The organism is Pseudoalteromonas piscicida, from assembly GCF_002208135.1.
Taxonomy (GTDB): domain Bacteria; phylum Pseudomonadota; class Gammaproteobacteria; order Enterobacterales; family Alteromonadaceae; genus Pseudoalteromonas; species Pseudoalteromonas piscicida_A.
This window is the reverse complement of record NZ_CP021646.1, coordinates 3,144,768-3,260,110: the sequence shown is the minus strand read 5'-3', so window position 1 is coordinate 3,260,110 and position 115,343 is coordinate 3,144,768. Positions and strand designations below refer to the sequence as shown.

87 protein-coding genes, 1 tRNA gene and 4 pseudogenes (2 of these 92 cut by a window edge) are annotated in these 115,343 nt (G+C 43.6%); 67 read left to right on the top strand and 25 right to left on the bottom strand.

Translation table 11 applies throughout. The features are described 5' to 3' along the window. From B1L02_RS15060 to rlmB, 4 genes are all read left to right on the top strand, one after another. Window positions 1-6,909, top strand: partial view of an SdrD B-like domain-containing protein gene (locus B1L02_RS15060; protein WP_167651260.1) — the 3' portion only. It extends 4,734 nt beyond the left edge of the window; only the last 6,909 of its 11,643 coding nucleotides appear in the window; its start codon lies beyond the left edge, outside the window; it ends in the stop codon at window positions 6,907-6,909. Then, window positions 6,902-10,954 carry an OmpA family protein gene (locus B1L02_RS15055; RefSeq protein ID WP_088531687.1) on the top strand — a complete coding sequence of 1,351 codons (4,053 nt, stop codon included), beginning with the start codon at window positions 6,902-6,904 and terminating at the stop codon, window positions 10,952-10,954. Before B1L02_RS15060 ends, B1L02_RS15055 begins: the two co-directional genes overlap by 8 nt. A 140-nt stretch (window positions 10,955-11,094) precedes the next feature. After that, the gene (gene rnr, locus B1L02_RS15050) at window positions 11,095-13,581 is read left to right on the top strand and encodes a ribonuclease R (protein ID WP_088531686.1); all 2,487 of its coding nucleotides are present in this window, start codon (window positions 11,095-11,097) and stop codon (window positions 13,579-13,581) included. 22 nt (window positions 13,582-13,603) lie between these two features. After that, window positions 13,604-14,344, top strand: coding sequence for a 23S rRNA (guanosine(2251)-2'-O)-methyltransferase RlmB (gene rlmB, locus B1L02_RS15045; RefSeq protein WP_010368698.1), 741 nt, complete (start codon window positions 13,604-13,606; stop codon window positions 14,342-14,344). Window positions 14,345-15,307: 963 nt separating this feature from the next. On the opposite strand, the gene yjjG is transcribed toward rlmB, so the two are convergent. The 3 genes from yjjG to B1L02_RS15020 form a co-directional block, all read right to left on the bottom strand. Then, window positions 15,308-15,985: a pyrimidine 5'-nucleotidase gene (gene yjjG / locus B1L02_RS15030; RefSeq protein WP_088531683.1), complete on the bottom strand. Its 678-nt coding sequence runs from the start codon at window positions 15,983-15,985 to the stop codon at window positions 15,308-15,310. After that, window positions 15,985-16,518 carry an inosine/xanthosine triphosphatase gene (yjjX, locus tag B1L02_RS15025; RefSeq protein WP_088531682.1) on the bottom strand — a complete coding sequence of 178 codons (534 nt, stop codon included), beginning with the start codon at window positions 16,516-16,518 and terminating at the stop codon, window positions 15,985-15,987. Before yjjX ends, yjjG begins: the two co-directional genes overlap by 1 nt. A 97-nt stretch (window positions 16,519-16,615) precedes the next feature. Then, a complete protein-coding gene (locus tag B1L02_RS15020) occupies window positions 16,616-17,515 on the bottom strand; it encodes a phosphoribulokinase (RefSeq protein WP_088531681.1) in 900 nt (299 codons plus the stop codon). A 136-nt stretch (window positions 17,516-17,651) separates the two neighbouring features. On the opposite strand from B1L02_RS15020, the gene B1L02_RS15015 reads away from it, so the two are divergent. From B1L02_RS15015 to B1L02_RS15000, 4 genes are all read left to right on the top strand, one after another. After that, window positions 17,652-18,536, top strand: a complete 885-nt coding sequence (locus B1L02_RS15015; RefSeq protein ID WP_088531680.1) for a hypothetical protein — start codon at window positions 17,652-17,654, stop codon at window positions 18,534-18,536. A 60-nt stretch (window positions 18,537-18,596) separates the two neighbouring features. Further along, entirely contained in the window at window positions 18,597-19,610 is a 1,014-nt protein-coding gene (gene galE / locus B1L02_RS15010) for a UDP-glucose 4-epimerase GalE (RefSeq protein ID WP_088531679.1), read from the top strand. Window positions 19,611-19,789: 179 nt separating this feature from the next. After that, window positions 19,790-20,896, top strand: a complete 1,107-nt coding sequence (phnW, locus tag B1L02_RS15005) for a 2-aminoethylphosphonate--pyruvate transaminase (protein ID WP_088531678.1) — start codon at window positions 19,790-19,792, stop codon at window positions 20,894-20,896. Between the two features lie 200 nt (window positions 20,897-21,096). Next, window positions 21,097-21,780 carry a hypothetical protein gene (locus B1L02_RS15000; RefSeq protein ID WP_088531677.1) on the top strand — a complete coding sequence of 228 codons (684 nt, stop codon included), beginning with the start codon at window positions 21,097-21,099 and terminating at the stop codon, window positions 21,778-21,780. Window positions 21,781-21,807: 27 nt separating this feature from the next. On the opposite strand, the gene B1L02_RS14995 is transcribed toward B1L02_RS15000, so the two are convergent. The 18 genes and pseudogenes from B1L02_RS14995 to B1L02_RS14910 all read right to left on the bottom strand — a co-directional run bounded on the left by B1L02_RS14995 (window position 21,808) and on the right by B1L02_RS14910 (window position 41,009). Beyond that, entirely contained in the window at window positions 21,808-22,755 is a 948-nt protein-coding gene (locus B1L02_RS14995; RefSeq protein WP_088531676.1) for a helix-turn-helix domain-containing protein, read from the bottom strand. Window positions 22,756-22,782: 27 nt separating this feature from the next. Further along, window positions 22,783-23,391: a VTT domain-containing protein gene (locus B1L02_RS14990; RefSeq protein ID WP_088531675.1), complete on the bottom strand. Its 609-nt coding sequence runs from the start codon at window positions 23,389-23,391 to the stop codon at window positions 22,783-22,785. An 11-nt stretch (window positions 23,392-23,402) separates the two neighbouring features. After that, window positions 23,403-24,125: an SDR family NAD(P)-dependent oxidoreductase gene (locus B1L02_RS14985; protein WP_088531674.1), complete on the bottom strand. Its 723-nt coding sequence runs from the start codon at window positions 24,123-24,125 to the stop codon at window positions 23,403-23,405. Continuing rightward, a complete protein-coding gene (locus B1L02_RS14980) occupies window positions 24,126-24,827 on the bottom strand; it encodes a hypothetical protein (protein ID WP_088531673.1) in 702 nt (233 codons plus the stop codon). Between the two features lie 103 nt (window positions 24,828-24,930). Continuing rightward, window positions 24,931-25,113 (bottom strand): hypothetical protein, encoded by a 183-nt coding sequence (locus B1L02_RS14975; protein WP_088531672.1) that lies wholly within the window; start codon window positions 25,111-25,113, stop codon window positions 24,931-24,933. Continuing rightward, a complete protein-coding gene (locus tag B1L02_RS14970; protein WP_088531671.1) occupies window positions 25,113-26,402 on the bottom strand; it encodes a phytoene desaturase family protein in 1,290 nt (429 codons plus the stop codon). Before B1L02_RS14970 ends, B1L02_RS14975 begins: the two co-directional genes overlap by 1 nt. Before the next feature lies 1 nt (window position 26,403). Next, window positions 26,404-27,983 (bottom strand): annotated as a pseudogene (locus tag B1L02_RS14965) (GMC family oxidoreductase). Continuing rightward, a complete protein-coding gene (locus tag B1L02_RS14960; RefSeq protein WP_088531669.1) occupies window positions 27,973-28,386 on the bottom strand; it encodes a gluconate 2-dehydrogenase subunit 3 family protein in 414 nt (137 codons plus the stop codon). The pseudogene B1L02_RS14965 and the gene B1L02_RS14960 overlap by 11 nt, the downstream one beginning before the upstream one ends. Then, window positions 28,383-30,023: an AMP-binding protein gene (locus B1L02_RS14955; RefSeq protein ID WP_088531668.1), complete on the bottom strand. Its 1,641-nt coding sequence runs from the start codon at window positions 30,021-30,023 to the stop codon at window positions 28,383-28,385. The genes B1L02_RS14960 and B1L02_RS14955 overlap by 4 nt, the downstream gene beginning before the upstream one ends. Then, window positions 30,014-30,250: an acyl carrier protein gene (locus B1L02_RS14950; RefSeq protein WP_088531667.1), complete on the bottom strand. Its 237-nt coding sequence runs from the start codon at window positions 30,248-30,250 to the stop codon at window positions 30,014-30,016. The genes B1L02_RS14955 and B1L02_RS14950 overlap by 10 nt, the downstream gene beginning before the upstream one ends. A 16-nt stretch (window positions 30,251-30,266) precedes the next feature. Further along, window positions 30,267-32,369 (bottom strand): aminotransferase class I/II-fold pyridoxal phosphate-dependent enzyme, encoded by a 2,103-nt coding sequence (locus B1L02_RS14945; RefSeq protein WP_088531666.1) that lies wholly within the window; start codon window positions 32,367-32,369, stop codon window positions 30,267-30,269. Continuing rightward, complete coding sequence (locus B1L02_RS14940) at window positions 32,330-32,653, bottom strand: hypothetical protein (protein WP_088531665.1); 324 nt, start codon at window positions 32,651-32,653, stop codon at window positions 32,330-32,332. Before B1L02_RS14940 ends, B1L02_RS14945 begins: the two co-directional genes overlap by 40 nt. Window positions 32,654-33,219: 566 nt before the next feature. Further along, window positions 33,220-33,912: a UTRA domain-containing protein gene (locus tag B1L02_RS14935; RefSeq protein WP_088531664.1), complete on the bottom strand. Its 693-nt coding sequence runs from the start codon at window positions 33,910-33,912 to the stop codon at window positions 33,220-33,222. An 80-nt stretch (window positions 33,913-33,992) separates the two neighbouring features. Further along, window positions 33,993-34,541 (bottom strand): HD domain-containing protein, encoded by a 549-nt coding sequence (locus B1L02_RS14930; protein ID WP_088531663.1) that lies wholly within the window; start codon window positions 34,539-34,541, stop codon window positions 33,993-33,995. Beyond that, window positions 34,538-35,956, bottom strand: a complete 1,419-nt coding sequence (locus B1L02_RS14925; RefSeq protein WP_088531662.1) for an FAD-dependent oxidoreductase — start codon at window positions 35,954-35,956, stop codon at window positions 34,538-34,540. The genes B1L02_RS14930 and B1L02_RS14925 overlap by 4 nt, the downstream gene beginning before the upstream one ends. After that, the gene (gene phnX, locus B1L02_RS14920) at window positions 35,956-36,765 is read right to left on the bottom strand and encodes a phosphonoacetaldehyde hydrolase (RefSeq protein WP_088531661.1); all 810 of its coding nucleotides are present in this window, start codon (window positions 36,763-36,765) and stop codon (window positions 35,956-35,958) included. Before phnX ends, B1L02_RS14925 begins: the two co-directional genes overlap by 1 nt. A gap of 17 nt (window positions 36,766-36,782) precedes the next feature. Continuing rightward, window positions 36,783-38,017, bottom strand: a pseudogene (locus tag B1L02_RS14915) (DUF5690 family protein). 196 nt (window positions 38,018-38,213) lie between these two features. Continuing rightward, window positions 38,214-41,009: a TonB-dependent receptor gene (locus B1L02_RS14910; protein WP_088531660.1), complete on the bottom strand. Its 2,796-nt coding sequence runs from the start codon at window positions 41,007-41,009 to the stop codon at window positions 38,214-38,216. A gap of 210 nt (window positions 41,010-41,219) precedes the next feature. On the opposite strand from B1L02_RS14910, the gene B1L02_RS14905 reads away from it, so the two are divergent. Further along, the gene (locus tag B1L02_RS14905) at window positions 41,220-42,434 is read left to right on the top strand and encodes a cation:proton antiporter (protein ID WP_088531659.1); all 1,215 of its coding nucleotides are present in this window, start codon (window positions 41,220-41,222) and stop codon (window positions 42,432-42,434) included. Window positions 42,435-42,609: 175 nt separating this feature from the next. Further along, on the top strand, window positions 42,610-44,274 hold the full coding sequence (locus tag B1L02_RS14900; protein WP_088531658.1) for an alkaline phosphatase: 1,665 nt from the start codon (window positions 42,610-42,612) through the stop codon (window positions 44,272-44,274). 37 nt (window positions 44,275-44,311) lie between these two features. Here B1L02_RS14900 and B1L02_RS14895 read toward each other — a convergent pair whose 3' ends face one another. Continuing rightward, a complete protein-coding gene (locus B1L02_RS14895) occupies window positions 44,312-47,371 on the bottom strand; it encodes an EAL domain-containing protein (RefSeq protein ID WP_223191992.1) in 3,060 nt (1,019 codons plus the stop codon). A gap of 363 nt (window positions 47,372-47,734) precedes the next feature. On the opposite strand from B1L02_RS14895, the gene mraZ reads away from it, so the two are divergent. The 16 genes and pseudogenes from mraZ (at window position 47,735) to lpxC (ending at window position 65,399) form a co-directional block, all read left to right on the top strand. After that, window positions 47,735-48,193, top strand: a complete 459-nt coding sequence (mraZ, locus tag B1L02_RS14890; protein ID WP_088531657.1) for a division/cell wall cluster transcriptional repressor MraZ — start codon at window positions 47,735-47,737, stop codon at window positions 48,191-48,193. A 14-nt stretch (window positions 48,194-48,207) separates the two neighbouring features. Continuing rightward, window positions 48,208-49,140, top strand: a complete 933-nt coding sequence (rsmH, locus tag B1L02_RS14885) for a 16S rRNA (cytosine(1402)-N(4))-methyltransferase RsmH (RefSeq protein WP_088531656.1) — start codon at window positions 48,208-48,210, stop codon at window positions 49,138-49,140. Continuing rightward, window positions 49,141-49,464 (top strand): cell division protein FtsL, encoded by a 324-nt coding sequence (gene ftsL / locus B1L02_RS14880; RefSeq protein WP_088531655.1) that lies wholly within the window; start codon window positions 49,141-49,143, stop codon window positions 49,462-49,464. Further along, entirely contained in the window at window positions 49,461-51,275 is a 1,815-nt protein-coding gene (locus tag B1L02_RS14875; RefSeq protein ID WP_088531654.1) for a peptidoglycan D,D-transpeptidase FtsI family protein, read from the top strand. The genes ftsL and B1L02_RS14875 overlap by 4 nt, the downstream gene beginning before the upstream one ends. After that, on the top strand, window positions 51,268-52,731 hold the full coding sequence (murE, locus tag B1L02_RS14870; protein ID WP_088531653.1) for a UDP-N-acetylmuramoyl-L-alanyl-D-glutamate--2,6-diaminopimelate ligase: 1,464 nt from the start codon (window positions 51,268-51,270) through the stop codon (window positions 52,729-52,731). The genes B1L02_RS14875 and murE overlap by 8 nt, the downstream gene beginning before the upstream one ends. Further along, window positions 52,728-54,122: a UDP-N-acetylmuramoyl-tripeptide--D-alanyl-D-alanine ligase gene (locus B1L02_RS14865; RefSeq protein ID WP_088531652.1), complete on the top strand. Its 1,395-nt coding sequence runs from the start codon at window positions 52,728-52,730 to the stop codon at window positions 54,120-54,122. The genes murE and B1L02_RS14865 overlap by 4 nt, the downstream gene beginning before the upstream one ends. Further along, window positions 54,116-55,198, top strand: a complete 1,083-nt coding sequence (gene mraY / locus B1L02_RS14860) for a phospho-N-acetylmuramoyl-pentapeptide-transferase (RefSeq protein WP_088531651.1) — start codon at window positions 54,116-54,118, stop codon at window positions 55,196-55,198. The genes B1L02_RS14865 and mraY overlap by 7 nt, the downstream gene beginning before the upstream one ends. Next, window positions 55,198-56,519, top strand: a pseudogene (gene murD / locus B1L02_RS14855) (UDP-N-acetylmuramoyl-L-alanine--D-glutamate ligase). The gene mraY and the pseudogene murD overlap by 1 nt, the downstream one beginning before the upstream one ends. Then, entirely contained in the window at window positions 56,516-57,691 is a 1,176-nt protein-coding gene (gene ftsW / locus B1L02_RS14850) for a cell division protein FtsW (RefSeq protein ID WP_088531650.1), read from the top strand. The pseudogene murD and the gene ftsW overlap by 4 nt, the downstream one beginning before the upstream one ends. Continuing rightward, a complete protein-coding gene (gene murG / locus B1L02_RS14845; protein WP_088531649.1) occupies window positions 57,688-58,755 on the top strand; it encodes an undecaprenyldiphospho-muramoylpentapeptide beta-N-acetylglucosaminyltransferase in 1,068 nt (355 codons plus the stop codon). Before ftsW ends, murG begins: the two co-directional genes overlap by 4 nt. An 8-nt stretch (window positions 58,756-58,763) precedes the next feature. Then, window positions 58,764-60,197: a UDP-N-acetylmuramate--L-alanine ligase gene (gene murC / locus B1L02_RS14840; protein WP_088531648.1), complete on the top strand. Its 1,434-nt coding sequence runs from the start codon at window positions 58,764-58,766 to the stop codon at window positions 60,195-60,197. Then, entirely contained in the window at window positions 60,194-61,105 is a 912-nt protein-coding gene (locus tag B1L02_RS14835; protein WP_017217162.1) for a D-alanine--D-alanine ligase, read from the top strand. Before murC ends, B1L02_RS14835 begins: the two co-directional genes overlap by 4 nt. A 1-nt stretch (window position 61,106) precedes the next feature. Then, entirely contained in the window at window positions 61,107-61,892 is a 786-nt protein-coding gene (locus B1L02_RS14830; RefSeq protein WP_088531647.1) for a cell division protein FtsQ/DivIB, read from the top strand. Further along, entirely contained in the window at window positions 61,889-63,121 is a 1,233-nt protein-coding gene (gene ftsA, locus B1L02_RS14825) for a cell division protein FtsA (protein WP_010605798.1), read from the top strand. Before B1L02_RS14830 ends, ftsA begins: the two co-directional genes overlap by 4 nt. Before the next feature lie 21 nt (window positions 63,122-63,142). Next, window positions 63,143-64,387, top strand: coding sequence for a cell division protein FtsZ (gene ftsZ, locus B1L02_RS14820; protein ID WP_088531646.1), 1,245 nt, complete (start codon window positions 63,143-63,145; stop codon window positions 64,385-64,387). 88 nt (window positions 64,388-64,475) lie between these two features. Continuing rightward, entirely contained in the window at window positions 64,476-65,399 is a 924-nt protein-coding gene (gene lpxC, locus B1L02_RS14815; protein WP_010368639.1) for a UDP-3-O-acyl-N-acetylglucosamine deacetylase, read from the top strand. Between the two features lie 44 nt (window positions 65,400-65,443). On the opposite strand, the gene B1L02_RS14810 is transcribed toward lpxC, so the two are convergent. Further along, window positions 65,444-65,929: a DUF721 domain-containing protein gene (locus B1L02_RS14810; protein WP_174694579.1), complete on the bottom strand. Its 486-nt coding sequence runs from the start codon at window positions 65,927-65,929 to the stop codon at window positions 65,444-65,446. A 482-nt stretch (window positions 65,930-66,411) separates the two neighbouring features. Here B1L02_RS14810 and secA point away from each other — a divergent pair, with 482 nt between their 5' ends. The 5 genes from secA to nagP all read left to right on the top strand — a co-directional run bounded on the left by secA (window position 66,412) and on the right by nagP (window position 76,177). Next, window positions 66,412-69,120 carry a preprotein translocase subunit SecA gene (gene secA, locus B1L02_RS14805; protein WP_088531645.1) on the top strand — a complete coding sequence of 903 codons (2,709 nt, stop codon included), beginning with the start codon at window positions 66,412-66,414 and terminating at the stop codon, window positions 69,118-69,120. Between the two features lie 67 nt (window positions 69,121-69,187). Then, complete coding sequence (mutT, locus tag B1L02_RS14800; protein WP_088531644.1) at window positions 69,188-69,580, top strand: 8-oxo-dGTP diphosphatase MutT; 393 nt, start codon at window positions 69,188-69,190, stop codon at window positions 69,578-69,580. A gap of 116 nt (window positions 69,581-69,696) precedes the next feature. Further along, on the top strand, window positions 69,697-71,769 hold the full coding sequence (locus B1L02_RS14795; protein WP_088531643.1) for a M13 family metallopeptidase: 2,073 nt from the start codon (window positions 69,697-69,699) through the stop codon (window positions 71,767-71,769). Between the two features lie 327 nt (window positions 71,770-72,096). After that, window positions 72,097-74,688 carry a family 20 glycosylhydrolase gene (locus tag B1L02_RS14790; protein ID WP_088531642.1) on the top strand — a complete coding sequence of 864 codons (2,592 nt, stop codon included), beginning with the start codon at window positions 72,097-72,099 and terminating at the stop codon, window positions 74,686-74,688. 199 nt (window positions 74,689-74,887) lie between these two features. Then, entirely contained in the window at window positions 74,888-76,177 is a 1,290-nt protein-coding gene (nagP, locus tag B1L02_RS14780) for an N-acetylglucosamine MFS transporter NagP (RefSeq protein ID WP_410477294.1), read from the top strand. 672 nt (window positions 76,178-76,849) lie between these two features. Here nagP and B1L02_RS14775 read toward each other — a convergent pair. Next, window positions 76,850-76,925: transfer RNA gene (locus B1L02_RS14775), tRNA-His, on the bottom strand. Window positions 76,926-77,126: 201 nt separating this feature from the next. Here B1L02_RS14775 and B1L02_RS14770 point away from each other — a divergent pair. The 25 genes and pseudogenes from B1L02_RS14770 (at window position 77,127) to rfbA (ending at window position 103,072) form a co-directional block, all read left to right on the top strand. Further along, on the top strand, window positions 77,127-77,945 hold the full coding sequence (locus B1L02_RS14770) for a mechanosensitive ion channel family protein (RefSeq protein WP_088531640.1): 819 nt from the start codon (window positions 77,127-77,129) through the stop codon (window positions 77,943-77,945). Window positions 77,946-77,959: 14 nt separating this feature from the next. Next, on the top strand, window positions 77,960-78,751 hold the full coding sequence (locus tag B1L02_RS14765; RefSeq protein ID WP_088531639.1) for a DUF481 domain-containing protein: 792 nt from the start codon (window positions 77,960-77,962) through the stop codon (window positions 78,749-78,751). A gap of 100 nt (window positions 78,752-78,851) precedes the next feature. Beyond that, a pseudogene (locus B1L02_RS14760) lies at window positions 78,852-81,508 on the top strand (SLBB domain-containing protein). After that, window positions 81,508-82,452: a Wzz/FepE/Etk N-terminal domain-containing protein gene (locus B1L02_RS14755; protein ID WP_088531638.1), complete on the top strand. Its 945-nt coding sequence runs from the start codon at window positions 81,508-81,510 to the stop codon at window positions 82,450-82,452. Before B1L02_RS14760 ends, B1L02_RS14755 begins: the two are co-directional and overlap by 1 nt. 99 nt (window positions 82,453-82,551) lie before the next feature. Further along, window positions 82,552-83,625, top strand: a complete 1,074-nt coding sequence (wecA, locus tag B1L02_RS14750; protein WP_088531637.1) for a UDP-N-acetylglucosamine--undecaprenyl-phosphate N-acetylglucosaminephosphotransferase — start codon at window positions 82,552-82,554, stop codon at window positions 83,623-83,625. Between the two features lie 16 nt (window positions 83,626-83,641). After that, the gene (gspG, locus tag B1L02_RS14745; protein ID WP_232003095.1) at window positions 83,642-84,046 is read left to right on the top strand and encodes a type II secretion system major pseudopilin GspG; all 405 of its coding nucleotides are present in this window, start codon (window positions 83,642-83,644) and stop codon (window positions 84,044-84,046) included. 4 nt (window positions 84,047-84,050) lie between these two features. Continuing rightward, on the top strand, window positions 84,051-85,700 hold the full coding sequence (locus B1L02_RS14740; RefSeq protein WP_088531635.1) for a GspE/PulE family protein: 1,650 nt from the start codon (window positions 84,051-84,053) through the stop codon (window positions 85,698-85,700). Then, on the top strand, window positions 85,700-86,902 hold the full coding sequence (locus B1L02_RS14735) for a type II secretion system F family protein (RefSeq protein ID WP_088531634.1): 1,203 nt from the start codon (window positions 85,700-85,702) through the stop codon (window positions 86,900-86,902). The genes B1L02_RS14740 and B1L02_RS14735 overlap by 1 nt, the downstream gene beginning before the upstream one ends. A gap of 2 nt (window positions 86,903-86,904) precedes the next feature. Next, window positions 86,905-87,294 (top strand): type II secretion system protein, encoded by a 390-nt coding sequence (locus tag B1L02_RS14730; RefSeq protein ID WP_045987919.1) that lies wholly within the window; start codon window positions 86,905-86,907, stop codon window positions 87,292-87,294. After that, window positions 87,281-87,709 (top strand): PilW family protein, encoded by a 429-nt coding sequence (locus tag B1L02_RS14725; RefSeq protein WP_045987918.1) that lies wholly within the window; start codon window positions 87,281-87,283, stop codon window positions 87,707-87,709. Before B1L02_RS14730 ends, B1L02_RS14725 begins: the two co-directional genes overlap by 14 nt. Then, window positions 87,699-88,364, top strand: a complete 666-nt coding sequence (locus tag B1L02_RS14720) for a PulJ/GspJ family protein (RefSeq protein ID WP_088531633.1) — start codon at window positions 87,699-87,701, stop codon at window positions 88,362-88,364. Before B1L02_RS14725 ends, B1L02_RS14720 begins: the two co-directional genes overlap by 11 nt. Next, window positions 88,364-89,215, top strand: a complete 852-nt coding sequence (locus B1L02_RS14715) for a type II secretion system protein GspK (protein WP_088531632.1) — start codon at window positions 88,364-88,366, stop codon at window positions 89,213-89,215. The genes B1L02_RS14720 and B1L02_RS14715 overlap by 1 nt, the downstream gene beginning before the upstream one ends. A gap of 7 nt (window positions 89,216-89,222) precedes the next feature. Next, window positions 89,223-90,356, top strand: coding sequence for a hypothetical protein (locus tag B1L02_RS14710; protein WP_088531631.1), 1,134 nt, complete (start codon window positions 89,223-89,225; stop codon window positions 90,354-90,356). Further along, window positions 90,349-90,915 (top strand): GspMb/PilO family protein, encoded by a 567-nt coding sequence (locus B1L02_RS14705; protein WP_157757249.1) that lies wholly within the window; start codon window positions 90,349-90,351, stop codon window positions 90,913-90,915. Before B1L02_RS14710 ends, B1L02_RS14705 begins: the two co-directional genes overlap by 8 nt. Continuing rightward, on the top strand, window positions 90,908-91,417 hold the full coding sequence (locus B1L02_RS14700; protein ID WP_088531629.1) for a hypothetical protein: 510 nt from the start codon (window positions 90,908-90,910) through the stop codon (window positions 91,415-91,417). Before B1L02_RS14705 ends, B1L02_RS14700 begins: the two co-directional genes overlap by 8 nt. A gap of 13 nt (window positions 91,418-91,430) precedes the next feature. Next, entirely contained in the window at window positions 91,431-93,488 is a 2,058-nt protein-coding gene (locus B1L02_RS14695; protein WP_088531628.1) for a secretin N-terminal domain-containing protein, read from the top strand. 379 nt (window positions 93,489-93,867) lie between these two features. Then, window positions 93,868-95,160 (top strand): hypothetical protein, encoded by a 1,293-nt coding sequence (locus tag B1L02_RS14690; protein ID WP_088531627.1) that lies wholly within the window; start codon window positions 93,868-93,870, stop codon window positions 95,158-95,160. Window positions 95,161-95,319: 159 nt separating this feature from the next. After that, window positions 95,320-96,432 (top strand): DegT/DnrJ/EryC1/StrS family aminotransferase, encoded by a 1,113-nt coding sequence (locus tag B1L02_RS14685; RefSeq protein WP_088531626.1) that lies wholly within the window; start codon window positions 95,320-95,322, stop codon window positions 96,430-96,432. Then, the gene (locus B1L02_RS14680) at window positions 96,410-96,982 is read left to right on the top strand and encodes an acyltransferase (protein WP_088531625.1); all 573 of its coding nucleotides are present in this window, start codon (window positions 96,410-96,412) and stop codon (window positions 96,980-96,982) included. Before B1L02_RS14685 ends, B1L02_RS14680 begins: the two co-directional genes overlap by 23 nt. Further along, window positions 96,976-98,004, top strand: coding sequence for a TDP-N-acetylfucosamine:lipid II N-acetylfucosaminyltransferase (locus B1L02_RS14675; RefSeq protein WP_088531624.1), 1,029 nt, complete (start codon window positions 96,976-96,978; stop codon window positions 98,002-98,004). Before B1L02_RS14680 ends, B1L02_RS14675 begins: the two co-directional genes overlap by 7 nt. Then, window positions 97,997-99,421, top strand: coding sequence for an oligosaccharide flippase family protein (locus B1L02_RS14670; protein WP_088531623.1), 1,425 nt, complete (start codon window positions 97,997-97,999; stop codon window positions 99,419-99,421). Before B1L02_RS14675 ends, B1L02_RS14670 begins: the two co-directional genes overlap by 8 nt. Before the next feature lie 6 nt (window positions 99,422-99,427). Then, window positions 99,428-99,991 carry a class I SAM-dependent methyltransferase gene (locus tag B1L02_RS14665; RefSeq protein ID WP_088531622.1) on the top strand — a complete coding sequence of 188 codons (564 nt, stop codon included), beginning with the start codon at window positions 99,428-99,430 and terminating at the stop codon, window positions 99,989-99,991. A gap of 179 nt (window positions 99,992-100,170) precedes the next feature. After that, window positions 100,171-101,121 carry a glycosyltransferase family 2 protein gene (locus B1L02_RS14660; RefSeq protein WP_088531621.1) on the top strand — a complete coding sequence of 317 codons (951 nt, stop codon included), beginning with the start codon at window positions 100,171-100,173 and terminating at the stop codon, window positions 101,119-101,121. Window positions 101,122-101,123: 2 nt separating this feature from the next. Next, a complete protein-coding gene (gene rfbB / locus B1L02_RS14655; RefSeq protein WP_088531620.1) occupies window positions 101,124-102,188 on the top strand; it encodes a dTDP-glucose 4,6-dehydratase in 1,065 nt (354 codons plus the stop codon). Then, entirely contained in the window at window positions 102,185-103,072 is an 888-nt protein-coding gene (rfbA, locus tag B1L02_RS14650) for a glucose-1-phosphate thymidylyltransferase RfbA (protein WP_088531619.1), read from the top strand. The genes rfbB and rfbA overlap by 4 nt, the downstream gene beginning before the upstream one ends. A gap of 75 nt (window positions 103,073-103,147) precedes the next feature. On the opposite strand, the gene B1L02_RS14645 is transcribed toward rfbA, so the two are convergent. Then, window positions 103,148-104,719, bottom strand: a complete 1,572-nt coding sequence (locus B1L02_RS14645; protein ID WP_088531618.1) for an Ig-like domain-containing protein — start codon at window positions 104,717-104,719, stop codon at window positions 103,148-103,150. Between the two features lie 247 nt (window positions 104,720-104,966). Here B1L02_RS14645 and B1L02_RS14640 point away from each other — a divergent pair, with 247 nt between their 5' ends. The 11 genes from B1L02_RS14640 to B1L02_RS14585 form a co-directional block, all read left to right on the top strand. After that, window positions 104,967-106,034: a lipopolysaccharide biosynthesis protein gene (locus B1L02_RS14640; protein WP_088531617.1), complete on the top strand. Its 1,068-nt coding sequence runs from the start codon at window positions 104,967-104,969 to the stop codon at window positions 106,032-106,034. Further along, window positions 106,016-106,357 carry a hypothetical protein gene (locus B1L02_RS14635; RefSeq protein WP_088531616.1) on the top strand — a complete coding sequence of 114 codons (342 nt, stop codon included), beginning with the start codon at window positions 106,016-106,018 and terminating at the stop codon, window positions 106,355-106,357. The genes B1L02_RS14640 and B1L02_RS14635 overlap by 19 nt, the downstream gene beginning before the upstream one ends. Before the next feature lie 2 nt (window positions 106,358-106,359). After that, window positions 106,360-107,340 carry a glycosyltransferase gene (locus tag B1L02_RS14630; RefSeq protein WP_223192067.1) on the top strand — a complete coding sequence of 327 codons (981 nt, stop codon included), beginning with the start codon at window positions 106,360-106,362 and terminating at the stop codon, window positions 107,338-107,340. Between the two features lie 187 nt (window positions 107,341-107,527). Further along, window positions 107,528-109,102 (top strand): asparagine synthase family protein, encoded by a 1,575-nt coding sequence (locus tag B1L02_RS14620; protein WP_088531613.1) that lies wholly within the window; start codon window positions 107,528-107,530, stop codon window positions 109,100-109,102. Between the two features lie 247 nt (window positions 109,103-109,349). Continuing rightward, window positions 109,350-110,432, top strand: coding sequence for a non-hydrolyzing UDP-N-acetylglucosamine 2-epimerase (gene wecB / locus B1L02_RS14615; protein WP_088531612.1), 1,083 nt, complete (start codon window positions 109,350-109,352; stop codon window positions 110,430-110,432). Next, complete coding sequence (locus B1L02_RS14610) at window positions 110,432-111,508, top strand: glycosyltransferase (RefSeq protein ID WP_088531611.1); 1,077 nt, start codon at window positions 110,432-110,434, stop codon at window positions 111,506-111,508. Before wecB ends, B1L02_RS14610 begins: the two co-directional genes overlap by 1 nt. Before the next feature lie 34 nt (window positions 111,509-111,542). Next, the gene (locus B1L02_RS14605) at window positions 111,543-112,301 is read left to right on the top strand and encodes a WecB/TagA/CpsF family glycosyltransferase (protein ID WP_157757248.1); all 759 of its coding nucleotides are present in this window, start codon (window positions 111,543-111,545) and stop codon (window positions 112,299-112,301) included. A gap of 7 nt (window positions 112,302-112,308) precedes the next feature. Then, complete coding sequence (gene tviB / locus B1L02_RS14600; RefSeq protein WP_088531609.1) at window positions 112,309-113,589, top strand: Vi polysaccharide biosynthesis UDP-N-acetylglucosamine C-6 dehydrogenase TviB; 1,281 nt, start codon at window positions 112,309-112,311, stop codon at window positions 113,587-113,589. A gap of 16 nt (window positions 113,590-113,605) precedes the next feature. After that, window positions 113,606-114,553: a Gfo/Idh/MocA family oxidoreductase gene (locus B1L02_RS14595; RefSeq protein ID WP_088531608.1), complete on the top strand. Its 948-nt coding sequence runs from the start codon at window positions 113,606-113,608 to the stop codon at window positions 114,551-114,553. After that, window positions 114,553-115,131, top strand: a complete 579-nt coding sequence (locus B1L02_RS14590; protein WP_045962981.1) for an acyltransferase — start codon at window positions 114,553-114,555, stop codon at window positions 115,129-115,131. The genes B1L02_RS14595 and B1L02_RS14590 overlap by 1 nt, the downstream gene beginning before the upstream one ends. 12 nt (window positions 115,132-115,143) lie before the next feature. Continuing rightward, window positions 115,144-115,343, top strand: the beginning of a protein-coding gene (locus B1L02_RS14585; protein WP_088531607.1) for a DegT/DnrJ/EryC1/StrS family aminotransferase. It continues 883 nt past the right edge of the window; 200 of the gene's 1,083 nt are visible here — the first part of the coding sequence; the start codon lies at window positions 115,144-115,146; its stop codon lies off the right edge, out of view.

The window sequence follows — 115,343 nt, the reverse complement described above, 5'->3', positions numbered from 1 at the left end:
GACGGTCAATATCAAGATACCGAAAAGGCACTCAAAGACATCAAAGTGGTACTGAGTTGGCAAGCCGGTGGAACAACACAAACGCGCGAAGTGCTAACAAGTGCAAGTGGGGAGTATCGTTTTGACAATCTCCCTGAGGTGGCTGAGGGTTATACGGTGACTCAACCAGACACAATCTCAGGTTACTTAGCGGGGCGCAGCTATGTTGATAACAGCACCGAAGGGGTAGCCAAAAACAACATCACAGGGCTGACTTTTACGACAAACAGCGCCCGTGTAGTTAACTTCACCAAGCTTCAAGCAGGCTCTATCTCAGGGCGTGTGTTTGTTGATACGTTAGCCGCAAATGGAAAACCAGACGGTCAATATCAAGATACCGAAAAGGCACTCAAAGACATTAAAGTCGTACTGAGTTGGCAAGCCGGTGGAACAACACAAACGCGCGAAGTGCTAACAAGTGCAAGTGGGGAGTATCGTTTTGACAATCTCCCTGAGGTGGCTGAGGGTTATACGGTGACTCAACCAGACACAATCTCAGGTTACTTAGCGGGGCGCAGCTATGTTGATAACAGCACCGAAGGGGTAGCCAAAAACAACATCACAGGGCTGACTTTTACGACAAACAGCGCCCGTGTAGTTAACTTCACCAAGCTTCAAGCAGGCTCTATCTCAGGGCGTGTGTTTGTTGATACGTTAGCCGCAAATGGAAAACCAGACGGTCAATATCAAGATACCGAAAAGGCACTCAAAGACATTAAAGTCGTACTGAGTTGGCAAGCCGGTGGAACAACACAAACGCGCGAAGTGCTAACAAGTGCAAGTGGGGAGTATCGTTTTGACAATCTCCCTGAGGTGGCTGAGGGTTATACGGTGACTCAACCAGACACAATCTCAGGTTACTTAGCGGGGCGCAGCTATGTTGATAACAGCGCCGAAGGGGTAGCCAAAAACAACATCACAGGGCTGACTTTTACGACCAACAGCGCCCGTGTAGTGAACTTCACCAAGCTTCAAGCAGGCTCTATTTCAGGACGTGTGTTTGTCGACACGTTAGCCGCAAATGGTAAACCAGACGGTCAATATCAAGATACCGAAAAGGCACTCAAAGACATCAAAGTGGTACTGAGTTGGCAAGCCGGTGGAACAACACAAACGCGCGAAGTGCTAACAAGTGCAAGTGGGGAGTATCGTTTTGACAATCTCCCTGAGGTGGCTGAGGGTTATACGGTGACTCAACCAGACACAATCTCAGGTTACTTAGCGGGGCGCAGCTATGTTGATAACAGCACCGAAGGGGTAGCCAAAAACAACATCACAGGGCTGACTTTTACGACAAACAGCGCCCGTGTAGTTAACTTCACCAAGCTTCAAGCAGGCTCTATCTCAGGGCGTGTGTTTGTTGATACGTTAGCCGCAAATGGAAAACCAGACGGTCAATATCAAGATACCGAAAAGGCACTCAAAGACATTAAAGTCGTACTGAGTTGGCAAGCCGGTGGAACAACACAAACGCGCGAAGTGCTAACAAGTGCAAGTGGGGAGTATCGTTTTGACAATCTCCCTGAGGTTGCTGAGGGTTATACGGTGACTCAACCAGACACAATCTCAGGTTACTTAGCGGGGCGCAGCTATGTTGATAACAGCACCGAAGGGGTAGCCAAAAACAACATCACAGGGCTGACTTTTACGACAAACAGCGCCCGTGTAGTTAACTTCACCAAGCTTCAAGCAGGCTCTATTTCAGGACGTGTGTTTGTCGACACGTTAGCCGCAAATGGTAAACCAGACGGTCAATATCAAGATACCGAAATAGCGCTGTCAGGCATTGTACTTATATTGTCGGGTCAAGATGTGTTTGGTAATAGTGTTAAGGTTGAAAAGCGCACGGACAATGATGGGCTATACCAGTTTAACGATTTGCTACCAGCAGACTCAGATAGCTATACGCTGATTCAGGAATATGTGGAAGAGGATGCAGGTTACATGGATGGTTCTAACTATGTCCGTAACAATACCCCCACCATTGTTATTTCTGACGTAATCAAAGTGCCGCCGCTTACATCAGCAAATCAGTCTATCGTGGTTGATTTTACCGAATTACTACCAAGTAGAACGATTTCTGGACGGATGTTTGTCGATAGTCAAAATGCGAATGGCGACGGAGTAACGGATGGACTGTATCAAGCAGCAGAAAAGGTATTAGACTCGGTTTCTGTAACATTGAGTGCAAATACACTTGCAGGAGAAAAGAAGACCCTAACTACCACCACAGATCTTAATGGAGAGTTTAAGTTTGAGCGCTTATTCACGCCAGATAGTGCCGGTTTTACACTCACCTATCAGCACGTTAAGCCATATCGAGATGGTTTGGATTATCAGTCAGCAGTAAATTCCGAGCGTTATAGTGTTATCGCTAACTCACAACAGAGCGATGTCCAAACGGGCGCTGAGCAGATTACAGGGATCATTTTAGGAAACAAAGAAGTATTACGTTTTAATCTTACTAAACATTTACCGCCGAGCGATGCACGTATTAATGGCAAAGTTTTTGTGGACGCCAACGAAGATGGAAAGTTGCAAAAAGAAGAAGTCGTGCTTCCAGGAGTTGTAGTAACGCTTAAAGGCCGCAACATACTTGAGCAATCGCTCAGTCGTGAAGTTAAAACTAATACAAAAGGGGAGTTTGAGTTTGCAGGGTTGATGGCTTCTGATCTTACTGGTTACACGTTAAGCGCAGAGCAAAAATCTCCTTATCTAGATGGCTTTGACTATCAAGAAAAGCAAAAAGTGACAGGTAGTGACCAAAGTGACACATTTACCAAGATCATTTTAAGCGAAGGGCAGAGTGCAAACTTTACCTTTACTGAGCGTGTGCCTATTGCTGATGCTGTTATTTCTGGTCGAGTATTTGTCGATCATAACCAAAACGGCGTACTCGATGAAAATGATTACCCGCTTAGCTCAGTAGAGTTGTTGCTAACGGGCAAAGACCATGTTGGTAAAGATGTAAAACGCGTCGAGTATAGCGATGGTACAGGCTTATTCACTTTTTCTCAGTTACCTGCTGCCAACCCTCAAGGTTATCAAGTTTCTCAAAGCCAGCCAGCAGGCTACATAGATGGTCAAGATTATACGTCTGAAGGGAAGGTAGTAGGCGCTGATACTGTTGCTGACATCATGCTAAGTGCTGCGGGAGTCATTACTGATCTGCGCTTTACAGAGCAAGAAGATCGCAGTATTGAGGTTGACGCAATCGTTTTTGCTGATCTTAATCATGATGGTGTAAAGCAAGCCGACGAAAAGGGGATCGCTGGTGTTACAGTGACGCTTACGGGGCAAGACATTTATGGAAATCAGATAAATCGTGAGAGGGAGACGGGCACTTCAGGAATAGTCAGTTTTGAACGTCTGTCTCCCTCTGCACAAGGTTATACACTCTTTGAGCAGCAACCTCAGGGCTATGTTGATGGTAAAGAGTCTATTAATGGTGATGTCGTCAATACAGCAAAGAACGACACCTTTGTGGTGACTTCATCCTCGCTATTTGGTTTTGCTGAGCTTTCCGTATCGCGCTTATCTGGCAATGTATTTATTGATGAAAATCAAGATGGTACTTATCAAGATAATGAGTATGGCATAGCCAATGTCTCGTTGACTCTGAGCGGAGTTGATGTGGCGGGTCAGACGGTTGCTATTTCAACCGTGACTAACTCTCGAGGTCATTATGAATTCGTAGATATCACAGCGAGTAATGATGCTGGATACACTTTGACGCAAACACAGCCGCAAAATTATCTTGATAGTGTTGACTATCGTGCAGGAGTGAAAGTAGCAGATAGCGAGCGTACCGATAAGATCGCAACTATTAAGCTTACAGCAGGCCAGCAACAGCAAAATTATAACTTCACTGAATCATATGGTATCGCGGTTTCTGGTCGGGTATTTGTTGATACTAATGACACTGGTTTATTAGTCGAAACTCACGCACGTGAAATGATCTCTGATAGCTCAATTCGGATCCAAGGCGTTGATTATCGGGGCCGCCCCATTGAGCAGGAAACGGTGACAGACAAAAACGGTTACTACAGTTTTAATGCACTGCCGCCAAGTGACAGTAGCGGCTACCAACTTGTTCAGCTCACGCAACCTGTAAACTTTATCGATGGTTATGAATCTGCATTGGGGGCTGTGGTAGCGAACTCTAAAGGTAGAGATATTATTGATATGGCTGCGGTTTCGAAGCTCGGCGAATATCGTTATTTTGACTTTGCGGAGTTACCACGGGCTTCATTAAGTGGTTATGTATGGGTCGATAGCAATGAGAATGGTATCCGTGATAGTGCGGAAAGTATTGGTGTTGAGGGAGCGACGATTAAGCTGCACGGCACAACGACAGCCGGTGATGAAGTTAAGTTAAAAACAGCAAGTGATCGTGATGGTTTTTATCAATTTGATTATTTGCACCCAGGTACTTATCAAATTCTGCAACATCAGCCTAGTGCTTGGCTAGATGGCAAAGAGCAGTTAGGTTCTTTAGGTGGTGAGCAACTGCAAGATCGCTTTTTGAATATTCCTGTTAAGTTGGGTGAGCAAGGTGAGCAATATAATTTTGCTGAGCGTGGAAGCCATGTTTCTGGCCGAGTATATGTTGATCTCAACGACAATGGCATTAAAGAAGAAAATGAAATTGGCCTATCTGATGTTGAGCTACGCATTCAAGGTCATGATCTTGATGGTCACTTTATCTCTAGGGTAACGCAAACAGACGGTTATGGGCGATACCAGCTACGTAACTTACCGTTACCAAGTAAAGCAGGCTACACCCTATTGGAAAAGCAACCAGAAAATACTCAGGATGGCTTAGATAGCGTAGGTAGTCTGGGAGGTATTGTTGGTAATGATGAGCTAAGCGGTATTGTGTTCACCTCACATATTACGGATGCAACACAGTATGATTTTGGTGAGCAATTGCTCGACCCCGCTAGTATCAGCGGCTTAGTTTGGCTCGATAAAAATCATAACCGCCATAAGGACGATAATCACGGTCTGGATGGTTGGCAAGTCGAGCTGCTACCGGATCTGATGACTGGAGAAGCAAATTCTCTAGATGCTGAGCCAATCGCTGTTGTGCAATCTGGGGCAGATGGCAATTATATTTTTGATGGGCTGCCGATTGGTACCTATGAAGTTAGATTCCGTCACCCACAAGGTGGGATAATATACGGCACACCGATATCGGATGATCCTGAAGTTTCTACCGCTAAAGGTACGATCCTAAATTTACGCTTAAGTGCGGGAGAGCATGAGGATAATCAGTCGTTACCGGTAGATCCATCCGGTGTGGTATATGATACCAAAACGCGTCTGCCGATAGCTGACGCAGTGGTTAAGATCCATGGTCCTAAAGGCTTTAAACCAGATCTTCACCTAGTCGGTGGTAGCGGTAACGTAGAGCAATCGACAGGCGATGATGGTTTCTATCAATTTTTGCTGTTTGCAGGAGCACCACAAGGCCATTACACACTCGAAATAACTGCACCAAAAGGCTATTTCAGCGTTTCGCACAGCAGCATCGTGGCATGTGATAATACCTTAATTGTAGGTGCAAGTGATTTACCAGTAAAAGTTCATCAATCTGGTAATGTACCACCTCTAGATGCCCTGATTCATTTACCGAGTCGTTGTCCACAACACTCTAGAGAGATTGCGCAATCTAATCAGTCTACCCAATATTACTTGCGCTTTGAAATTGACCCACAGCTGCCATCGGCGAATGTGGTGAACAATCATATCCCGCTTGATCCTCTAGATAGCACTGTTATTCAAGTAGCAAAACAGGCACTAAAGCAAGATGTAGTAGTGGGGGAATTAGTGCCTTATCAGTTAAGTTTTAGCAACCGCTCGGCTATATCACTAGACGATATAGCCTTCGTTGATAGATTACCGCCGGGGCTTAAATACGTAAAAGGCAGCGCGCATATTGACGGTAGGAAAGCTGAACCTCATCAGTACGGCAGACAGCTCATTTGGTTTGCTCAGTCACTTGCCGCTGAAGAAACAAAGCGCATCGAGCTACTTGCGGTTGTTGGTGCAGGTGTTGTGGAGGCGCAGTATACCAATCAAGCTTGGGCTGAACTGGTTTATGGCGATCTGCCAGTTAATGTGCCTTCTATTCGTACCCCAAAAGACATTACGACAGCTATAACTGGTGGAGTGAATGGCCAGCTACCTTATCAGGGGCAACGTATTTCTAACATTGCTACTGCAAGTGTGCGTGTTATTCCTGATCCTGTGTTTGATTGTAGTGATATTCGTGGCCAAGTATTTAATGACTTGAACAGAAATGGCTATCAGGACGAGACAGAAAAAGGACTGGCGGGCATTAAAATTGCCACAGCTCAGGGGCTTTGGATAACTACCGATGAATTTGGCCGTTATCATTTAAGTTGTGCAGATGTGCCAAATGCCGTGCGCGGCAGTAACTTCATATTGAAGCTAGATACGCGCAGTTTGCCATCAGGTTTCCGCGTAACGAGTGAAAATCCAAGGGTTGTACGACTAACCAGAGGTAAAGCGAGTCGAGTAGACTTTGCTGCCAATATTCATCACGTTGCACGGGTGCAGTTAAATGCTAAGGCATTTAATAACAATGAATTAGCTCATCAATATCAACAACAACTCAAAGCGCTACTAACGCAAGTCGCACAACAACCAGTCATCATTCGACTGGCTTATGAAATCGAAAATTCACAAGCTCAATATCAGGCAGAAGCTGCGTTGGAGCAGGTCGCTCAGTGGTTAACACATCATGCTGATACTAGTGAGCAATCTTTAACAATAGAAATGGAAATAATACCAGCCGTGATCCCAGCGATTCAGGAAAGCTACACCGAGGTGGGCAATGACTAAGACGTTTTCTTTCCACCCCCTGATGGTAGGGATGTTACTTACTTTTCCAACAGTATCTATCGCTGGTGTGGCTAATAGCTCGGCATCACATCGTATTATTGAACCTGGAAGCAACACCGAACGTGTCCTTGTACAAAAGTATTTTGTACTGCATGCGCTTTCTAGTCCAAAACCACAAACGCACAAGCAGATGGTACTGGAACAGACTAAGCAGAGCGATGAATTTATTAAAGATTCTGCCATTCGGTTTGTATCAGGTAAGCATTATCTAACCGGGTCAACACGCGCAGAAATGGATAGAATTATCGGTTTGTTGGCGAATAAACAAGCACTAAAATTACACTTTATTGGTCATGCTGATAATCAAAGGCTGAGTGCCAACGCGAAAAAGATCTACCGCGACAACCAAGATCTCTCTGAGCATCGAGCGCAAGTTGTTGCTGACTTTTTTCAACAACAACTCGGGTTAGACCCAAGTGCTATCACAACGGAGGGACGATCAAGTAACGATCCGGTTGCAAGTAATGCAACTCTTGAGGGGATGGCACGAAATCGTCGTGTTGAAGTGATTGCTGTATATATGGAGGAGCGACAAGTCCAGCAAGCCACGCATCTACCGGTTCCTATGAGAGAAAATCTCTGTGGACAGTCTAGTACTTTGTCACAAGGTATGAGTATTACCCTTGATGGAAACCCCTTTACGACTGAGAATATGACTTCCAATGCTGATGTACAGCGATGCGCAGACATCGCACTTGACCAGATGGAGTTGCAACTCAAGTATGATCCATTAAATGTATTGCCGCAGTTAAATGTACAACATGCCTTGACGCAATTAGATGATAACTTAATCCTTCATTTGAAGGCGTTTAGTAATTACCAAACCTTTATTGACTATGCGGAAGTGCACATTCTCGCACCGGATGGTCAAAAGATACTAGAAAAAGTACCGTTAAACAAAGGGTTGACTGGTCAGTGGCAATTACCCGCAAACATGTTGGGAATGAGCCTGCGATACAAACTTAGAGTGTATGACAATCACGGTCACTTTGATGAAACGGCATTGAAGTATATTGATTTTCGACCACAATATGCTGTTGAGCAAAGTAAAGTTGATGCGTATTTGATGACGGGATTTGCCCGCTCTACACTTAAAACGCAAAATATCAAACTAGCTGGTGGTACGCTTACGCTGTATGGTGAAAAGGTACCTCTAGACCACCACGTTTACTTTTTAGGTCGGCCCATTAGTCTTACCCGAGAACGAAAGTTTGTTCATCAGCAAATCGTGCATACCGGCTTTCATCGTGCTGAAGTTGCAGTATTAGATAATGAAGGCAATGGCCAGTTGATCCATCGCGATCTTGAGATCCAAGAAACGGATTGGTTTTATGTTGCAATGGCCGATCTCACGGTAGGGCAAAATAAACATAACGGCTCACTAGATTTAGTTGGTGATACTCATAACCAAGATGGCAACCTCTTTTCAGAAGCGAGGTTAGCGGCTTACGTTACTGGTAAGTGGCGAGATGAGTACAAGGTAACGGCAAAAATTGATACCCAAGAGCAGCCTCTTAACCGATTACTCTCTGGCTTACACGAAAAAGATCCCCGTAGCCTATTTAGACGCTTAGAAGAAAGCCAGCACCCTGCCGAATATGGTGATGATAGCCAAGTTGTCGATGATGCGCCAAGTAATGGCAAAGTCTATTTAAAAGTGGCGAAAGATAAGTCTCACATAATGTGGGGTAACTTCCACACTCAGATTAATAATACCGATTTAGCGCGTGTTGAGCGTGGCTTATATGGTTTATCTGGTCAATTCAATAGCCAAGCCAGCACTGATTTTGGAGCGCAACAGAGTGTCGCTTCTGTTTTTGTGGCACAAGCTGAGACTCTTCCTGCTTATGAGTCTCATCGTGCGACGGGAGGCTCGCTTTATTACTTAGAGCATCAAGATATTGTTCAAGGTTCAGAGCAACTCTCAATAGAAATTAGAGACAAGATAACGGGCCTTGTATTGGTTAGACGTACGCTTTCTCCGGGGCAAGACTATGATATTGATGCCTTGCAAGGACGGGTGCTGTTGTCTCGACCGGTGTCTTCATTTGAGCAAGATGACCTATTGATACGCACAGCAACGATGGATGCTAATCCGGTATTTATCGTGGCCCAATATGAATATACACCTGGTTTTGAAGAGCTGGATAACCTCACTTATGGTGGACGTTTTAGTCGTTGGTTTAACGATCAAATACGCTTAGGCACAACTTATAGTAAGCAGCAATTAGATAGCCACGATGATACCTTGGTTGGCATTGATGCAACGTACAGATTTAGTGAAAGTGCGTATATCACAACCGAAATCGTACAAACAGAAGGATTGGCGGAATTAAGTAACAGTTTTACCGGTGGTTTAGACTTCTCGACCACAGCAAGTTCAAAACAAGTGACAACGGCAAAGGCTAAGCGAGTTGAAGCGGTATTTGCACTAAGAGATATAGGGCTTGAACAAGAAGGAAATGTTGAAACTTACTGGCAGCATAACGATGCTGGCTTTGCTGCAACGGGCCAAGTTACGCAGAATGAAATACGCACATCAGGTGTGAAGCTAGCTTGGCAACTTGATGAAAGTGCAGTTTTAACGCTAAAAGCAGATGAAAAAGAAGCAAAGGGCCAAGTTAAAGAAGTGGCAGCAGAAGTTAATGCCAGCTATCAATATTCAGATTCATGGCTGGTAGAAACGGGGCTAAGGATAAACGATAAGGAGCAATCTATAGAGTTATCTGAGCACAATCTAGATGATGGAGTTCGAGCTGACGTTGCGATACAGCTAAGCTACCAAACTACCCCAGACTGGAAGTTGTATGGATTCGTGCAGGGGACGCTTGAGTCGGATCCGCAGCGTCGCAGCAATAATAGGGTAGGGGTCGGTGGTGACTTGGCGGTAACAGAAAATATTTCTCTGTCTGGAGAAATCTCTGAGGGTAATTTGGGTGAAGCTGGTAAATTTGGGATCAGCTACGACTACCAAGAAAATAGCCAATTGTATATGAGTTACCGTAGCGATCCCGACGGCCAAGATCTGTTGTCATCTGGTGAGCAGCAAAACTGGATTACAGGTGCAAAGCATCGTTTTAATGACAGTACCAGTGTTTATGCGGAGCAAGTGTGGCAACAACAGCGAGATCAAACTGGGTTGACCCATGCTTATGGGATCGATCATCAACTATCCGAGCGTTGGCAAACTGGTTTGAGTTTTGAAACTGGGCGACTTGAAAGTCCTGACGATACTATTGAACGAGACGTTACCGGTATTTCTTTGGCTTATCACGGCCATGTTATACGTTGGACAGGGTCATTGGAATATCGTCAAGATGATGCCAGCAATAGTGATACGTCAGCTTGGCTGACACGTCAAAATATCACTGCCAAATTTAGCCAAGATTGGCGTTCACAACTGCGCCTAGACTGGGCAAAAAGTGATGGTAGCAAAGAGGCTGAGGAAGGTGCACTTGATAGCCAATTTACTGAAGCACAGTTTGGTATTGCTTATCGCCCCGTTGAGCATAGCCCTTGGTCTGGCCTTGCAAGTTTTACCTTTTTGGAAGATCTCGCCCCCGCTGCACAACTGAGTCGAACAGGCAGTGCCGATACTCCGCAGCAACGCAGTCGAGTATGGGCTTTGGATGTAGATTACCGAGTAAACCATCAATGGACCGTTGGAACCAAGCTTGCCCAGCGTAATGGGGCGTTAAGACTGCGCAGTGAGGGTAGCACATGGTTTAACTCTACTGCGAGCTTGCAAGTACTTCGCGCTGACTATCATTTACCTCATCAGTGGGATGTAACTGCACAGTGGCGTAGATTAAGTGTTGATACCGCGCAGGACGAGCGTCAAGGGGCTTTATTTGCGGTTCACAAACATGTTGGGGAGCATATGAAAGTTGGTGTGGGTTATAACTTCACTCACTTCTCTGATGACTTAACTGATCTAAGCTACGATTCCAAAGGCTGGTTTTTAAATATTGTTGGTAAGTTTTAATCAAAAGGCTTAAATCGATAATTATTATCAAGCTGATATATGAACTTATTTTGAATTCGCCTGTGGTGTTCACTGATAATTAATGCGAGTGCTGTTATTTTGGGTTAAAATAACAGCATAGCTTATTTAACAAGACAGTAATGCCAAAACAGGATCCCTATCTCGATAGAGAACAGCAAAAATACGACAATCCAGTACCTAGTCGCGAATTTATCTTAGAACACATTAAAAGCGCGGCCAAACCACCTTCTTTCTCTCAATTGTGTAACGATTTAAAAGTGCAAGACGAAGAACGTCAAATTGCGCTTAAACGTCGCTTGCGTGCAATGGAGCGAGATGGTCAGCTGCACTTCAATAAATTTAAGTGTTACACCATTCCAAGTGATGATGGTCTAGTCAAAGGCCGCGTTGTTGGGCATCGTGACGGCTTTGGCTTTTTAGAAGTGGAAGGCGAACCCAAAGATTGGTTTATCACTAAGTATCAAATGGAGCGCGTGCTGCATGGCGATTGGGTGTTAGCGAAGGCTGGCAGTCGAGGCTCAGGTGGTAAGGTGGAAGCGCGCATTGTGCGGGTACTTGAAAAAGAGCGTGCGCCAGTCGTCGGTCGTTATTTTGTTGAGTTTGGCATGGCAGTCGTGGTGCCAGAAGACCCTCGCATTACTCAGGATATCATCATCGTACCTGGCCAAGAAAATGGCGCTCGCCATAATCAAATGGTGCAGGTAGAGATCACTCAAAGCCCAAGCAAGCAAATGAATGCAATGGGTAAAGTACTTGAAGTGCTGGGCGATCATATGGCGCCGGGTATGGAAATTGAGGTGGCACTTCGCAATCATGATATCCCTCATGAGTGGCCGAGTGAAGTAGAAGCACAAGTGGCAAACCTTGGTGAGTTTGTTGAAGAGTCTGCCAAGCAAGGCCGTGTTGACCTGCGCGATTTACCGTTAGTGACCATTGACGGTGAAGACGCCCGTGACTTTGATGACGCCGTATATTGTGAGCGTAAAAAGTCAGGTGGTTGGCGTTTATGGGTTGCTATTGCGGATGTGTCTCATTATGTCGGCAAAGGCACAGCGCTTGACAAAGAAGCGATTGAGCGTGGTAACTCAGTGTATTTTCCTGAGCAAGTTGTGCCAATGCTACCTAAGGTGCTATCGAACGGTTTATGTTCATTGAATCCAAAAGTAGATCGCTTGTGTATGGTCGCGGAAATGACCGTGTCTGAAGCGGGTCGTTTGTCTGGCTACCGTTTTTACGAAGCTGTGATGAACTCTCACGCTCGCCTTACTTACACCAAAGTCCATGCGATTTTACAAGGTGACGAAAAGCTCAGAGCGGATTATCAGCCAGTTGTGCCTCATCTAACTGAGCTCCATAACATGTATATGGCGCTGAAGGCTGCAAGGCAGGAGCGTGGTGCAATTGAGTTTGAAACCCTAGAAACGCGCTTTGTATTTAATGCTCATCGAAAAATTGATTCTATCGTGCCTGTGGTTCGCAATGATGCTCACAAGCTAATTGAAGAATGTATGATCTTGGCGAACGTGTCAGCAGCAAAGCTGTTGGAAAAACACGAAGCCCATAGCTTGTACCGTGTTCATGATGAGCCAGATCCTGAAAGATTGAGCCAATTTAGACAATTCTTGCAAGACTTGGGTATCGAAAGCCAATTACCTAACGATCCGTCGCCAGAGGAATTGACCCAAGCGCTTGAGTCATTGGGTGATCGCCCTGAAAAAGAATTGATCCAGACCATGTTACTGCGCTCAATGAAGCAAGCGGTATATCAGCCAGAAAATATTGGCCACTTTGGTTTGGCATTAAAAGCCTATGCACACTTTACCTCACCTATTCGCCGTTATCCGGATCTGGTGGTGCACCGCGCAATCAAAGGCATTTTACAGCAGCAACAACAGCCTGTGAGTGGCGCTTATATCTATAACGAAGATGAAGTGAAACAACTGGGCGAGCAGTGCTCGATGACAGAGCGCCGCGCTGATGACGCCACTCGTGAAGTCGCGGATTGGCTTAAATGTGAATTTATGCAAGACCATGTCGGCGATGAATTTACAGGTGTGATCTCCTCTGTCACCAACTTTGGATTATTTGTGAGACTAGACGACTTACAGATTGACGGAATGATCCATGTGAGCAATTTAGGGCATGAGTACTTCCACTTTGATGGTGCAAAGCAATGTCTGATTGGCGAGCATAGTCGCACGGTGTTTAGACTCGGCGATAAACTTACTGTTGTGGTTGCTTCAGTCAGCTTGGACGATCGTCGCATCAATTTAGCCTTAGCTGAAGAAGGTCAGCAAGACAGGTATGCAAGGCGTCGAAGATCTCCAAAAAGTACAGCAAGTAGTGTTCGTGAGCAGCTAAAAACGGGTAAAATCCCGGGAGCTAAGCGCCGTGACGGTGAAACGTCTGGTCGCGACAAAGATAAAGGCGATGACAAAGCTAAAAAGCGCAAAAGAACGACCCCTAAGGGTGAGCTCAAACAGGCGAAAAAGGCAGGCACGCTGAAGTCGAAGAAGAAATCGACGAGTAAAAAAGCCAAAGCGGCAAAGGGCAAAGCAAAACGCCCAGGTAAAAACGAAAGAAGTCGTAGTAAAAAAGCGCAATAGATTATAAAGCGGGAGCTTTAACGTGAGTAACGAATTAATTTTTGGCTTTCATTCAATCGAAGCCATTTTGAATAACGCGCCGGAGCGCTTTTTAGAAATTTATGCACTAAAGGGACGTGAAGATCAGCGTTTAAATCAAGTCGTAAACGATGCCCGTAAGTTTGGTATTTCAGTGCAGTTTATGCAGCGTAAAGCGCTTGATAATAAAGCGAATGGTGAGCAACATCAGGGCATTATTGCCAATGTTAAAGCGGCGCGCGCATACAATGAAAAAGATCTTGATGAGATCATTCAAAGAGAAACTACACCATTTTTCTTGGTACTTGATGGGGTAACGGATCCTCATAACTTAGGTGCATGTCTGCGTAGTGCGGATGCAGCAGGTGTACATGGTGTGATCGTACCAAAGGATAAGTCTGCAAAGCTAAACGGCACTGCAAGAAAAGTAGCGTGTGGCGCTGCAGAAACAGTTCCGCTTATCCAAGTAACCAATCTTGCTCGTACATTGCGTGATATTAAAGAAGCCGGTGTGTGGGTTGTGGGTACGGCAGGTGAAACCGATACAGCAGTTTTTGATGCAAACCTGACTGGGCCTATGGCCATTGTAATGGGCGCCGAAGGCGATGGCATGCGCCGTTTAACTCGAGAGCATTGCGATGAGCTGGTTAAGATCCCGATGGTAGGTAGCGTGTCTAGCTTAAATGTATCGGTTGCGACCGGTGTTTGTCTATTTGAAGTGTTAAGGCAGCGCTCAGCACTTTAATCACTTAATAAGCGCTGGCTTTTGCGGCACATCTTCAACGGCTTAAAGAGCTTTAAGAGCTTAAAGAGCTCGCAAGGTAAACTTGCTCCTACACAGCGCTATCTTTGGTGGGAGCCGATTTATTCGGCGAGCTTTTAAAACCTGCAAAGTCAGCATGCCCCACACAGCGCTACCTTTGGTAGGAGCCGATTTATTCGGCGAGCTTTTAAAACCTGCAAAGTCAGCATGCCCCACACAGCGCTATCTTTGGTAGGAGCCGATTTATTCGGCGAGCTTTTAAAGCCTGCAATGTCAGCATGCCCCACACAGCGCTATCTTTGGTAGGAGCCGATTTATTCGGCGAGCTTTTAAAGCCCGCAAGATGAACGTGCGCCCACACAGGTTTATCTTTGGTAGGAGCCGATTTATTCGGCGAGCTTTTAAAGCCTGCAAAGTCAGCATGCCCACACAGCGCTATCTTTGGTAGGAGCCGATTTATTCGGCGAGCTTTTAAAACCTGCAAAGTCAGCATGCCCCACACAGCGCTACCTTTGGTAGGAGCCGATTTACTCGGCGAGCTTTTAAAACCTGCAAAGTCAGCATGCCCCACACAGCGCTATCTTTGGTAGGAGCCGATTTATTCGGCGAGCTTTTAAAACCTGCAAAGTCAGCATGCCCCACACAGCGCTACCTTTGGTAGGAGCCGATTTATTCGGCGAGCTTTTAAAACCTGCAAAGTCAGCATGCCCCACACAGAGCTATCTTTGGTAGGAGCCGATTTATTCGGCGAGCTTTTAAAGCCCGCAAGATGAACGTGCGCCCACACAGGTTTATCTTTGGTAGGAGCCGATTTATTCGGCGAGCTTTTAAAGCCCGCAAGATGAACGTGCGCCCACACAGGTTTATCTTTGGTAGGAGCCGATTTACTCGGCGAGCTTTTAAAAACCGCAAGGTCAGCTTATTCCCCCACAATTGCACTGGATATTACCCCATTAAAATCGCTTGCAACTCTCTCAGAGACTCTACGGTATAGGTTGGCTTGATATGGTCAGGGCAGACTTTGCCATCATGCTTTAACCAACAGCTATCAATCCCAAAGCGGTTTGCGCCTAGAATGTCACTTGCTGGTGTGTCGCCAACCATTAATACTTTGGATTTGTCGGGGTTTCCCAACAGCGCTAACGTATGCGCAAAAATACTCGGATCTGGTTTGGCTTTACCCACCAACTCAGAGATCACCACCTCAGAAAAACGATCCACAAGGCCTGTGTGCTCTAAGCGTTTTTGCTGAAGCGCGGCAAATCCGTTGGTAATAATAGCCAAAGTACATTGGCCTTTCAGGCTGTCGAGCAAGGCTTTAGCCCCTGGTAACGGTTGGCAAATTTCTGCCATCGCTGCCAAGAATCCCGCATTGAGTGTTTCAGGTGCGATATCGAGTTTTTCAGCCCAGCGACTAAAGCGCGTTACCTGAAGTGTTTTTGCGTCAATCTCACCATTTTGATACTGCACCCAAAGTGGCGCATTTAAGCTGTTATATTCTTCGTAGTCCTCGTCAGTGAACACAACGTCATATTGAGTAAACAGCGTTTGTAATCCAAGTTTGGCATTAAAGCTAAATAAGGTTTCGTCAGCATCAAATAAAATATGTGTGTAGTTCGACATTATAAATACATCTCTGGGTGATTAAAGGGCGCCATCGCGAGCAATAAGGCTTGCGTGTAACTACTTTCTCTGGTGGCAAGATGGTTGGTTAGTAAACCGATAGCACCGCCTTGTTGCTTGATATTAGTGGTGTTGAACAGGTCATCCATTACATGCCCTAGCTCTTCACCTTGTTCAAGGCGTGTGTAGACCGATGCTGGTAGAGGCAAGTTACAACTACGACCGACACTCGTACGACGGTTATCTGCAATGACGACATAAGCGAAAGTAGCTGCACCGTATTCAAATTTGGCAGCGCCTCCTTCCATGGCACAATAAAAATCGGCTTGATGATGTTGCTGTAGGTAAGTAACACGGTTCTCTGCGCCTTCGCGGGTGGCATGTTCACCTAAAGGCTGATCCGCAACGAGACTCGGCGCTGAGATACCCTGACAGTCAATTTTTACATTGGGAAAGTACTGCGCAAAGATGGTTTTTGCAGCATTGATTTTTACTGGGTTTTTAGACCCCACTAAAATGGTAAGCACGTCCATATAACAACTACTCGTGATGCCCTAAAAGGCGTCAGTGTAAAGTGTGATATGGAGCGATGCAAGGAAGCGCTTATTCCTTATCAAAACATGAAGTGGGTTAAATCGGTAAATCGACTGGCGCCATATTCTCAAGGGCGCGTTTCTTTACTAATAATTCTTTGATAAGGGGAGTCAGTACCAACTCCATCGCCAATCCCATTTTTCCACCCGGCACAACTAAGGTGTTTACACGAGACATAAAGCTGCCTTCGATCATTTGTAAGTAGTAAGGGAAGTTAACATCTTCGATGCCACGAAAGCGAATAACCACAAAGCTTTCGTCTAATGATGGTATGTCTTTAGCACTGAATGGGTTAGATGTATCCACGGTGGGCACACGTTGAAAGTTAATATGCGTGCGAGAAAACTGGGGAGTAATGTGATTAATATAGTCATCCATTGAGCGCACAATGGACGTCATTACCGCTTCTTTGGAGTGGCCGCGTTCATTGGTATCGCGAATGAGCTTTTGGATCCACTCAAGGTTGATGATAGGCACCATGCCAATCAATAAATCAACGTTGCTGGCAACATCATATTCCTGTGTAACAACGCCACCGTGCAGCCCCTCATAAAACAGCATATCGGTGTTTTGTTCTAGTTCTTGATAAGGGGTAAAAGTGCCCGGTAGCTGATTAAATGGCACGGCATCGTCAAACGTATGAAGGTAGCGACGGACTTTGCCATTGCCGGTTTCGCCATAGCTTTTGAACAGACTTTCTAATGCGCCGAAGTCATTGGCTTCTTCACCAAAGTAGCTAATGTGCCTACCTTCTTGCAGCGCTTCGCGACGCAATTTATCCATTTCAGGGCGAGTGTAGCGATGAAAGCTATCGCCTTCGACATAGGCGGCTTTGGTATTAAGACTGCGGAATATGTGTTTTATCGCGCTTGTCGTTGTTGTAGTGCCTGCGCCTGAACTACCAGTAATCGCGATAATAGGGTGTTTGTCTGACATAAATCTGCCTTAGCTTTCATCATCCGTTAATTCGATGTTACGCGAAGCAAAGTTTTTGGCAAGCTTTGCTTGAGGGCGAGTGTTGGGTATCATAGTGGAGTGATATAACTACAATGAAAAAATCAAAGGAACGTCCATGCCCATTTCAATGCGTGTGAAGCTCGCAGTTTGTCTATTCGCTTTCGCGTCCTGTTTACCTGCGTATTCAGCCATGCCCAAAAGCCAAATTTGGCTAGCTGAATTAGGTGAACATTTCAGTGCTAAACCAATTACCGAAAACACCGCGTATTTTAATCAGCCGCTAGTGACTGATTCTGGGGTTTACTATACCGCGGAAGTAAGCGCTGATGGCAATAGCCAAACGGACCTGTTTTTTTACGACTTGCAAAGCCAAAACACAACCAACCTCACGCAATCTCCTGTCTCCGAATATTCACCCACACTGCATCCTAATGGGGAAGGGTTAACGACGATTGTGGTTGAGGGATCCGGTAAGCAAAAACTGTGGTTTTATCCGTTTGATCAAGCAACAAAACCAAGTCGTGTTTTTGAGCATATTGAACCCGTTGGATATCATGCTTGGGGGAGCAACCAAGATCTGATTATGTTTATTTTAGGTGCGACTGAAAGTGCTCCGCATACCTTACAATACACAGATATTAACGGTCATTTACCACAAATTCTTGCCGAAGATATTGGTCGAACTTTGTCTTACAACCGTGCGCGTGACGTATTTGCTTTTACTTATCAAGTTAATGGTTTGATGTGGTTCGCAACCTACCATAGAGAGAGCGATCATATTCAGCGATTTTTTGCTCTTCCCAGTCAAGTGCAAGATTATACTTGGTTGGATGATAACAAAGTGGCGTACTCATTGGATAACAAGATTTATTACCGAGATTTAAACGCGCCTAAAAAAGTCCACTTATTGAGAAACTTAAGAAGTTACTGTCAGACTTCAATTTCTCGCTTGAGCTTTTTTGATAACAAGCTGGCATTTGTATGCCACAGCGAAGACTGATAGCGATACATTAAATTGCATGTTAAACGCAATACATAGACAACAACCATAGGAATAGATATGACGATTCTCGTAACAGGTGGCGCAGGCTATATTGGCTCTCACACTGTATTAGAGCTGCTACAGCAAGGCAAAAAGGTAGTGGTCGTAGATAATCTAAGCAATTCTCAGCAGACTTCATTACATAGAGTCGCTGAGATCGTAGGAAAGGAAGCTGTATTCCATCAAGGTGATATTCTTGATAAGGCATTTCTTGATAGTGTATTTGCACAATATGATATTGATGAAGTGATCCACTTTGCAGGCTTAAAAGCCGTAGGAGAGTCGGTTCAAAAGCCAATCGAGTATTATCAAAACAACGTCCAAGGTACGTTGACGCTGCTTGATGCGATGCGTGACGCCAATGTATTTAAGCTAGTTTTTAGCTCGTCAGCGACGGTATATGGAGATCCTGCCAGCCTTCCTATTCGTGAAGATTTCCCAGTTGGTGGCACAACCAACCCTTATGGTACGTCAAAGCTGATGGTTGAAATGGTACTACAGGATGTCGCTAAATCAGACCCGCGTTGGGCCTTTGCTATTTTGCGTTACTTTAACCCGGTTGGCGCACACGAGTCGGGGTTAATTGGTGAAGATCCAAATGGTATTCCCAATAACTTACTGCCCTACATCTCACAGGTTGCTGTTGGTAAACTGGCGAGTTTAGGCGTCTTTGGTAACGACTATGACACCAAAGACGGCACGGGCGTGAGAGATTACATTCATGTGGTTGACCTTGCTATTGGCCATTTAAAAGCACTTGAGAAAATCGCAGTAGCAGCAGGCACGCATATCTATAACTTAGGTACCGGCAATGGCTACTCGGTACTAGAGATGGTTACCGCGTTTGAAAAGGCAGCGGGCAAAGCTATACCCTATGACATTAAACCGCGTCGCGATGGCGACATTGCCGCCTGTTATGCTGCGCCTGAAAAAGCCAAATCTGAATTAGGCTGGCATGCAGAGCGTGGATTGGATGCCATGATGCAAGATACATGGCGCTGGCAAAGCAATAATCCAAATGGGTATAAATAACCTAAACTCGGGAGAACAACCAGAGCCTCTGTTGGCTCTCTTCGCCTTTGTCATTTAAGGTAAAGGCGAGGTTTCATTGAGCATCATTACTACATCAATCTTAGTTTCATAAAACTGTCATGCCGTTGTCACCTAAACTCGGTTAAATAATCTGGTATAGACCAGTTTAGAGGCAAGTTATGAACAACGATTATTTACTCCTGACGCCAGGCCCACTCAGTACCTCCCACACCGTGAAAGAAGCCATGTTGAAAGACTGGTGCACTTGGGATGATGAATATAACCAAGGCGTGGTGCAAGTTATTCGCAAGCAGCTTTGTGAAATTGCGGTTGCAGATCCACAGTATCGCAGCGACTACAGTGCAACTTTAATGCAAGGCAGTGGTACAGCAAGTGTAGAGGCGGCTATTGGAACTTTTATTCCTAAGTCTGGCACTTTGCTGGTTATAAACAATGGTGCCTATGGTGCGCGTATTATTGAGATAGCCAATTATCTAAATATTAATGTGATTGCGCTAAATCTTGTTGAAACCGAATTGCCGCAACTTGAGCAGATCTCACAAGCGCTTGAGCAACACCCTGAGATCACCCACGTAGCAATGGTACACTGCGAAACCACAACGGGGATGCTGAACCCGGCTAAGCGCGTAGCGGAGCTTGCGAAACATCACAACAAAGTAATGATCCTGGATGCCATGAGCAGTTTTGGTGGTATTGAGATGGATATGCATGAGTGGCAAATTGATATTCTCATTAGCTCAGCGAATAAGTGTATTCAAGGTGTCCCAGGTTTTGGTTTTGTGATCGCAAAAACGGCGCTGCTGGTTGCCTCTGAAGGACAAGCACGTTCACTCTCGCTGGATCTTCACGCCCAGTGGAAAACCATGGAAAACCATCACGGTAAATGGCGTTTTACCTCGCCAACGCATGTTGTCAGAGCTTTTGCCAAAGCACTGGAAGAATTGGCGCAAGAGGGAGGCGCTTCTGCGCGATTTAAGCGTTACAGTGAAAATCAAAAACAGCTCGTTAGCGGCATGAAAGCCCTAGGTTTTGAAGCCTTGTTACCAGAAGTCATGCACTCACCTATTATCACTTCTTTTTATTCACCAATTGACGAAAGCTATGAGTTTAAGCGCTTTTATGAAGCATTAAAGCAAAAAGGATATGTGATTTACCCCGGTAAAGTATCAAACGCAGATTGCTTTAGGATCGGTAATATTGGCGAAGTATATGCCGCAGATATTAGCGGACTACTTGAAGCTATCGCGGAAGTAAAATACTGGTAAACCGTTAGGGTAGGAGGCGCTTTACGCGGCGATTGCTATTGCTGAAGCTAAGTGCTGGTTCGCCGCCAGCATACGGCGTAGGAGGTGGACTGCGGTTGGCTTTTTTCATTTGTGTTGACACTAACGTGTAAATGGCGGATTTATTCAATAATTTTAATGGCCGTGCCCTTACATTGATAATAATTAAAAGGAGCGAAACCATGAGTAGAATAAGTCTTTATTTGAAAAACAAAATGATAGTGCCAGTTGCGTGGTTAGCGATTGCTAGCCCAATAGTCCATGCTGAGCTTTTACTAGGTGCAACATTTGGTGAAAATAGTAAAACCTACTACGTTAAACAGCAAGATTCCTTCTTATATAAAGCCAAAGCGACATGGCAAGCGGAGCGCTTTGAACTCGATATAGCGAAGGGGCATCCATCGCAGTTAGGTAAACTATTGATTGTCGATGATACCGTCACAGCTTTTGACCAATCTGGTGAGCTGATCTGGCAGGATAACAAGAAAGATACTGACAAGTTATGCCTGCCAGAACTGTTTGGTGAATTTATCAAAGCGCACGTTGAGCAACTACTTAACGGGGAAAAGCTAAAATGTTTAGGACCGGTTTTAAAGGCTAAAAAGCTGGCACCTTTTACGGTGTCATATAAAGGTGAAAAGGCAGGAAAGCATCGCTTTCAAGTAGGGCCTGGCTCACTCGGAATGTGGCTTTTTATGGACAGCGTTGATATTTACTTTAACGAAAATCTAAACCGCATAGTGTCTTACGCAGGCGTCACTCCGGCACCAGTAAATAAACACAAAAAAATGGCGTATTTGGAGTTTCAAGGGGCGCTATATACAGATAACCAAGTGGCGCTCATCCGTAACTCCCCGTTATGGTAATACAAAGGTTATGCGTAGCGCAGTTAATCAGTCTATGTTGATGTGGGTATATTGCTTCGGTGACATACCCGTCCACTTTTTAAAAATGCGGCTAAAGTGAGCTTGATCTGAAAACCCGCATACAAACCCTACCTCTGCAAAACTAGTGTTATTTGACAATAGCATTTGGCTTGCCTTTTGGACTCTGACTTGTTGTAGCAGCACCGCGAAATTGGTATTTTTCTCTTTTAATCGTCGCTGTAGGCTACGTGTCGAAAGCGCCAACCACTTAGCTACTTTTATGATGTTGATGTCTAAAAGGCCTAACTTAACTATGGCCGCTTTGGTTTGCTCCTTTATACAGCCACCCGTTGGCATAAGTGTGTGGTCACTTTTTATCTTTTGAGCTTTATCAGGACAAGACCAATGGATAAACCAGTATTGTCCTTGGCAAGGCGTCAATGGGGTTGGTACCTTGAGGCTTGGATAGCTAAAAATAGCCGTTTGCGTATGAGGTGTTGGGCTTAGTGTGACAGGTTTACCTGTAACTTGATGAAGTAAAGCACAAAGCACACCCAAAATCGCTAAGTCCTCAGCACATGAAGGCTGAATGCTGGTTCTTGAACGATGGCGGATCTTTACGTAAGTGTCGGTAAAGTCGCAGTCAATAAAATGATTACTATGTATATACTTTTCCAGCCGTTGCCATTTATGGATAAGAGATGTTGGTGAGCTTTGATATAACAATGCGTTGCCAGTGGGTGTATCGAGGAGTGTTTCAACACCAATGGCAATTTTTAGCAATGTTTCTAGGCCATATTGTGAGGCAACGTAGGACACAAACTCTTTTTTCGTTTCAAGCGGGACAAGCGCATGATTAAAGCCGTTATTATTTGAACAGCACCCAGCTGTAAGCCGCTCTAACCCTGTTTGTAGCAAGTTTAACATGGTGCTGCTGGCAAAAGCGGCACTGCGGGGCACTATATGATTATTCATATTTTGTCTTTTTGTCCAAAGCTTTGGCTATTTATTTGATATAGGTTGCGTGACGTTTTGTTTTAACTGCTGTTGTTGGAAAGTAATTGTTTTGGCTATCTTCTTTCCTATCCAAGGTATTTTGGGTAACCAGTTTGGTGCACGTGAGACAATAAGAACTACGGCTGTGAACCACAGTAACTTGCCAAAAAACACTGTTGCTACAATCAAATACCCAGATATTCCAGCCAGTAAACTCAATACAACCATGGTTCTTGGTGGCGTCGGAAGTAGCGACATCAAGGCTAACGCGTATAGTCCATATTCATTAATGTAGTGCTTAAATGTTTGCCATTTTTCAAAGTTAGCGGAATCCTGAGAAGGGATAGCACTTTGTAAAAAGCTTTCTAATATTGTGGCGAGGAGAATGAGGATACTTGACCCGACTGCCGCCGCAATTGCAAACATCAGTGCGATGGTCAGTATTTTTTTTGGTTGTAGCCAAGCCAGTAGCATGACTGATGTTTGAGTTGGCAATGCCGGAACAAAGAAATCACCAACCGATAATCCGGAAAGCACCGCGATTGCTTTAGGTTTTTTGCCATTTTCTGAAATCCAATTTAGCACCCTTCGTGCTAATGTCACTTTAGTCGTCATGGTTTCTATCCTTATGCTTTTAACATGATATTTTCGATGAGATTGGGAAATAACTTTCTCAGTAACATCACAGCGCGCATTTTTCCTACTTTGATTTCTGCTTGACCTTTCAAAGCGCCAGCAACGATTTCTTGTGCTGCTTGTTCTGGCGTGATTTTTCCTGTGCCCCGACCTCTGGTCATATCGGTATCCACTAACGGGAGAATGGCCTCACAGACCTTGATTTGACTCTGATGTAATTTGATTTGCCCACTAAAAGACTTACAAAAAGCTCGTAGTCCAGCTTTATTTGCACAGTATATTGGTGAGCTTTGCTTTGGCGCGATTGCCAACCCTGAAGTAACGAATACCCAAGTGCCGTTGCTACGACGGATATTATCGAACAATAATCGGGTGAGCATGATGGGGGCGGTAAAATTAATCTGGGTTTCTTGCTCAACTGAAATGACTTCATTATTTGTTACAAATAAATCCCTAGGCTGCTGCACGCCTGCGTTATGAAACACGATATCCAGAGTTTTTCCCTCTAACTCGTTAGCTAAGGAGGTGAGCTGTGCTTGCTCGGATAAGTCGCATACATACCAGCTTACGTTTGGTTGCTTTGTTTTTGCGTTGGCAACTGAAGCGGTGCTGCTTCCAGTTGCGATAACCTGATAGCCTTTTGACAAGCATAGTGTCACTAATGCCTCTCCAACGCCACGCGTGCCGCCAGTTATTAATACCGTTTTTGTCATTTATAATCCCCTAAAAAAGCCAAAGTCGATTGCCTTATCAAATCTCGCCAGTCCGAGATACTCAACGTACTTACCCTTTATATTTCGGTCTCTCGGTTCTAACAGACCGTCAATTTTAATCAGTCGCTGAGAACCTTTTTCATAATGAAAGTCAGTTGAACCAAATAGCAGGCGCCAAAACCACTTTTTTGGTGTGACACTGATAACCGTGCTGGAGTCTGTTTCTTTTTTATGAAGTGTTATCCCTGTATGTGCTTGTACTTTGAGTACGGTGTAATCTAAGTGAATACGCTTGCCTTGCATTAAATCCTGCCAATGCTTTGCAATTTCGAATGGCACGCTCAGCAATGTGCAAGGTAAATTTGCAAATATGAGCGGTTTCTTTTTTTCGCTATGCTTAGTCCGATAGCTACTCAATACGCTAATGCCTTTAAATTGGTTGACTTCTAAGCAGCCTTTTTCTTGTAAATGGGGTTGGGACATTTGCGCGCTAACCAGCCCGTGTTGTTGACACCACACAACCTCCTCAACGGCTATTTCTTCATCACTTGCACTTTTCCAGCTACGACGAGCCTTGAAATGGCCGCCCGTTAGCGCATCAATTTGTAAGCTGTATGCAAACATGGCGCGTGAATTGAGATGTTTTTTATTACTCACCTGCGCTGTAGTGAGCCAAGTTTGTAGGGAGTTCATTTCTGTCATGTCTTTTCCTTTTCCAGTGCTATTTACGTAATGTAATTAAAGGAAGAGAGAACTTATTGAATATTCGCGCCAGAAATAAAAGGAGGGGAAAACCCTCCTGTTATCAAGTTTTGTTATCGTTTAAATAGTATTTACTCAGATCGACACCACACATACCTCCTCCAACTTGCGGTGGTAATTTTACTTTTTTCTCAAGTAACTGATTGGCATGTAGGCTTGGGCTTAAAGTGACCATTGCGCTACCCGTAGCCATCAGTTTGATAATTTTTCGTCTTTGTTGATCCATTAGGGGGTCTCCTTCATCACTAAGTTGCTGACAATTTCGGCGGATAAAACAGCTGCACCAGCATGATCGCCCGGTGGGTAGGCTGTATGCCCACCACGAAATATATGTTGACTGCCGGTTTGGTTAGATGGTTTGTTGCCATGCCAGATAAATGGCATGACCTGCGGCCATTGATGAAATTCATCAAAAAAGGATTGTGCATCGAAAAAGTGATGTTCAACTATGCTATCAGAAAGTTTGGGTAGCATTTTGTCTATACACGTAAGTATATAGTCGAGTAGTTGTTGCTGTTTTGCTTCCTCGAGATGTGTAATGCCTCTTGGTTGATAAAAAAATACATTTATCGCTGTATATTCGTTATCTGATGTTGGGTTTGGGAAAAAGTGAAAAGGAAACTGAGTGCACCATTGCCCTTTATCTAGCCTGTCCATCGCGTTGCCACCATCCTTTGGATAGTGCAGGTAGGTATGATAACGGCTGTCAAAAGTATGGTTTTTTGTTAATAGGCGTAGCTGGCATAGCATCATTCCCTGTTTTGTATCGGGCGGATAATCCTTGGTATGAGGGCGCGTATCAATGATCTTAGCGGCTGAGATGGTACTAACCTTCTGTGCAGCACTCATTGTCACTTCAATATGGGTGCCTTTTTCATTGACCTCAGTCACCGTAGTATTTTTGAGCAAAGTTACGCCATGATCCCAACATGCTGCTACGAGATCACTAACTAATTGATTAGGTCCACCAACTGGCACTCCTGGGTTGTTATAGCCATATTTGTATTCAGTTTCATAGGCCAAGTATTTCAAATTAAAGTCAGCAGGGGAGGTACCCATTAGGTAAGCTGGGATCTCAACAATGTCTTTTATACGGCCAGGCTTTAAATAGGCGTTAGTAAAATCTGAAATAGTGACCAGCGGCGGTGAAGTGCGGCGGTATTGCCGTATTCCTTTAAGTAAGGCTGCAAACTGCTGTGGCGATTTCATCAGTTTGAGAAGAAACATAAAGTCAATTGGGGTGTCTATCGTCTCACCTTCATAAAAGACTCGGCTTTTTTTCTTTTCAAATTGTGTTTTCACGCCTAAGCGTTTTAGGCTATTTATCATGCCATTACCAAAATCGTTGCATGCTATGGTGTAACTATGGCCATTCACATCATGCTGACCACATAATCCCCCAAACCTGTCTAACTGCTCAATGAGGAAAACGTGTTTATTTTGCTGTGCGAGTGTGAGTGCAGTGCAAAGACCAGAAAGTCCTGCGCCTATCACGATGATATCTGGATTACTCATATTAATTATTTCGCTCCTGCCATTGCTCTACTATCTTTTCACAGCTTCTAAGTGCGAGTGCATGAATAGTGAGAGTAGGGTTAACGGAACTACCGGTGACAAATAACGAGGCACCTCCAATATATAAGTTATTGACACCATGCACTTTGCCAAAGGAATTAGTGACTGAAGTATGGGGTTATTCCCCATTCTCATGGTGCCCATTGGGTGCGCTTCAAACTCAGGGGAAATATGTACATTTGACGCATCTGCGGCATAAAGCACATCACGAATACGGTGTTGTGCTGCTTGAAGTGCCATTAAATCGTTGGGAAGGTAGTTGTAGGTCACTTTAGCTAGTGGCATGCCATACTGATCATACTCTCCCTCTACAAGCGTTATTCGATTATCTGGTGAGGGTAGCCCTTCAATGAAAGAAAGTAGCATTAAGCTGTTATTGTATTCTTTCATTATTGCCTTGAGCTCATGGCCATTCACTTGTACTAAAGGGTCAAGTGCAGCGACACCAGCACCTGAGCCATTAAGGCTCAGTAATGTATACCCTCCTGAATAGCCATTGTTAGTTCTATCTTCACAGAAATCTAAAGACATAATGTTTCCCATATTATGTCCAACAGACATCCTTAAATCTTGACCGGTTGTTCCCAGTCCAATAGTGCCGAGGTGGCAGAAAAAGTGGCGACCCACTTGATCGTATTGATTTCCAATACCAAAGGGATGTGCATCATTTGTAGATGAAAGCAGTAACCTTGGTGTCTCAATGGGGTTATTGCAAACAATAACAAACCGTGCACTGGCTTGATGACGTTCTCCTGTTGCTAAGTCCAAGTAGTTGACCGCTGAAATACGTTTACCATTTTGAGTAGTTTCTAATCGTGTCACCAAGGATTCGGTTTTTAGGGTTACTAGCCCTGTGCGCAAGGCCGGTTCAATCAGCACTTTATCCGCTTGGTATTTAGCATCTACACGGCATCCTGCTCGGCAGTGTCCACAATGCAAGCAAGAGGAACGGTTTTGATAGCTGACTGAATTGGTTGCAATACGCCCTGGCGCCCAGTTCATACCCAAGCGCTCAAATGCCTGCTTAAATAGTGCTGAACTTCTATAAAGATCAATCGGAGGGTTGGGTGGGGGTGGTGCTTTGGGTAAGTCCCACGCTGTGGTGCTCCCTGATACCCCCATTACACGCTCCGCTTCGTCATAATGTCTGGCGAGTGTTTTGTATTCAATTGGCCAATCTGCTACAGACGAAGACTGCGGAATTCCCCAGTTTGAGGCAAACTTAAAGTCATGTTCAAAAAAACGCAGTGCAACCGCTGTCCAAGCTAATGTACCACCGCCAACGGCTTGACCTAGATTAGGCGTTGCTCTAAATGCTTTACCCTCAACTTTGTATTGGTTGTTGTCCCAAAGTAGCTTAAATATCGCCAATTCACTCTCAAAAAAATCTTGTTTGTGATTGCGATAATGCGGACCTTTTTCAATCGCTAAAATGCGCAGACCTGCTGCGGCAAGTTTGGAAATGTAAACTGCACCAGCAGCCCCTGCGCCAATGACAATCGCATCATAATCAAATTCCATTTCGCTCTCCTTGTGACGTATATCCACCGGTATCAATCGAAGGGCCAGGCATGTTTATTGAAGCAGCCCCCTCGGGATGGCCATAATAATTAAGTACACACATCACGCGAAACGGCACCCAAAAGCTGGAAAATTCTTCTTTCCAGCTGATCTCATTCACCAACATCAATGCTTGTGCTTGAGAGACGCTAGCGCAATGAATATTGAATAGTTGAAAACAAAATTGGTCTACGGCATCAAGTGATTCTCTAAAGCTTGATTTTTTAAACTCTGGCCAATATTCGTAAACTAAGGCTATCATCTCAGCGACTGGTAACTCTTTCGCCCCAACAGTATCGGATGTAGGGATCACACCGACACAAAGTGCCTCAATGACTGAAATATGTTTTTGAGTCAGGTTCATGCGCTTGCCCTCGTTGTTCTTAACACTGCAATATCTTTATATCCGGTTTGAATATACTGATTTCTGGCTTTCGTTCTTTGAATTTTGCCAGAAGTTGTAACAGGAACCGCTTTGGTCGGAACCGCTATCATTTCATCTACTTTTAATGTGCTATGTGCAGCGATATGGGCAAATATTTGTTGATGAAGTTGCTCATGTAGGTGGACATGCTTTTCTTTTGACTCATACATCAAGACCGTTTTTACGTTGTTGTTCGTCGGTACAAAAAAGCATGCTACACGGCGAATTGGAAGTTCAGTAAGTTGTCGTACAAGCGCTTCGATGTCATAGGGAAATATATTTTCTCCGCGTAGGCATATCATTTCATCTTGACGGCCTGAGATGACTACCTGATTTGAAATAATAGCGGCAATATCTTTTGTAAACACATAACCTTTGGGATCGGTGATTGAGAGTTTCTTTCCATCAACATAGGCATGTTTTGCTATGCTATCTCCACGTAGCCACAGCTCCCCAAAACCCTGCTTATCTTTATTTCTGATTTCTATTTCTAGGCCATTAATAGGTTGTCCGTTGAGTATGACTTTTCTTTGATTAAGCAATGCGGTTTCATATGGTGTATTGGGACGCGAGACACTCACGCCTACCGTTGCTTCAGCAAGTCCATAAGATGGCGATAGTGCCGTAGCGGCTAAGCCGTAAGGAGATAACACTTCGTACAAGTTTTCCATTGCTTGCACAGAAATGGGCTCGGCACCAATTGACCACCATTGCACTGAACAAAGATCTAAATCCAGCGCTGCTTGTTTTTGCACTACCGCTTTATGTATATGTTCTAAGGCAAAGTTCGGCATACACATCGACGTTGCTTGGTGTTCACCTACCAGCTGTAAAAACTTAATTGGACGCTTTATAAAAGCCATGGGCAAGGTAATGATAAGATCATAACCTTGTAATAAACACAGCATGAAATTACAAATTAACCCGTAGTCATGGTACAGCGGCAGCCAAGTTAGAAAGGTTGGCTGCTTGTCAGTCTGAGTCGCACTGGCTAATGCTGCTGTATTTTCGACAATATTTCGATAGTTGATCACTATGCCTTTTGGCGCCGATGTGGAGCCAGAAGTGTATTGTATAAATGCTTCATCACTGTCAGCAAAAGAAGGTAATGTAATCGGTGAACTATCGCTCTCTAGACAGTTTGAAAATCCAGCAATATTAATAAATGTGATGTTTGCTGTTGCTAATTTATCAACGTCTCCTTGGCGACAAATAAAGTGCTCATGATGAGCCAGCATAGGCTCTACCCGAGCTGCAAACTGATTATCACCTGCGAGAGTTGCTGACGGTGGCATTGGCACCGGTACCGCGCCTATTTGTAATAGCGCAAACCAAGCAATAACAAACTCTTTGGTATTTTCCGCACAGAGTAACACCCGCGTTTTTTGTTTTATGCCTAATGCGCTTAACATCGGAATGAATGTTCTAGCTTGTTGCGCAATTTCAAAGTAAGTCAAAAATTCTTTGGTTTTTAAGTCACTTTGATAAAAATAGATCCCAGCTTGTTTTTCATTTAGGGCTGCAAGGAAAACGTCACGTGTTGGGGTCGAACTTGCGAGCTGATAACTTAAGCGCATACGGATGACTCCCTCTCAATAAATAAAGACAACTTCTCGACAGTGTTAATAGACTGAAAGTCGACATCAGGAAGTGACAGGTCAAATGAATCTTCAAGGTCGGAAAGTAGCTGCATTATCTTCAATGAATCCAGCCCCAAATCCTCAACTAATCTGCTTTGTGTGTGTACTTTGTTTTTTGTATATTTTTGTTCAAGAACAGTTAAAACTAATGTCTGTATCATCATGATTATTCCTTTGAAGTTATTGGTTTATTTCTTGATATAAGCGAGTAAATTCGACGATGGCTTTGTCAATATCAGCGGCTTTGTGGTTGGCCATCAGGCTAATACGAAATCCAGCTTCTTCTGGTGGAACTGCTGGTGGCATAATAGGATTGACGTATACCCCGCGTTTTAACAGGATGTTATAGGCGGCAAATGCCAAGGTTCCATGCCCAAGGATCAGGTGAATAATGGGGACGTTTTCACTGCCTTGTACATTGAAACCAATGTGTTTTAGTTTTTGAGACAGGTATTGTGTTAACTCTTTTAATTTTTCTCTTCGGTGTGGCTCTTCTTTAAATATGTTAATGCTCGCTAATACCGTTGCGCAGATACTGGCGGGTAAGCTTGCAGAGAAAATATGGCCGCTTCCGTGGTGCTTGATGTAGTCAATTACTTTTTTATCCCCAGAGACAAAGCCTCCAAGCGCCCCAAACGACTTAGAAAATGTCCCCATTATTAAATCGACGTCATTATCCAGCCCTGAGGCAACCGCCAACCCTTCGCCATAAACGCCGACAACGCCCATCGCATGAGATTCGTCCAGAAAAAGACGGCTATTAAAGGTTTTTTTAATTGTCACCAGTGCGTTAAGGTCGGCTGTGGTGCCTTCCATACTGAATACGGTATCGCTAACGATAAGCGATGGCCTATTTTGATTTCTTTGTAAAATTCGAGTGAGCTGCTGGTAGTCCTTGTGTGCATATACCTTGATTTGCGCCCCCGAAAGTTTAACTGCATCATATAAACTGCGATGATTTCTCTCATCCATCAACACCAAAGTATCTTTGTCTGCTATTGCAGAGAGTGCACTTAGGTTAGTTTGGTAGCCAGTACTACAAAGCAAGGCGGCTTGTTTATTGGTCAGGTTTGCTAAGGACTTTTCTAGTTTTGTGTGTAAATCAAGCGTGCCATTGAGTAAGGGGGAGCCAGAACAACCTGTTCCATAGTGCTGGGTCGCAGTGGTTGCAGCTTCAATTAAGCGAGGATCAGTATTAAGACCTAAATATGAATTAGTGCCAAGTAATATAATGTCTTCATTTTTTTCATTCTTTATAGTGGAATATTGTCCACTATAAAACTCAGGGTAAAAGCCATAAAGACCGGCAAGCTTGAGTTGTAGATTGTCGCTGTATTGCTTAGCCTTATAAAGTACATCGGTATGTGTAACACCATTAAGAAGTTGATGAATATAATCACGCCAGTATTGCTCATCTACTTCACTCACGTTGCCCGCTTTATCTGTAAAGCTTAACTTCTCAGCGTGGTGAATATTATCCGTGAGGGTTCTTGCAAGTGCTTCAGATAACTCTGGGTCATTTTTGTGTTTAACAAAAAATGCTTTTGGCTCGAGTGTCGCGCCTAGAAATAACTTAGGCGTATAATTTGTTATACCAAGTTCCAGACGTGCTTTTTTCAGCTCGATCATGCGCTTTATGCTCAGTAGTGACGCTGCCCGGTATAAATTAGCCGCTTTATAATGTTCGAAGTTATAATCAACGCCCCAATCAAGCATGATATAGTCATCATCGCCAATTAAGTTATACATAAAGGCGATTAATTCACCTTGATAGGTCAAGGTGATCACTTCACTGTTTTCTGGGCAGTTTAGCTGGGTCTGTAGAAAAAAATCAGCGGTTAGCTGTTCTCTACTATAGTCTTTCGAGTTTTTATTTACGTTTTGCCACAGCCGCTCCATTTCCTTGCTTAGATGCTTGAAATCTTTGGTTACCTCAACTTTGATGCCAAACTTCTCTTCTAGCTTTAAAGCCGATCTCATTTTGTTTCTTGTTTTACTGTTTTGAAAATCAAGGTACGCATCAAAAGTTGACCATTGATTATAAAGTACGGCATTTGTAAAACCTGAGCAGGGCAAGTAGCCGTATGGTTTGAGTAATGTGGCGAGGTATTCTATTTGTGAGGTGGGAATATCTCTAATTAAAAAGAAGTCGTTATGACATTCTCCTCCGAGCACTTCCATGGTTTCTATGGTTTTGATAAGAAACGCCTCAGCATTTGAGGTGGACTCAAATCCATCGCCTATCATAGTAAATAAACCAAGCTCAAATACTTTGAAGTCCATAAACTTGGGGAACCAAGCTTTGATAGGGGGATTATCTCGCTAAGACTTTGATCCGTGGTTGCAAAGTCAAAATCAACGACATAGCAATTAGCTCTAGCTGAGGCATCATGACTTTGATGATGGATATAAAAGTGAGCAAGGTTATTGAGTTTAGACTCTTCGACAATGTTTAAAAACTTGTGATCTAACCCTGTAGACTCTCCTGCTGAGTCCCACTTTTGTTCCTCTATTTCCGATAAGGATCGGTACACTGTTGTGGCTATTTCTTGTTGTTTATTTTCCATTGTTGTTCCTTGGAGTTGCGGTCAATTAAGGAACAACTTTGTACGTATTCTATTTTGTTTTTGGGTTTGTTTTTTTAATTGAATTAATTTTGATGATTTTGTGTTTATAAAGTGTTTTATTTTTGTTTTTCAATTGTTTCCTTTTTTTGCAGGTGTCGCTCGAATTTTACTCCTATTTTTTATTAGATTTGGCTTGTGTGGTTACAAATATTATATAAAAAAGATAATAAGCCTTTACTTAGAACTTTTACTCTAGATGCAGCCTTGTTGCTAACAGATAATTAGGAAGATTAAAAAGTCTGATTGAAATAATTTAAAACTAAAAATTAACAATGGTAATTTTTAGTTTTTTCTGATATTGATTTTTGGGGGACAAAAAAGCCTTGTTGTTTGGCGCTAATTCGAAGGGAAGAATATATCTATGTTCTGACTTTTTGAAAGTTCCCTCCTCAAAGATCATTCATTTCGATGGCGTCGTGATGTCGATGTTGATGTCGATATTCAATGTAATGATAGTGTCTACCGTGTGATTAATGTGCAAAGGCTGCTAAAGCTGAGCTATGGGGTTACACGCCTTCAACAATCATCTCTATGGCGTCATGGAGCCAATATTCAATATTGTAATCCACCAATGCTTGTTCGGCGTCATAGCGGGCGCGCAGTACTTTTAAGCAAGGTGCGCCGCTGTTCTTTTCTAATTTGTCGGCAACGTCATCGGGTAATACGGTGACGCTTATTACGCACTGTTCAAAGCTGACGTCAACTTGGTAGTGAGTCGACATTACTTCTGTGATTGAGCCATCCAGCGGTTGGTTGTGTAAGTCGGCAAAACGTTCGGCCGCACAATAAATCTGTTCCATCATTATTGCGCGACCATCTAACGCGCGTACTCGAGTTAATTCATACACAGGCTGGCCGTTAAAATGAGAGTGGCTAAACTCAGGCTCTGTGGACGGGGCATTAATTGCCACTACTTGAGTTGTTGGTGTAAAGCCTTGTTCAATGGCAAGGTGGTTAAAGTTCACTTTTTTAGCTGGATGCCATTTGAGTTTTTCTGGCGTGACAAACCAGCCGCGACGCTTTTGGCTAAAGATAAGTCCTTCGGCTTCTAGTCGTGCTAGGGCTTCACGGACGGTGATCCGTGTTGAGCTAAATGTTTCTTGCAGCGCACGCTCTGAAGGCAACTTGGCACCGGGCGTCATGCTGCCAGCGGCTAGCAGCGCTTGGATATGGTTTCGAATACGTTGATAAAGCAGCATAATTGAGTCGATAAAACCTTTTGTGACAAGCTTACTATCGTTTTATGACAGGATAAATAGACTTGTAAACTCAGATTGGCCTAACTCGCCAAATAGGCTTCTATCTGGCTAAACCAATAGCTACTAGGCAAAACGGCTAAATTTGGATCTTTCCCTAAATCATCAAAACGACGCAGCGCGATAATGGCGTCCAATTCTGGCAGCTTGGAGAATGCCGCAAGTTCTTCGCAGCTCATCTTTCCGCCTTGTCTTGCTAGAGTCAGTTGGCTGGCAGAAGAGAGGGTTTGGTAATACTCCTCATCAATACTGACGAGATAGCGTTTCGCATCTACGTGTTTGCGCACCAATATTGTCACCGAGGGGTCAAAACCAAGTTGAGTTAAGTGATCTGCTCCTAAATCGCCATGATTGCTATACCCTTGTGGGGTAAAATCTGGGTTATTCTGAGATTGAGCAACAAAATGGCCAATATCATGTAAAAATGCAGCGATTTGAGTCGCTTGCTCATAACCATTTTCTTTCGCTAGGGTGGCGCATTGCTCGGCATGGCAAATTTGGCTACATGCCTCGTCATAGGTGGCATGACCATATTGCTCGAATAGCTGTTTTATTTGTGCAATGGCATTCACTTTATATATTCCTGCTTTACGTTCGAGTCTAATTTTGCTGCGCTGCCACTAAGCTTGCTTAGCCAAACATCGAGTTTATGCGGTGGCGTGTTGTTATCCTCAGCGCTTTCTTTACGGCGAATGGCATTTCTCATCATTAAGGCCCCCACGGTGCGAAATGGCTCGACGGGAAACTGTTTAAGCGTTTGGTTGACCAAGGCGCAGTGACGCCAGTTGTTATGTTGACTAAGCAGTAGACTCGCTAAGATTTGTCCACCTAAATAGGATTGCACCACGCCGTTGCCCGAGTAACCACTGCCATAAAACACATTAGCTTGACCATTTAAATGACCAAAGAAAGGCATGCCAGAGACACTTCGGTCTGAAGGTCCGGTCCAGGTTCTTTCTATCTCAAGCTGATGATGTGCAAAGAAATGGCTAAATGAGCGTTCAAGAATGGCTTGATAACGGCTAGCACGGTGAAAGGTCTCTCTCACTTGGTTATTGAAACTAAAATAATTTCCGCCTTTGCCAAGCATTAATCGACCGCTTGAGGTGGTGCGGTAGTAATTCACAAAAATGCGTGCATCAATCACCGGAGCGCCGTGGTTCAACCCCATTGCTGCAAGCTTTTCAGACGCAGGGGTGGTGATCGCCATATCGCTCGAAACCAACACTACGCTGCGAGAAAACTGCGGCAATAAGCTTGGCAGCCAAGCGTTAACGGCAAATACCAGCTGATTGGCTCTGATCTCGCCTTTGTCTGTGGTAATGGTTAGCGTGTCTTGGCCTTGGTGCTTTAGGTAGCGGGTGTGTTCAAATACCTTGACCCCAAGGGTTTTTGCCACTTTCATCAGTCCACGCACAAGCTTGGCGGGTTGAACACTACCCCCGTGGGGGGAGTAAATTCCAGCAAGGTTAGCATTAGAACCGGTTGCTTGTAACTGCGCTTTATCCAGTGTTTGCCACGCATTAAGCTGGTGTTGCTCGAGTAGGGTGGTAATGGGGCCAAAGGCATTACGCTGGCTGTGATTAGAAGCCGTATAGTAAGTGCCATCGACGCGGCAATCACATTCAATCCCGTGTTTACTGGTAAAGGCTTTAATGTCATGAACGGCCTGTTCAGACTGGCGCACTAAAAAGCAGGCTTGTTCTAAGCCAAACGCTTTAATTAAGCTGGCAAATTTAGTCGACCATGTCAGCATAGCTCCGCCATTACGACCCGAAGCGCCTTGTCCACAGAGGTCTTTTTCAATAATGGCGATATTCAGCTCAGGTTTTTGCTTTTTCAGCGTTATGGCTGTCCAAAGGCCAGTAAAGCCGCCACCTATGATACAAACTTGGGTATCCAACGCGCCATGAGGCGGCGCGCTTACTGCGGCTTCAATATCGGCTTGAGTGATTGCTTCATCAAACCAAAAAGGCTGAAAACGCATTACGGGCGCTCTCCACGAGCGATACGAGCAGAAATATCCACCAAGACCATTTCGATGTCGGCTAGTGAATCAATCACATAATGCGCACCGGCTTCGCCAAGTTGCTGATAAGCGCTTAGTGAGCGTGCACTTTGTTCTTCGTGACCGAGCGCCGTCCATTCTTCTTCGCTAAGCCCCACCGCATTACCTGTTAAAGCAAGTCCAACTGTCCACATGCCGGCATTTAATCCCTCGCTTATTCCCGGCGCAGAGTCATCGACTTTTACGCATCCTGATACGCGATTAATTCCAAGTCGTTGTACGTTTTCTAATGCCATCCAAGGGCCTGGGCGAGAGCCAGCCGCACATTCATCACTGGCAACCACACAATCTGGCTGATAACCATAATCGGCAGCGGCAGGCACTAGTACATCCATCACAGGCTTGGGATACCCAGAACAACTACCAATCTTAACGCCTTGTTGTTGTAATCGTTTGATCACCGCAAGCACGCCCGGAATGGGGGCAGCTCGGTCGGCGACTTTTGCCTGTTGAAGCGGCATAAAGGTTTGATAAATATGATCAACATCTGCTGTACTCGGTGCCTGACCAAATTGCGTTATCCAGCGGGTGCGGACGCTGTTCATTTGTAGCAAGGTATTAATGTGATCCCATTTGCCCATTCCCATAGGACCGCGCGCTTCAGCTAAGGAAATATCAAATTGATACGCTTGCTTAAATGCTTCAACAAATATGCTGGTAGGGGCAATCGAACCATAGTCGACCACAGTACCTGCCCAATCCAAAATTAACGCTTCAATGTGTTTCATGTTGCTAAGACTCCTAGCTAGGAAATATGTGATGAAAGTGCCGTGGCGCGTAGTTGCGTTGACGCCTTACGTGGTCGCTTTAATTTCACGGCAAAATAAATAATTGAACTCACTACGAGGGCGCTTGCGATAAACGCCACCCAGTAGCAAGCCATGGTAAAAAAGTGCAGCCAACTGAGCTCAGGTGTGGCAAAAGTTTTATAGAGCAAAATGCCCACTGAGCCGATGTAGCCCGCCGAATCCGCCAGATAAATTAAAAAACCTGCGTTCGCAGTCGAGCCAACCGCTGAGATCATGCGGTCAAACAAAAAGCAGTTATAGGGGATATAACTGATATAAAGACCAGCCCCAGCAGTACCATCCAAGTTTTAGGATCTAGGCTTTGGGTTTGGTATAAATACGTACTGCCAGCCAGCAGTAAAGCCCCGAGTAAGACAAAGCCATGATTGGCAAAAAATGCGATGCGGTTATTTTTAATTAACACCAAAGCGGCAAGCGCAATGAGCACGATAAAGGCGATGCGGATCCCGGCATAAGCAAAAATCGCGGGTTCTTGCCCATAACCTAAGGCCTGCCAGATCTCGGCTGAGAAGTTATCTCTAAAGTCACGAAAGCCAGTAAAGAGTAAAAAGCTAAGCACCAGTACAGTTATTCCAAACCAATACTGTTTAAAAAACGCCAGCCGGGCTTTGCCATCCATTGGCGCGCGCTTTTGTCGTAATTGTTCATCTTCTTGTGTCGGCTCTGGGATGCTATTTAGACAAGCAACGCTAAGTACAAGCAGCGGCAGAAAAATCGCTCCGGTTGCTGCTGGCATCCACAGTTCAGGCACATTGAGTTCACTCACCAGCCATTTGCCTACGGTTCTGACCAATCCAGAGGCAAGAATAAAAGTCACGCTGAGTACCGCACCTAAGATTTCGGTGGTTTTACGACCTTCTAAAAAGCTAAAAACCAAACCCCAGATCATGCCAAGGGAGAGGCCATTGGCAAACAGCCAAACCAGATTCCAGCCCGTAGGAGTGATGGCAAATAGCACCAGAGCGAGCTCGGCGGCTAAAATCATACCCAAAATCGCACGGCCGCGATAATGATGCCGCATTTCAGCAATCACTTTAACGCCGATAAATTTCGCGCATAGGTAGCCAAACACTTGCGATAAAATCAGGGCAATTTTAAAGCTGACAACCCAGCTCGGGTCATCAAAGGCTTCATAGGTATTGACCGAAAATGGCTTACGAAAGGCGTACATACAAAAGTAAGTCATAAACGCACTGGTCGCGGCAAATAGCACAAAGCCGATACCTTGAGCGTCTTTTAGCCAGCGCGGGCGGGCGTTAAATAGGGTGATCTGCAACATCATAGGATCCTCGGTAATTCGAGGGCAATCCTTTGTGGATTGCCCGTCAACCGGTGTATACCAATCGGCTTAATCAAGTGAATTGGTATTAAAATTGGTAGTTAATGCCGACCATGCCGCGGATACCATAGTATTCCACCTGTAATGGACGACCTTGCTCACCTTGGTAGTACTGCAATGCTTCATTGGTGAGGTTACTCAGCTCTAGGTAAACTAACGTTTGTTCGTTAAGTTGGTATGACGTCGTAAAGTCGACGCTGGTATTGGCGCCATAGTAGCTATCCGACTGGCTATCACCGCCGTGCTCTTCGATATAAGCACCTTTATGATTAAGCGCTATTCGAGCTGCAAAACGGGTGTCGTCGTAATACAGCGTAAAGTTATAAAGCTCATTAGCTTGACGTGGAATAGCCACTTTTTCTGTGCGCTCTGGGATCTGCATTTCAGAATCCATAAAGGTCGCATTGGTCATTACTCCAAAGTTGCTCAAACTGTCAGAAATAAAACCAAGGTCGCGATTAAACGCCAGCTCAATGCCCGCAAGCCAAGCGCTATCGCCGTTTTCAGGACGGATAATGGTCACGCCTTGCTTGTTGTTGTAATTGCCAACGCTGGTGGCTTGGAAGATTGGGTCTTGGATATCTTTGTAGAATACCCCCGCAGAGACCAAACCAACGCGGTCAAAATAATGTTCCACCATCAAGTCGAGATTATTTGAGTAGGTAGGGTCGAGCGCTGGATTTCCTGAGTTAAGCTGGTTGTCTTGCTCAAGGTAAGTTGCGCCTGGTGTTAACGAACCAAAATCAGGACGGGCAAAGGTGCGAGTTAGTGCGAGGCGATAATTGGTATCGTCATTGGCACGATAGGTAACATGTAGTGCAGGTAAAATTGACCAATAATCATTGCTGTTGGTGGTATCAACAACTTTGTCTTCGTCGGCTAAATAAGTGTAACCAGACACTACTGTATCGGTGCGGGTAACGCGTAAGCCGCCTAATACTTCCCAGTTGTCGCTGGCTTGGTAAGTTGCCATACCGTAGAGCGAGGCGTGGGTTTCTTCAACATCAAAGTTTCTGCCCAGTGCTCCACCGTTGCTGATGAGTGCTGATTCACCCGCATCTAGCTTGAACTTATTGCGATTTTGCGTCCAAAACTGAGCAAGAGCATCGGTGGAAGCCACCTGCGACAACTGCGTGCGATAATCAAACTTGGCTTCGCTTAAGTAATCGCTGCGACCGGGTTGATCGCTTAAGGCAAAGTCTGCAAGCGTTGGCGCTGCGCCATATTGTTCGCTGTCCCACGCGTAAAATTCATCGGCAAAGTCAGCTTTGCGGACTTTGTCACGGTATTTCGCCCCAAATTTAACGGCTAGCTGGTTATTGTATTGCCAGTCAAAGTCGGCATTGGCCACCAGTCTGTCTTTTTCGTTGACGTAGACCTTGTATAGCTCAACCCAAGACAAGCCCATTTTGCTTGGATCGAGTGTAAAGCCCGAGGGGAAGTGATTACTGATGGCGTTCCAAGGGTCACTGCCGCCGTCTACTTGGTTGTAGGCATAATTTTTACCGGTATCGCGGTCTTCAAGTCCAACATATCCCACATTTTTTTGATCAAAACGGGCGACAAAATAGCTATTGTCTTCACTGTTGGGTTTGTCGCCATAGCGAAACTCATTTTCGTACGTGGCTAGTTGCCAAGAGAGCGTTTTATCAAAGCCAAAGTCATGTTCACCTGCAATTTCAAAGCCTTGCATTTCGGTGATGAGTTCGTTGCGAATATGCTGCAGCTCAGCACGGTCTTTATCAAAACGCAGCCTGTGCTTATAGTGGGTTTCATCATCAATCAGTGTGCCATATAGCGCGCTGGCGCTGAGCGTGCCGCTTTCAAGTTGATATTCCAGCGAGCCATTTAAGCCGTAAGTTTCACGGGTTCCGGTATAATCACGCAGCTCTAAACGGTAAATGCCTAAGCCATCGTTACCCCGGCGCGGCTCATAGTTATCGGTTGCCCAATCACGCTGCCACGCAGTGGCGTTAATGATAAAACCTAGCTTGTCGTCGAGTAGACGGTCGCCATACACCACATTGGCAGAATAATTTGTGCCATCGGCCAGTTCGTTTTGACCCACAGCAAAGTTGGTTTTGAGGATAAAGTCATCAGCGCCTTTTTTGGTCACGAAATTAACATTACCGCCAATCGCATCGCCTTCCATGTCAGGGGTGATAGCTTTAGACACTTCCACAAACTCAATCAATTCGCTTGGAAAAAAGTCGAACGCAGTGGCGCGGCTGGTGGTTTCTTCTTCTGCGGTTGGAAGGCGGTTACCGTTGATACTGGCCGAGCTCCACTGTGATGGTAAACCACGCACTGCAACAAAACGGCCTTCACCTTGGTCACGTTCTATCGACACACCTGGAATACGTTGCACGGCTTCAGCGGCATTTCTATCTGGTAATTTACCAATCCCATCGGCAGAAATGATACTTTTGATATTACTGGCATTTTTTTGGTTATTTGCAGCGGCCATTTCGCCACGGAAGATTTGCCCAACCGTGACCACTTCTTCCATCGCTTGTTGTTGGTTTAATAAGATTGGAGACAAGGTAGTGACTTTGCCATCAATCACCTCAACCTGAAGTTCAGTTTCCTGATAACCCATATATTTCACGACTAAGGTGTAGCGACCAGCATCCAGTTTTGGCAGTTCAAAGCGACCACGATAATCAGATACCGTGGATACATCTTGGCCTTTTACCGAGATAACTGCGCCAGACAGATTACTTTGTGGGTCTTTTACAACACCAATGAGTTTACCTGTCGCAGCATATAAGCTGGGACTGGTGGCGAGTAACACGGCAGCAGCGATTTGGGTTAGTTTTTTCATTGCTCTTTTCTCAAAAGTTTGGGTTAAGTTTTTTGGTCTAGTCCAGTTTGTTGCGGATAGAGTAATGACGGTTTTTTACAGTCCGATGACACAAAGGTGAAAAATTAACTTACTAACAGGAGGTGTTTTTGCAAACTCGGCTTACCTAGACTCGTAAGATTTGTCATACTCGTTTTATCAGCAGCAGGTTTTCAGTAAAGGAATGGCAACGTGATTTATGCTTTGATTGCGGCGATTGGACTTTCTCTTTTTATTTATAGCATCACAGCTCGACAACTAGATAGGGCGGAGCTCACTGCACCTATGTGGTTTGTGCTAACGGGTGGGGCGATAGGCTTTGTGCTTGGCAATATTGAGGGAGGGCAACAAGCTTTAGCGGTAGACATTAATGGCCTACAAACTTGGTTGCCGATTATTGAGCTGACGCTTGCGATTTATTTATTTTCCGATGCTGCAAAAACGCGATTACGGGTGTTATCTCACAGCTTCCAGTTACCGGTTAAGTTGTTACTCGGGCTGCCATTAACCATGGTATTTGGCGCTTGGGTGGCCCATGAGCTGTTTCAATTATCTTGGTTGGCTTGTTTTTTAATTGCAGTGATCATTACCCCAACTGATGCCACGTTATGCAAAACCTTCATTCAGGATAAGTCTGTGCCCACCAGATTACGCGAGGCAATCAATGTGGAAAGTGGCTTGAATGACGGCCTGTGTATTCCGGTATTTCTGTTTTTACTGGGTGTATTAGCAGAACGAATGCAAGCGACCACTGAGTCATTTGCTTGGATTTTTATTCGAGAAGTAGGGATAGCACTCGTTGTCGCGGGGTTACTGACCGGGGTAATCATTTGGTTACTTAAACGTGCCTATCAACATCATTATTTTGCCTCTAAAACCAGTCCTTTCCTCTTTGTTGGCATCGCATTTTTGGTTTTCTCCGCTACCCAAGCACTGCACGGCAGTGGTTTTATCGCCGCTTTTGTCAGTGGTTTGTTATTTGATAAATATTATCGTGATGAATTTAAAGATCAGCTTATCGAAGAAGGGGAGCACCTCGCCGAGTTTGCGGCTTTTATGATTTGGATTGTGTTTGGTCTGTCGGCCAGTGTGGTGCTATTGGCGGTAATCGAGTGGCAGGTTTGGGTGTACGCGGTGTTGGCAACCGCCTTGTTTAGATTGATCCCTGTGTTCCTCTGTTTATTAGGTGGCGACCTGACAACCAAAGAGCGCTTTACTTTAGCTTGGTTTGGTCCCAAGGGATTGGCTTCAGTGGTACTAACCTTAATGCTACTCAGCGAAGAGTTGCCAAATGGTTTGCAAATTACTCAAGTGGCAATGGCAACGGTGTTGTTGAGTATCTTTCTATTTGGACTATCCAGTCGACCCATTTCTAAATTATTTACCAGTACTTCTGGTCGAGAGTAATTACTCTAAAGCGCAACTGTTGTACCATGCAGTTGCGCATCTTAATTGTATTGTTATATTGTAACTCATTGTGAAATAAAATATTTTTTGTCACTTTGCTGAAATAAAAAAGTCATGCAACGCGCCTAGACTGTGCCCGCCTTACAGACAAATATTACGTTTCAGGAACAGTACAATGAATAAAAAGTTACTTACAGTTGCTATCTCTGCAATTCTACTTACCGCATGTGATGACGATACAAAAACCGTTGAGGTGATCAAAGAAGTTGAAGTCATCAAAGAAGTACCAGTGCAAGAAGTGACTCAAGTAAAGAATGTGATCCTTATGATCGGTGACGGTATGGGGCCACAGCAAGTTGGCTTACTTGAAGAGTATGCTCAGCGTGCGCCAAATTCAACTTATAACAACAAAGGCAATCAAACAGCGCTTTCTAAACTTGCTGCGGGTGGTCATTTAGGCCTTTCAATGAATGCACCGCATGGCGCCACTGGTAGTCTAGTGACTGACTCTGCCTGTTCGGCGACACAATTAGCTACTGGCCTTGCCGCAGGCTCAGAAATGATAGGTCTTGATGCCGATGGCAATAAAGTAGCGACTATCTTAGAGAAAGCCAAAGCTGCAGGCAAAGCGACGGGTCTTGTCTCTGATACGCGTATTACTCACGCCACACCAGCGGCATTTGCTGCACATATGCCGCACCGTTCATACGAAGCTGAAATCGCTGAGCAATTGGTTCGCTCTGGCAGCGTTGATGTGATGTTATCTGGTGGCGCACGGGTATTCGTACCAAAGAGCACGCCTGACAACGCTGAAGTAAAAGCACAGCTTGACGCGCTTGGTATGCCTAGCAGCGTATACAAAAAATCAAAGCGTGGAGATGAAACTAACCTAGTTGTTGAAGCAAAAGAGCAACATGGTTATGGCCTTGCATTTGATAAAGCACAATTAAGCAGCTTTGAAGGCGAAAAAGTATTAGGTCTATTCGCAAACTCTGGTATGAGCGACGCAATTGCTTACAAAGCATGTCAACAAAGCAACAGTTGTACTCAGCCTTCATTAAAAGAAATGACGGTGAAAGCGCTTGATATTTTGTCTAAAGATGAAGATGGCTTTTTCTTAATGATTGAAGGTGGTCAAATTGACTGGGCAGGCCACGCAAACGATGCGGGCTGGATGTTAAACGAGTTGCTTAAATTTGATGAAGCTGTTGAAGCTGTTCATGAGTGGGTAAAAGACCGTAACGACACCCTAGTTGTTGTGACTGCGGATCACGAAACGGGTAGTTTTGGCTTTAGTTATTCAAAACATGAGCGTCCAGAAGCACAGACGCTGTCTGGCGATGGCATGTATGTAAATGGTGTTGCTAAAGAATATCATCCCAAATTTAACTTTGGCCCGCTTGCGCAACTAGACAAGCTTTACGCGCAAACAGGCACTTTCTTCGATATCCTTGCAGAAGCTGCGCCTGATGAAGCCTATGAGAATGTATCGGGCCCAACTTGGAAAGCGACCATTGAAGATATGACGGCTTACACGGTGACGCTAGATAATGCTACAAAAGTCGGTCAGAGTGTATACGATGAAAATAGCGCTGATATGATCCCAGCGTTTGAAGACTTTAGTGATTTCTACGTATACGCCAAAGAAGACTACACTGGAAAAATCGCTCGCGCGATTGCTTCAGAGCAAAGCGTAGTGTGGGGTACCGGCACGCATACGGCTGCACCAGTACCAGTTTATACGTTCGGCCCTGCTGGCGTCACTAAGCAGTTCTCAACCATGCAGCACCATGTGGACGTTGCAAACAAAATGATGACTGCGCTAGGTTTAACTGAATAAACCAAGTACCTAGATTTAAGTAACTTCAGATTAAGTACTAAGCCACAGTAATGTGGCTTTTTTCTGTCATTAAGGTCAGAAACTCACGCTGTGGTAGCGGTTTCGAATAGTAATAACCTTGGCCGAAATCACATCCAGCTTGTTTTAATAGCTGATGCTGAGTCGCGGTTTCAACGCCTTCTGCAATGACTTTTAAGCCCAGTCGGTGGGCCATCAAAATAATGGTTTCACACAGGGTTAAATCATCTGCATTGGTTGCAATGCCATCGACGAAGCGTTTATCAATTTTCACAAAGTGACAATCTAATTGTTTTAGATACGCAAGTGACGAGTAACCCGTACCAAAGTCATCTAACGCAAATTGAAAACCTTGCTGCTTTAAGCGTTCAACCCGCTGCTTAGTACGGCTATCATTGTGCATCATCATGCCTTCCGTGACTTCTAACACTACGTGCTCAGCGGGGATCGCAAGCGTCGTGAGTTTGTCACTCCAACTTGCTAAGGTGCAATTTTTAGCGGCAAATTGGACTGGTGACACATTGATGCTAATTTGTGTCGTATGACCTAAGTGCTGCAGTTGCGTCAGCGTATCAACGGACTGCGCAAATGCTAAATCACCAATATGATGAATGAGCTGGGTTTCTTCGGCTAATGGAATAAACTCAGCCGGACTAACCATACCTTGCTCTGGGTGTCGCCAGCGGATCAAAGCCTCGGCTTTGGCGACGCGATTATCGTCAAGTGATACGATTGGCTGGTAGTGCATTTCAAATTGATTTTTGTGTAGCGCAGCACGAATACCTTTGAGCATTTGCATTCTAGATTCCGCGACTTTACGTAAGGTATCGTCAAAAATCACGTAGCCATTACGACCTTGCTGCTTTGCTCGATACATTGCTTGGTCTGCAGCCTTTAATAGGGCTTCTGCACCATTACCATCTGTTGGTGCGGTGGCAATTCCTATACTTGCGGTGATATGACACTGCTCATCTTTGATCTCAAACGGCTGTTTGAATGCGGACTGGATCTGAGCTGCTAGTGCTTTGCACTTTGCTTTATGTTCGTCATCCTCCAACACAAAGACAAACTCATCACCTCCAATGCGGGATAAAAACGCATGCGGAGCTATACTCTTTAAACGTTGTGCGACTAACTTTAATAGTAAGTCGCCGTAATAATGGCCTAAAGTGTCGTTAATATCCTTGAAGTTGTCGAGATCGAGTAACAGCACGGCGGTTTGTTGTTGTCCGCTGGCAACCTGCTTTTTTAAGTGCTTTTTAAGTCCTACACGGTTGTGAAGATCGGTTAATTCGTCAAAATGTGCTTGTTTCCAGATCAGCGCATCTTTACGCTTAACTTCGGTAATATCGGTGAAGATCGCGACGCGGCGATAGATCTCACGGTTGCTATCATAAACGCTATCAATAGTTAGCCATTCGGTGTAGAGCTCGCCATTTTTCTTACGGTTGACAATCTCACCTTGCCAACGGCCATGTTCGTTAAGCTGCTGCCACATTAACTCGTAAAAGCTACGGTCGTGTTGACCCGACCCCAACATGGCAGTGGACTTACCTAGCACCTCTGAGCGTGAGTAACCAGTTACACGCGTAAAGGCGAGGTTGACGTCTAAGATAAAGCCATTGGCATCCGTGATGATCATGCACTCACTACTATTGTTGTACACCAATGCTGCAAGGTTTAATGCCTCTTCTTGATGCTTACGTTGGCTAATATCGCGGAAAATCAACAACGCCTGAGGGTGTGATTCAATGGCGCACAGGCGACATTCAACCACTTGATTGCTGGTTGGAGAAAACTCAAGTTGCACATAGGTTTTATCGTTTAGCAGAGCAAGTTCTGCTCGGATCCGCTTATAGATATGTTCTGGGAGTAACTCTCTAAGCGTTTGTGCCTTATCGGTATAATCACCATAGCGAGATAAGATCTGAGCCTGCTGATCTAAGCGCACATAGCTATCGGGGAGTGCATTAATCAAGGCTTTTACAACGGCAAGTCTATGATTTGCATTGTCTTCAGCGGCTAGGCGTGTTTGCGCCATATGAGCAAAGCGTTCGGCGATATGCTCAAACTCGCTGGGTACTTTGGTAGCGTCAAAACGGGAGTCTTGCTTGCCCGATTCAAGCTTTGCAATAGCATGTTTGAGTGCACCAAGCGGTTTTAAAAGTTGTTGTTTTAATTGCCAGTGAGTTTGCCAAAACAAAATACACACAAGCGCAAAGAAGACACCTAAAAAAAGCGCAAAACGCTTGTCGATACTGCTCAATTGGGACTCAAAATCGAAACTAAAATAGATTTGTAAAGCTCGGTTGCTGTTATTGAGTGATTGCTTTACATACACCAAGCGGTTGCCTTCAGGGGTCTTTAGTAGTGTTGCGTGTGTGCTTAAATTGCTGGGCCAAGAACTGCTAACAGCACGGCCAAGTTCAGCATTTGCAGCTGGATATTGCGCAATGATTTGCGCTTTAGCATCGGCAATCATCACCCGAGTACCAACAGGAAGAGGCAGTTTTGCGAGAGTCTGGCTCCAATGCGTTAGGCCTTTCACCGCAACAAGCATAAACAAAAATTGTTGTTGATCATCGTATATCGGTAGCGCAAAGTTGACCGTTGCACGCTGCATGCTGCGGTCAATTTGATATTCACCAATACTAAATTGCGCAGTACGCATTGCAACTTTAAAGTAACTACGATCGGCGATATTGATCTCACGTTGATCTGCTTGATGCGTAGTACAAAGTACGTTCCCTTGCGCGTCAACAATACCAAGGTTAGCTAGGTTGGGGCTGAGCAGCATCGCATGATAAAGCAGCGGCGGGCACTTGCCGTGCTCTACAGTAAGATGGTCAATACGGGTCGATAGTTGCTGTAATACTTGTTCTGTATCTGCGAGTTCTACCTGTTGGATCGCCGCAACTTGTTTGGCGTAATACAGCGCCTGTTGTGACTGTTGTGTTAATGCCTGCTGACGTTGCTCACATAATAGAAATAAAATAATGATCAGACATGGCAGGCAAAGTAGAACTAGTAAGCGATAAAATCGAAACTGTATTGAAGATTTCAGAATAATCCCACCCATGGAGCTGATCAGAGAGCGCGAATGATACCGAATCAAGTAGGGACAACCAAGTAAATTTGCATAAATAATTCAGTTGCAAAAGCATCCTTAAGCAAGGATTAACAAATGGAATTTTTAATTTCTAATTTGAAAGTATGACGTGATTATCCGGTCAAAAAAAATAGCATTTTTTCATCTCTCCACTTTTTTCCACCAAATTCATGATCTTCCACAAATCCCGCGATTTTTCTGGCTTTCAAAGGCGTTAAAGGCACCGACTGAGCTTGACAAAAGTGCTTGTCAAGCCCTAGACTGTTCTTCTGTGGTAAAAAGTGGGTTTTAGTGGATCAAACTGGATCAACCAACTTAGAAATAGGATCACGCATGTTTCGAGGTGCAAGTTCGCTAGCTTTGGATGACAAAGGGCGTTTTGCGGTACCAACTAAGTACCGTCAACCGCTGCTGTCCGAAGATCAGGGAACCGTTATTTGTACTATTGCGATCAACGAACTGTGCTTGTGGCTCTACCCACTTTCCGAATGGCTAGAAATTGAGACCAAACTAAGTCGCATCTCTAACACCAACCCCAGAGTGAGACGCTGGCAGCGGATGTTGCTAGGTCATGCTACGGAATACCAGCTAGACAAGAATGGCCGGATTTTACTGGCGCCTTCATTGCGGTCCCATGCGCAATTAGGCAAAAAGATCATGCTAGTTGGGCTACTTAATAAATTTGAAATTTGGGACGAAGAACGCTGGTATCAGCAAATGCAGGCGGATACCGAAATTGAACACTCAGGAAACTTTGAGGAAAGCCCTGAACTGGAAAACTTTTCCTTGTAGGGGTAAACAAATTAATGAGCGAAGAGTTTAAGCATATTTCGGTACTAATGACCGAAACCCTAGATGCCTTAGCAATTAACCCTGAAGGTACATATATCGACGGGACCTTTGGTCGTGGTGGGCACTCGGGTGAAATCCTCAAAAGATTGTCGACTGGGCGTTTACAAGCGATAGATCAAGATCCGCAAGCGATTAAGGCAGCTGAAAAGTTTGCCGATGATGCACGTTTTTCGATTGCGCGCAGTCGTTTCTCGCAAATTAAATCCGTCGCGGAACAAGCCGGTATTTTAGGTCAGGTTGATGGTATCTTATTGGACATCGGTGTGTCTTCACCTCAGCTTGATGATGCAGACCGTGGCTTTAGTTTTATGAAAGACGGCCCACTGGATATGCGTATGGATCCAGATTCAGGCCGCAGCGCTGCGCAGTGGTTAGCTGAAGCTGAACTCGAAGAAATGGTGTTTGTGATCAAAAAGTATGGCGAAGAAAAATTTGCCACCCGTATTGCTCGTAAAATCATTGAAGTGCGTGAGCACACCGCGATTACAACTACAGCGCAATTAGCGCAATTGATTGATGAAGCTGTGCCTGTCAAAGACAAACACAAGCATCCTGCGACTCGCACTTTCCAAGCTATCCGTATTTATATTAACAGCGAGTTAGAAGAAATTCAGACTGCATTGCAAGCGTCACTCGAGGTGTTAAAGCCTGGTGGCCGTTTAGTGGTGATCTCGTTCCACTCTTTAGAAGATCGCATTGTAAAGCAGTTTATCAAGAAGCAGAGTAAGGGAGAGGCGATACCCAGAGGTCTGCCTTTAACGGATGAACAACTTAAACAAAATCTCACCTTAAAGGCAGTGGGTAAAGCCATTAAGCCTAGCGATGCGGAGATTGCACAAAACCCACGCTCGCGAAGCTCAGTATTAAGAGTGGCGGAGAAGCTTTAAATGAATGCAGGTAAGCAACGTCAACCGAATCTATTTGCAGAAATTGGCTATTACATCATTGCTAATAAGTTGACGGCATTCTTGCTACTTACAATTTTGATTTCTGCACTCGCCGTAGTGCAAATTACCCATTTAACTCGCCAACAGTTGATACAGCAGGATGAGTTATTACAACAGCGCGATGAGTTAGACCTACAATGGCGTTACCTCGTTGTGGAAGAAGAGTTTTACTCGCAGCACGCAAGGATAGAAGAGATAGCGAAGATGCAGCTAGAGATGAAACGCCCAACTAGTAAAGATGAACAGGTGATTGTGCTGCCATGAATAAACCGAAGCAAAAAACTCAATCTATTATCACCTGGCGCTTTGCTTTAGTTTGCGGTGTGATGCTAACCGTATTTATGACCCTTGTGGCACGCGCTGCATTTTTGCAAGTAATTGAGCCTGACAAGGCAATTGAAGAAAATGAAAAGCGCACCGTGCGGGTAGAGAAACTCAATGTACAACGAGGCATGATCTTCGACCGCAATGGCAAAGAGCTGGCGGTGAGTGTGCCAGTAGTGAGTGTCTATGCTGATCCCCTAGCTATTGATAAGGCGCTTGCCAAAAAAGTGCTGCGTAAAGCCCGTAAAGAAGGTGAAGATTATAAAGCACTGGAGCAAAACGACGCTGAGCTGAAAATACGAAAACAAGCTTGGTATGATGATGAGCTCAGGTGGAAAGAGCTTGCAGATGTGCTCAGACTCAAACCAGAAAATGTCGATGAACGGCTTCGGGGAGACCCAAGCCGTCGTTTTGTCTATTTGAAGCGTCAAGTGACGGCGGTTGTCGCCAACTATATTCGTCAAATGCGTCTGCCGGGCGTGCACTTGCTTGACGAGTCCAAACGCTTCTATCCAAGTGGTGAAGTAACGGCGCACATGATTGGTGTAACGGATATCGATGGTAAAGGTATCGAAGGTGTCGAGCGCATGTTTGACTCTGCATTAACCGGAACGGCTGGTAAACGCACCATTCGTAAAGATGCGCAAGGTCGTGAAGTGCAAGTGCTCTCAGAAGAGCAGCGTGTTGAGCCTGAAGATGTTTACTTGAGTATCGACTTACGGATCCAAGCCATTGCCTATCGAGCATTGAAATCAGCAGTACTGAGCTACAAAGCAACGTCAGGATCGGCGATGGTTGTTGATGTTCACACTGGCGAGATTCTAGCCTTAGTGAATAGCCCAAGCTTTAATCCTAATGACCTAAGTACTGCAGCACCTTATAAACGTCGTAATCGCGCCATGACTGACTTATTTGAGCCCGGTTCAACATTAAAGCCTTTAGCGGTATTAGCGGGTTTAAATTATGGTGCGGTTAAGGCAACAGACACGATAGATACTTATCCTGGTTGGATGAACTTAAGCGGTGGCTTAGTGAAAGACACACGCAATAATGGTGAGCTGAGCTTAAGAGAAATCCTTAAAATTTCCAGTAACATGGGTGTTGCGAAGATCTCGCAAATGCTACCAAAAGAATATTTTATCAATTTATACCAAGAAGTGGGCTTTGGTGAGCCAACCGGCTCAAATATGATTGGTGAAAGCGCTGGTCTATTTTATCCAAACCGCCGTTGGTCTAACTTTGAAATAGCAACACTATCCTATGGTTATGCGGTATCAGTAAGCACAGCACAGATGGCAAGACTTTACGCTATGTTTGGAGCGGGAGGCATCTTGCGACCACTCACCATTGTGAAGCAGGATGAAATCCCTGAAGGTAAGCGCATTTTTAGCGAACAAGATACGTACGCAGTGGTAGAAATGATGGAATCAGTATTTGAACGTGGTGGGACAGCTCACAACGTAAAGGTTGATGGATACCGTGCCGCTGGTAAAACAGGGACTTCAGAAAAAGCGGTCGCGGGTGGCTATGGTGATGAGTATGTTGGTTATTTCGCAGGTGTTGCACCGGTAAGCGACCCTAGGCTTGCCGTTGTGGTGATGGTGAATGAACCTGCGGGAGACGTTTACTATGGAGGTCAAACCGCAGGACCTGCTTTTGCTGAAATTATGTCTAATGCACTGAGGATTTTAAACGTAGCACCTGATAAAGAGCGTGTGGCTTATATTTCTGGAGCAGATAACGATGCGTGATTTGGCTCAGGTACTCAGTGATTATGGTGTCAACATTGCCTCTATTGAGGTTGAGCATCTACGTATAGACAGCCGAGCGATTGAGCCGGGTGATTGTTTTGTCGCACTGCAAGGTCATGCCCAAGACGGTGCTAAATATGCCGCCAGTGCCGTAGCACAAGGTGCTAAATGTGTGCTTGCTGAAACGGGAAGTGAGCTTAATATCGCACCAGAGCAAGCGATTTTTATCGATAATCTTGCCAATAAATTGGCTGCAATTGCAGCGCAGTTTTATGCTTACCCGAGTAAAAAGCTCAAACTCACAGGTGTTACTGGCACCAATGGTAAATCTACCACGACAGCGATGATCGCTAATTTAGCAAGCCTAACTGGTGGCACCGGTGCGGTGATAGGTACGCTTGGTTATGGTCAACCTGATGATCTTATTCCGCTGGCAAACACCACACCGTCAAACGTGGATTTACAACGTATTTTGGCGTTTTTACAGCAACAATATGATCAAGTCGCGATGGAAGTATCTTCCCATGGTTTGGTGCAAGGTCGAGTTGATGAATGCGACTTTGATGTGGCTGTTTTCACCAATTTGACGCGCGATCACTTAGATTATCACGGCGATATGCAAAGCTACGCAGAAGCCAAAAAGCTGCTATTCACTCGCTATGCGCCAAATCACAAAGTCATTAACATTGACGACGAAGTTGGCGCAAGCTGGGTCGATGAGTTCAGCGACGACACCATGGTTGTTTACGGTCGCTGGAGTGAAGCGCATAGCTACCAACAATACGTATTCTTTGATGCCGTGTCGGCACACCCAAACGGCTTATCGGCGACGTTAAAAACCAGCTGGGGTGAATGTGAAGTCTGTGTGCCACTGTATGGTGAGTTTAATCTTTATAATTTAGCTGCTGCGATTGCGACTTTACTATTGCAAGGTGCAAGTCTTGAAGCATTAAGCGAAGCATGCAGCCAACTCGCGCCGGTTGCAGGACGCATGCAGCCATTTAGTGCCCCTGAAAAGCCTACCTGTATTGTCGATTATGCCCATACACCAGACGCTTTGGCACTTGCACTACAAGCCTTGCGAGCACATGTACCGGGCGAACTTATCTGTGTGTTTGGTTGCGGTGGTGACAGAGATAAAGGTAAACGTCCCGAAATGGCGCGAGCTGCTGAGAAATATGCAGATAAATTAGTGATCACCAGCGATAATCCACGAAGTGAAGATCCCAATTTAATCATTGATGACGTTAAGGCAGGACTCATCCACCCTGAGTATGCTGTCTGCCAGCCTGATAGAGGGCTAGCCATTCAACACGCGATAGACCTAGCTGATGAAAACAGCGTGGTGCTAATAGCGGGGAAAGGGCACGAGGATTATCAAATTATAGGTACTGAGCGCATTGATTTTTGTGATAGACAATGCGTTGCAGCGATTTTACGAGGGGAAAAGGCATGATCAAGATGGATTTTTCTTGGCTTGCAGCAGTCTTAAAAACCCCTTACGACGGGGAGAATTTGGCAGTCGCCAATATTAATACTGATACCAGAACAATACAGTCTGGTGAGGTGTTCTTAGCACTTAAAGGGCCTAACTTTGACGGCCACCGCTTTTTGGCTGTGGCCAAAGCGCAAGGTGCTATTGCAGCTATTGTTTCTGAGCACGATGAAGAGATCGATTTACCACAGTTTGTTGTTGCAGATACGCGCATTGCTTTAGGCCAAATTGGTCGAGCAGTAATTGAAACCGTTGCCCCTAAAACCATTGCTATTACCGGCAGTGTCGGTAAAACCACAGTGAAAGAAATGTGTGCGGCGATTTTGGCGCAAAAAGGCAAAGTCCTTGCGACGAAAGGTAATTTTAATAACGACATCGGGGTACCGTTGACGCTATTGCGCTTAAGTGAGGATGACGAATACGCGGTGATAGAACTTGGCGCTAACCACTTGGGTGAGATTGCTTATACCACAGCATTAGTGAGCCCAGACGTGGCGACAGTGTGTAATGTCGCACCAGCCCACATCGAAGGGTTTGGTTCAATTGATGGCGTAGGAAAAGCGAAAGGTGAGATTTTCTCAGGCCTAAAAGCTGACGGTGTTGCAGTCATCAATGCGGATAGTGATTATGCTCAGATGTGGCAGGAAAGCTTAACTGTTTCTAAAGTGAAACGTTATAGCTTAAATGCTCAGCTTGATATTTGGGTGGAAGCAATCGAGTTGGATGAGCTAGCTCGCCCTACCTTTACGCTATGCCAGGGTGAAGAGCGTACCACCATTAGTTTACCGCTTAGTGGCCAGCACAATGTTGGCAATGCGCTGATTGCGGCCGCATTGACAACCGAACTTGGCGCAAGCTTAAGTGAGGTGGCAACGGGTCTTGGACAAATGGCTGAAGTAAAGGGCCGCGTCAACATGATCCAAGTCTCGGACACGCTGCGTGTCGTCGATGACACCTACAATGCGAATGTGAAATCTGTCAACGCGGCGATTGATTTACTGGCGTCTATGTCTGGCTATAAAGTATTGGCGTTGGGTGATATGGCAGAACTAGGTGAAGATGCCCGCGAATATCACCGTGAAGTCGGCGAGTATGCTAAGCAGCAAGGCATTGATGAATTGTTTTCATTGGGGGTGCTGAGTAGTAGCGCAAGCAATGTATTCGAAAAGCCAAATCGTCATTTCTCGACTCGCGAGAATTTAATGAAGGCGTTACGGCTTGTATTGGCCGAACAATCAGGACAATGTACCGTTATCGTTAAAGGATCACGTAGTGCGCGGATGGAACTGCTCGTTGAAGAATTAGTAAACGCTGGCCAGTCGGATAGCGAGACAGGAGAAGTATCATGTTAGTTTGGCTAGCCGAGTATCTTACCCAATATTATTCTGGGTTTAACGTATTTTCTTACCTTACTTTGAGGGCGATTTTAGGCATTTTAACGGCCTTACTGATTTCGTTGTATTTTGGCCCTAAACTCATCGCTGCATTGCAGCGTATGCAGATTGGTCAGACCGTACGTGATGATGGCCCGGAGTCGCATTTATCCAAGTCGGGTACCCCAACCATGGGTGGACTCTTGATTCTGGCTGCGATCTTTACCAGTACGCTACTGTGGGGCGACCTTAGCAACAAATATGTATGGGTGACGTTATTTGTTATTGGCAGCTTAGGTATTGTTGGGTTCGTGGATGATTACCGCAAGGTGATCAGAAAAGACAGTAAAGGCCTAATTGCACGTTGGAAATACTTTTGGCAGTCGGTTATTGCGATCTCTACGGCGGCATTTTTGTACTTTACGTCCACCAGCGCTGCAGAAACCACGTTAGTTGTACCATTTTTGAAAGATGTATTACCACAACTTGGTTTGTTCTATTTAGTCATGAGCTACTTTGTGATTGTGGGTACGTCAAACGCAGTTAATTTAACAGATGGTTTGGATGGACTCGCCATTGTTCCGACCATTTTGGTTGCTTCTGCACTTGCCATCATTGCTTACGTGACTGGTAACGCGAATTTCTCAAGCTACCTTCATATTCCTCATTTACCACTCACAAGTGAATTGGTTGTGGTATGTACGGCGATTGTTGGCGCAGGTCTTGGTTTCTTATGGTTTAACACCTATCCGGCACAAGTTTTTATGGGCGATGTAGGTTCATTGGCGTTGGGTGGTGCACTCGGGATCATCGCTATTTTAGTACGCCAAGAGTTAGTGCTGATTATTATGGGTGGTGTATTTGTGATGGAGGCATTATCCGTCATTTTACAGGTAGGGTCTTACAAACTCAGAGGTCAGCGGATCTTTAGAATGGCCCCTATTCACCATCATTACGAATTAAAAGGATGGCCTGAGCCGCGCGTGATAGTCCGTTTTTGGATCATCTCGATTATCTTGGTTTTGGCCGGTCTTGCGACGTTGAAGATTAGATAATGACGTATATTGAGCAATTACAGAAAAAGCATGTCACGGTACTGGGACTTGGAGTCACAGGACAGGGGATTGTGCGTTTTTTGCTGTCGCACGGTATTAATCCAAAAATGGTTGATAGTCGTCCTGTGCCTCCGGGCTCGGATTGGCTAAGTCACAACGCACCTGAATGTGAAGCGGTATTTGGCAATCTTGCTGATGCCGCTTTGGCGCAAACAGATCTGATTATTATCAGTCCAGGGGTCCCGCTTTTTGAACAGAGCGTTGCCGCGGCCATTGCCGAAGGCGTCGAGGTCATTGGCGATATTGAGCTATTTGCTCGCCTTAATACTCGTCCAGTGATTGCCGTTACGGGCTCTAATGGTAAGTCCACCGTTGTTACGCTGGCGACAGAAGTATTGAAAGCCGCAGGGCTGAAAGTGGGGCTTGGCGGCAACATTGGCACGTCGGTGCTGTCATTGTTAGAGCAGCCGCATGACGTTTATGTGCTAGAGCTGTCTAGTTTTCAGCTTGAAACCACACATAGTCTCGCTTGTCTGTCGGCAATGATCCTCAATATTACTGAAGATCACATGGATCGTTATCCTGATTTTCAAGCTTATATTGGCGCGAAGCAGCGTATTTATCAGCATGTCGAACATACTGTTTTTAACGCTGAAGATCATTATACCTTTGCGCAGCATGGGCAAGGCAGCAGTGTATCCCTCACTGAGGGGGATTACCATTTAATGACCTTTGATGGTGAGCCGCATTTCGCACACAAACAAACACCACTATTACCAGTAAAAACGTTGGCGATGGTAGGGCGACATAACCAATTTAATGCTCTGGCAGTATTGGCGTTATTAGCGCCGATGCAATTGCCTATGCAGGCATTTGCTACCGCGTTTGCAAGTTTCACGGGTTTACCTCATCGTTGTCAGTTGGTTGCCGATGTTGCAGGGGTTCGTTACTTCAACGATTCAAAAGCAACCAATGTTGGCTCGACGGTCGCCGCTATTGATTCTTTGGCGACAGGCCGCAAGAATATTATTTTGATCGTGGGGGGGACGCCAAAGGTGCAGATCTTTCGCCACTCAAGACGCCACTAAACGCGCATTGCAAAGCGCTATTTTGTTTCGGACAAGACGGCGCACAGTTTATGCCATTACTGCGCAATAGCCATCAAGTTAACAATCTCGAAGAAGCAGTATTAGCCGCAAAAACAATAGCGACCAATGGTGATATTGTGCTACTAGCACCAGCCTGTGCCAGCATAGACATGTATCCAAACTATATGGCGCGTGGAGATGAGTTCGTCCGTTTAGTGGAGGAACATGCTTGATTAACGTCGCTGATATCAAAGAGGCGCTAACGCCTCGCCAGTCCGAGAGCTTATTTGACGTACCTTTGATGTACTGCATGCTCATGCTTATTGGAGTGGGATTTGTGATGGTGACAAGTGCTTCTATGCCGGTTGCTGAGCGACTATTTGATAATCCTTTTCACTTTACTATTCGTCACGTTATCTTTTTAGTGGGCTCGTTTATTCTCTTTTGGTTTGCGACGAGTGTGCCAATGACGTGGTGGAAACGCAGTAATCCATATTTGCTGCTTTTTGGTTTGGTACTGTTAGTGGCGGTACTCATTATTGGTCGCGAAGTAAATGGTGCAAGACGCTGGATCCCGCTTGGTCCTTTTGGTTTGCAAGTTGCGGAGGCATCTAAGTTATTTTTCTTCAGCTATATTGCCGGCTACTTAGTACGTAAACGCGATGAAGTACAAGAAAACATTAAAGGCTTCGCTAAGCCAATGATTGTGTTTGCGGCATATGCGTTCTTAATTTTGATGCAGCCGGATTTAGGCACTGTGGTTGTGATGTTTGTGACGACCGTTGGCCTTTTGTTTTTAGCCGGTGCAAGACTTTGGCAGTTTTTTACATTAATGCTTACCGGCGTATCTTTAGTTGTGCTGCTTATCATCATTGAGCCATATCGTATGAAGCGTGTCGTGGGCTTTTTAAATCCTTGGGAAGATCCATTCGGTGCCGGTTATCAATTGGTACAATCGCTAATGGCATATGGCCAAGGCGGTTGGTTTGGTCAAGGTCTAGGCAACAGCATTCAAAAACTACAGTATTTACCGGAAGCACATAACGACTTTATTTTTGCTGTAATAGCCGAAGAGCTCGGCTTTATTGGTGTATTCAGCATCATTATTTTACTCGGTGTCTTGGTTACGCGAGCGCTCTTTATCGGGCAAAAGGCCCTTAAAGCAGGCAAAGAATACGAAGGGTATTTTGCTTTGGGTATTGGTATTTGGTTTGCCTTTCAGGCGGTCGTTAATATTGGTGCGAGCGCTGGCATTTTACCCACTAAAGGCTTAACGCTGCCGTTTGTTTCTTATGGTGGCTCTAGCCTTTGGGTGATGACAATCGCGGCAGGCATTTTACAGCGCATAGACTTTGAGACAAAAATGTCGACAAGGCAGGCAACATCCCGTGGAGGTAGACGATGACAAAACGTCTTCTAGTGGTCGCGGGCGGTACAGGTGGACATATTTTTCCAGGTATTGCAGTGGCACAATTTTTACAGACGCAGGCTTGGCAAGTCAGCTGGGTTGGCACTGCTGACAGAATGGAGGCTGATGTCGTGCCGCGTTACGGTTTTGAAATTGATTTCATTGCCATGAAAGGCGTCCGTGGTAACGGAGTCAAACGATTGCTGAGCGCCCCATTTATGGTGTTAAAAGCGGTACTCGCAGCAAAGCGTATTTTACAACAGCGTAAACCTGATGTGGTATTAGCTATGGGAGGATATGTAACAGGCCCTGTAGGTGTCGCCGCGAAACTGCTTGGGATCCCTTTGGTGATCCATGAGCAAAACGCGGTTGCGGGTATGAGCAACAAGTTGTTGGCGAAAATTGCAAGTCGCGTATTGGCTGGTTTTCCAGGCGCATTCAGTGAAAAGCTCGCTCAGGTTGTGGGGAATCCAGTGCGTGCAAGTGTTGCTGACATTAGCGATAAACCCATTTCGGTGCCGTTAAACCTATTAATTGTTGGTGGCTCACTAGGTGCAAAAGCACTGAATGAAACAGTGCCAGAAGGGCTTAAGTTACTTCAGCAACAGGTGGCTAGTATCGCATTAACTATTCGCCATCAAAGCGGTAAACATAACCAAGACGATACACAACAACGATATGAAAGTGCAGGCATTAATGCTGAGGTCAGCGAGTTCATTCATGATATGGATGCCGCATACGCTTGGGCTGATCTGGTTATTTGCCGTGCAGGCGCTTTAACTGTGAGTGAAATAGCCGCTGCTGGGAAAGCTGCGGTTTTTGTGCCTTTCCCACATGCCGTTGACGATCATCAAACGGCTAATGCGCAATTTTTAGTGTCGGCCGGGGCTGCGTATATATTGCAGCAATCTGCACTTACGGCAGAAACGTTGGCAGCTACACTAAAACCACTTGTTATTGAGCCGCAAAAGATTGCGACGATGGCTGCAAAAGCGAGACAATGCGGTAAGTCGGAGGCAACGTCGAAAGTTGCCCAAATTTGTACAGAATTATCGAACTAGGATATTAAATGGAAGCTTCAAGCAGAAGAGCAATGCGACGTATCAACACCATCCACTTTATCGGAATTGGTGGTGCTGGTATGGGTGGGATTGCAGAAGTGCTGGCCTTTGAAGGTTACCGAATTACAGGCTCAGATATCGCCAAAAGTACGATGACAGAGCGATTAGCAAATATGGGGGCCGAGATCTTTATCGGCCACCAAGCTGACAATGTAAAAACGGCCGATGTGGTTGTGGTATCGAGTGCAATCAACGACCAAAACCCAGAGATCCAAGCGGCGAAGGCAAATCGTACGCCCATCGTTCGTCGCGCAGAAATGCTCGCTGAGTTGATGCGTTTTCGTCACGGGATTGCGGTGGCAGGAACACATGGTAAGACCACAACAACGAGCCTGATTGCAAGTATTTTTGCGCGGGCTGAGCTGGATCCAACCTTTATTATTGGTGGCTTGCTCAACAGTGCTGGCAGTAATGCCAAGGTGGGTAGCAGTGAATACCTTATCGCGGAAGCGGATGAGAGTGACGCATCATTTTTGCATTTGCAGCCGATGGTGTCGGTAGTAACAAATATCGAAGAAGACCATATGGATACTTACGATGGTGACTTTGAAAAAATGAAAGACACCTACATCGAATTTATCCATAACTTACCATTTTATGGTTTGGCGGTGGTGTGTATCGATTCGCCAGTCGTGAGAGAATTATTGCCACGCTTCGCAAGGCCGACAATCACGTATGGTGAGGCTAACGATGCGGATTATCAGTTACTGGACTTCAAGCAAACACAAAGCGAATCACACTTTAAAGTCAGAACCAAAGACGGTGAGTTACTTGAAGTGACGCTAAATATGCCAGGTAAGCACAATGCATTGAACGCGCTGGCATCTATTGCGGTTGCAAAAGATCACAATATTGAAAACGAAGCGATTTATCAGGCATTAGCCAATTTCGAAGGGATAGGGCGTCGTTTTCAGCATTACGGCTCATTCAATAATGAAGTGGGTGAGGTGATGTTGGTTGATGATTATGGCCACCACCCGTCTGAGGTTGCGATGACGATAAAAGCGGCGAAGTCTGGTTGGCCTGATAAGCGTTTGGTGATGATTTATCAGCCACATCGCTACAGTCGAACACGTGATTTATATGAAGATTTCGTAAAAGTGCTTTGCGATGTTGATAAACTGCTGCTGTTAGATGTATATAGTGCCGGTGAAGCGCCGATAGTCGGTGCGGATAGTAAAAGTTTGTGTCGTAGCCTCCGTCAACGTGGCGTTGAACCTATTCATATCAGCGACCATAGTGAATTGGCGCAAGTGTTGGCAAACACCATGGAAGATGGTGATTTAGTGTTGACGCAAGGGGCTGGCAATATTGGTCAAATCGTGAAGCAGTTAGCCGCAACTGGGCTATCGATAGCGCAGCTAAAACAGAGTGAATTATGAGTAGTCAGTTTGGAAAAGTAGCCGTATTACTTGGCGGTAGTTCAGCAGAGCGAGAGGTGTCGCTAAAGTCTGGTAATGCAGTGTTAAATGCCTTCGTTAATCAAGGCGTTGATGCAATCGCTTTTGATCCTGCAGAACGTAATTTATGGCAACTTAAAGACCTAGGTGTGGATCGCGTATTCATTGCACTGCATGGCCGTGGCGGTGAAGATGGTACTATTCAAGGTGCGCTTGAGTTTATGGGAATACCATATACAGGAAGTGGTGTACTTGGTAGTGCGCTTGCAATGGATAAAGTCCGCTGTAAGCATCTATTTCAGTCTGCCAAGTTAAGTACGGCACCTTATGCTGTCGTAAGTAAAGAGACGGGGTTTGATGCTAAGGCGCTGATAGCAGAGTTTGGTAAAGTCATGGTAAAGCCAAGCCACGAGGGCTCAAGCATAGGTATGGCTCAGGCTGACAGCGAAGAAACCTTGACTGCGGCACTCAATAATGCTTTTAAGTTTGACGACCAAGTCCTCGTTGAACAATGGATCACTGGACGTGAGTTTACCGTGTCTATGCTCGGTAAAGAGGCATTGCCTGTTATTGAAATGCGTACGCCTCGTGGTTTTTACGATTATGAAGCGAAGTACCAAGTTAACAGTACAGAGTATTATTGTCCGGCGGATATTAGCGCTGCACACACTGAGCAATTACAAGTGATGGCAAAGCACGCTTTTGAATTGGTTGGTGCCACTGGTTGGGGACGTGTTGACGCCATGCAAGATGAGCAAGGTCATTTCTATCTACTCGAGGTAAATACCGTACCTGGTATGACCGAAAAGTCGTTGGTGCCGATGGCAGCAAAAGCAACGGGTGTAAGTTTTGAACAATTAGTTGTTCGCATTTTGGAGCAAACGCTTTAATATGCGAGCATTTTTGGCAGGGTTGAAGCTGATCAGTTCTAGAGTGAACTGGCCCCTTTTTTGGGGACTTAGCTTCTTCTTTGTGGTGATTTTTACATTGATAAGAGGAACATACTGGGTAAGTGATTGGTTAGTTGCACATCATGATGCGCAGCTAAAAACACTCAAAGTACTCGGTAAGCCGCATTACACCAATGAAAATGACATTGTAGCGGCAATTAAAACCGCAGATTTAAATAGTTTTTTTGAGCTTGATGTAAAAGCAGTCCACAAAGCGGTAAAGTCTTTACCTTGGATTGCCACAGTATCAGTCAGAAAACAATGGCCGGATACGTTGCAGGTATATGTCGTGGAACATAAGCCGGTTGCGCATTGGAATAGCGATTCGTTACTCACTGATGATGGCGAAGTGTTCCAAGCAAGTAGTAACAAATTGCCGCAAGGGTTGCCTGAATTATACGGCCCTGAAGGGAGTGCTGAAGAAGCATGGCAAACATTTAAACAATTTAAAGCCTTGCTGGCAGTAAATCAGTTTACTTTGGAAAGTTTGGCGCTTTCAGAGCGATTTGCTTGGCAGCTATGGTTGGACAATGGGATCCGCTTAAATTTAGGGCGTGAAGATAAAGCCAAACGAGTACAACGTTTTATTGACGTGTATCCACGTATGGAACGCCCCGAAGGTAAAGTAATAGATGTCATTGATTTACGCTACGACACGGGACTGGCAGTGAGTTGGAAAGAACCTACTGAGCAGCAAGAACAACAAAATAACAAGAGTGAAGCATGACAAAGTCGGCAGAAAGAAACTTAGTGATTGGATTAGATGTTGGCACATCAAAGGTCGTCGCCACAGTTGGGGAGATCACTGTGGACAATCAACTTAGTATTGTCGGTGTTGGACGCCAAGAGTCTCACGGCATGGATAAGGGCGGGGTAAATGATTTAGACCTTGTTTCTGAGTCTATTAAACGCGCCGTAGATGAAGCAGAACTAATGGCTGATTGTAGAATAAGCTCGGTTTATTTGGGGATCTCAGGCAAACATATTCAGTGTCAAAACGAAAGTGGCGTGGTGGCAATAAACAACGCTGAAGTCACAGACGATGATATAGCCAATGTTATTCACATTGCGCGCTCTGTACCTATGTCTGCTGAACGCAAAATGCTGCATTCATTGCCGCAAGAATATAGCATCGACATGCAAGAGGGGATCAAAAACCCTCTGGGTATGAGTGGTGTTAGGATGGAAGCGAAAGCACATATCATCACGTGCTCGAATGATATGGCGAAAAATATTGAAAAATGTGTTGAACGTTGTGGTTTGCAGGTAGACCAATTAACGTTTAACGCCTTGGCATCATGTTATTCGGTGTTAACTGAAGATGAAAAAGAGCTTGGTGTTGCAGTATTAGATATTGGTGGTGGCACCATGGATATTGCGATTTATGTTAATGGTGCACTGCGCCATACTGCCGTGATCCCGGTTGCGGGTAATCAGGTAACTGGTGATATAGCAAAAATATTTAGAACACCTATTTCGCATGCCGAGTCTCTAAAAGTACAATATGCCTTCGCGTCGAGCCAAATGGCGTCAAGTGAAGAAACCATCGAAGTACCAAGTGTTGGTGGACGTCCTGCTCGGGTCATGTCTCGCCATACTTTGTCTGAAGTGGTAGAGCCAAGATTTAGAGAACTGTTTGAGCTTGCACAAGAAGAATTACGTCGCTCAGGTTTTGAAGATCAAATAGCGGCAGGTCTTGTTATCACTGGCGGTAGTGCCAAGATGCAAGGTGCACAAGAAGTTGCAGAAGATATATTCCAAATGCCGGTAAGAATAGGGAAACCAATTGGCATAAAGGGATTAACAGATTATGTGGATGACCCTGCATATGCAACGGCGGTAGGTTTGTTACAATACGGCCGATCACTACAATCGATGAATGCACAGAAGTCGAAGGTAGATGCAGAGGGGAGTTGGTGGAACCGTGTTACAAAATGGTTCCAAGGCGAGTTTTAATACTCAAGTCGGAGAGTGAAGATGTTTGATATTATGGAACAGCACAGCGAAGAAGCTGTCATTAAAGTCATCGGTGTCGGTGGCGGCGGCGGTAACGCCGTAGAACACATGGTAAACCAAGAAATTGAAGGTGTACGTTTTATCGTAGCGAATACTGACGCACAAGCGTTACGTCGTTCTTCAGCGGATATTACTGTACAGCTGGGTACTCAAATTACCTCAGGTCTAGGAGCCGGCGCGAACCCAGAAGTGGGCCGCAGCGCAGCAGAAGAAGATCTAGAAACCATCAAGAGCAGCCTTGAAGGTGCAGACATGGTATTTATCGCAGCCGGTATGGGCGGCGGTACAGGTACCGGTGCCGCACCTGTTGTTGCACGCGCAGCAAAAGAACTTGGTATTCTGACTGTGGCTGTAGTAACGCGTCCTTTCGATCTTGAAGGTAAAAAGCGTATGGCTGCGGCTGAGCAAGGTATTGCTGAGTTGTCAGAAATTGTAGACTCACTTATTACAATTCCAAACAACAAATTGCTTAAAGTTCTTGGTAAAGGGACTACACTGCTAGATGCCTTCGCTAAGGCAAATGACGTGCTTTATGGTGCGGTACAAGGCATTGCAGAGCTGATCACACGTTCAGGTCTAATCAACGTTGACTTTGCGGATGTTAGAACCGTAATGTCAGCAATGGGTACTGCAATGATGGGAACGGCTTCGGCAACAGGTCCTGATCGTGCACAAGAAGCAGCGGAAGCGGCGATTTCTAGCCCGCTTTTAGAAGATGTTGACCTAACTGGCGCGAAAGGTATTTTGGTAAACATCACGGCTGGCATGGACATTACTATCGAAGAGTTTGAGGTCGTTGGTAACCATGTTAAAGCGTTGGCGTCTGAGAACGCGACTGTGGTAGTGGGTGCTGTTATTGACCCTGAAATGAGCGAAGAGCTAAGAGTAACCGTAGTTGCTACAGGCCTAGGCGGTGACCGTCGTCCGCAGTTTGGTATTGTAGACAATGGCTTTAGGCAAGCTTCTGGCTCGGACGCGGTAGGTGGTTCACAAACTAGCTCACAAACAAGCATGTATGTGCCAAGCTTTACGCAACCACAAACGTCGGCGGCAGAACCTGAGCAGCCAGCTGAAGCGCCAGCACCACAAGTGCAAGAGCAGAAATCGCAACAGCCTTCTAGTTCAACAAGCGCGAAAGGCAAAGACAGTAAAGAAAAAGGTGACTACTTCGATATTCCGGCTTTTTTACGTAAACAGTCAGACTAAAGTTGGTATAAAAAACAAACAGAGATTGGCAGTTTGGTGGAACTATGTTATACTCCGCCGCCTATCTAGAATTTAAGTGGGCGAATATATGATTAAACAACGTACGATTGCACAAGTCGTTAAAGCCACAGGTGTAGGTTTACACAAAGGTGAAAAGGTCACGATCACTCTCCGACCAGCTGGTGTGAATACAGGTGTTGTATTTCGCCGCGTTGATCTAGACCCAGTTGTTGATTTTGAAACAACACCGGAAGCTGTGGGCGACACGCAACTGTGTACGTGTTTAACAAATAAAGACGGCGTTCGCTTGTCTACTACCGAGCATTTGATTGCCGCGGTAGCTGCGCTTGGGATTGATAATCTTATCGTAGAGCTAGACAGCGCCGAAGTGCCTATTATGGATGGCAGTGCATTGCCATTCATCTACTTAATTCAAAAAGGCGGTATTGAAGAGCAAAACGCTGCCAAGCGCTTTATTCGCATCAAAGAAAAAGTGCGTGTTGAAGATGGTGACAAGTGGGCTGAAATTGAACCTTACGATGGTTTCCACATCGACTTTGAAATCGACTTCAATCACCCTGCGATCAATGCTAGCCGCCAACGTATTGGATTAGACATTACCGCTCAAAGCTTTACTGAAGAAATCAGTCGTGCGCGTACTTTTGGTTTTATGCGTGATATCGAATACATGCATGCAAACAATCTAGCCTTAGGTGGCAGTATGGACAATGCAGTTGTTTTAGACCAGTTTAAAGTATTAAACCCAGATGGTCTGCGCTATGCGGATGAGTTTGTTAAACACAAAATCTTAGACTGTGTTGGTGATATGTTTATGGCAGGTCACAACATCTTAGGTAAGATTTCATGCTATAAGTCGGGCCACGGCCTAAACAATATGTTGCTTCGTGAAATCATGGCAACTGAGTCAGCATGGGAATGGGCAACATTCGAAGAGCCAGTCAGTATGCCAGCACCAGGAATGGAAGCGGGTATCAATACCGCAACGGCATAACTCCTTCAGGCTAATACAATTTGATAAAAAATGACGCTACGGCGTCATTTTTTTTGCGCGGTGTTTGCGTGTTTAGCGAGTTTTTCTAGTTTTGCCTTGAGCGACGGTGGCGCGGATTGCGCCAGCGCAAGCAAATGCTCGCCAGTGGCTTGGCTCATACTTCTATTCGCTTGATAGGTCGATGATTGGGATTCTACCTTGTTGGTGAGGCGCTGCTGAGCTTCTGGGTTGGTGGTGATTTTCACTAGTGCACAATCGTGCAACCCAACTTTTCTAAATGCACTGAGAATATCCATTTTCATAAAGTTTAACCGAGTAGCAAGCGTAGCGGAGGCTGCTTCTATCGTCAGTGTGCCATCTCGATAGTGGGCTACGCGGCACTTTTTACTCAAAATTGCCCCGAGTGTCTCTTCCAGACAGCTCTGTAATTGTGCCGCTTGAGCACTTTTTTGGCCATACTGATTGAGTTTATCTGACCATCCACCCATCACTTCATCAAGTGGTTTTGGATTGTAGCGATTTTTAGTCAATGACTTACTTCCCAAGGTTGAAAAATAAAAAATAACCGCCATATCGGGATAATACGGAGTCAAGTTACTCCGTACTGGTGGTTTCTCAGTCTACTAAGTATATCAGAGACAAATTTTTGAGAAATCCAAAAGTACCAACATTTGTTGTCGAAAGCGCTTAGCTCTATGCTCGAATAGATGAGCCGAGCTAGGTGTCAACTAAACTTTATCACTTGCAACGGTACGCTTACGCCTAACAGTAAAGGTTTCTTGCAATTGAACTAGGTATTATTTACCCAATAAGGTTTGCAGAAACAAAGAGTCTGGTATGATAGGGCATAATTTTAACTCGGCAAGATACAAAATGCTCACTCCTAAATTGGCAAAATGAAAACCGTAATTTAGGAACGCTTTTGTCGCCAACAGGACAAGCGCGACCCAGTCTTAATAACTTTAGTTTAGAGGTGTGGGTCAGCCAATACACAGAGTGAAACGGTTTAAACATGTTAGCTAATATTTTTACCAAAATTTTTGGTAGTCGTAATGATCGCACCATCAAAAACCTAAGAAAAACAGTCGCTTTAATCAATGCGTTAGAAGAACAATACGGCAAATTAAGCGATGAGGAACTAAAAGCAAAAACGGCTGAATTTAAACAGCGTATTGAGCAAGGTTCAACGCTAGATGATTTATTACCAGAGGCGTTCGCTACGGTGCGTGAAGCATCTAAGCGCGTATTTGGAATGCGTCATTTCGATGTACAAATGATTGGTGGTATGGTGCTGCACCAAGGCCGTATTTCAGAAATGAGAACGGGTGAAGGTAAAACACTAACAGCAACATTACCTGCGTATTTAAATGCGGTTTCAGGTAAAGGTGTGCACGTTATTACCGTCAACGACTACTTAGCTAAACGTGATGCTGAGACAAACCGTCCACTCTTTGAATTTCTAGGTCTTACTGTTGGTTGTAACGTGCCAGGCATGATGCCACAGCAGAAAAAGCAAGCGTATGCCGCCGATATCACTTACGGCACCAATAACGAATTCGGCTTTGACTACCTACGCGATAATATGGCGTTTAGTGTTGAAGAACGTGTGCAACGTCCACTTAACTATGCTGTTGTGGATGAGGTGGATTCGATCCTAATTGATGAAGCGCGTACACCACTTATTATTTCTGGTCCTGCTGAAGATAGCTCTGAGCTTTATGCCGAAATCAATAAAATTGTGCCTGATCTTGTGCAACAAGAAAAAGAGGACGAAGAAGGCGTTGAAGGCGATGGTGACTTCACGATTGATGAAAAAGGTAAACAAGTTCACCTTACCGAACGTGGTCAAATCAAAGTTGAAGAATTACTGACCGAACGTGGTCTGATTGAAGAGGGGGATTCTCTTTACTCGGCAGGTAATATTTCACTACTTAGCCATGTTTACGCAGCACTTCGTGCTCACAAGCTATATCAAAAAGACGTTGATTACGTTGTAAAAGATAACGAAGTTATCATCGTTGACGAGCACACTGGCCGTACGATGGAAGGACGTCGTTGGTCTGAGGGTCTTCACCAAGCCGTTGAGGCGAAGGAAGGGGTTCGTATTCAGAACGAAAACCAAACCTTGGCTTCAATCACGTTCCAGAATTATTTCCGCTTGTACAACAAGCTTGCAGGTATGACAGGTACAGCAGACACTGAAGCGTTCGAGTTCCAGTCAATCTATGGCCTAGATACCGTAGTTATCCCAACCAATAAACCTATGGTTCGCGATGACCGTGCAGATCTTGTATATTTGACGCAAGAAGAGAAGTTTGAAGCCATTCTTGAAGACATTCGCTCTTGCCAAGAACGTGGTCAGCCTGTATTGGTGGGTACGGTATCTATCGAAAGTTCTGAGTATCTTTCTCACTTCCTTCGCAAAGAAAAAATTGAGCATAACGTACTGAATGCTAAATTCCACGCGCAAGAAGCAGATATTATCGCGGATGCGGGTCTACCGGGAAAAGTGACGATTGCGACGAATATGGCTGGTCGTGGTACGGATATCGTACTGGGTGGCAGCTGGCAGTCGGATGTTGAAAAATTAGAAAACCCATCAGAAGAGCAAGTAGCAGAAATTAAAGCCGCTTGGAAAGAGCGTCATGATGCAGTACTGGCTTCTGGTGGTTTACATATTATTGGAACTGAGCGTCACGAATCTCGCCGTATCGACAACCAGTTGCGTGGTCGTGCAGGTCGTCAAGGTGATGCCGGTTCAAGCCGTTTCTACCTATCGATGGATGACGCATTGATGCGTATCTTCGCAGGTGAGCGTATGACTAACATGATGCGCAAACTAGGTATGCAACGTGGTGAAGCCATTGAACACCCATGGGTTAACCGTGCCATTGAAAACGCACAGCGTAAAGTGGAAGCGCGTAACTTTGATATTCGTAAACAATTACTTGAATACGATGATGTTGCTAACGATCAACGTAAAGTGGTTTACGAACAACGTAACGAACTACTTGAAGAAGGTGATATCTCAGAGACGATCACGGCTATTCGTGAAGACGTACTGAATGCGACCATCGATCAGTATATTCCACCACAGAGCCTAGCGGAAATGTGGGATATTCCAGCACTTGAAGAGCGCTTGAAAAATGATTTCCATGTTGAGCTTCCGATTGCAAAATGGCTTGAAGAAGACAGCAAGTTGTATGAAGAAATGCTACGCGATCGTATCGTAGAAGACGTAGACAAGGCGTACAAGCAAAAAGAAGAGATGGTAGGCCCAGATGTGCTACGTCACTTCGAAAAGGCAGTTATGCTACAAAGCCTAGATCAGCATTGGAAAGATCACTTAGCAGCAATGGATCATCTTCGCCAAGGTATTCATCTACGTGGCTATGCGCAGAAGAATCCGAAGCAAGAATATAAGCGTGAGTCGTTTGAGTTATTCTCACAAATGCTTGAAAACTTGAAGATTGACGTTGTTGGCGTACTAAGTAAAGTTCAGGTTCGTGCTGAGGAAGATGTTGAGAAGGTTGAAGAACAACATCGAAAGAGTGAGCAAGCACCGCGTGAATATCAACACGAAGAAGTTGAGCGCGTGGGCGGTGAAACGCCTGAGGGGGCGGTTGTTGCTGAGCGCACAGAGCCAAAAGTTGGTCGCAATGAGCCATGTCCTTGCCAATCAGGTAAGAAGTTTAAGCAGTGTTGCGGCAAACTAAAATAATTGTCTAAATCTAAATCTAAATTTGTATAAAAAGCGACGCTAAGTCGCTTTTTTTATGGAGAAAATGATGCAAAAAAAACGTGTTGAAGTCGCTGTTGGTGTGATTGAAAAAAATCAGCAAATCTTTGTCTGCTTAAGAGGTGAAGAGCAACATCAAGGTGGACTTTGGGAATTCCCTGGCGGGAAAATGGAAGCGGGTGAAGATGTCTTTTCGGCATTGAAGCGTGAGTTACAAGAAGAGGTTGGCATTGAGATCTATCGTTCATCTGAGCTAATGCGCATTGAGCATGATTATGCTGATAAAGCCGTATGCTTATACATTCATCATGTTGAGGACTTTTCCGGTGAAGCTCATGGCGCAGAAGGACAGCCTTCTAAATGGGTTGCAGTTGAGCAGTTGCACGAGCTCGCGTTTCCTGAAGCCAACAAGGCAATCGTGGAACTATTGCAAACTCGCTAATATCAGTGACAAACTTTGTTACTAAATTCAGCACTCAGAGTCATAGTCATTCACTATGTGCATCGGTAGACTAGTGAATGATCGCTTACATGCGAAATTCTATCAGGGGAACAAAAATGAAGAAACTATCACTGACTGCTGCGAGCGTTGCACTCGCATTGGGATTGATTGGTTGTAGTGAACAACCGCAAACACAACAACAAAAACCAGCGGAACAAGCCGAAGCACAAAAGGCGGCTTTGAATTCTGGTATCGAATTGGAAAATATTGATAAATCAGTGCGCCCACAAGATGACTTCTATTATCATGTGAATGGTCACTGGTTAGAAAAAACCAAAATCCCTGCTGATAAGTCAAATTATGGTTCTTTCTCACAGCTTTATGATGAGTCGCAAAAAGCACTACGTAAAGTACTTGAAGATGCTGCAAACAACACATCAGCTAAAGCGGGTAGCGATGAACAGAAGCTGGGTGCGTTTTATCAAAGCTATATGGATGAAGGTGCTAGGAACGAGCTGGGCTTAAACCCGGTTAAGCCTTATCTGAAAGAAATTCAAGACCTGAAGAATAAGTCAGAGCTACCAACTATCTTTGCTAAAATGCGTTTAACGGGTGCAAGTACACCGTTTGGTTGGTACGTTAATAATGATGCTAAGAATTCAAGCGAAAATGCACTTTACATGTTCCAGTCAGGGCTTGGCTTACCTGACCGTGATTACTACCTGAAAGATGAAGAAAAATTCAGTAAAATTCGTGAACAGTACCAGCTTTACATCGAACAGTTGTTAGCAAAGGCTGGTCATAAAAATCCAGGTCAAGCTGCACTGAATATTGTTGCATTAGAGAGGCAAATTGCCGAAGCGCAATGGACACGCGTTGAAAGCCGCGATGCGACTAAAACCTATAACAAGCTAAGCAATGATGCATTTAATCAATTAATGCCAGACTTTGATACATCAGCGTTTTTAAGCGCACTTGGTATTAAAACGGATTCACTTATCGTAAGCCAGCCAAGTTTCTTTGAGGCGCTGTCAAAAATCATTGCAGATTCAAAGCTAGAGACATGGCAAGACTACTTAACATTCCACTTTACCAATGACTACGCAGAGCTACTAAGTAAAGATGTAGTTGACCTTAAATTTGGGTTCTTTGGTAAAACATTGACGGGTGTAGAGGAACAAGCGCCAACGTGGAAAAAAGCAGTAGATGCAAGTAATTCGGTACTTGGTGAAATGCTAGGCAAGATATACGTTAAGTCGTATTTCCCACCAGAAGCTAAGGCAAGAATGGAAGAGTTGGTTGCCAATCTTATTAAAGGATTTGATCAAGCGATTGATGGTCTTGAGTGGATGAGTGCTGAAACTAAAGTAGCGGCAAAAGATAAGCTCAATAAGTTTACGCCTAAGATTGGTTACCCTGACAAATGGAAAGACTATTCAGCGCTTGAGATCAATCCTGATGATCTAGTTGGTAACTATGTACGCTATAGCCAATTTGCTAATCAGGAAATGATCGACAAGCTGGGTAAACCAGTCGACCGTGGCGAGTGGTTTATGACACCGCAAACGGTGAATGCATATTACAATCCAGTGAATAACGAGATTGTATTCCCAGCTGCGATTTTACAACCACCATTTTTTAACCTCGAAGCGGATGATGCTGTCAACTACGGTGCAATCGGTGCGGTTATCGGTCACGAGTTAGGCCACGGCTTTGACGACCAAGGTGCGAAGTATGACGGTGATGGTAACCTACGTAATTGGTGGAGTGAGTCTGACCTTGCACAATTCGAAGCGCGTAGCCAAAAACTGGTTGAGCAATTTAATGGCTTCAAACCATTTGAAGATGCCGGCGTAAACGGTCAACTTACACTAGGTGAAAACATTGGTGATTTAGGCGGTCTAACTGTCGCTTATAAAGCGTACCAAATTTCACTAGGTGATAAGAAGGCGCCAGTTATTGACGGTTATACTGGGGAGCAGCGCTTCTTTATGGGCTGGTCACAAATTTGGCGTCGTAAATACCGCGATGAAGAGCTGCGTAATCGTCTGATGACAGATCCGCATTCACCAAGTCATTATCGAGTGATTGGTGTGCTGCCAAATATGCCTGAGTTCTACAAGGCATTTGATGTGAAAGAAGGCGATAAAATGTATCTTAAGCCAGAAGATAGAGTGAAAATCTGGTAATTTCACATTTTGAATTCGTGGCGGTTTTATTGTGCTCTTTCAGTAAATCCGCCGCTTTTTACGACACCCAATTACAACTTATTGAACTCCTAGCAAGATATCACATCTACTTCAGCACTTACCGCACACACTAGCCATTTCCAAAGTCAAGTTCATCGCTATTTGATGGTATTTACAGCCGAATCAGAGTAGCTTCATTTTGCCTAACACAAGGATATGAAAAAATAATGATAGCGCTGTCATTTTAACTTTTATATGATGTTTAGGAATAATAAGTGATTAAATGATGTTCATTTCTAAATTGAACATGAAGACTGGGAGCAAAAGATGAGAATAAAAACGACTTTGCTTGGGGCGATAATTGCTGGATGCTCATTCTATACACAAGCATCATTCACGCAGCAGCAATTGACGCAATTTGCAAGTGACACGCATTTTGAATTTGCGGTAGAAAATAACTTCAGCAATGGTGCCGGAGGCTTTAGCGGCTCCATTACACTGACTAACAATTCAAAAGTTGATCTACCAAAAGGACAAAGTGATTGGCAAATCTATTTGCACTCAGTTCGTCACATCTCAACCGAAACTGCTGAAGGTCTGCGCTTTGAGCATATTAATGGCGACCTTCATCGTATAACCCCTACCGATTCGTTTGCCGGCTTAAAAGCGGGTGAAAAGCTCAAGTTGGCTTTTGATGGTTCGGCTTGGGTTGCTGCATACAGCGATTTTATGCCGCGTGCCTTTATTGTGTCTGGTAAAAATAAGCCAGTCATTTTTGCAAATACTGATACAGAAGACATGACGCAGTTCGTTGCACCATTCGAGCGTGAGAACCAACTGAAAAGATACAATACACCCACCGATTACACGCAGATAGCGAACGCAGCGCTGCGTTTCGAACGTAATCAAAGCAATGTTTCTGTCTCAAAAGAAGATGCGCTAAGACGTATCATTCCAAAGCCTGAGTATATCGACTTTAATCGTGGCGAAATTACACTAAACAAAAACTGGCAGATCCGCTTTGCAGGACGTTTGAAGTCAGAAGTCGCCGTGTTTCAAGAAGACTTATCAGAATATGGATTGGATTTAAAAGCTGAAGCTAATCATGTGCCTGAAGGGAATATCCCGACGATCCGCCTCAAGGTTGCGAAAAGTCTAGGGCGAGATTATGACTATAGTCAACCTGGGTCATACACGTTAGATATTGATGATGATGTGATTGAAATCACCGGTATTGATAACGCGGGTGTGTTTTACGGTATTCAAAGCTTGCTTGCACTATTTCCTGCCGATAGCAAAAATGAAATTACCTTGTCTCACTTAGAAATTAAAGACTCGCCGCGCTTTAGTTGGCGTGGCATGCATTACGACAATGCTCGTAACTATCATGGTAAAGATGCGCTATTTAAATTAATTGAACAGATGGCGCGTTATAAGTTAAATAAGTTCCATTGGCACTTTTCAGATGATGAAGGTTGGCGCTTGGAGATCCCTGGGCTTCCTGAACTAACGGAAGTCGGCGCATTCCGTTGTTTTGATTTAGAAGAACGTGAGTGCTTACTGACTCAGCTGGGCACAGGTCCTTTCAAAACAGGAAGTGGGAATGGTTACCTTTCTCGAGAGGACTTTGTCGAGTTACTTAAATTTGCCACCGCACGTCATATCGAGATCATTCCAGAAATTGAAAGCCCTGGGCATGCTCGTGCTGCTATTAAGTCCATGGAAGCGCGTTATCACAAATTGATGGAAGCAGGTAGAGAGCAAGAGGCCAAAGCTTATCTTCTGAACGATATTGATGACACTTCAAAGTATCTAACCGTGCAACTCTATACTGATAACTCTATTAATGTTTGCTTGGACTCAAGCTATGCCTTTATGGAGAAGGTGGTATATGAGCTGCAGGAAATGTATCGTGACGCTGGTACTATGCTAACGACAGTCCATTTTGGTGGAGATGAAGTTGGAAAGGGCTCGTGGACTGAATCACCGGCATGTAATGATTTATTTGCGGTAGCCGACAACGGAGTGGCTGGACCCAATGATTTAAAACCATACTTTACTCAAAAAGTTGCAAAGCTGCTTGCTAAGCGTGGGATCACCCCAGCCGCTTGGGAAGATGGTTTAATGTACAACACTACGACGACCTTTAAACGTGATGAGTTTCCAAACCCACAGTTCTTAGTGAATACATGGGATAACATTTGGGAATGGGGAGTAGCAGACAGAGCCCATCGTTTTGCAAACAACAATTACCAAGTTATTTTGTCTCACGGTACACATTTGTACTTTGATCACCCTTACGAAGCCCACCCTGAAGAGCGCGGCTATTATTGGGCAACTCGTTACACAGATACGAAAAAAGCATTTTCGTATATGCCAGATAATATTTATGCAAATGCGGACTTCACGCGAAACCGTGAGCCTATCGTGAATCTAGAAGCCTTAGTTGGTCGAGAGTTACCTGCGCTTAAAAGACCGCAAAATATCCTTGGTATGCAAGGGCAAATATGGAGTGAGACCATTCGCTCGGAAGACCAAGTATTACGCCTAATTTTCCCTCGTTTGCTTTCGCTTGCGGAGCGCGCTTGGCATAAAGCGGATTGGGAGGGACGCCGTATTAACCAAAAAGAGCTAAACAAGGACTTCTCAACCTTCGCAGCAGCCCTGTCTTTAAAAGAGATTGCAAAGTTGCAAAACGATGGCATTAAGCCAAACCTTCCGGTTCCTGGTGCCAAAGTGGTGCTGGGTAAACTTGAAGCGAATAGTGCTTTCCCTTATCTTGCAATTGAAGTGAGCTTAGACAATGGTGAATCTTGGCAGCCTTATACTGATCAGATGAGTATCTCAGATGAAAGTAAGGTATTGTTGAGAACGAGAGCCGGAGATAAAAATACGAGCCGTGTCACAGGGTTGAAATAAACCCCCGTATTCAGTTTATCGCAAAAAAGGGCAATGGCCCTTTTTTGGTGATAATTTTGCTCAAATTCTAACTGGTAATGAAATAGATTTTAACGTAAAGTTAAATGTCAGCGCTGTCATTTTTGTAAAGAAAGCAGTGAGCAAAGCAAAAAATAACAAGGCAAAAAGCCATACAAACAATAAACGATGAGTAATGTTTATGGAAGCTACCGTGTCGAATACAACAAAACGAAGTAACGCGATCCCAATGGCAATTGTCGCCGCCATGTTTTTTATTCTTGGCTTTGTGACTTGGCTGAATGGGTCGCTAATGCCATATTTGGAGCAAGTCTTAAAACTAACTCCACTCCAATCTTCTTTTATCCTTTTCTCTTTTTATATTGCGGTGACATTTACCGCTGTTCCTTCTGCCTTAGTCATCCGTAAGGTAGGTTATAAGAATGGCATGGCCATCGCGATTGCGATGATGATGTGTGCAGCATTGTTATATATCCCTGCTGCGAAAACACAAATGTTTGCGCTGTTTTTGTTTGCCCAATTTACCATGGGTATTGGTCAAACATTGTTACAAACGGCAGTAAATCCTTATGTAGTCCGCATTGGCCCTGAAGAGTCTGCAGCTGTACGCGTAAGTATTATGGGTATCTTGAATAAAGGCGCTGGTATTGTTGCACCGCTGGTATTTACCGCATTGGTACTAAGTAACTTTACAGATATGGCTGGTAAAGAGCTGACTCAAGCTGATATTGATGCAATGGCAAACGGTCTTATCGGCCCATATTTAGGTTTGGCTGCATTTATCGGTATTTTTGCCCTAGGTATTAAGTTTGCACCACTACCTGAAATAGAAAAAGATGACGAAGAAGAGCATGGTTCAGTGAGAGAAGCGCTATCTCATCCGAATTTAAAGCTTGGTGTGATCGCGTTGTTTTTGTACGTTGCGGTTGAAGTGATCGCTGGTGATACGATTGGCTCATTTGCATTAGCACTTGGTGTTGAAAAATATAGTGTGATGACGTCTTATACCATGGCGTGTATGGTTACGGGTTATATCTTGGGTATTATATTGATCCCAAGAGTAATATCGCAGGAGAGGGCATTAACGGCATCTGCTGTGCTTGGTGTGCTGCTCACGCTCGCAATTTCATTTGGTAGCCCAGACTCGTTTATCATTTCAAACCTATTTGGATTATCAGCGTTGCCTGATATTCTATTGATGGTCGCTATTTTAGGTCTAGCCAATGCAATCATGTGGCCAGCTATTTGGCCGCTCGCATTATCTGGACTTGGCAAGTTAACCAGTGTAGGCTCTGGCTTATTAGTTATGGGTATTGCTGGTGGTGCATTCGGTCCTGTGTTCTTAGGCTTGGCTAAAGGAACTTCTGGAACCGTAGAGTCACAACAAATAGCACATTTGGTCATGTTGCCTTGCTATCTATTTATTATCTTCTACGCTGTGAAGGGTCATAAGATCAAAAAGAAAGCGTAAAGATAAATGTAAAGAATTTCTATGTATGTAGAAATAATCCCGTGTGTGATGCCACCTGAATAAGGTGGCATTTTTTATGCCCAAATGACTCCCTTACCTGCAAAACCGGCTTAATGCTGAGATCTTCTTCGCGATATAAAATCGCTGCTACGCAGATGTTTGGTGCTTGGTGTTTGTCGTGAAGGAGCTACTTTATGTAGCGATGTTTTCATTCTTAAGTCGCGATGTAAAATCACTGCTACGCAGATATCTGGTGCTTGTTATTTGGTGTTTGTCGTGTAGGAGCTACTTTATGTAGCGAGGTTTTCATTCTTAAGTCGCGATGTAAAATCGCTGCTACTCTGATATCTGGTGTTTGTCGTGTAGGAGCTACTTTATGTAGCGATGTTTTCATTCTTAGTCGCGATATAAAATCGCTGCTACTCTGATATCTGGTGTTTGTCGTGTAGGAGCTACTTTAGGTAGCGAGGGTTTCATTCTTAAGTCGCGATATAAAATCCCTGCTACGCCGATGTCTGGTGCTTGTTGTTTGGTGTTGGTCGTGTCGGAGCTACTTTATGTAGCGAGGGTTTTATTCTTAGTCGCGATATAAAATCGCTGCTACTTGGTGTTTATTATGTAGGAGTGCTATGTGCGTAAAAATATAAAATGGGAATGAATTTATAGAAAGAGTGGGGCGACTGATGGGACTTGAACCCACGACAACCGGAATCACAATCCAGGGCTCTACCAACTGAGCTACAGCCGCCATAAAAGACTTGAACACCTTGTCTGGTGTGGCGCGCATAATACATAAGTTTTTTGCAAATGCAAAGGGAAATATCGAAAAAACTTAATAAAAGTTTTTTTTTGGAGATTATTTCCGCATACAGCAAATATTCATATATCCTATGTATGATTCAGCCGATCTAATGATAAATAACTGCTTAATATAAAAAGGGGGATGAGTATGGAAGCTGTTTGGAAATGGGTTAATGAGAACTCAGATTTAATCTTACACTATGTGCTTCAAGGCGTTATAGCACTAATAATTTTCTTCGTTGGCTTAAAGCTAGCTAAGCTCAGTGCTGATCTCACTGAAAAAGCATTTGGTAAACGCAAAGTAGATAAAGCGGTAGGCTCATTTGTTGCCAATATTGCTTATGCGATTGTGTTTGCTGCGACATTACTAATGGCATTATCTCAGGTAGGTATCGAAACCACCTCATTTATTGCGATTTTAGGTGCTGCTGGTTTAGCTGTTGGTCTTGCGCTGCAAGGTTCACTTTCTAATTTTGCCTCTGGCGTACTTATTATTATGCTACGTCCGTTCAAGTCAGGTGACTATATTGAAGCGGGCGGTAGGGCTGGTAGCGTACAAAAGATAGAAATCTTCTCTACTGAGCTTCGTACACCTGATAACAAAGTAATTGTGATGCCTAACTCTTCAATTATGTCAGGTGCGATTGTCAACTACTCCCGTGAAAAAACACGTCGTATCGACCTTGTTATTGGTGTTGGCTATGATGCTGACCTAAGAGAAGCAAAGGCAGTATTGAAGTCGGTATTAGATAACGAGTCACGTATTTTGAAAGAGCCTGCTTATACCGTTGCGGTACTAGAGCTTGCAGACTCAAGTGTTAACTTTGTTGTTCGCCCTTGGGTTAAAACAGAAGAGTACTGGCCAACGTATTTCACACTTGTGGAAAATATTAAAATTGCGCTAGACGAAGCGAATATCACCATTCCATTCCCGCAAATGGATGTTCACCTACATAAAGATCAGTAAAAGGTTAGTTAGAAATGAAATTAAAGGTTTTAACCTGTTGTATTCTTGTTGCTGCGAGCGCTAATGCAGCGGCAGAAGGCAAAGCTAAGAAGCCACAGAAAGTTTGGGATGTGACCAGTGAAGTAGGTGCGATTATCACCAGTGGTAATACTGAAACTACGACGCTTAAAGGCGGGATCAAAGCTAAGCACAACCTAACTAACTGGAACAATGAGTACAAGTTAGATGGCTTCTACAAAGAAGACACTCGTGAAAACGATGCTGGCGTAGATGTTACGTCTCGTACTAACGAAAAATACTCTGCTTCAGTTCAAGGCAACTACAAGTTAAATGAAGATAATAGCCATTTATTCGTATTTGGCTCTTATGTATCGGATTACTTTGGTGCCTACCGCAGTGAAGCGGTTATCTCTGTGGGTTATGGTCAACGTTTATTCGAAAACGACGACATGTATCTTAATGCAGAAATTGGTCCCGGTGTGAAACGATTTGAGCACCAAGACGATAGCACTGAACTTGACGATGATGGCGAACTACTTGCTGGTACTTCTGAAAGTGAGTTCATTGGTGTTGGTAAACTAGATTATCAATGGCAGATCTCAGAAAACGCACGCTTTACACAGCTAGTCGCGATTGAATACGGTGACACAAACACCAAAACAACCTCTGAAACGGCGCTATTAACCAAAATCAATGGTTCGCTTCAAATGAAAGTGGCATATAACATCATCCACAACTCAGACGTAGCAGACGATAAAGAAAATACTGACACAGAAACTTCACTTACTTTGGTTTACAGTTTCTAACAAGTATCTTGTCAAAGGGCACCTCAGTGCCCTTTTAATTCTTCCAAACTTCGGTAGAATGCCTGAAGTTTAACAAAAATCCACAATGGAAGAGATTTACGTGAAGTTCCTCAGACTATTACTCCTCTCAATGCTCATATTGACGTCACATCAATCACTGGCAATCACTCCAAGTAAACAGCAAATAGAGCAGTTCAAAAAGCTCCCCAAAGCACAACAAGAAGCCTTAGCAAAACGTTACGGTTTCGATGTAAGTGCGTTAGATAGTAACAACAAAGGTGATAAAAAGAACGAAGAGAAGGAATCTTCGATTTTACCTCGTGACAAAAAAGGGTTGCTGGAAGAGGAAGAAGAGGAGGATAAGTTCAAACCAAAGTTAGAAGAACTTAAACCTTTTGGTTATGAGCTATTCGCAGGAGAACCGACAACTTTTATGCCTTCAGAGTTGGCTGCAATCCCTGATACCTATTTGCTTGGGATTGGAGATACGGTAAAAATCAACCTGTATGGTAAAACCAATGAAGAGCATGAAGTACAAATCGATCGTGAAGGACGTCTCGCCATTCCTAACCTAAGTCCAATTCACGTAATTGGTTTATCGTTCAAGGAATTAAAAGCACTGATCTCGAAAAAAATCTCTGAGGAAATGATCGGTGTTCAAGCTTTCGTCTCGATGGGTGAACTGAACCCGATGCGTATTATGGTGGTGGGTGAAGCTTATAGACCGGGTAGTTATACAGTGTCTCCTCTTGCCACCGTCACACATGCTCTGTTTGTTTCTGGCGGCGTTAGTGATAATGGTTCACTTAGAAAAATCCAAGTCAAAAGAGCAGGTAAGCTAGTTACTACTTTCGATCTCTATGACTTATTGCTATTTGGTGATAGCTCTGATGATGTAGTGTTAAAGCCAGGCGATGTTGTATTTATTCCGCCAGCAGCCAAGAAAATAAAAGTAAAAGGTGAAGTTAACCGTCAAGCAATCTTTGAGCTTAAAGAGTCGGACTCGCTTGATAGTGTGATGGCTATGTCCGGAGGCTTCAAAGCAAATGCAAACAAATCGAAAGTGGTTGTCTCACGCTACAACGGTGATGGAAGGCGTATTACCCTAAACTACAACTTTACTGAAAACACTAGCTACAAACCCCAAAACGGTGATGAGATTTCGGTCAATGCTGCTTCAACTCGTTTCCAAAATACGGTAACTGTAGTTGGTGCGGTAACCAGTCCTGGTCATTATGAATGGCATCAGGGCAAGACACTCAAAGATATCTTTAGTGCACCACGCGAAGATTTGCTATCCATTGCAGATTTTGGCTACTCATTGATTATTCGTGAAGTGAATTTTGAAGGTGACATAGAGATCCACCAGTTTTCTTTACAAGATATTTTTAACGGTAAAGCGGGGATATAGAGCTCGCATCTAACGATACAATCGTTGTATTTAGCCGCTACCAGCTTAAAGAAGAAGAAGAACAGTTATTAGAAGATCTAGCGTATAACAAAGAGCAACTAAAACTACGTGAAAACGTGAAGCTATGGGAGCAATTTGAGCGTGATGAGTTCTTAAAATATATTGGCTTGAAAGAAGATGAACTATTTGAGCTTGAGGAAGAAGTTAAATTAATCACAAGTATTGATGCACTTTTTCAAGAGCCTGAAGACGTAGAAGAAGAAGACTATGCGGTATTTAGTCGTCAAAAGCTACTTGCGCCAATTGTCGCTAAGCTACAGAGGCAGGCTACACCTAGCGAACCTGCAAAGTTATTTGCAGTAAACGGTCAAGTTAAGTTTCCTGGTGTTTATCCATTATCTGAAAATGCAGATTTCCAAAAAGCGGTGCAAGCTGGCGGTGGCTTTCTTGAAGCTGCGTATCTGGAACAGGTTGAGTTAACTCGTGTTGTTTATAATGGTGGTAAACAGGTTGAACATATCCAGTTTAATGGTTTGAACGAGTTGACAAATCCAACTCAAATACTGACAAGCAAAGATACTGTTAACATTTTCCCAAGACCTAATTGGCAAGAAAGACTGCAAGTTAAGGTTGTTGGTGAGGTTAAATTTCCAGGGACGTACACTATTAAGCGTGGTGAGACACTTGATAGCCTGCTTGAAAGAGTTGGCGGTTTTAATCAATTTGCACATAAAGAAGCAGCAATTTTTACGCGTGAATCTATCAAGCGTAAAGAAACTTCGCAAATTCAACGCCTAACACAAGAGCTAAGACGCGATATCATTACTAATACTTTCCAAAAAAGTGCGACTGCTAATACTTCAATGCCATACGAAGATATGGATCAAATATTAAAGGATTTATCGAAGGTTGAGGCCTTGGGACGTCTGGTTATTGATCTCGATAAACGTTCAACTCAATCTTTGCAGTTAGAAGATGGCGATGCGTTATATATCCCAGCGATACAAGACTCGGTTAGTGTCATTGGTGAGGTTAATCTGGCTGCAACGCACTTATTCGATTCATCCAAGTCTGTTGATGACTACATTAAAGCTAGCGGTGGATTAAAGCAAAAAGCGGATGACGAGCGTATTTACATCATAAAAGCCAATGGTTCTGTTGAATTACCAAGTTCAGGATCATGGTTTGCTGTCAGCAGCCATGGCGGCCAACTAGCGCCGGGCGACACGATCGTTGTACCTCTAGACGCTCAACATATTGATAGCTTGACACTGTGGAGTACAGCGACACAGATTATTTATCAGCTTGGCTTAGCTGCGGCTTCAATTGCAACGCTTAACAACTAATGGATAACAATAAACAGATGACTGAAGCTGATATTATTAAAAAAAATGAAGTTGATTTGACTGAAATTTTGTCAGTGCTTTGGAGGGGAAAGTGGCTAATTATATTAATCACTGCTGTATTTGCTGTATCCAGTGTGTTTTTTGCACTTTCTCTACCGAATACTTATAAAGCGACAGTATTACTTTCACCTGTTGAAGATACTCAAGGCGGCATGCTATCAAATTTGAAATCGGAGTTTGGCGGCTTAGCTGCAATGGCAGGGGTGAACTTAGGTGGAGGAAAGGGCGATAAATCAGCTCTTGCGCTTCAAGTAATGCAAAGTCGCTCATTTTTAAATAACTTCGTTGAGAAATATGAGCTAAAGCCAAAACTTATGGCCACCAAGGGATGGGATCTGGGCAGTAATCAGCTAGTATATAACGCTGAGGTTTATGATAAGGAGACTGGTATTTGGCTCAGAGATGTTGCTGCACCTTTTAAGCCAGAGCCAGGGATCCAAGAAGTATATGAACATATCAGAGCACAAAATTTAGCTGTGATAGAAGAAAAAGAAAAGGGACTAATTACTATTGCAATGACTCATTATTCCCCTTACTTAGCTAAGGAAATGGTGGAAAACATCGTTGTTGAAATCAACGATTACATGAAAGCTGAAGCAGTTGCAGAGTCCAATGTAAAGATTGAGTATTTGAAAAAAGCGTTAGCTGAAACATCGGTTGCGGATATGCAAAAGATATTTTACCAGCTGATAGAGCAACAAGAGCAGACAAAGATGTTAGCGCAAACACAGTCACAATATGTGTTTAAGACAATTGACCCTGCCATTCTGCCGATCCAAAAAGCTGGACCAAAGCGTGCATTGATTTGCCTTGGTATTACATTCCTAGGCAGTGTACTTGCGTTTGTTCTGTTATTATTTAGACATTTTGTGCTCAGAAAGTAGTTGTGGGTAAGGTAGAGAGTTGTTATTTAGTGTTATTGGCAATTTAGTTTAAATTTAATTTCTATTACAATGGCGCGTTAATTATATAATGATGGAAGCATGTGGATCTTTATGGTCATTTTTTTTGCATTTTTAGCATCGTACTGTTCAATTTTTATGATTAAGCCAGTCGCTGAGCGTTTTGGCTTAGTTGACGTACCCTGTAGCCGAAAAAAGCATGTAGGTGCTATTCCGCTGATTGGTGGCGTATCAATTTTTGTAGCAGTGTTGGCTTCAATCATTGTATTTTTGCCACTTGAGAAAAAGCTGATAGTTTACTTAATTTGCGCTGCTGCTATCGTCCTTCTTGGGGTTATTGACGATTATCGCCAGTTGGGAGTCAAGATCCGTTTAGGTGTTCAGGCTCTAGTTGCACTTATTATGATGTGGGGCTCCGACGCTTATATTCATAATTTGGGTAACTTGTTTGGATTTGGGTCTATCGACTTAGGGTTGTTTGGCATTCCTTTTACAGTCATTGCTGTTATCGCTGCGATAAATGCCTTTAACATGATTGATGGTATAGACGGCCTAGCTGGTGCCATGAGTATTACAACGTTTGCAGCCATTTTAATATTAATGGGGGTTAATGGTGGGCAGTTGTCAGTTTTACCCTTAATCATTATTGCAACCATAGTTCCTTACCTTGCTTTCAACTTAGGCGTCCTAGGCCACCGCAATAAGAAAATATTTATGGGTGATGCGGGCTCTATGTTCATTGGGCTGAGCGTCATTTGGTTATTAATGATAGCTACACAATCAGAAGTAGATAACGCTTTCAGCCCTGTTACTGCGCTTTGGATAATTGCTATTCCACTGATGGATATGATGGCAATTATCATTAGGCGTGTTAAAAAAGGCCATTCTCCATTCAAAGCAGACAGAGATCATTTACATCATGTCTTTATGCGTATAGGTTTTAGCTCCAGAAAGGCCTTAATTACGATATCAATGTTGGCTGTATTTCTTGCGTCGATAGGGATTGTTGGAGAGTTGATAGGTATTCCCCATTGGTTTATGTTAGTCTTATTTATCGGTATTTTTGTTGCTTATTCTGCTTGTATTCAACATGCATGGAAGGTAGCACGGTTTTTAAGAAAGCACGTCTTTATCAAAAACAGAATTAAAGAGTAGTTCAATGACAAACAATATGAAGACAAAGAATAAACATAACGGCTTCACCATGATGGAGTTGTTAATTGTGATCGTAATTTTAGGCCTGTTAATGTCTTTAGTCGCTCCTGACTTTTTCAAAAGGCTGAGTTCATCAGAGCGTAAAATAGCAGCTGCTCAAATGTCATCATTTGAAACTGCAATTGATACTTATCGACTAGATGTTGGTAGCTATCCAAAATCATTGCAGGAATTGAGAAGCAGTGATGTGGCAAGGTGGGATGGACCATATCTACCAAAAGATGTCCCTATGGACCCTTGGGGCAACGCATATGTTTATAAAGTTCCTGGAGATAATGGCGCGCCTTACTTATTGAAGTCACTGGGTGCTGATGGCCAAGAAGGTGGTGAAGAAACTAACGCAGATATCGTTCATCAGTAACTTTATGGAACTTAATCAACTACTAACTGAACGCTTTGAAGTCAATTCTAGTGATATTGAAAAAGCGTTAAACTACCAACAAAAATATGGCGGTAGGCTTGAACAAATATTGGTAAATATGGGTAGTTTACCAGAAGACCAATTGCTCGATCTTTATGCGCTGTATCTAAACCTTCCAATGATTACTTCGGAGCAGCTTAGTGATTTCGATAGTGAAGAAATAAAAATTTCTTCAGATGTAGAGGTTTGTCTCGAGCATAATTGGGTACCGCTAAGCACTGATGAAAGCAATTGGAGTTTTGCGGTACTAGAGCCTTTAGATCCTTTCATGAACCAATGGCTATTCAAGCATAAGATTAACCCTAATATCATCTTAGCTTCTGCATCAGATATTAACTTACTTAAATCAAAACTTGATACATCCGAAGAAGTTGAATCAGATATCTTCAGCGCAGAAGAAGAAAAGCTCAAAGAGTTGGCAACGGAAGCGCCGACAGTTAACTTACTAAACTCGTTAATAAGTCGAGCGCTTCGACAAGGAGCTTCTGATATGCACCTTGAACCATATGAGGGGCGCTATCGAGCAAGGTTTCGTGTTGATGGGGTATTACACGAAGCAGAGGTTATTCCCGCTAGCAAACAGTTACCCATCGTTACGAGACTGAAAATTTTATCAGGTATGGATATCGCTGAGCGTCGGCGTCCGCAAGATGGCAAGATTGAAATGAAGATTGCTAATCAAGACATCGATATTCGGGTTTCGGCTTTACCACTTAATGATGGTGAGTCCATCGTAATGCGTTTTCTTAGGAAAGAAAGTGTCAGATATGAAATGTCTGTATTAGGGTTATCTCAAGATATAGAACAAAGTATCCGAGAAGATATAAAGAAGACCGCGGGGGTTGTTTTGTTAACAGGACCAACAGGGTCGGGTAAAACAACAACACTTTATACTTTCCTGAACGCACTAAATAATGATGACGTTAAGATTATAACACTCGAAGATCCTGTTGAATATCAGCTTGAAGGTATCAATCAGGTTCAGGTAAATAGTGAAATAGGTTTTGATTTTGCCGCTGGCCTTCGCTCAATTGTTCGTCAAGATCCTGATGTTATTATGCTTGGTGAGATCCGAGATAAAGAGACCGCACAAATTGCATTACAGTCCGCATTGACTGGACACTTGGTGTTCTCAACGGTACACACGAATGATGCGGCGAGCGCATATACTCGTCTTCTAGACTTAGGGGTTGAAGAGTTTTTGCTAAATGCGGCATTAATCTCTGTGGTTGCCCAACGTTTGGCACGCAAGGTTTGTGAACACTGCGCGACAAGTGATCCGGACAGTATTGAGTTAATCAAACAATATGATCTAGACAATATTGCTGCCAAATTTTCCTTAGATAAAATTAATCTACAGCGTGGTAGTGGTTGTGAGAAATGTGCACATACAGGCTACAAAGGGCGCTTGGCTATTACTGAGTACTTAGCATGTGACGATACTATCAAGAGTACTCCAAAAGATGCTGATTTTATTCAAAAAGCAAAAGTGCATAACGCGAGCAGAAATCGACGCACTTTACTAGAGGATGGTCTTTATAAAGCGATCTTAGGTCAAACTACCATTGATGAAGTGGTGAGGGTTGCTGGCTAATGGCTTCGTTTAGCTACAAGGCTTTCGACTCTATGGGAGGAAAGTGTGATGGTCTCATTGAAGCGGATAGCCTCTCCTCAGCGCAGTTAAAGCTAGAAAAAGAAGGTTTGCTCCCTTATGAGTTGAAAGAGCAGCAATCATCTCGTCAGGGAAACCGCTTTTTTGAAGAACGCGTCAGTTTAGCCGATTTAGAGTTTGTCACGTCTGAGCTGAGCTTACTACTGGCAACGGGCATCAGGATCGACCGAGGCCTAGATATTATCCGAAAAACGAAAGCTAAACCTGTATTGGCTAAGTTGTTGTCTGATCTTAGCCAAAGCCTCAAAAAAGGCAGTAGTCTCTCCCAAGCCTGCAGAGCACATCCTAAAGTTTTCGATAGTCTATATTGCAATTTGATTGAGCTCGGCGAAGCATCTGGTGATCTTGCTGGCACTTTCGCAGGGCTATCGCAGGATTTAAAATTTAAGCGTGACCTTAGAAAAAAAATTGTTAGCGCTATTACTTATCCTGTTGTCATCTTTTTTGTCTGTGTACTGAGTATTTTGTTTATCTTTAATGTGATCATTCCCAAGATGGCAGATATGTTTGCGAATATTGAGCAATTACCTTGGTACACACAAGCAATGCTCGGGACTAGTGCATGGTTTAACCAAAATCAGTCATTACTATTACTAGGACTCGTTACTGCTTTTGCGGGAGTTTATTTTACCAGTAAGAACGAACGTATAATTGCTTGGTGGCATCGAATTGTATTACAACTTCCCATTTGTGGTACTGCGGTTAAAACGGTTGAAAGGATCCGCTTTAATACCGGTTTAAGCTTAATGCTAAAGGCTGGGGTACCAATAGATAAAGCGTTAGCGCTCGCAACTGGCAATATCCGGAATCAGCAGCTTTACGCTGAATTGGAAGTCGCTCGAAAAAAGGTCAAACGCGGAGATCAATTAACGCCTTCATTGCAGCAGTCTTCTCTCTATCCGTCTTTTTATATTTCCCTACTAGAAGTTGGTGAGGAATCTGGAAAGTTAGAAACTGTATTTGATGAAATTGCGAGTCGCTCAAGGCAAGATTTTGAAACTTGGACCGATAGAATCACTTCACTTCTAGAGCCTTTGATGATCCTTTTTATGGGGGTTTTTGTTGGTGGTGTCGTGGTTGTGATGATGCTTAGTATGATCTCACTCAATGATGTTGGCTTTTAAGCATGAATACTATGCGCGGCTTCACAATGATTGAGTTGTTAATTGTGCTTACCATTATGGGCTTGATCATGTCTTTGGTAGCGCCTTTATCTCTAAAAGCAATTAACCGCTCAGATGCAAAGATGGAGTTAGTTGAGGTAAAAAACTGGTTGCGAAATAGAGCCAATAAAGCATTTCTAGAGCAAAGAGATTATTTGGTGGTACTGGAAAAGGATAACGGTATTGTTTTTCAAGGCGAAACAGCAGTCGAAAGCAAGCAACTAAAGTACATACAGTTCCCTAAGCAAGAAATTACGCTTAATCGCTTCGGTATGATCTCAACCGACAGCATTACTACTCATTACCTTGGACAGCCTTTTCAAATTGAGTTGCAGGGTAATGATGCACCATAAAAAAGGCTTTACGCTTGTTGAGCTTCTCGTTTCAGTTGTTATTTTATTGGCGGTGATCACTACAGTCTCCATGCTTTACCGAGGTGCATTTATTAGTTCAGAGAAAGCATCAAAGTATGTTCAATTTTCAACTGCAATTACGGGAGTATTGGACACTGTACGATTTGACATAAGGCATGCTCCTTTTAATCAAACTAGATTGGAAGGTACAGGCACTAATGGAGGGGTATCATTCCGCTGGGATGCCTCAGCAATTAAGGAAAAAGGTGACTCGATTTCAGGTACCTCAGATATTGCGATCCAACTACAAACAACGAGCAATCAATATAAGTTATGGCAAGTCTCGCTTGAGGTTGAAGCTCAAGGCATAGTCCGTCAATACCAATTTAAAGAGGTGAGTTGGCGTGGCCGTTAAGCAAAAAGGGTTCACATTAGTTGAGCTGCTGATATCAATTACTTTATTAAGTTTAGTAATGGCGACAGGTACCTTTGCGTATTTCCAGTTTGCAAGTCGATGGGATAAAGAGCTTGGTGATTTTCAGCAGCAAGCCCGAACAGCGAAAGTAGTAGCACAGCTTGAGCAGGTACTTAAAGGGGTCATTCCCTATGTTGTTAGAGATAAAACGGGGGAGCCCACCTTCTTTTTTGTAGGTTCTGAATCAAGGTTATTGGCGGTGACGAGTAATGGCCTGATTAATGGTGGACCTGAAATATTTCGCTTGGTGATCCAACAGAACAAAAATGATTTTCAGTTGGTGTATCAGGCCATTGCCTTGGAACAAACGATACTAACGTCTACAGAGCAATCGCTGGACTTCAGTAATAGTAAAGTGTTGCTTAGCAACCTTCAGCGAGCTGATCTAAGTTATTTTGGATGGCGGGATTTGACGCTCAAGTCAAGTAGAACGCCAGGAACAGCACCAAACTGGTTTGAAAACTATCACTCGCAAGAGCGAGGATTGACGCCTGAGTATATTAAATTGAATATTGATGACTTTACGCTTTTTTCCCAGTTAGATAGGGATCCCAGTCGTTGGAAAGGCCACTTTATTGAAAGCGGGATGTTTTAATGCAACAAGGAATAGCTTTACTGCAAGTTTTACTTATCACCGCTGTGCTTAGTTTACTTGGCTTGTTCATGACTAAAACAGCACGGCAGCAAGTTGAAATAGCAGCTGCATTCGACAACAGAGCACAAGCTCTGGTTGATAATTATGATGCTGAAGCAACGGTTCTTTTTGCGTTATTAACAGAGTCAAAGTCACCAACTTCGCCTTTTTCAAATGATCTGCCAGCACTAACTGGCGTCTGGAATTTTTATGGTGAAGATTTTCGTTATGGAGACCACGCGAGCATCCGCCTTCAAGATTTAAGGGGGCTGCTTAATCTTAGTTATCCATCGGAACAAAGGTGGTTGCGAGTATTGACGCACAAGGGACTAAGCGACTATGATGCTCGGCTACTATTGAGCCAAATACAAGATTGGCAAGATGTCGATAAGTTATCTAAGCACTCTTTACCAGAATCAGATTATAAAAACGGTATCATTCAAACGTGGTCTGAGCTATCACATTTGAATATCTCAAGTTCTTTGCGTAAGTACTTGGAGCAAAATGCCACAATGTATAAGAAAAGTGTGTTTAATCCGATGACAGCTCCTGATAGTTTGTTACATAGTTTGTATGACGTACCAGTAGTAGAACAAATTATAAAGATGCGTAATGAGAAAACGTTAACCCCAGCATTATTTTCAGCGTATACAGGGGTTGAGGAAAGCCGAAACATCACTTTGTTTCCGTCCAGTAATTATAAGATAAAAATCGAGACTCAGCTGGGCGATGCACGCGTAAGTCGTACGCTTTATTACCTATTAGATCCAAACAAGTCAAAGCCAGTAAATTTAGTGGCTTCGGAAGGTTAATAACACAATGAGTGAACATGCATTGCTAGGTTGGCAAAAAAGGCTGATTTGTAATCTGGTTAGTTACTACAAAGATAGTCAGCACTTTCATCTTAACTATGATAAGGGTGGGTGGCATTTAATCAAGTCGTCATCACCAAAGCTTATCCAAATCGTTGCTAGAAACCATTATATTGAGCAAGTCGACAAACTACCTGTTACTGATCGTAAAGCATTAAATAGCTTGTTGAAACTGCGTAAGCAGAAGCACAATGTTGAATGTTATTCCACGCAGATCCGCGCTCAAGATGAAAGTACGTCAATTTTAAACAGTTGGTTATTCGATATAAAAGCTGAAGGCTCATTAGTTGTGATACCTGAATCGGTGTTAATTGCCATCGGTGAATCTAATTCGAGCATCACCTTGGTTAATAACGAGTATTACCTTGCACAAAGAAATCAGGTGATATATTCCGTTGCTCGCTTTGGGTTAGTGAATTCCCCTGAGCGTTTTGCAAACACGGTTGGCATAAGCTTTGATACCGTTTCTGAAATAGATTCAGAGAGAAGTCTAGTAAAGCGCATGGTCGAGTCTATCTTTCCTTTTCTTAAGCGCTTTGTATCTAGCTTTATCCAGCCACAAGGTTTATTGGCTTATCAAGCTTATTTCAAAAAATCTGCAGTGTTAAGCGCCATTGCATGCGTATCATACTTAGCGCTAAGTAGTGCTTACTTGGTGGCCAAAAAAGAATATCTCCAAGCTGAGCTCAGTGGAAATCAAAGTAATATTAATCAAGCATTATCTACATTTTCAGAGTATGAAAAGAATCAGGGTAGAGTCGAAAATTGGCAAGCAGTAATGCAGGATGTACCTAAGGTTTCACCAAACTTGCTTTTATTGGATAGCGTTCGGGATAAAGCAAGGATCGAAAGCTTACAATACAAAGGCGACCGATTTGTAATTCGAGGAGAAAGCTCTAATGCTATTGCCGTCCTCGAGTCAGTCAGTGAGTTTGACTGGGTTCTAGATCCTAAATTTGACTTCCCCGTCAGAAGCTATCAAGGAAAAGAAGAGTTTGTAATTAGCTATACAATTCCGGCAAGTACCTATAAAGCTGAATATCAGCCAATAAATGAACGTACGGGTGGCGACCATGGTTGAGCAACTAAAACAATATAAAATGCTCCTAGCATTGGTAATTCTGTTAGCCACAATAAAATTTGCATTAGTTCCGCTTTTCACATGGCAGGAGGAACAAGTTGAGAATATCGCTCAAATTGAGAAGCGCCTATTTAAAGCGGAACAGGTCATGACACAGCTTCAACAAATCGAGCTCGCAAAAGAGCAGGTTGCTGATGTAGCACGTGTTTTCACTGCAATGTTATTTGATTGGCAAGAACCCTCGAAGTTTAGAATTGATACACAAAAGCAAGTCAATCAATGGCTCACAGAGCATAACTTGTCGACCATTAATATAGGTTGGCAGCCAGCACTAAAATATCAATCAGCGGCTCTGCACAAGGAGCAAATTAGACTAAATATTTCGGGAAAGTTGACCGATCTCGCTGCCTTTTTGGTTATGCTCGAATCTCAATCACCAGTCGTAGTTGTTGAATATTTTGATTTAAATATACAAGGGCTGAGCGCTGAAGAAACAGGGAGTGGAGAAGTTAGCTTGTTGCTCTCCTTTTACTTACAAGAAGGGGCTAAGGGTGAATAAACTATACATTTATATCAGTATTTTTATGCTTACACTCTTTGCTATTGACGCCGTCACTCGCTTACAAACAGAAGTTAATGCTGACAGTAAGCCGTTTAGGCTGAATAACGCTGAACAAACGTTTTTACCTAAGCTATCAGAACAAAGTAAGCATGATATTGAGCGTACGCTTGACACATGGGTTGTTAAAAAAGTAGAACGGCCAGAGTCGCAAGATAATGGCATGAGTCCAGATGAGCAGGCAAAACAAACAGGGGAGCTGACTTCTGTTTTTGCTCGCGATAAAGAGTTGAGATTGAAGGCGGTGGTACACTCACCTGAATCTACATACGCCCTGATAGATATTACGTCAGTCAAAAATGGTGCCAATGAACTAAAAAGGTTTAATCAGGGCGAAGTGATAGAAGATTTTATTTTGACTATTAACTCTAATGTAAAAGTAGAACTCAACAAGGGTGACCAGCATATCACGCTTATTATGTACCAAAGTACGAAGCAATAACGACGGAAGCACTATGAAACAAGCACAGAAAATCTTACTCGGTTTTATTGTCACAGCGGGACTGTCGGCATGTAGTTCAGTACCTAACTCAGTTGCAGTCAATGGCTCGTACTTAGAAAAAGAGAGTAAAGGCAAAACAGTCAATAACGACTTGTCGTCACACGACGAAAAAGCGCGTCCGCAGACGCAATCGAGCGGCTTGGTATATTTACCTGCATTACCTGATGGTAAAGTAACACAAACCAGCCAACCAAACTTAGCGCAACAGTTTAGTGATAACGAGCAAGTAAAGTTGACCGCGGACAGCCTCAAAGTTAAGGACTATTTGCATTATGTATTTGGCGATTTACTTGGCGTTAATTACATCATTGGAGATGCAATCACCAACAGTGACGACGCAATAACAATTAATCTTAAAGAGCAGCTAAGCAAGCGCCGTTTATTTTCTATCAGCCAAGACTTGTTAACTGAACGCGGTATTATTATTCGCGAGCAGGATGATATTTTTTATATCCACCCCTCTGAGAATGCCTCTGGTGGTAATGTGGTGTATGGCTATGGTAATAAAGTAGAAGATGTACCTAACACCGCCAGTAGCATTATACAGATTGCGCCATTTACCAGTGGTATGCAAACGCCACTTGCGAACACTATTAGGCAGATGACAAACGTAGATGCGCAACCGCTATTTGACCAGCATGCGATAATGTTCAAAGGTAAGCGTGCCGAGGTGATCAGAGCCCTTGAATTTATGCAAATGATGGATAAGCCTGCATTCAGAGACCGTCATATTGGTATGTATAAATCGGTGTTTATGCCTGCAAAAGAGTTGAGTAAAAAACTTGGCGAGCTGTTAAAGCAAGAAGGCATAAGCAGTAATAGTTCAGGTTCTACAGAGCAAGCGGTTAGCATGGTCGCTATTGAGCGTACTAATAGTTTGGTCTTCTTCACCAATAATGAGGCTTTTTTACAGCGCGTTGAGTTTTGGTCGCAGCAACTCGATCAGCCAGCAGATGGCAACGAGAAGCAATACTTTATTTTTGAGCCCGAGTTTGCACGAGCCGTCGATTTAGGCCAAAGTTTGCAAAACTTGCTGGGTGGTGGAAATAGTTCTGCTGTCAGCCGCTCAACTTCGGCAACGTCAGAGGCAAAAGAGCAGCGCGAATCAAGTCCGCGAAATACAAGCGTAAGTGTCAATAATGAAGACCTGCGTATGGTAGTGGATGAGCGCTCCAATGCCATTATTTTTCACACGTCTGGTTCGGAATATCGCAGCTTACTTCCCTTAGTGAAGCGTTTGGACGTGATGCCAAAGCAAGTTGTGCTTGAAGTACTTATCGCCGAAGTCACACTGACGGACGAGTTTAGTCAAGGGGTTAAATTTGCACTGGCTAATAATCGCGCTGCGAGAACGGGTTACTACAATTTTACTGGAAGTACAGAAACCGGACTTAACTACGTATTAGAAGGATTAACGGGTAAGCTAGATATTCAACTATTTGAGAAAAATCAAAACGTTAATGTACTCTCGAGACCAACTATTGCTGTTCGTGATGGGGTTGAGGCGAATATTGCTGTAGGAGATGAAATCCCAACTGCGGGTGATATTATAACCGATCCAGTAAATGGATCTCGCGCTTCTGTGGTGTATCGTAAAACGGGTATTGATCTAAATGTAACTCCAACCGTCAATGCGCAAGGTGTTATTTTGATGGAAATTGAGCAAGAGATCAGTAATCAAGCATCAGGTGATAAGGCCGCGGATAATCAACCGACAATTTTTACCCGCAATATTAAAACTGAGGTGATAGCAGCTGATGGACAAACTATTATGCTGGGTGGCTTGATCAGTCAAAACAATAGTCTAACGAATACTGGCGTGCCTTTCTTCTCGGATCTTCCGGTGCTTGGTAGGCTGTTTGACGGTAAAAAAGACACCAATACCAAAACCGAACTTGTTGTCATGGTGACACCAAGAGTAGTTGAGGCATCTGAGCAGTGGCAAGGCGTGATGGATGCATTTAAGAAGAATCTAAGCAGTTTAGATTTTAGTAATAATAAATCTAACTAGATGAAGTAGATTGCGCTAATATAGTCATAAAACTGACAAAAAAGTTGCTTATCTTATTCAATAGCATACAGTAAATCTGGGTTTTATACTTTTTTTTACAATTGAAAACGCCTAAAAAAACAACAGTTTATTTGGTTTTATAATCTTATCCTTTTGATTTTTAGGTGTTTTTTTTGTGGTCTTTTGGGCTGTGCTATGTTATTTGTATTAACGCTTAGTATTTGCAAAGTTAACTGCTTGACAATGCAGAGACAATGGTTAGACTAAGCATGGATTTGATCGGATGTCACTTGGGTGACGGCCTAATTGAATGATCAAATATAAGAAAAATGGGAACACGCATTGTTCTTGTTTCATGAAACTTTGGAGAATGGAAAACATGTTCAAAAAATCTCTACTAGCGCTAGCTTTGGCTGGTGTTGCAACTTCTGCTTCTGCTGTTCAAACTACAGTTACTGAAAAAACTATTGGTGTTGAAGGTGTAGCTGCAGCTGCAAAAGGTCTAACTTTAGACGCAAAAAACGACATCAAACTAACTCTAGGTGCAGAGTACACAGCTGGTGACATCATCAAAATCACTGCTGCTGGCGGTACTTTCGCGGATACTGAAGAGTACACTCTAGTTGCTGACGAAACTGCTGGTGCGCAAGACGACGTAACATTTGGTCTTCTTAACTCAACAGATTCAGTACTAACATTCCGTGTTACTAACGTAGAAGACAACGGTGCAGGTACTGCTGGTACTAAAGGCGGCGTTTATAGCCTAACAGCTGGTGCTGGTGCTGATGCTGCTGTTGCATTCAAAGTAACTTCTATTGCTAACGAAGGTAAAGTAACACTTACTTCTAAAGCTGAAACTGCACAAGGTATCTCAATCGATACAACTAAGAATGACACAGACACAGTATTCCTAGGTGCAAACCAGTTCAAGCTAGAGATCACTGAAGGTAAAGGTACTATTGACGTAGCTGAAATGCGTAAGAAGTTCGCTGACGGCACATACTCAGACGCTTCTCTTGCTTTCACTGTAACTGCTGTTGAGGCTGGTGCAGTAACTAACGATGGCTATGAAGTAGTAATTACTGGTGACTTCGCTGGTGTTGACAAAGTAACTGTTGGTGCTAAAGAAGCGACAATCGCTACTGATAAGAGCAGCGCTAAAGCTGTTGTAGATGGTGCTGCACTAGCTACAGGTAACGTAGCAGTAGCATTCACTCTACCTGCTGACGATGCTAAAAAATCAGCTCTAACAGCTCAAACTTTCACTGCTGACGTAAACCTAATTGATGCAGACGACAAAGCTGTTCTTGCTCTAGCTAACGATTCAGCTGTTGCTACATGGAAACTAAACGGTGACACTGAGTTTGTTGAAATCATGCCTTTCACTGATGCTTACTCACGTTACATTACTGTAACTAATAACGGTACAGTTGAAGGTGATATCTCTGTTGAACTTTACTTCAACGGCAAAATGGTTGCTGCTAAGAAAGTTGGCACAGCTGGTAAGCACGCAGTAAACAACATCACTGCTGCTGTTGACGCACTTGCTAAAGAAAATGAAGTAACAGGTGTTGCTGGTATCCGCGTTACTACTAACGCTCCAGAAGCTAACATCGAAGTAAGCGCGCTTTACTACAACAAAGAAGTACAAGACCACGTTAAAGTTAACTAATTTAACTTTTAGCTAGTCTAAAAAGCGAGCCTCGGCTCGCTTTTTACTTTTATGCGTTTTATCGTTATACAAAATAAAAAGTATAAAAACTTTGTACTTTCTATCTATTAAGCCATTCGGTAAACTGCTTGGCAGTATCGCAAACATGTAGAGTGCCGAGTGAAATACCCCATAGTACAGCCCTTCCTACCTGAATTAGATTTATACCAAAAACAAATCACAGAGATCTTTGCAAGAAATAGGCTTACGAACAAAGGCCCATGTGAAGCTGAGTTAGTCGAAAAGTTAAAAGCGTATTTAGGGGTTGAGCATATCCTGCTTGTGGCGAATGGCACGATGGCACTGCACATTGCTTATCAAGTCATGGGTATCACTAAAGCCATTACAACACCGTTCACGTTTGCCGCCACCCTGGGCTCGCTACGTATGCAAAATATTGCAACCCGCTTCAGTGATATTTGCCCCAATACATTTAATTTAGACCCAAGTAAATTAGATAGCGCGGATCTAGAGTGGGCCGATGCTTTAGTGCCCGTGCATGTATTTGCTAATCCCTGTGATGTAGAAGCAATAAACAGGATCGCCGAGCAATACCAACTAAAAGTCATTTACGATGCTGCGCACTGCTTTGCGAGTAAATACAAAGGTGAGTCTTTGTTAAAGTACGGTGACTGTGCAACCCTTAGCCTCCATGCGACAAAGCTGTTCCATACCGTAGAAGGGGGAGCGGTTATCTTTAAACATCGTAGCGATCTAGAAAAAGCACAGAAAATAATAAACTTTGGTCAAAATGAGCAGCAAATTCCCGTGCTCATCGGTACGAATGCAAAAATGAGCGAAATGCACGCTGCAATGGGCTTGTGTGTGTTTAATCATATTGACGATATTCTCGCGCATCGAGTCGAGCTATTTAATCGTTATAAATATCGCCTCAAAGGTTTGCTCAATTTCCAGCATTGGAAATCTAATACGAGTACGAATGGCTCCTATCTTTCCGTATTATTTAATAGCGAACACGAGTTGTTGTATGTGCGTGAACACCTAGAAAGTATTGGCATTCAAACACGTCGGTATTTCTTCCCTGATCTCAATGAACTTAAGCTTTACACGGAATATAGAGACTTGCCTTGTTCAAAATCGATTTCACGAACGATCTTATGTTTGCCTATGTATTATGAGCTCCGGTTAAAAGACATAGATTATATTTGTGATAACATTATTGTTTTACTAAATAAGTTTCGAGAAGTAGATGGCGCACAAACAACACTATAGCAAAGCTGAGTTGATAGAATTAGGGATTAAAGCCGTCGGCGATAATTGTTTGGTATCTAGAAAGGCTTCTTTATTTGGCATTGAGAGGATATCGCTCGGTGATAATGTACGCATAGACGATTTTTGTATTCTATCGGCAGGCTCTGAAGGGATCACGTTAGGCAACTATATACACATAGGCGCATACTCATCACTCATAGGTGACTCAGCTATCATCTTAGAGGACTATGCGGGACTGTCTGCGAGAGTAACGATTTATTCAAGTAGTGATGACTACAGTGGCGAGTGGATGACAAATCCTACGGTAGATGAGGCTTTCACCAATGTGACTAGTAAGCCGGTTTATCTTGGCAAACATTGCATTATTGGTGCCGGTGCCATTGTGTTACCAGGCGTTACGCTCAAAGAAGGTGTGGCGGTTGGTGCACAAAGCTTAGTGACTCGCTCTGTGGACGAATTTAAAATAGTGGCAGGTTCTCCTGCTCGTTTTGTCAAAAGTCGCAGTAGAGCACTTCTTGAAAAAGAAAAAGCGTTCAAAGGTCAATGTTAATACATATCTTTTCAGATACGCCTCATCACTATAAACCGATGGTTGAGTTTTATTTACGCTACATTGAGAGTGAACAATGTTTTTGGGTGTTGGGGAGCGATACGAATAAAGATAAAGACATTTTATTTTTTTCGTGTGAAAAGGAACTGTATCAAGCGCTAGATGCGCAACCTAGTGAAACTAGATTAGTATTTCATGGTCTATTTTCTCCTGTGCTAATTCGTAACCTAGCGTTAAGCCATATGCTAAGCCGAGCTACCTGTGTATTGTGGGGAGCGGAAATTTATCGTAATAAAAATGTGCAGGGCTTAAAAGGCTATCTTAACTGGTTTGCTCATCGACTACTATTAAGTAGGGCTCAATGCGTTATCACGCTTAACTCTGGTGATGCGGAACTTGTTAAAAATTATATGAAGCTAAAACGAAAAGTCGATATTTTACCTTACCCCCTAATTGACTTCGGTTTAACTTTAGCGAATGGGCAGAACGAGAAATTAAAGATCTTACTTGGTAATTCTGCCGATCCTGCAAATAACCACAAGCAATTGATTGACCATGTTGCAAATGCTGATTTACCCGAATTTGAAGTTTATATGCCACTCAACTATGCGGGAACAAAAGAGTATATCCAAGAAATCATTACCTATGCTCAGAAAAGGTTAGGGCAATGTTTCATACCTATTACTGCTATCATGTCAAAGCCAGAATATGACCGTTTACTTTGTAAAGTAGATTTGAGCTTGTTTGCCCATCAACGTCAACAAGGGCTATATGTTGTTTACGCAATGCTCTTGCAAGGGAAGCCTATATTTTTAGATACGTGTACGAGTAGTTATAGCGACTTAACTAAACAGGGGTTTTCGCTGGGTGATATAAATAAATTCTCAAAGCTAACTAATGCAGAGTTGACTCAACTAATTATGCAGCCGATGGAGATAAATCAGCAATTAATGGTAAGCACTTTTACCGAGGCAGCGCTTGGCCCTAAATGGGCTGCTATGTTGGTCGATTCTAATGACTAACCTTAAGCGTTTTGCTCAAGGTGTATCATGGTCGGCTGTTGCGACGCTAGCAAAGGCTGGCGTACAGTTTGTTATATTTATTTTATTAGCGAGATACTTGTCCTTAGGTGAACTCGGTCTAGTCGCTTTTGTTACATTACTGGTCAGTATTTCTCAGCTACTGAGTGATGCCGGGATTTCTAACGCATTGATTTATTTTGACAAGCTAGACAAACAAGTTAAATGCCAGCTATATGTGCTGGGCTTGCTTTTAGTTGCTGTTATGGCTGCATTAATCCTATTTTTGCTGCCTGTTATTGAGGCATTCTTTAATATTTCGAACCTTGCTGATTATCACCTTTGGATTGGCTCACTATTGCTTTTAAGAGGTGCTGCAGCGCAGCCAACGGCAATATTACAAAAGCGACTCGCGTTTAAACAGCTAGCCACAATTGAAGTGTTTGCCTCGGTAGCTTCTTTATTGACCCTAGTATATCTGCTTCAACAAGGTGCAACCATTGAGGCAGCGCTATCAGCGCAGCTAACAAACGCGATGTTTATCGCCTTATGTACCAGCTGGTACGGTAAAGATGAGTTAGGATTTGCTTTACCTCGAGTAAAAAAACTCAGAGGACCGTTACGTTATGGTATCTATCAAAGTGCTGAAGGTGTGGTGAGTTTTTTAAGCCGACAGTTTGATCAGCTTGTAGTCGCCAAAGTTATGGGGGCTGAGGTGTTAGGCGTTTACTCCTATATTAAGGAACTTGTTGCCAAACCGGCGCTGCAGTTCATTAATCCGATCGTTAATCGAGTGACGTTTCCATCATTGGTGAAGCTCAATGTGCAACAAAAGGGAAACTTATATATTAAGTTAATGATGGCGCTTGGTTGTATTAACATACCTCTGTACATAGGCATCGCTTGCTTTGCAGAGCCGACACTTGTACTGGCTTTTGGTAAAAGTTGGCTGGAGCATAATCAGCTAGTGTCCGTTATGGCAATTGCGATGCTTTCGACGGCACTTATCAACCCATGTGGTCCACTTTTACAAGCATCGGGTGCTGTTCGGCGCTCATTTGTTTGGAACTTAGCGCTCTCTTTGCTCAGAGCTGTCATCATACTTGCTATGGTATCTCGTGGCTTATATGAACTAGCTTTGGCATTAGCCATATTACAGGGCGCTGTATTGGCAGTGCATTGGTTTATTCTGGTTACCCCTTTCACAAATAAAGGTATCTTTGAGTTTATTAAATCTTTACTACCAGGACTGATGATCACAACTTTCGCTTTGCTTATTAGTTTATTAATTCAGCATTACTTCTTCGTATCAGATTTCTTTGCTTTAGTCATTTATGCTTTGGCTACGTCAGCTGGCTTGGTTTTACTTATAACTTTGCTAAAATCCAAATCCACCACTTCATTGACAAGACAACAGTAAATCAACATGAGAAACAGTGAATCCTGGACACCAAGTAAGTTTGTTTACAAAAATGGTGAGCTAAGAGCAAATAAAGACCTGCAACAAATTAGCTTGTCATCTAGGTTAGCTGTTGAGCTGGTTGCTATGCAATATAACCGCTATCTAGGTGATTTTGCTACTGGCTCTTTACTTGATCTAGGATGCGGAAAAGTGCCTTTTTACCAAGCTTATTCAAGTAACGTTAGTCAAACGACTTGTGTGGATTGGGGAGAATCACTGCATCAAAGCTCCTATGTGGATGAACTTTGTGATTTAAATCAACCGCTGCCTTTTGCAACTGAAACATTTGATACTGTTTTAAGTTCTGATGTACTTGAGCACCTACTAGAACCTCAAATGACAATACGAGAAGTAGCTCGTGTGCTCACACCAAATGGTACATTTATATTCAATACCCCTTTTATGTACTGGCTTCATGAGCAGCCTCATGATTACTATCGTTATACGCGCTTTGCTATAGAGAGGATGGCGAGTGAGGCTGGCCTAGAAGTGGTGGTACTCAATGAGGTGGGGGGGCACTCGAGGTAGCTGCTGATGTCTTAAGTAAGTTTTTTATTAAACTTCCCGTCTTAGGAAAGCCGGTATGTTGGCTAATTCAAAGTGCTGCTATCGCGCTAGCTCGAACTCGTTTGGGTAAAAAAATTATGCAAAGAACCCAGTCTGTTATGCCTATGGGGTATTTTACTGTGTTAAGGAAGAAGTAAGGCATGAGTTTAAACAGTGGAGAAAGTCCTCGGTCAAAAGTTATTATTGGTATTCCTACCTATAAACGCCCACAAGGGCTAACTAAGCTTCTGGAATCCATTACCAAGCTTGAGCGCTCGAATATCGAACTATCAGTCGTGGTTGCTGAAAACGATCAACAACATAGGGCAGGTGCTAAGCTGGTTGACAAAGTATCTGACAATTATCCATTGCCTTTGGCATCAATTGATGTATCACAACGTGGTATTTCTTTTGTTAGAAATGCCTTACTCGACGTTGCCTTTTTAGACTATGAAGCTGACTTTCTAGTTATGGTTGATGATGATGAGTGGGTTGAGCCCAAGTGGCTGAATGCTTTGCTCGAGACACATTTCAAAACAGGTTGTGAGGTCGTAGGTGGCAACACGCTTGCTGAATTTGAAGGCGAACCACCGAGCTGGACAAAAGCATTGGCTATCTACTTTCCAGAGCAGGCAAGCCTTTCCCAAGAGATACCTCTGTTAGAAAGCTCTGCCAGCGTCCTGTTGCATAAGAGTGTGTATTTTGGTTTTGCTCAGCAACGCTTTGATCCCTTTTATTCTGTATACGGTGGTGGTGACAAGGAGTACTTTACTCGTCTGAAAGCACAAGGCATAAAGTTTGCCAGTGCACACACTGCCGTTTCACACGAACTATTTGATGGCGCTAGAGTAACCAAGCGTTGGGCGCAGGAACGTGCATTTCGTATTGGAGCTGCGGATATGCGAATAATCTTATTGCATCATCGCTCTAGTTTATTGAGTGAGATTATAAAAATACTTCTCGCAACTTTAGTTGGTGCTTCTGGTAGTGTACTCTCCCTAAACTCTAGAAGTAGAATGAAGTATTGGTTGCTATTACAACGTCAGCTGGGCAAGTTAAGTGGCTTGCTGAACAAACAAAAGCCAGTCTATGAAAAGGTGCATGGGAAGTAACAATGGCAAGTAAATATAATAAACTGGATCAAGCCAAAGTTATGGTAACTGGAGGTGCTGGTTTTATTGGTAGTGCCGTGATCAGGCATTTACTAGCTAATACTAATGCTCAGATACTCAATATTGATAAGCTTACATATGCATCCAACAAAGCAGCACTAGATACATTCTCTGAAGAGCCAAACTATCAATTTATTCAATTGGATATATGTGAGCGTGAAGCCTTGGCACAAGCGGTGTCATCTTTTGAGCCGTCATATATTCTTCATTTAGCCGCAGAAAGTCACGTAGACCGCTCTATTAGCGGGCCTGCTGAGTTTATTGAGACTAACATTGTTGGTACTTATCAGTTGTTAGAGGTGTCTCGTCTATACTACGCTTCTTTGACAAAAGAAGCGCAAAGCCATTTTAGGTTTCACCATATTTCAACGGACGAAGTATATGGTGATTTAGATGAGAATGCAGCGCCATTTGCGGAAGACCACAAATACCAACCAAGCTCCCCCTATGCCGCTTCTAAAGCCAGTAGCGATCACTTAGTTAGGGCGTGGGGAAGAACTTATGGACTCCCTTATATCATCACTAATTGCTCTAATAATTACGGACCTTACCAGCACCCGGAAAAGCTCATTCCGCTAATGATACGCAACGCGTTACAGGGAAAAGAACTACCAGTGTATGGTGATGGCACACAAATACGGGATTGGCTATATGTAGACGATCATGCCAGTGCACTTTGTACCGTGCTAGAACGTGCAGCTCCGAGAACGACTTTTAATATTGGTGGTAAGAATGAAATAAGAAATATTGAGCTGGTATCGATGATATGTCACCACCTAGAGTTACTAGTGCCAAATCACCCAATCGCAATAGCCGCTGGCGGAGATGGCTTTGCTAAGTTAATTCGTTTCGTGGATGATCGAGCAGGGCATGACACTCGCTACGCTATTGATAATACAAAAATTCAACAAGAACTTGGTTGGTATCCAGAATATCAATTTGAACAAGGGTTGTTGCAAACCGTTCAATGGTATCTTAAAGACTTTGAGGCAGGAGAGAAGTTGTGAAAGGAATTATTCTAGCTGGAGGGAGTGGTACCCGTTTATATCCAGTAACCCAAGGGGTCTCAAAGCAATTGTTGCCAATATACAATAAACCAATGATTTACTATCCATTATCAGTGTTGATGTTGGCTGGTATTAGGGATATTTTGGTGATCACAACGGCACAAGAACAGCAGTTATTTAAAAATTTATTAGGCGATGGAACGCAATTTGGTGTCAAATTAGAGTATGCGGTTCAAGAAAAACCAGAGGGGCTTGCTCAGGCTTTTGTGATTGCAGAGACATTTATTGGGAATGAGTCTGTTTGCTTGGTATTAGGAGATAATATTTTTTACGGTCAGGCGTTTTCTCCATACCTGAATAATGCAGCTCAATTGACTCACGGAGCAATGGTATTTGGTTATCCAGTGGCTGATCCTGAGCGTTTTGGTGTTGTCGAATTTAACGAAGCGGGTAAAGTAACATCAATAGAAGAAAAGCCCAGCCAGCCAAAGTCAAATTTTGCTGTGACAGGACTGTATTTTTATGACAATCAAGTTGTAGATATCGCTAAAACAGTAAAACCATCATCACGTGGGGAACTAGAGATTACTTGTATCAACCGAGCATACTTAGAGCGTGGTCAATTACAAGTCAGTGTTCTCGGACGTGGTTTTGCTTGGCTAGACACTGGTACACACGACAGTATGTTAGAAGCGAGTCACTTTGTGCAGACCATTGAACGTCGGCAAGGGCTAATGGTCGCATGTTTAGAAGAAATAGCTTGGAACAAAGGTTGGTTAACTCTTGAGAGCCTTGAAAAACAATCAAACCTATTAGCAAAAACAACATACGGTGATTATTTAAAGGCACTTGTTACGAAAGAGAAAAGAGTGAGAGCTCAGTAGCTCTCACACCCGTATTGCTTGCTGGTGATACTTGCGAAATAAACTTGAACTGCAAGTTTCCCCTTCGTCAAATAGCTATTCTTCCAGTGCAGTATCAAAAATAAATATTCGACTTGTCATTTGGGTCGTAAACGCACCTCCAATTTGGTACTGCTTCTGATCAACTGACTCCATTTTAAAGTCACGCAAGTAGTAAGTTTCAGAGCCTTGTTGCTCCATAGCACTTGGATTGTTTGATAGGTTACTCCACTGCATGGTTTGAGTATCGTAATTCAAAACGTGTGCTGCGCTATGAAGCTGAATGTTTTGCTGATTATGCGTCAGCGTATAGTAGCTCCCGAAGAGCTCAGCCGGTACCTGCTCATTTAAAAGTATCTGAGCGCTTGAGAGTTGATACTGAATTAAGTGAGCTTGTTGCTCTTGAGTATTGTTAGCCGTTATAAATAATTCGTTTCCGATAAACTGGCAGTCAGTAATCGATAGATTTGGTAGTGATGCCGGTTTGTGAGACCAAGTTGTAGCAGCGGTGGCCAGCTGGTAAGCAGACGTGGTGTTACCTTGTTGGGTGAACGCAACAATCGTGTCATTGTTTGCACAACTCGCTAGAACATTATTTTCAAAAGGGGCAAATTTGGGCGCTGCAATTGATGTCCATTGTTGTGTACTAAAATCAAAGATCTCCATTGTTTCCTTGGGGGAGGAGGTGCTTGGGCAGGCCTCTGTTCCACCGAAGAGGAACAACTTATTGTTTGATATTTGAGCTTGATAGTAATAGCGAGACTCGTTTGCAGAAGGTAATGCTTGCCAATCCGTGTTTGTAGTTGCAAGCGAGTGGATCTCAGGTGCGCTTAAAGGCGCATTTGCGCAGCTCATTGAGGAAGAGAGCGATGCTGCATGACTTGCAATGATGATTTCCTTTCCAAGTGTCGCAGACTGCAAGTGACTACCTAGATCGTTTGGGATCTCTGAAAAAGCTTGCCATGGTTGAGATACAACCTCTATGTCGAAAGGGGGCAGCGATACGCTATGTTCGCCATCCAGTACGGATATAATAATTTGCCGATAGTTACCAAGCTGTTCGATATTAGCAGGCTTTCCACTTAGCTTACCGGTTGTTGTATCAAATTCTGCCCAGCTAGGTTTGTTGGTAATTTCGAATTGATGTGTGCTAGTTTCACCGTCAACGTCTTCAACAGTTGGCGTGAAATAATAGCTGTCGTTAAGTTTGATAGCTTCGGGCGAGGGGGTTCCTGAAATAGTAGGAGCGTCGTTAATCGCTTCGACTGTGATATCGACGGTCACTTCATTACTTAATACCCCACCTTTTTTAAATTTGTAAGAGAAGCTGTCAGTGCCATTTTTGTTTGGTGCTGGTTGATAACTTAGGCTCAAGCCACTGCTGGTGAGCGTGCCAAGAGTGGGGAACTTTATAACTTCAACCGTTAATGTGTCGTTTCCACTTGGTGCGGACTTTGGGCTAACCGCAAGCGTGTAGGTTGTATCTTCTTGGGTGGTAAATGCTGTTGATGTTTCTACAGTAAAGTCTCCTTGGCCGCCGATTACATCATTGTCATTGTTATCTGAACTCCCTCCACAGGCGCTTAACAAAGCACTAGCAATGATAGTAGAGATTATTGACCTTTTCATAAATACCTTCTCCTTGAATGTTGTGCTCATCTCTAGTGTGAGTATCTGTTGGGCGAAATTTAAGCAATATCTTTTCAATACCTTGAACGCTAATATTATGGCTTACGATAAGGTATTTTGTGGCGTAGATGAGTTGCATAGCTCGTGTTAGAATGGAAGTTTGATGATGAAGTCAAGGTTAATACTTTTCGCGTAGTGACTGGTTTGACTGTTGATGTGTTAATATTGCAAATTAAAAGATACGCGCTTGGCCACAAATAACTTTTTAAAAAATATCCTAACTCTTGTTTCGGGCACTGCTTCGGCGCAACTCATTTTGTTACTGATCTCGCCTGTTTTGACACGACTCTATAGTGCGCAGCAGTTTGGTAACTTCGGAGTGTTCGTCAGTATTATCACTATACTTTTAGTACTCGTCAGCTTGAAGTATGAACTCGCGCTTCCCCTTGTAAAACAACATTCGATTGCTAAGGTGCTACTACACCTCTGCTTTATCTTGATAGTATTGAGCTGCACAGTGGTTGCAGTTGTTGTCTATGCATTTGATTCATGGTTGATAGCGCATCTCAATCTATCGCTAGATAAAAGTGAGCTTTATCTTATCCCAGTTGCGCTATTTGCTTGTGGCTGTTATCAACTTTTGCATTTTTACGCGATTAAAACAGAATCTTTTCGGGTGTTAAGTGTGTCAAAAGTGACGCAATCTGTGATTATAGCAATAGCGCAAGTTGGACTTTCGTTGTGGACGGTTTTTGGTTTAGTGCTTGGGCATACTTTCGGATTTATTGCATCGACTTTGATGTTTTTATTACAAAAGCGAGATACGTTACACTTTAACGGCTACAACCCAAAACGGTTGCTAGCGGTTGCTAAACGCTTTAAAAACTTTCCTAAGTATACACTTTGGGCTTCATTGGCTAACACCTCAAGTACGATGTTGCCTGTCGTACTGTTCTCCGGCTACTACTCTGCGGCACTTGTTGGGCTCTACATTTTGGCACATAGAATGTTATTTGCACCTGTAACGCTCATCGGAAATGCGGTTGGAAATGTCTTTATGTCAAACGCCAAACATTATTTAGTTGCTGGAACGTTGGCAAAAAATACCCTGGATATTCATAATCGACTGATACTGATTGCTATGCCTATCATGGCCTTAACTTTGCCTTTTTTACCTGAGATATTTGCAGTGGTTTTCGGGGAAAAGTGGACTGAAGCGGGGAGATTGCTCAGTTTATTGCTATATGGATTTACTTTGTATTTACTGCGTCTCCAATTAGTACCGTTTTGGTTGCAATGGAAAAGCAAAAGCTAGCGGCTTATTTCGATTTTGGTTCTTGTATCGTTCGTCTGGGCAGCGTAGTGCTGTTATCTTCCATGGCTTTTAAAGATGCAATAATGTACTTTTCAATTATCAATGCACTTGTAGTAAGTGCCTTCATCTTATTGGTTTTTTCTCAGCTCAATATTTCGATAGTAGACTTGATTATGCCGCATTTAAAAGCATTTGCTGTTTTATGTTTGCCAAGTTTTGTGATTATTCGTTTACTTGCCGAGCAAAGTGATTTCATTGGTTTTCTCAGTGCAATGTTTGTCGTGTTGCCATTAACATTACTGATGATAAGGAAAAAGATTTGAAAGTGCTCGTTTTACCTTCTTGGTATCCACCGTACAAAGGGGAGTTTATTCAGCAACAGGCGGAAGCGCTGGCTGAACAGGGACATGATGTTATAGTGCAAAGCGTAGAGCGTATTTCACCAAGAGAGCTGCTGCGATGGTTGAGTGCTTGGTGTTGGTTGTTTTCCGGTCGTTACACGTTATCGCAAGAAGGTCCGTTGACTGTCGCACGGGCGCCATTACCCGGTATTCCAAAGTTTTATGCATTATATGCTGAGCTGTTTGCATTTAAGTCTAAGCAAGTATTTAAACGTTACAAAAAGGCGATGCAGTACCAGCCAGATGTGATCCACGCACATAGTTTAATATGGGCCGGATATGCCGCGAGCAAAATCGCAAAAATGTTTGCGGTTAACTATGTGGTCACCGAGCATCGAGGACGATTTATTAATAATCAGTACGTAAATGAGAGTGAAAAAAAGGAAATGTCACTGGTGCAGGTTAAAAAAGCGCTGCAAGGGGCAAGCAAAGTCCTATGCGTCTCATCTAAGCTTATTCCTTACCTACAGAAAGTGTGTCCTGAGGCTCAGCTTGAAGTACTTGCCAATATGGTAGATGTGGATCGTTTTACAATGAAACGCTCAACAGTACACCAAGCTTGTCAGTTTATCTGTGTTGCGCACGTTACGCCTCTAAAAGGTCATGAAACTTTGCTTCAAGCCTTCGCGAACTTAGCATCTAAAGATAAAGATGTCTCATTAACGATAGTCGGTGATGGTTGGTATTTAAACCGAGTCAAAGAGTTAGCTGTAGAGTTGAAACTAGAGAACCGAGTCAACTTTACGGGTAACTTGACGGCGAGTGAGGTCGTGAGTGCGCTTCAGCAGGCAGATGTTTTTGTTCTTCCAAGTCAATACGAGGCCTTTGGGGTAGTATATATCGAAGCAATGAGTGCAGGCTTACCGGTTATCGCCACGAATACTGGGGGGCTGTGGACTTTGTAAATAAAGAAAATGGCGTTTTGGTTGAACCGAATAATATCGAGTTACTTACAAATACGATGCAATATATGAGGGATAACAGATCACAATACTGTAACCAAACGATTGCAAAGCAAGCTAAGCAGCGTTTCTCTACTTTTCACATTGCCAGTCAACTTAGTGAGCACTTACAGAGTGTTTCGGAAGTCAAATGATGTATAGCGTAATAACAAACCATGTAAAAGCGTTCGAAGTACTCGGAAATCCCTACCTAGAGCAAAAAGGGCTCGATGGTAGTGAGTTTGGTCGTGGGCTTTTCGAACGACACTCCCTCTCTTCATTATCTGGCTTTTTTGCATTGCTCAGCCATGAAGATGAGTTTGTGAGGCTTGTAGTTGATAGAGTCCGCTCGACTCCATTATTTTATACAGTAATGAATGACAAAATATTGTTCTCCTCTGATTATGCTTGGCTGCATTCGGAATTACAGCAAAATGAAGAGTGTGAGCAGGGGAAGGCTGAGTTCGCATTAACTGGCTATGTGTGTGCAGATAGAACGCTGTCTAAGCAAATAAAGCAAGTTGAGGCGGGGCAAGAAGTCATCATTTGCAAGCGCACGGGGAAAGTTAGCAAATCAAACTATTTCCTATTCCAACATCATGAGCCTGAGGTTCAGGCTGAGTCTCTATATGTTGAACAGTTAGACATTGCTGTGAGAGCAGTATTCAAACGGCTTATAGAATTTGCCGCTGGACGCCAAATTGTGCTGCCGCTTTCTGGTGGGTTTGACTCTCGACTTATTGCTTCAACGATAAAACAGCTTGGCTATCAAAATGTCGTCTGTTTTTCCTATGGCTTAACAGGAAATAAAGAAGCAGCGCTGAGCAAGCAAATTGCTACGGGGCTGGGCTTTCAATGGTACTTTGTTGAGTATAACGAAGATAAATGGCGCAGTGCTTGGTTTAGTGACGAAGCCGATGAGTTTCGAGAGATGGCCTCTAATGGTGTGTCTTTACCACATATACAGGATTGGTTGGCAGTCAGAGAATTAAAAGACAAACAGTTAATTTCAAGCGATGCTGTTTTTGTGCCCGGCCACAGTGGCGATTTTGTGGCAGGCTCTCATATCCCAGACATTGTTTTTGAACAACAGCAGTTCTCAAAATCTGATCTGACTTCAAAGTTGCTCACGGATCACTATAAAAATGTGCCAAGGCAACTAATTGAAACGCAGACATTCAACCAGATAAGAGCAAGCTTGCAGGAGCAATTATCGGGCGGCGATGCACTTAATGCTGAAGCGTTTGCTAATCAATATGAACTTTGGGATTGGCGAGAAAGACAGGCAAAATACATTATCAATTCAGTTCGTGTGTACGAGTTTTTTGGCATGCAGTGGTGGTTGCCCTTATGGGATAAGGAATTTGTTGAGTTTTGGTGTGAAATGCCACTGCAATATAGAAAAAAACGCCTTTGGTATAATGCCTATGTTGCTGACAGATTCAAATCCATAGTAGGTGCCCAAAGTGAAATTGCGGATAAAAATGCAGCGGATTTCAGCTTCACTCGTCAGTTAGCGCACGGACTTTATCAAGTCATGCCTACACAGCTCAAACAGTTTGTCTATGGTAAAAAACTCAGAAACGACTTTGATAATCACTTTTTGGCATTTGGAGCGTTACTTTCCGACGAGCAAAAAGATGAATATGCTAAGTTTGGTTACACCATGATTGGGGTCTACTCCTTACTTTTCTTGCAATCTCGCTGGGGAAATAAAGAGAGTTAGCAGAAAGTATTATTGATTGCATTCTTTAACAGTTTTATTTCTGATACATGCTATATTCGCTCAACTTCATAAGCAGATTGTGACTTTTATAGGCAATTAACAGCCTATCGGTTGTATCACTGCTTGGTAATAAGGTAAAATCCGTCGGTTCACGGGCTGTGTAAAACGCGGTTTTGTAGGAAAGTAGGGAGCTGTAAGCAATTGGTCTCCTACGAGGAATATTCTCAACTAATTTGGCTACATATTTATGAAAGTTGTAACAGTAATTGGGGCAAGGCCGCAATTTGTCAAAGCCGCTACATTTAGTCGCGCAGTCAGAGAGCACAATCAAACCAGCCAAAAAGCAGTGCAAGAAGTGATAGTTCATACGGGGCAACATTACGACGCCAATATGAGCGATATCTTTTTTGAAGAGATGCAAATTCCCAAGCCAGATTACAGTCTCGGAATTGGTGGTGGCACCCATGGACAAATGACCGGCCGTCAGTTGGAAGAGATTGAGAAGGTACTATTAGAAGAAAAGCCAGACTGGGTTTTGGTTTATGGTGATACCAATTCGACACTGGCTGGTGCATTAGCTGCAGCAAAGCTTCATATTCCGGTTGCTCACGTTGAAGCTGGGCTACGTAGTTTTAATATGAGGATGCCTGAAGAGATTAATCGTATCCTAACCGACCAAATCAGCAAAATTCTATTCTGTCCTACAGATACCGCTGTGCAAAACTTAGTACGAGAAGGCTTTAAAGACAAAAGCTGTCAGGTACGCAATGTCGGTGATGTGATGCTTGATGCTGCTAGTTTCTATACACAAAGTGCAAAGCGACCAGCTATCCCAGAATATGACAGTTTCTATCTGTGTACAATCCACCGAGCAGAAAACACCGACGATGAAAATCGTCTAAAAAGCATCATTACAGCACTAAATGAGTTATCGGAAACTCAACCTGTTATTTGCCCCATTCACCCTAGAACACAAAAATTAGCTGAATGCTTGGGTCTTGAGATTAAGTTCGATGTAATACCGCCGGTGAGTTATTTCGAAATGGTATGGCTATTAGAGCATTGCGAGATAGTACTAACGGATAGTGGTGGCCTGCAAAAAGAAGCGTATTTTTTCTCAAAGCCATGTATTACAATGCGAGATCAAACTGAGTGGGTTGAACTTGTCAATGCAGGTGTGAATCAACTAGTTGGCGCTGATAAACAGGCAATTTTAAATGCGGTTGACGCTGCAAAGGCAACGAACTTCGCTCAAGCTGAGAGCTTATATGGTAACGGTGAAGCCGCGAAGGCGATATTGGCAGCTCTTCTGGAGTTTGAAAGCGCCTAATGAAACATCAGTTTGAATATATCGCTTTTGTAGATGCCGAGAAGACGCCCGGTGTCGCGAAGAAAATAGACAGTACAGTTGCTTCTGCGCAAAAGTTAGGCTTGAACGCTAAGTCTACTTTGCTTGCGCCAACGATGTCGGGAGCGTGGGGGTTTATCAAAGCCCTGTTAAGTACAAATACAGAAGTATTGTTTGTTCGCTTTTCTAGTTTATTGTTTCCATTTTTGTTTTTTCCTTTTTTGCTCGCGCGACTAAGAGGAACAAAAATAGTAGTGGATGTGCCAACGCCACGAAAGTCCGTGCTGGTAGAGCTTAAAACATCAGAGCCAAGAACGCTTGTAAGAATGTTTAAACAGAGTATCTCATTACTTTCTGGCAGTTGGGTGTTAATGCCTGCAAATCTAATAGTGCAATATGCGCAAGAATCTGCATGGTATTTATTCGGCGTTAAGCATAAAACACTTAAAATTGGTAACGGTATTAATATACCTGAAGATTTGCCTGTGGCGCTGTCATCTTGGCAAGCCGATGATACCTTGAATTTAATTGCGGTAGCGCAACTCGCAGATTGGCATGGATATGATAGGTTGTTGAAAGCAATCGCAGAATTAGTAAATAAACCTGATGCGCCGAAAGTCAGTTTGACTATTGTAGGCGAAGGGGAAGCGTTTGAACCTTTGAAGAAGCTGGCAAAATCATTAAAAATTGATTCACAAGTTGAGTTTACGGGGTTTTTATCTGGCGCTAGGTTAGATGCACAATTTAACAATGCGCACATAGGCATTGCGAGTCTAGGTTTGTACCGCATAGGACTTGATGAAGCATCGGTGTTGAAAGCCAGAGAGTATGTAGCAAGAGGATTAAGTGTCATTGGGGCTGCCAATGATCCGGATTTTCCAGCGGATTCTAATATTCGTTTGATGGTGAGTAATAGTGATAGCACGAATGATATCACGTCTTTGATTTGTGAGTTACCCACTAAGACACTAATGTCACCAAGTGAGTTAAGAAAGTATGCGGAAGAAAACCTGAGCATGGAGAGTAAGCTCAAGCGTATTTTAGATAAGTTAAATTAACAGATAGTGTAGGCGTAATTTGATCCATTCAAAAGTGTTAGATAACAAACTGTCCTCCAAAACAGTATTTGATAAATTACTAGTAGAGAGTACAAAAGGGCTGCCGCGTAGCATCGCTGTGACTTTTGTAAATCCATTTTCATACTCACTATTGAGTAAGAATGCTCGTCTATTATCGGGACTGGACATTATTTTTTCTGATGGGTCGTTGCATACAAAATTACATAACACTTTTAACCAAAATAAAATTCAGCGATTAAGCTTCGACTTTTCTTCGATAGCAGTCGATGTTTTACGCTTTGCCAATCAAACAGGAAAACGCATCGCCTTTATTGGCGCAAAACCGGGATTAGTTGATGTCGCTGTCAAAAATTACGATAGCATGTTTCCGGACCTCAATGTCGTTTTTAAGCATCATGGTTATGTAAATGATGCGGCACTTAAGTCACAAGTCATCGCTGATCTTAATCAGCAGCAGCCAGAAATTATTGTTTGTGGTATGGGGACTCCAAAGCAAGATGAATTTATTGTTGAATTAAAAAATGCTTTAGATGCTCCTGCCTTACTGTTCACTTGTGGCGGATTTATTGAGCAGTCAGCAATTAAAGCTGACTATTATCACCCTTTAGTAAAAAAACTTGGATTACGTTGGTTGCAAAGAGCGGTATTGCATAAGCATGTTCGTCAAAGACTTGTAAGAGAATACCCTAAGTTTGTTGTAAGCTATTTGCGCGCACAAATGAAAAATAAACGCACTCAGTCAATCGAAGAAGCCAACCCTCGCGAGAAATAGGAAAAGTATGTTTTCTCCTTCACCAACAAAAAAAATAGGCATTATTGGCCTTGGTTATGTAGGTCTGCCATTAGCAGCTGAATTTGGTAAATATTTTGACGTTGTTGGGTTTGACATCAATAAACGTCGAATTGAGCAATTACGTGACGGGTTTGATGCCACGTTAGAGGTGAATAAGACACAGCTAACTGAAGCGGCTAAGCTTTCTTACTCCTGTGACGAAAATGACTTAACCTCATGTAACATTTTTATCGTTACGGTTCCTACGCCGATTGACGATACACATGCGCCGGATCTTAATCCACTTCGTAAAGCGTCGGAATTGGTGGCTCGTCATATCAGCTGTAACGACATCGTCATTTTTGAAAGCACAGTATATCCGGGCGCGACAGAAGAAGTCTGTATTCCTATCATTGAGAAGATCTCAGGCCTTAAGTTTAATCAAGACTTCTTTGCTGGATATTCACCAGAGCGGATCAATCCAGGTGACAAAGTTAATACGTTAACAAAGATTACTAAGATCACTTCAGGTTCGACTCCTGAGGTTGCCGACTTTATCGACGAGATGTACCGCTCAATTATCACCGTTGGTACGCATAAAGCATCTTCAATTAAAGTTGCTGAAGCTGCAAAAGTGATAGAGAACACCCAGCGTGACTTAAACATTGCTGTGATTAACGAGTTTGCAAAAATATTCAATCGCTTGAATATTGATACGGAAGAAGTACTAAATGCTGCAGGAACAAAATGGAACTTTTTGAAATTTAAGCCTGGACTGGTCGGCGGTCACTGTATCAGTGTTGACCCTTATTATCTGACTTTTAAAGCAGAAGAGGTTGGTTATCGTCCTGAGGTCATACTTGCCGGACGTCGCATCAATGATGGTATGGGCGAATACGTCGCGACACAGCTAGTTAAGAAGCTTTCAAGCCGTAAAATTCATATAGATGAAGCTAAAGTACTCGTACTTGGGTTTACCTTTAAGGGCGACTGTCCTGACGTGAGAAACACTAAAATTATTGACGTAGTGCGCGAACTTCAAGATTTCAATATGTCAGTTGATGTCTACGATGGCTGGGCGAGTGCAGAAGAAGTAGAAAAAGAGTACGGTATACAGCTTGTCAATCAGATACAGCACGGTCAATACGATGGTATTATCCTCGCGGTCGATCACTCTGAGTTTAAAGAGTGGGGGGTGGAAAAGATCAGAGCATTCGGTAAAGAAGATCATGTTTTATACGATGTTAAACATGTATTAAACCCACAAGATGCAGATATAAGGCTATAACAGAGCAATGGAAAAGATGAAGAATTTCGCATTAATTGGTGCGGCGGGTTATATCGCACCTCGTCATATGAAAGCCATTAAAGAAACTGGTAATCTGCTGTCAGTTGCCTATGACATCAATGATTCTGTGGGTATCATCGATAGTATTTCACCGCAAAGTGAGTTTTTCACAGAGTTTGAGTGCTTCTATGACCATGCGCATCAATTGAAGCGCAATGAAGCGACTAAGCTTGACTATGTTTCTGTTTGCTCACCTAACTATCTACACCACTCGCACATTACCGCTGGTCTGCGTTTGGGCTGTGATGTGATATGCGAAAAGCCTTTAGTACCGACGCTCGCTGAACTTGATGACCTAATTCAGGTTGAGCAAGAAACCGGCAAGAGAGTATTCAACATATTACAGCTAAGACATCACCAAGCTATCTTAGATCTGAAAGATAAGGTCGCAAGTTCGTCAAATACCGACAAGCATGAAGTGGAGTTAACATACATTACTTCTCGTGGTAAGTGGTACATGCAAAGCTGGAAAGGCGATCCTAGAAAATCTTTTGGCGTCGCGACGAATATCGGTGTTCACTTTTTTGACATGCTGCACTTTATTTTTGGTGATTTACAGCGCAACGAATTGCATTTCATGAACAATGACAAAGCGGCTGGTTATTTAGAGTATGAAAATGCCAGAGTAAAATGGTTTTTGTCTATTGATGCTGAAGATTTACCAGAAGTCGTTAAAGGTAAGCAACCGACTTATCGCTCAATCACTTGTGATGGCGAAGAGTTAGAGTTTTCGGGCGGCTTTACCGATCTTCATACTGTTTCTTATCAAGAAATTTTAGCTGGCAGAGGCTATGGCTTAGAAGACGCACGTCACTGTATCGAAACCGTAAATGCAATCCGTCAAGGTAAAGTACATATTGAATCACAAGCGGATGTTCATCCGTTTTTACAAGGTAAGCTCTAATGGCCTACCAAAAGCATGAAAGCGCGATTGTGGATGACGGCGCTCAGATAGGTGAAGGCTCTCGAGTTTGGCATTTTGCACATGTTTGTGGCGGAGCCAAAATTGGTGCCGGCTGTTCGCTCGGGCAAAATGTTTTTGTCGGTAATAAAGTAGAGATTGGTAATAACGTTAAAATCCAGAACAATGTGTCAGTGTATGACAACGTTTATCTAGAAGACGATGTATTTTGTGGTCCGAGCATGGTATTCACTAACGTCTATAATCCGAGGTCGTTTATAGAGCGCAAAACTGAATACCGAGATACTCGAGTCCAGCAAGGCGCAACGCTTGGTGCAAATTGCACAATCGTGTGTGGCGTTACAATCGGCTCGTATGCGTTGATTGGTGCCGGCGCTGTGGTTAATAAAGACGTTCCTCCTTTTGCGCTTATGGTCGGAGTACCAGCGAAACAAATCGGTTGGATCAGTAAATATGGCGAGCAATTAGACTTGCCCCTTGAAGGTGAAGGTCGTTGTGTTTGTCCGCATACTGGCGAGCAGTATGTACTAAACGGAAACCAACTTAGTCATCAATTTTAATGGAATGATGTAATGCAATTTATCGACTTAGCTGCACAGTATCAGCATTTAAAAACAAAAATAGATACACGGATCGCAGCGGTATTAGAACATGGTCAGTACATTATGGGGCCAGAAGTACAAGAGCTTGAAGCTGCATTGTCTGATTATGTAGGTGTAAAGCATACTATCACTTGTGCTAACGGTACTGACGCGCTGTCTTTAGCTCTGAT

Excerpts from the sequence above, each read along its gene's own strand:
- B1L02_RS14945 (WP_088531666.1), bottom strand. The coding sequence starts at position 32,369 with ATGGACTTCAAAGTATTTGAGCTTGGTTTATTTACTATGATAGGCGAT.
- B1L02_RS15015 (WP_088531680.1), top strand. The coding sequence starts at position 17,652 with ATGCCCATTTCAATGCGTGTGAAGCTCGCAGTTTGTCTATTCGCTTTC.
- B1L02_RS14725 (WP_045987918.1), top strand. The coding sequence starts at position 87,281 with ATGATGCACCATAAAAAAGGCTTTACGCTTGTTGAGCTTCTCGTTTCA.
- B1L02_RS14995 (WP_088531676.1), bottom strand. The coding sequence starts at position 22,755 with ATGAATAATCATATAGTGCCCCGCAGTGCCGCTTTTGCCAGCAGCACC.
- mutT (WP_088531644.1), top strand. The coding sequence starts at position 69,188 with ATGCAAAAAAAACGTGTTGAAGTCGCTGTTGGTGTGATTGAAAAAAAT.
- yjjG (WP_088531683.1), bottom strand. The coding sequence starts at position 15,985 with ATGTCGAACTACACACATATTTTATTTGATGCTGACGAAACCTTATTT.
- nagP (WP_410477294.1), top strand. The coding sequence starts at position 74,888 with ATGGAAGCTACCGTGTCGAATACAACAAAACGAAGTAACGCGATCCCA.
- B1L02_RS14590 (WP_045962981.1), top strand. The coding sequence starts at position 114,553 with ATGGCCTACCAAAAGCATGAAAGCGCGATTGTGGATGACGGCGCTCAG.
- B1L02_RS14875 (WP_088531654.1), top strand. The coding sequence starts at position 49,461 with ATGAATAAACCGAAGCAAAAAACTCAATCTATTATCACCTGGCGCTTT.
- B1L02_RS14925 (WP_088531662.1), bottom strand. The coding sequence starts at position 35,956 with ATGCGTTTTCAGCCTTTTTGGTTTGATGAAGCAATCACTCAAGCCGAT.
- B1L02_RS14705 (WP_157757249.1), top strand. The coding sequence starts at position 90,349 with ATGGTTGAGCAACTAAAACAATATAAAATGCTCCTAGCATTGGTAATT.
- B1L02_RS14990 (WP_088531675.1), bottom strand. The coding sequence starts at position 23,391 with ATGACGACTAAAGTGACATTAGCACGAAGGGTGCTAAATTGGATTTCA.
- murG (WP_088531649.1), top strand. The coding sequence starts at position 57,688 with ATGACAAAACGTCTTCTAGTGGTCGCGGGCGGTACAGGTGGACATATT.
- B1L02_RS14695 (WP_088531628.1), top strand. The coding sequence starts at position 91,431 with ATGAAACAAGCACAGAAAATCTTACTCGGTTTTATTGTCACAGCGGGA.
- B1L02_RS14665 (WP_088531622.1), top strand. The coding sequence starts at position 99,428 with ATGAGAAACAGTGAATCCTGGACACCAAGTAAGTTTGTTTACAAAAAT.
- B1L02_RS14970 (WP_088531671.1), bottom strand. The coding sequence starts at position 26,402 with ATGAGTAATCCAGATATCATCGTGATAGGCGCAGGACTTTCTGGTCTT.
- B1L02_RS14795 (WP_088531643.1), top strand. The coding sequence starts at position 69,697 with ATGAAGAAACTATCACTGACTGCTGCGAGCGTTGCACTCGCATTGGGA.
- B1L02_RS14755 (WP_088531638.1), top strand. The coding sequence starts at position 81,508 with ATGGATAACAATAAACAGATGACTGAAGCTGATATTATTAAAAAAAAT.
- yjjX (WP_088531682.1), bottom strand. The coding sequence starts at position 16,518 with ATGGACGTGCTTACCATTTTAGTGGGGTCTAAAAACCCAGTAAAAATC.
- B1L02_RS14895 (WP_223191992.1), bottom strand. The coding sequence starts at position 47,371 with ATGGGTGGGATTATTCTGAAATCTTCAATACAGTTTCGATTTTATCGC.
- B1L02_RS14985 (WP_088531674.1), bottom strand. The coding sequence starts at position 24,125 with ATGACAAAAACGGTATTAATAACTGGCGGCACGCGTGGCGTTGGAGAG.
- B1L02_RS14730 (WP_045987919.1), top strand. The coding sequence starts at position 86,905 with ATGAATACTATGCGCGGCTTCACAATGATTGAGTTGTTAATTGTGCTT.
- B1L02_RS15055 (WP_088531687.1), top strand. The coding sequence starts at position 6,902 with ATGACTAAGACGTTTTCTTTCCACCCCCTGATGGTAGGGATGTTACTT.
- phnW (WP_088531678.1), top strand. The coding sequence starts at position 19,790 with ATGAACAACGATTATTTACTCCTGACGCCAGGCCCACTCAGTACCTCC.
- B1L02_RS14910 (WP_088531660.1), bottom strand. The coding sequence starts at position 41,009 with ATGAAAAAACTAACCCAAATCGCTGCTGCCGTGTTACTCGCCACCAGT.
- B1L02_RS14690 (WP_088531627.1), top strand. The coding sequence starts at position 93,868 with ATGTTCAAAAAATCTCTACTAGCGCTAGCTTTGGCTGGTGTTGCAACT.
- wecB (WP_088531612.1), top strand. The coding sequence starts at position 109,350 with ATGAAAGTTGTAACAGTAATTGGGGCAAGGCCGCAATTTGTCAAAGCC.
- B1L02_RS14975 (WP_088531672.1), bottom strand. The coding sequence starts at position 25,113 with ATGGATCAACAAAGACGAAAAATTATCAAACTGATGGCTACGGGTAGC.
- B1L02_RS14715 (WP_088531632.1), top strand. The coding sequence starts at position 88,364 with ATGCAACAAGGAATAGCTTTACTGCAAGTTTTACTTATCACCGCTGTG.
- galE (WP_088531679.1), top strand. The coding sequence starts at position 18,597 with ATGACGATTCTCGTAACAGGTGGCGCAGGCTATATTGGCTCTCACACT.
- mraY (WP_088531651.1), top strand. The coding sequence starts at position 54,116 with ATGTTAGTTTGGCTAGCCGAGTATCTTACCCAATATTATTCTGGGTTT.
- murC (WP_088531648.1), top strand. The coding sequence starts at position 58,764 with ATGGAAGCTTCAAGCAGAAGAGCAATGCGACGTATCAACACCATCCAC.
- B1L02_RS14635 (WP_088531616.1), top strand. The coding sequence starts at position 106,016 with ATGGAAAAGCAAAAGCTAGCGGCTTATTTCGATTTTGGTTCTTGTATC.
- B1L02_RS14940 (WP_088531665.1), bottom strand. The coding sequence starts at position 32,653 with ATGGAAAATAAACAACAAGAAATAGCCACAACAGTGTACCGATCCTTA.
- B1L02_RS14675 (WP_088531624.1), top strand. The coding sequence starts at position 96,976 with ATGTTAATACATATCTTTTCAGATACGCCTCATCACTATAAACCGATG.
- B1L02_RS14835 (WP_017217162.1), top strand. The coding sequence starts at position 60,194 with ATGAGTAGTCAGTTTGGAAAAGTAGCCGTATTACTTGGCGGTAGTTCA.
- B1L02_RS14770 (WP_088531640.1), top strand. The coding sequence starts at position 77,127 with ATGGAAGCTGTTTGGAAATGGGTTAATGAGAACTCAGATTTAATCTTA.
- gspG (WP_232003095.1), top strand. The coding sequence starts at position 83,642 with ATGAAGACAAAGAATAAACATAACGGCTTCACCATGATGGAGTTGTTA.
- ftsL (WP_088531655.1), top strand. The coding sequence starts at position 49,141 with ATGAATGCAGGTAAGCAACGTCAACCGAATCTATTTGCAGAAATTGGC.
- wecA (WP_088531637.1), top strand. The coding sequence starts at position 82,552 with ATGTGGATCTTTATGGTCATTTTTTTTGCATTTTTAGCATCGTACTGT.
- B1L02_RS14740 (WP_088531635.1), top strand. The coding sequence starts at position 84,051 with ATGGAACTTAATCAACTACTAACTGAACGCTTTGAAGTCAATTCTAGT.
- mraZ (WP_088531657.1), top strand. The coding sequence starts at position 47,735 with ATGTTTCGAGGTGCAAGTTCGCTAGCTTTGGATGACAAAGGGCGTTTT.
- lpxC (WP_010368639.1), top strand. The coding sequence starts at position 64,476 with ATGATTAAACAACGTACGATTGCACAAGTCGTTAAAGCCACAGGTGTA.
- ftsZ (WP_088531646.1), top strand. The coding sequence starts at position 63,143 with ATGTTTGATATTATGGAACAGCACAGCGAAGAAGCTGTCATTAAAGTC.
- tviB (WP_088531609.1), top strand. The coding sequence starts at position 112,309 with ATGTTTTCTCCTTCACCAACAAAAAAAATAGGCATTATTGGCCTTGGT.
- B1L02_RS14660 (WP_088531621.1), top strand. The coding sequence starts at position 100,171 with ATGAGTTTAAACAGTGGAGAAAGTCCTCGGTCAAAAGTTATTATTGGT.
- phnX (WP_088531661.1), bottom strand. The coding sequence starts at position 36,765 with ATGAAACACATTGAAGCGTTAATTTTGGATTGGGCAGGTACTGTGGTC.
- B1L02_RS14620 (WP_088531613.1), top strand. The coding sequence starts at position 107,528 with ATGATGTATAGCGTAATAACAAACCATGTAAAAGCGTTCGAAGTACTC.
- B1L02_RS14670 (WP_088531623.1), top strand. The coding sequence starts at position 97,997 with ATGACTAACCTTAAGCGTTTTGCTCAAGGTGTATCATGGTCGGCTGTT.
- rsmH (WP_088531656.1), top strand. The coding sequence starts at position 48,208 with ATGAGCGAAGAGTTTAAGCATATTTCGGTACTAATGACCGAAACCCTA.
- B1L02_RS14865 (WP_088531652.1), top strand. The coding sequence starts at position 52,728 with ATGATCAAGATGGATTTTTCTTGGCTTGCAGCAGTCTTAAAAACCCCT.
- murE (WP_088531653.1), top strand. The coding sequence starts at position 51,268 with ATGCGTGATTTGGCTCAGGTACTCAGTGATTATGGTGTCAACATTGCC.
- B1L02_RS14980 (WP_088531673.1), bottom strand. The coding sequence starts at position 24,827 with ATGACAGAAATGAACTCCCTACAAACTTGGCTCACTACAGCGCAGGTG.
- B1L02_RS14735 (WP_088531634.1), top strand. The coding sequence starts at position 85,700 with ATGGCTTCGTTTAGCTACAAGGCTTTCGACTCTATGGGAGGAAAGTGT.
- B1L02_RS15000 (WP_088531677.1), top strand. The coding sequence starts at position 21,097 with ATGAGTAGAATAAGTCTTTATTTGAAAAACAAAATGATAGTGCCAGTT.
- B1L02_RS14710 (WP_088531631.1), top strand. The coding sequence starts at position 89,223 with ATGAGTGAACATGCATTGCTAGGTTGGCAAAAAAGGCTGATTTGTAAT.
- ftsA (WP_010605798.1), top strand. The coding sequence starts at position 61,889 with ATGACAAAGTCGGCAGAAAGAAACTTAGTGATTGGATTAGATGTTGGC.
- secA (WP_088531645.1), top strand. The coding sequence starts at position 66,412 with ATGTTAGCTAATATTTTTACCAAAATTTTTGGTAGTCGTAATGATCGC.
- B1L02_RS14790 (WP_088531642.1), top strand. The coding sequence starts at position 72,097 with ATGAGAATAAAAACGACTTTGCTTGGGGCGATAATTGCTGGATGCTCA.
- rnr (WP_088531686.1), top strand. The coding sequence starts at position 11,095 with ATGCCAAAACAGGATCCCTATCTCGATAGAGAACAGCAAAAATACGAC.
- rfbB (WP_088531620.1), top strand. The coding sequence starts at position 101,124 with ATGGCAAGTAAATATAATAAACTGGATCAAGCCAAAGTTATGGTAACT.
- B1L02_RS14645 (WP_088531618.1), bottom strand. The coding sequence starts at position 104,719 with ATGAAAAGGTCAATAATCTCTACTATCATTGCTAGTGCTTTGTTAAGC.
- B1L02_RS14960 (WP_088531669.1), bottom strand. The coding sequence starts at position 28,386 with ATGAACCTGACTCAAAAACATATTTCAGTCATTGAGGCACTTTGTGTC.
- B1L02_RS14610 (WP_088531611.1), top strand. The coding sequence starts at position 110,432 with ATGAAACATCAGTTTGAATATATCGCTTTTGTAGATGCCGAGAAGACG.
- B1L02_RS14955 (WP_088531668.1), bottom strand. The coding sequence starts at position 30,023 with ATGCGCTTAAGTTATCAGCTCGCAAGTTCGACCCCAACACGTGACGTT.
- B1L02_RS14595 (WP_088531608.1), top strand. The coding sequence starts at position 113,606 with ATGAAGAATTTCGCATTAATTGGTGCGGCGGGTTATATCGCACCTCGT.
- B1L02_RS14680 (WP_088531625.1), top strand. The coding sequence starts at position 96,410 with ATGGCGCACAAACAACACTATAGCAAAGCTGAGTTGATAGAATTAGGG.
- B1L02_RS15020 (WP_088531681.1), bottom strand. The coding sequence starts at position 17,515 with ATGTCAGACAAACACCCTATTATCGCGATTACTGGTAGTTCAGGCGCA.
- B1L02_RS14935 (WP_088531664.1), bottom strand. The coding sequence starts at position 33,912 with ATGCTGCTTTATCAACGTATTCGAAACCATATCCAAGCGCTGCTAGCC.
- B1L02_RS14830 (WP_088531647.1), top strand. The coding sequence starts at position 61,107 with ATGCGAGCATTTTTGGCAGGGTTGAAGCTGATCAGTTCTAGAGTGAAC.
- B1L02_RS14950 (WP_088531667.1), bottom strand. The coding sequence starts at position 30,250 with ATGATGATACAGACATTAGTTTTAACTGTTCTTGAACAAAAATATACA.
- B1L02_RS14900 (WP_088531658.1), top strand. The coding sequence starts at position 42,610 with ATGAATAAAAAGTTACTTACAGTTGCTATCTCTGCAATTCTACTTACC.
- B1L02_RS14765 (WP_088531639.1), top strand. The coding sequence starts at position 77,960 with ATGAAATTAAAGGTTTTAACCTGTTGTATTCTTGTTGCTGCGAGCGCT.